The 115,343-nt window shown below is 59.2% G+C and carries 97 protein-coding genes and 2 pseudogenes (2 of these 99 only partly in view); 59 read left to right on the top strand and 40 right to left on the bottom strand.

The window, feature by feature from the left end; all coding sequences use genetic code 11:
* The 3 genes in view from NXC24_RS32825 to NXC24_RS35375 are tightly spaced (at most 15 nt apart) and all read right to left on the bottom strand, a layout consistent with a single transcriptional unit that may run on beyond the window.
* A protein-coding gene (locus NXC24_RS32825) for an amylo-alpha-1,6-glucosidase (RefSeq protein ID WP_104827435.1) crosses the window boundary here: on the bottom strand, positions 1-1,827 show its 5' portion. It extends 378 nt beyond the left edge of the window; only the first 1,827 of its 2,205 coding nucleotides appear in the window; its start codon is at positions 1,825-1,827; the stop codon falls past the left edge of the window.
* 15 nt (positions 1,828-1,842) lie between these two features.
* The gene (locus tag NXC24_RS32820) at positions 1,843-2,937 is read right to left on the bottom strand and encodes a glycosyltransferase family 4 protein (RefSeq protein ID WP_104827434.1); all 1,095 of its coding nucleotides are present in this window, start codon (positions 2,935-2,937) and stop codon (positions 1,843-1,845) included.
* 12 nt (positions 2,938-2,949) lie between these two features.
* A complete protein-coding gene (locus NXC24_RS35375; RefSeq protein WP_158704607.1) occupies positions 2,950-3,135 on the bottom strand; it encodes a hypothetical protein in 186 nt (61 codons plus the stop codon).
* Between the two features lie 551 nt (positions 3,136-3,686).
* Here NXC24_RS35375 and NXC24_RS32815 point away from each other — a divergent pair.
* The gene (locus NXC24_RS32815; protein WP_104827433.1) at positions 3,687-4,259 is read left to right on the top strand and encodes a hypothetical protein; all 573 of its coding nucleotides are present in this window, start codon (positions 3,687-3,689) and stop codon (positions 4,257-4,259) included.
* 107 nt (positions 4,260-4,366) lie between these two features.
* Here NXC24_RS32815 and NXC24_RS32810 read toward each other — a convergent pair whose 3' ends face one another.
* Positions 4,367-6,484 (bottom strand): carboxy terminal-processing peptidase, encoded by a 2,118-nt coding sequence (locus tag NXC24_RS32810; protein ID WP_104827432.1) that lies wholly within the window; start codon positions 6,482-6,484, stop codon positions 4,367-4,369.
* Positions 6,485-6,809: 325 nt separating this feature from the next.
* Here NXC24_RS32810 and NXC24_RS36070 point away from each other — a divergent pair, with 325 nt between their 5' ends.
* The 9 genes from NXC24_RS36070 to NXC24_RS32765 all read left to right on the top strand — a co-directional run bounded on the left by NXC24_RS36070 (position 6,810) and on the right by NXC24_RS32765 (position 17,266).
* Positions 6,810-8,681: an amidohydrolase family protein gene (locus NXC24_RS36070; protein ID WP_245464114.1), complete on the top strand. Its 1,872-nt coding sequence runs from the start codon at positions 6,810-6,812 to the stop codon at positions 8,679-8,681.
* 40 nt (positions 8,682-8,721) lie between these two features.
* The gene (locus NXC24_RS32795; RefSeq protein WP_245464113.1) at positions 8,722-9,732 is read left to right on the top strand and encodes a GlxA family transcriptional regulator; all 1,011 of its coding nucleotides are present in this window, start codon (positions 8,722-8,724) and stop codon (positions 9,730-9,732) included.
* A 128-nt stretch (positions 9,733-9,860) separates the two neighbouring features.
* Entirely contained in the window at positions 9,861-9,983 is a 123-nt protein-coding gene (locus tag NXC24_RS36220; RefSeq protein WP_260304382.1) for a hypothetical protein, read from the top strand.
* The gene (locus tag NXC24_RS32790; RefSeq protein ID WP_281060724.1) at positions 9,973-10,971 is read left to right on the top strand and encodes a glycosyltransferase family A protein; all 999 of its coding nucleotides are present in this window, start codon (positions 9,973-9,975) and stop codon (positions 10,969-10,971) included. The genes NXC24_RS36220 and NXC24_RS32790 overlap by 11 nt, the downstream gene beginning before the upstream one ends.
* Positions 10,968-12,776 (top strand): ABC transporter ATP-binding protein, encoded by a 1,809-nt coding sequence (locus tag NXC24_RS32785; protein ID WP_104827430.1) that lies wholly within the window; start codon positions 10,968-10,970, stop codon positions 12,774-12,776. The genes NXC24_RS32790 and NXC24_RS32785 overlap by 4 nt, the downstream gene beginning before the upstream one ends.
* Positions 12,773-13,996: a glycosyltransferase gene (locus NXC24_RS32780; protein WP_104827429.1), complete on the top strand. Its 1,224-nt coding sequence runs from the start codon at positions 12,773-12,775 to the stop codon at positions 13,994-13,996. Before NXC24_RS32785 ends, NXC24_RS32780 begins: the two co-directional genes overlap by 4 nt.
* A complete protein-coding gene (locus NXC24_RS32775) occupies positions 13,993-15,303 on the top strand; it encodes a glycosyltransferase (protein ID WP_104827428.1) in 1,311 nt (436 codons plus the stop codon). Before NXC24_RS32780 ends, NXC24_RS32775 begins: the two co-directional genes overlap by 4 nt.
* Complete coding sequence (locus NXC24_RS32770) at positions 15,300-16,040, top strand: class I SAM-dependent methyltransferase (RefSeq protein ID WP_104827427.1); 741 nt, start codon at positions 15,300-15,302, stop codon at positions 16,038-16,040. Before NXC24_RS32775 ends, NXC24_RS32770 begins: the two co-directional genes overlap by 4 nt.
* 20 nt (positions 16,041-16,060) lie before the next feature.
* On the top strand, positions 16,061-17,266 hold the full coding sequence (locus NXC24_RS32765) for a glycosyltransferase family 4 protein (protein ID WP_245464112.1): 1,206 nt from the start codon (positions 16,061-16,063) through the stop codon (positions 17,264-17,266).
* Positions 17,267-17,269: 3 nt separating this feature from the next.
* On the opposite strand, the gene galE is transcribed toward NXC24_RS32765, so the two are convergent.
* From galE to NXC24_RS32750, 3 genes are all read right to left on the bottom strand, one after another.
* The gene (galE, locus tag NXC24_RS32760) at positions 17,270-18,244 is read right to left on the bottom strand and encodes a UDP-glucose 4-epimerase GalE (protein WP_104827425.1); all 975 of its coding nucleotides are present in this window, start codon (positions 18,242-18,244) and stop codon (positions 17,270-17,272) included.
* A complete protein-coding gene (locus tag NXC24_RS32755; protein ID WP_104827424.1) occupies positions 18,241-19,212 on the bottom strand; it encodes a UDP-glucuronic acid decarboxylase family protein in 972 nt (323 codons plus the stop codon). The genes galE and NXC24_RS32755 overlap by 4 nt, the downstream gene beginning before the upstream one ends.
* Before the next feature lie 302 nt (positions 19,213-19,514).
* Entirely contained in the window at positions 19,515-19,664 is a 150-nt protein-coding gene (locus NXC24_RS32750; protein ID WP_245464111.1) for a hypothetical protein, read from the bottom strand.
* An 81-nt stretch (positions 19,665-19,745) separates the two neighbouring features.
* On the opposite strand from NXC24_RS32750, the pseudogene NXC24_RS32745 reads away from it, so the two are divergent.
* A pseudogene (locus NXC24_RS32745) lies at positions 19,746-20,315 on the top strand (transposase); the annotation flags it as partial.
* 579 nt (positions 20,316-20,894) lie between these two features.
* Here the strand turns inward: NXC24_RS32745 and NXC24_RS32740 are convergent.
* Genes NXC24_RS32740 through NXC24_RS32730 form a run of 3 tightly spaced genes read right to left on the bottom strand, consistent with a single transcriptional unit; the run spans position 20,895 to position 24,837 of the window.
* Positions 20,895-22,286 (bottom strand): LLM class flavin-dependent oxidoreductase, encoded by a 1,392-nt coding sequence (locus NXC24_RS32740; RefSeq protein WP_104827423.1) that lies wholly within the window; start codon positions 22,284-22,286, stop codon positions 20,895-20,897.
* 17 nt (positions 22,287-22,303) lie between these two features.
* Entirely contained in the window at positions 22,304-23,356 is a 1,053-nt protein-coding gene (locus NXC24_RS32735) for an ABC transporter permease (protein ID WP_104827422.1), read from the bottom strand.
* Positions 23,353-24,837, bottom strand: a complete 1,485-nt coding sequence (locus NXC24_RS32730; protein WP_104827421.1) for a sugar ABC transporter ATP-binding protein — start codon at positions 24,835-24,837, stop codon at positions 23,353-23,355. The genes NXC24_RS32735 and NXC24_RS32730 overlap by 4 nt, the downstream gene beginning before the upstream one ends.
* A gap of 232 nt (positions 24,838-25,069) precedes the next feature.
* Here NXC24_RS32730 and NXC24_RS32725 point away from each other — a divergent pair, with 232 nt between their 5' ends.
* Both NXC24_RS32725 and NXC24_RS32720 read left to right on the top strand, forming a co-directional pair.
* On the top strand, positions 25,070-26,116 hold the full coding sequence (locus tag NXC24_RS32725; RefSeq protein ID WP_104827420.1) for a substrate-binding domain-containing protein: 1,047 nt from the start codon (positions 25,070-25,072) through the stop codon (positions 26,114-26,116).
* A gap of 78 nt (positions 26,117-26,194) precedes the next feature.
* Positions 26,195-27,403 (top strand): acyl-CoA dehydrogenase family protein, encoded by a 1,209-nt coding sequence (locus tag NXC24_RS32720; protein ID WP_104827419.1) that lies wholly within the window; start codon positions 26,195-26,197, stop codon positions 27,401-27,403.
* A 73-nt stretch (positions 27,404-27,476) separates the two neighbouring features.
* Here NXC24_RS32720 and NXC24_RS32715 read toward each other — a convergent pair whose 3' ends face one another.
* Entirely contained in the window at positions 27,477-28,694 is a 1,218-nt protein-coding gene (locus NXC24_RS32715) for an SfnB family sulfur acquisition oxidoreductase (protein ID WP_104827418.1), read from the bottom strand.
* A gap of 526 nt (positions 28,695-29,220) precedes the next feature.
* On the opposite strand from NXC24_RS32715, the gene ssuD reads away from it, so the two are divergent.
* From ssuD to NXC24_RS32690, 4 genes are all read left to right on the top strand, one after another.
* Positions 29,221-30,384, top strand: a complete 1,164-nt coding sequence (gene ssuD, locus NXC24_RS32705; RefSeq protein WP_104827416.1) for an FMNH2-dependent alkanesulfonate monooxygenase — start codon at positions 29,221-29,223, stop codon at positions 30,382-30,384.
* A gap of 267 nt (positions 30,385-30,651) precedes the next feature.
* Positions 30,652-31,707, top strand: a complete 1,056-nt coding sequence (locus tag NXC24_RS32700) for a DUF5324 family protein (RefSeq protein ID WP_245464110.1) — start codon at positions 30,652-30,654, stop codon at positions 31,705-31,707.
* Positions 31,708-32,197: 490 nt separating this feature from the next.
* Complete coding sequence (locus tag NXC24_RS32695; protein WP_104827959.1) at positions 32,198-34,291, top strand: EAL domain-containing protein; 2,094 nt, start codon at positions 32,198-32,200, stop codon at positions 34,289-34,291.
* Positions 34,292-34,391: 100 nt separating this feature from the next.
* Positions 34,392-35,600, top strand: coding sequence for an ABC transporter substrate-binding protein (locus tag NXC24_RS32690; protein ID WP_348632782.1), 1,209 nt, complete (start codon positions 34,392-34,394; stop codon positions 35,598-35,600).
* A gap of 36 nt (positions 35,601-35,636) precedes the next feature.
* Here NXC24_RS32690 and NXC24_RS32685 read toward each other — a convergent pair whose 3' ends face one another.
* Positions 35,637-36,788, bottom strand: coding sequence for an ROK family transcriptional regulator (locus NXC24_RS32685; protein WP_104827414.1), 1,152 nt, complete (start codon positions 36,786-36,788; stop codon positions 35,637-35,639).
* Positions 36,789-37,017: 229 nt separating this feature from the next.
* On the opposite strand from NXC24_RS32685, the gene NXC24_RS32680 reads away from it, so the two are divergent.
* A complete protein-coding gene (locus NXC24_RS32680; RefSeq protein ID WP_104827413.1) occupies positions 37,018-38,079 on the top strand; it encodes an AraC family transcriptional regulator in 1,062 nt (353 codons plus the stop codon).
* A 215-nt stretch (positions 38,080-38,294) separates the two neighbouring features.
* On the top strand, positions 38,295-38,789 hold the full coding sequence (locus NXC24_RS32675; RefSeq protein ID WP_104827412.1) for a hypothetical protein: 495 nt from the start codon (positions 38,295-38,297) through the stop codon (positions 38,787-38,789).
* 58 nt (positions 38,790-38,847) lie between these two features.
* On the opposite strand, the gene NXC24_RS32670 is transcribed toward NXC24_RS32675, so the two are convergent.
* Together NXC24_RS32670 and NXC24_RS32665 are read right to left on the bottom strand one after the other, a co-directional pair.
* Positions 38,848-40,506 (bottom strand): choline dehydrogenase, encoded by a 1,659-nt coding sequence (locus tag NXC24_RS32670; protein WP_104827958.1) that lies wholly within the window; start codon positions 40,504-40,506, stop codon positions 38,848-38,850.
* 149 nt (positions 40,507-40,655) lie between these two features.
* Positions 40,656-42,206 (bottom strand): trimethylamine methyltransferase family protein, encoded by a 1,551-nt coding sequence (locus NXC24_RS32665; protein WP_104827411.1) that lies wholly within the window; start codon positions 42,204-42,206, stop codon positions 40,656-40,658.
* 88 nt (positions 42,207-42,294) lie between these two features.
* Here NXC24_RS32665 and NXC24_RS32660 point away from each other — a divergent pair, with 88 nt between their 5' ends.
* The gene (locus tag NXC24_RS32660) at positions 42,295-43,239 is read left to right on the top strand and encodes a LysR substrate-binding domain-containing protein (RefSeq protein WP_104827410.1); all 945 of its coding nucleotides are present in this window, start codon (positions 42,295-42,297) and stop codon (positions 43,237-43,239) included.
* Positions 43,240-43,349: 110 nt separating this feature from the next.
* Here NXC24_RS32660 and gfa read toward each other — a convergent pair whose 3' ends face one another.
* The gene (gene gfa, locus NXC24_RS32655) at positions 43,350-43,922 is read right to left on the bottom strand and encodes an S-(hydroxymethyl)glutathione synthase (protein ID WP_104827409.1); all 573 of its coding nucleotides are present in this window, start codon (positions 43,920-43,922) and stop codon (positions 43,350-43,352) included.
* Positions 43,923-44,179: 257 nt separating this feature from the next.
* Positions 44,180-45,286, bottom strand: a complete 1,107-nt coding sequence (locus NXC24_RS32650; protein ID WP_104827408.1) for an alcohol dehydrogenase catalytic domain-containing protein — start codon at positions 45,284-45,286, stop codon at positions 44,180-44,182.
* On the opposite strand from NXC24_RS32650, the gene NXC24_RS32645 reads away from it, so the two are divergent.
* From NXC24_RS32645 to NXC24_RS32615, 7 genes and pseudogenes are all read left to right on the top strand, one after another.
* Complete coding sequence (locus tag NXC24_RS32645; RefSeq protein WP_348632775.1) at positions 45,257-45,787, top strand: DoxX family protein; 531 nt, start codon at positions 45,257-45,259, stop codon at positions 45,785-45,787. The genes NXC24_RS32650 and NXC24_RS32645 overlap by 30 nt on opposite strands.
* Positions 45,788-45,843: 56 nt before the next feature.
* Positions 45,844-46,458, top strand: a complete 615-nt coding sequence (locus NXC24_RS32640; RefSeq protein ID WP_104827407.1) for a TetR/AcrR family transcriptional regulator — start codon at positions 45,844-45,846, stop codon at positions 46,456-46,458.
* A 353-nt stretch (positions 46,459-46,811) separates the two neighbouring features.
* Entirely contained in the window at positions 46,812-47,672 is an 861-nt protein-coding gene (locus NXC24_RS32635) for a hypothetical protein (protein WP_104827406.1), read from the top strand.
* 18 nt (positions 47,673-47,690) lie between these two features.
* Positions 47,691-48,275 carry a YceI family protein gene (locus NXC24_RS32630; RefSeq protein WP_104827956.1) on the top strand — a complete coding sequence of 195 codons (585 nt, stop codon included), beginning with the start codon at positions 47,691-47,693 and terminating at the stop codon, positions 48,273-48,275.
* A gap of 237 nt (positions 48,276-48,512) precedes the next feature.
* Positions 48,513-49,636: pseudogene (locus NXC24_RS32625) on the top strand (S-(hydroxymethyl)glutathione dehydrogenase/class III alcohol dehydrogenase).
* A gap of 181 nt (positions 49,637-49,817) precedes the next feature.
* Positions 49,818-51,392, top strand: coding sequence for a Re/Si-specific NAD(P)(+) transhydrogenase subunit alpha (locus tag NXC24_RS32620; RefSeq protein ID WP_104827955.1), 1,575 nt, complete (start codon positions 49,818-49,820; stop codon positions 51,390-51,392).
* An 18-nt stretch (positions 51,393-51,410) separates the two neighbouring features.
* Entirely contained in the window at positions 51,411-52,856 is a 1,446-nt protein-coding gene (locus tag NXC24_RS32615) for an NAD(P)(+) transhydrogenase (Re/Si-specific) subunit beta (RefSeq protein ID WP_104827405.1), read from the top strand.
* Positions 52,857-53,334: 478 nt separating this feature from the next.
* On the opposite strand, the gene NXC24_RS32610 is transcribed toward NXC24_RS32615, so the two are convergent.
* The 7 genes from NXC24_RS32610 to NXC24_RS32580 form a co-directional block, all read right to left on the bottom strand.
* Positions 53,335-53,655 (bottom strand): 2Fe-2S iron-sulfur cluster-binding protein, encoded by a 321-nt coding sequence (locus NXC24_RS32610; protein WP_104827404.1) that lies wholly within the window; start codon positions 53,653-53,655, stop codon positions 53,335-53,337.
* Positions 53,656-53,692: 37 nt separating this feature from the next.
* Positions 53,693-54,934, bottom strand: coding sequence for an FAD-dependent oxidoreductase (locus NXC24_RS32605; protein ID WP_104827403.1), 1,242 nt, complete (start codon positions 54,932-54,934; stop codon positions 53,693-53,695).
* A gap of 4 nt (positions 54,935-54,938) precedes the next feature.
* The gene (locus NXC24_RS32600; protein ID WP_104827402.1) at positions 54,939-55,490 is read right to left on the bottom strand and encodes a cupin domain-containing protein; all 552 of its coding nucleotides are present in this window, start codon (positions 55,488-55,490) and stop codon (positions 54,939-54,941) included.
* Positions 55,483-56,154, bottom strand: coding sequence for a 4-carboxy-4-hydroxy-2-oxoadipate aldolase/oxaloacetate decarboxylase (locus tag NXC24_RS32595; RefSeq protein ID WP_104827954.1), 672 nt, complete (start codon positions 56,152-56,154; stop codon positions 55,483-55,485). Before NXC24_RS32595 ends, NXC24_RS32600 begins: the two co-directional genes overlap by 8 nt.
* Before the next feature lie 125 nt (positions 56,155-56,279).
* Entirely contained in the window at positions 56,280-57,194 is a 915-nt protein-coding gene (locus tag NXC24_RS32590; protein WP_104827401.1) for an ABC transporter substrate-binding protein, read from the bottom strand.
* A 29-nt stretch (positions 57,195-57,223) separates the two neighbouring features.
* The gene (locus NXC24_RS32585; RefSeq protein ID WP_104827400.1) at positions 57,224-58,249 is read right to left on the bottom strand and encodes an amidohydrolase family protein; all 1,026 of its coding nucleotides are present in this window, start codon (positions 58,247-58,249) and stop codon (positions 57,224-57,226) included.
* The gene (locus tag NXC24_RS32580) at positions 58,249-59,439 is read right to left on the bottom strand and encodes a cytochrome P450 (protein WP_104827399.1); all 1,191 of its coding nucleotides are present in this window, start codon (positions 59,437-59,439) and stop codon (positions 58,249-58,251) included. Before NXC24_RS32580 ends, NXC24_RS32585 begins: the two co-directional genes overlap by 1 nt.
* A 239-nt stretch (positions 59,440-59,678) precedes the next feature.
* Here NXC24_RS32580 and NXC24_RS32575 point away from each other — a divergent pair, with 239 nt between their 5' ends.
* From NXC24_RS32575 to NXC24_RS32545, 7 genes are all read left to right on the top strand, one after another.
* On the top strand, positions 59,679-60,464 hold the full coding sequence (locus NXC24_RS32575; protein ID WP_104827398.1) for an ABC transporter ATP-binding protein: 786 nt from the start codon (positions 59,679-59,681) through the stop codon (positions 60,462-60,464).
* A complete protein-coding gene (locus NXC24_RS32570; protein WP_104827397.1) occupies positions 60,461-61,174 on the top strand; it encodes an ABC transporter ATP-binding protein in 714 nt (237 codons plus the stop codon). Before NXC24_RS32575 ends, NXC24_RS32570 begins: the two co-directional genes overlap by 4 nt.
* Positions 61,174-62,055, top strand: a complete 882-nt coding sequence (locus tag NXC24_RS32565) for a branched-chain amino acid ABC transporter permease (protein WP_104827396.1) — start codon at positions 61,174-61,176, stop codon at positions 62,053-62,055. The genes NXC24_RS32570 and NXC24_RS32565 overlap by 1 nt, the downstream gene beginning before the upstream one ends.
* Complete coding sequence (locus NXC24_RS32560; RefSeq protein WP_104827395.1) at positions 62,052-63,011, top strand: branched-chain amino acid ABC transporter permease; 960 nt, start codon at positions 62,052-62,054, stop codon at positions 63,009-63,011. Before NXC24_RS32565 ends, NXC24_RS32560 begins: the two co-directional genes overlap by 4 nt.
* A gap of 34 nt (positions 63,012-63,045) precedes the next feature.
* Positions 63,046-64,278: an ABC transporter substrate-binding protein gene (locus NXC24_RS32555; protein ID WP_104827394.1), complete on the top strand. Its 1,233-nt coding sequence runs from the start codon at positions 63,046-63,048 to the stop codon at positions 64,276-64,278.
* 299 nt (positions 64,279-64,577) lie between these two features.
* The gene (locus tag NXC24_RS32550) at positions 64,578-65,588 is read left to right on the top strand and encodes an ABC transporter substrate-binding protein (protein ID WP_104827393.1); all 1,011 of its coding nucleotides are present in this window, start codon (positions 64,578-64,580) and stop codon (positions 65,586-65,588) included.
* A gap of 89 nt (positions 65,589-65,677) precedes the next feature.
* Positions 65,678-66,562, top strand: a complete 885-nt coding sequence (locus tag NXC24_RS32545; RefSeq protein WP_104827392.1) for a GntR family transcriptional regulator — start codon at positions 65,678-65,680, stop codon at positions 66,560-66,562.
* Here NXC24_RS32545 and NXC24_RS32540 read toward each other — a convergent pair.
* Positions 66,553-67,626: a lactonase family protein gene (locus NXC24_RS32540; protein ID WP_104827391.1), complete on the bottom strand. Its 1,074-nt coding sequence runs from the start codon at positions 67,624-67,626 to the stop codon at positions 66,553-66,555. The genes NXC24_RS32545 and NXC24_RS32540 overlap by 10 nt on opposite strands.
* A gap of 152 nt (positions 67,627-67,778) precedes the next feature.
* On the opposite strand from NXC24_RS32540, the gene NXC24_RS32535 reads away from it, so the two are divergent.
* The 3 genes from NXC24_RS32535 to NXC24_RS32525 all read left to right on the top strand — a co-directional run bounded on the left by NXC24_RS32535 (position 67,779) and on the right by NXC24_RS32525 (position 74,231).
* Positions 67,779-69,131, top strand: a complete 1,353-nt coding sequence (locus tag NXC24_RS32535) for an MFS transporter (protein ID WP_104827390.1) — start codon at positions 67,779-67,781, stop codon at positions 69,129-69,131.
* 22 nt (positions 69,132-69,153) lie between these two features.
* Positions 69,154-71,772: an aconitate hydratase AcnA gene (gene acnA / locus NXC24_RS32530; RefSeq protein ID WP_104827953.1), complete on the top strand. Its 2,619-nt coding sequence runs from the start codon at positions 69,154-69,156 to the stop codon at positions 71,770-71,772.
* Positions 71,773-72,194: 422 nt separating this feature from the next.
* Positions 72,195-74,231, top strand: coding sequence for a methyl-accepting chemotaxis protein (locus tag NXC24_RS32525; protein WP_104827389.1), 2,037 nt, complete (start codon positions 72,195-72,197; stop codon positions 74,229-74,231).
* Positions 74,232-74,320: 89 nt separating this feature from the next.
* On the opposite strand, the gene NXC24_RS32520 is transcribed toward NXC24_RS32525, so the two are convergent.
* Genes NXC24_RS32520 through NXC24_RS32510 form a run of 3 tightly spaced genes read right to left on the bottom strand, consistent with a single transcriptional unit; the run spans position 74,321 to position 77,947 of the window.
* On the bottom strand, positions 74,321-75,478 hold the full coding sequence (locus NXC24_RS32520) for a M20 aminoacylase family protein (RefSeq protein ID WP_104827388.1): 1,158 nt from the start codon (positions 75,476-75,478) through the stop codon (positions 74,321-74,323).
* Position 75,479: 1 nt separating this feature from the next.
* Positions 75,480-76,721 (bottom strand): Zn-dependent hydrolase, encoded by a 1,242-nt coding sequence (locus NXC24_RS32515; RefSeq protein ID WP_104827387.1) that lies wholly within the window; start codon positions 76,719-76,721, stop codon positions 75,480-75,482.
* Positions 76,721-77,947 (bottom strand): diaminopropionate ammonia-lyase, encoded by a 1,227-nt coding sequence (locus NXC24_RS32510; protein WP_104827386.1) that lies wholly within the window; start codon positions 77,945-77,947, stop codon positions 76,721-76,723. Before NXC24_RS32510 ends, NXC24_RS32515 begins: the two co-directional genes overlap by 1 nt.
* 162 nt (positions 77,948-78,109) lie before the next feature.
* Between NXC24_RS32510 and NXC24_RS32505 the strand changes: the two genes are divergently transcribed.
* The 3 genes from NXC24_RS32505 to NXC24_RS32495 all read left to right on the top strand — a co-directional run bounded on the left by NXC24_RS32505 (position 78,110) and on the right by NXC24_RS32495 (position 79,949).
* Complete coding sequence (locus tag NXC24_RS32505) at positions 78,110-78,616, top strand: Lrp/AsnC family transcriptional regulator (RefSeq protein WP_104827385.1); 507 nt, start codon at positions 78,110-78,112, stop codon at positions 78,614-78,616.
* A gap of 184 nt (positions 78,617-78,800) precedes the next feature.
* Positions 78,801-79,271: a hypothetical protein gene (locus NXC24_RS32500; protein WP_104827384.1), complete on the top strand. Its 471-nt coding sequence runs from the start codon at positions 78,801-78,803 to the stop codon at positions 79,269-79,271.
* Between the two features lie 114 nt (positions 79,272-79,385).
* Positions 79,386-79,949, top strand: coding sequence for a CYTH domain-containing protein (locus tag NXC24_RS32495; RefSeq protein ID WP_104827383.1), 564 nt, complete (start codon positions 79,386-79,388; stop codon positions 79,947-79,949).
* Here the strand turns inward: NXC24_RS32495 and NXC24_RS32490 are convergent.
* Both NXC24_RS32490 and NXC24_RS32485 read right to left on the bottom strand, forming a co-directional pair.
* Complete coding sequence (locus NXC24_RS32490; protein ID WP_245464108.1) at positions 79,912-80,859, bottom strand: DUF2950 family protein; 948 nt, start codon at positions 80,857-80,859, stop codon at positions 79,912-79,914. The genes NXC24_RS32495 and NXC24_RS32490 overlap by 38 nt on opposite strands.
* Before the next feature lie 27 nt (positions 80,860-80,886).
* Entirely contained in the window at positions 80,887-82,275 is a 1,389-nt protein-coding gene (locus tag NXC24_RS32485) for a DUF3300 domain-containing protein (RefSeq protein ID WP_104827381.1), read from the bottom strand.
* Between the two features lie 817 nt (positions 82,276-83,092).
* Between NXC24_RS32485 and NXC24_RS32480 the strand changes: the two genes are divergently transcribed.
* From NXC24_RS32480 to NXC24_RS32465, 4 genes are all read left to right on the top strand, one after another.
* Positions 83,093-84,781, top strand: a complete 1,689-nt coding sequence (locus NXC24_RS32480) for a SulP family inorganic anion transporter (RefSeq protein WP_104827380.1) — start codon at positions 83,093-83,095, stop codon at positions 84,779-84,781.
* Positions 84,782-84,836: 55 nt separating this feature from the next.
* The gene (gene ppk2 / locus NXC24_RS32475; protein ID WP_104827379.1) at positions 84,837-85,670 is read left to right on the top strand and encodes a polyphosphate kinase 2; all 834 of its coding nucleotides are present in this window, start codon (positions 84,837-84,839) and stop codon (positions 85,668-85,670) included.
* 28 nt (positions 85,671-85,698) lie between these two features.
* Positions 85,699-86,853 carry an AI-2E family transporter gene (locus NXC24_RS32470; RefSeq protein WP_104827378.1) on the top strand — a complete coding sequence of 385 codons (1,155 nt, stop codon included), beginning with the start codon at positions 85,699-85,701 and terminating at the stop codon, positions 86,851-86,853.
* A gap of 188 nt (positions 86,854-87,041) precedes the next feature.
* Entirely contained in the window at positions 87,042-88,256 is a 1,215-nt protein-coding gene (locus NXC24_RS32465; RefSeq protein ID WP_104827952.1) for an alpha/beta hydrolase, read from the top strand.
* Positions 88,257-88,344: 88 nt separating this feature from the next.
* Here the strand turns inward: NXC24_RS32465 and NXC24_RS36330 are convergent, their stop codons facing one another.
* On the bottom strand, positions 88,345-88,533 hold the full coding sequence (locus NXC24_RS36330; RefSeq protein WP_348632774.1) for a hypothetical protein: 189 nt from the start codon (positions 88,531-88,533) through the stop codon (positions 88,345-88,347).
* Positions 88,534-88,782: 249 nt separating this feature from the next.
* Between NXC24_RS36330 and NXC24_RS32455 the strand changes: the two genes are divergently transcribed.
* The 3 genes from NXC24_RS32455 (at position 88,783) to NXC24_RS32445 (ending at position 92,217) form a co-directional block, all read left to right on the top strand.
* Positions 88,783-90,576 (top strand): hypothetical protein, encoded by a 1,794-nt coding sequence (locus NXC24_RS32455; protein ID WP_104827376.1) that lies wholly within the window; start codon positions 88,783-88,785, stop codon positions 90,574-90,576.
* Between the two features lie 142 nt (positions 90,577-90,718).
* Positions 90,719-91,060, top strand: a complete 342-nt coding sequence (locus tag NXC24_RS32450; protein ID WP_104827375.1) for a DUF3302 domain-containing protein — start codon at positions 90,719-90,721, stop codon at positions 91,058-91,060.
* Positions 91,060-92,217, top strand: a complete 1,158-nt coding sequence (locus NXC24_RS32445) for an HlyD family secretion protein (protein ID WP_104827374.1) — start codon at positions 91,060-91,062, stop codon at positions 92,215-92,217. Before NXC24_RS32450 ends, NXC24_RS32445 begins: the two co-directional genes overlap by 1 nt.
* 141 nt (positions 92,218-92,358) lie before the next feature.
* Here the strand turns inward: NXC24_RS32445 and NXC24_RS32440 are convergent, their stop codons facing one another.
* The gene (locus NXC24_RS32440) at positions 92,359-93,366 is read right to left on the bottom strand and encodes a LacI family DNA-binding transcriptional regulator (protein ID WP_104827373.1); all 1,008 of its coding nucleotides are present in this window, start codon (positions 93,364-93,366) and stop codon (positions 92,359-92,361) included.
* A gap of 203 nt (positions 93,367-93,569) precedes the next feature.
* Between NXC24_RS32440 and NXC24_RS32435 the strand changes: the two genes are divergently transcribed.
* The 6 genes from NXC24_RS32435 to ugpC all read left to right on the top strand — a co-directional run bounded on the left by NXC24_RS32435 (position 93,570) and on the right by ugpC (position 99,957).
* Complete coding sequence (locus NXC24_RS32435; RefSeq protein ID WP_104827372.1) at positions 93,570-94,889, top strand: alpha-L-fucosidase; 1,320 nt, start codon at positions 93,570-93,572, stop codon at positions 94,887-94,889.
* A gap of 34 nt (positions 94,890-94,923) precedes the next feature.
* On the top strand, positions 94,924-95,709 hold the full coding sequence (locus NXC24_RS32430) for a DUF4037 domain-containing protein (protein WP_104827371.1): 786 nt from the start codon (positions 94,924-94,926) through the stop codon (positions 95,707-95,709).
* Between the two features lie 86 nt (positions 95,710-95,795).
* Positions 95,796-97,010, top strand: coding sequence for a sugar ABC transporter substrate-binding protein (locus NXC24_RS32425; protein ID WP_104827370.1), 1,215 nt, complete (start codon positions 95,796-95,798; stop codon positions 97,008-97,010).
* Between the two features lie 78 nt (positions 97,011-97,088).
* A complete protein-coding gene (locus NXC24_RS32420; protein WP_104827951.1) occupies positions 97,089-98,015 on the top strand; it encodes a sugar ABC transporter permease in 927 nt (308 codons plus the stop codon).
* Positions 98,005-98,859 (top strand): carbohydrate ABC transporter permease, encoded by an 855-nt coding sequence (locus NXC24_RS32415; RefSeq protein WP_104827369.1) that lies wholly within the window; start codon positions 98,005-98,007, stop codon positions 98,857-98,859. The genes NXC24_RS32420 and NXC24_RS32415 overlap by 11 nt, the downstream gene beginning before the upstream one ends.
* Before the next feature lie 30 nt (positions 98,860-98,889).
* Entirely contained in the window at positions 98,890-99,957 is a 1,068-nt protein-coding gene (gene ugpC, locus NXC24_RS32410; RefSeq protein ID WP_104827368.1) for a sn-glycerol-3-phosphate ABC transporter ATP-binding protein UgpC, read from the top strand.
* 44 nt (positions 99,958-100,001) lie between these two features.
* On the opposite strand, the gene NXC24_RS32405 is transcribed toward ugpC, so the two are convergent.
* On the bottom strand, positions 100,002-100,886 hold the full coding sequence (locus tag NXC24_RS32405) for an AraC family transcriptional regulator (protein WP_104827367.1): 885 nt from the start codon (positions 100,884-100,886) through the stop codon (positions 100,002-100,004).
* Positions 100,887-101,016: 130 nt separating this feature from the next.
* Here NXC24_RS32405 and NXC24_RS32400 point away from each other — a divergent pair, with 130 nt between their 5' ends.
* Entirely contained in the window at positions 101,017-101,976 is a 960-nt protein-coding gene (locus NXC24_RS32400) for an aldo/keto reductase (RefSeq protein WP_104827366.1), read from the top strand.
* A 71-nt stretch (positions 101,977-102,047) separates the two neighbouring features.
* Here NXC24_RS32400 and cueR read toward each other — a convergent pair whose 3' ends face one another.
* Both cueR and NXC24_RS32390 read right to left on the bottom strand, forming a co-directional pair.
* Positions 102,048-102,515, bottom strand: coding sequence for a Cu(I)-responsive transcriptional regulator (gene cueR / locus NXC24_RS32395; protein WP_104827365.1), 468 nt, complete (start codon positions 102,513-102,515; stop codon positions 102,048-102,050).
* Between the two features lie 57 nt (positions 102,516-102,572).
* A complete protein-coding gene (locus NXC24_RS32390; protein WP_104827364.1) occupies positions 102,573-105,065 on the bottom strand; it encodes a heavy metal translocating P-type ATPase in 2,493 nt (830 codons plus the stop codon).
* 160 nt (positions 105,066-105,225) lie between these two features.
* Between NXC24_RS32390 and NXC24_RS32385 the strand changes: the two genes are divergently transcribed.
* The 4 genes from NXC24_RS32385 to NXC24_RS32370 all read left to right on the top strand — a co-directional run bounded on the left by NXC24_RS32385 (position 105,226) and on the right by NXC24_RS32370 (position 107,994).
* Positions 105,226-105,420: a heavy-metal-associated domain-containing protein gene (locus NXC24_RS32385; protein WP_104827363.1), complete on the top strand. Its 195-nt coding sequence runs from the start codon at positions 105,226-105,228 to the stop codon at positions 105,418-105,420.
* Positions 105,421-105,435: 15 nt separating this feature from the next.
* Positions 105,436-105,846: a DUF305 domain-containing protein gene (locus NXC24_RS32380; RefSeq protein WP_104827362.1), complete on the top strand. Its 411-nt coding sequence runs from the start codon at positions 105,436-105,438 to the stop codon at positions 105,844-105,846.
* Positions 105,847-105,959: 113 nt separating this feature from the next.
* Positions 105,960-107,438, top strand: a complete 1,479-nt coding sequence (locus NXC24_RS32375) for a multicopper oxidase family protein (protein WP_104827361.1) — start codon at positions 105,960-105,962, stop codon at positions 107,436-107,438.
* A gap of 217 nt (positions 107,439-107,655) precedes the next feature.
* Positions 107,656-107,994 carry a carboxymuconolactone decarboxylase family protein gene (locus tag NXC24_RS32370; RefSeq protein ID WP_104827360.1) on the top strand — a complete coding sequence of 113 codons (339 nt, stop codon included), beginning with the start codon at positions 107,656-107,658 and terminating at the stop codon, positions 107,992-107,994.
* A 112-nt stretch (positions 107,995-108,106) separates the two neighbouring features.
* Here the strand turns inward: NXC24_RS32370 and NXC24_RS32365 are convergent, their stop codons facing one another.
* The 5 genes from NXC24_RS32365 to NXC24_RS32345 form a co-directional block, all read right to left on the bottom strand.
* Positions 108,107-108,898, bottom strand: coding sequence for an amino acid ABC transporter ATP-binding protein (locus NXC24_RS32365; RefSeq protein ID WP_281060723.1), 792 nt, complete (start codon positions 108,896-108,898; stop codon positions 108,107-108,109).
* A gap of 11 nt (positions 108,899-108,909) precedes the next feature.
* The gene (locus NXC24_RS32360; RefSeq protein ID WP_104827359.1) at positions 108,910-110,199 is read right to left on the bottom strand and encodes an amino acid ABC transporter permease; all 1,290 of its coding nucleotides are present in this window, start codon (positions 110,197-110,199) and stop codon (positions 108,910-108,912) included.
* A 1-nt stretch (position 110,200) separates the two neighbouring features.
* Positions 110,201-111,454 carry an ABC transporter permease subunit gene (locus NXC24_RS32355; protein ID WP_104827358.1) on the bottom strand — a complete coding sequence of 418 codons (1,254 nt, stop codon included), beginning with the start codon at positions 111,452-111,454 and terminating at the stop codon, positions 110,201-110,203.
* Positions 111,455-111,570: 116 nt separating this feature from the next.
* Positions 111,571-112,587, bottom strand: coding sequence for an amino acid ABC transporter substrate-binding protein (locus tag NXC24_RS32350; protein WP_104827949.1), 1,017 nt, complete (start codon positions 112,585-112,587; stop codon positions 111,571-111,573).
* A 192-nt stretch (positions 112,588-112,779) separates the two neighbouring features.
* Complete coding sequence (locus NXC24_RS32345; protein WP_104827357.1) at positions 112,780-114,018, bottom strand: MalY/PatB family protein; 1,239 nt, start codon at positions 114,016-114,018, stop codon at positions 112,780-112,782.
* A 114-nt stretch (positions 114,019-114,132) separates the two neighbouring features.
* Between NXC24_RS32345 and NXC24_RS32340 the strand changes: the two genes are divergently transcribed.
* Positions 114,133-115,032, top strand: coding sequence for a LysR family transcriptional regulator (locus NXC24_RS32340; protein ID WP_104827356.1), 900 nt, complete (start codon positions 114,133-114,135; stop codon positions 115,030-115,032).
* Here NXC24_RS32340 and NXC24_RS32335 read toward each other — a convergent pair whose 3' ends face one another.
* Positions 115,033-115,343, bottom strand: the 3' portion of a protein-coding gene (locus NXC24_RS32335) for an alpha/beta hydrolase-fold protein (protein ID WP_158704605.1). The gene runs 160 nt beyond the window's last position; 311 of the gene's 471 nt are visible here — the last part of the coding sequence; its start codon lies off the right edge, out of view; the stop codon is at positions 115,033-115,035.

The raw sequence follows: 115,343 nt of genomic DNA, 5'->3' as shown, positions 1-115,343 counted from the left end.
TGCCGTGCGATAACCGTAGGCGGCAAGGCCCCTGGCGATCAGGGCATTGTCGTGCGGCCAGATCGAGCCGTTGTGGTAACTCATCGGGTTATAGCGCGCCTCGGTCGAGGCGATGGTACGAATGCCCCAGCCGCAGAAGGACGAAGCAGTCATCAACGTGCGGGCAACCTGTTTTGCTCGTTCCGGATAGGCAATGCCGGTAAACAGTGCATGGCCGGCATTCGACGAGCGAATCCTGCAAGGTCGCTTATCGCCGTCGAGTGCCAGCGCATAGGTGCCGAGCTCCTCGTCGAAGAAGCGCTCATCGAAGGCACGGCGTAGCTCATCGGCCCTCGCAACGAAGCGTGCGGCGCGCTCCGGCTGGCCGAGCCGCTGGAACATTTCTGCTGCCGCCTGCCAGGCGCCATAGACATAGGCTTGGACTTCGGCGATTGCGATCGGACCCTTGGCCAGCGTTCCGTCTGCATGGAAAACGGAGTCGTGGCTGTCTTTCCAAGCCTGATTGATCAAGCCTTCCTCTGTCAGCCGCCCATATTCGACGAAACCGTCGCCGTCACGATCGCCATATTCATCGATCCAGGATAATGCCGCCTCGATATGCGGCAGAAGACGCTGGATGGCCGCAAGGTCGCCGGTCCGTTTTACATAGTCGCCAGCCAGCATCACGAACAGCGGCGTGGAATCGATGCTGCCATAGTACCGACGGAACGGAACCTCGCCGAGTTCAGCCATTTCGCCGCAACGGATTTCGTGCAGAATCTTGCCGGGCTCCGCATCGGAGGCCGGGTTCATTTCCGTCGCCTGGTTTGCCGCCAGATGACCGAGAACGCCTCGGGCAATTTCCGGATCGAGCCAAAGCGTCTGCAGGGCGGTTATGATGGCGTCCCGGCCGAACACCGTGCTGAACCACGGGATGCCCGCATAGGGATAGGGGCCTTCCGGCGTTTCGGTCATCAGCATGTATAGATCTGCCGTGCAACGCCGCGCCGCTTCGTTGAATATCTCGTTGGACGTGACGATCGAGGCTGCTCTCGACGACAGGGCGCGCAGGGCACGGCGGGCATCGCGCAAGGCAAAAAAGAAAGACCATGGGCCCGATCTGTCGGCTTCGCCCGGATCGCACGCAATCTCGATGAAAAGTGAGCGGGTTTCATGTGGTGCAAGCTGCAGATCATACAATACGAGGTCGCTGCCGCATTCATCTGGAACAGGATCAAAGGAGAGCCTCGTTGAGCGTCGGCACTCGTCGAGCCCTTCATAGGCAAGAAGGATACCGTCACCCGTGACGACCGGCGTCAGATGACGCCCGCGTTTCGCCCTTGCCGTTCCGCGTACCTCGAAGAGATCCGCGAAGTCGGCTGTAAATGCGATCTCGATGCGGACATGCTGCGGTACTTCGTCGTAATTGCGCACCGTCAGCCGTTCGTGACAACGACCGTTCCACAGGAAGCGGGTCCGGCGCAGATGCATGTGATCGTGGCCGAGAATGAGTTTTCCGGCCCTGTCGAAAAGATCGGGATTGGTCAGGTCGCAGGTGAGCGTGGCATTATCGTCGCGCAATGTCGAAGACAGCAGCATCGGCCTTTGACCGTTGATCGCCAGGTGAAGGTGAGAGAGATAGCGCGTGTCGCGATGGAAAATTCCTTCCGGACTATCCGGTCCGGAAAGGACATCGCCATTGCGATCGAAGACGGCGAAAGTATCGCCATGCTTCAGGATCAGCGGCTGCCGCTCCTGCAGCGATGAGGTTGCCGGGATGAAGAACTGAGCGATCGGCGTACCGGACGCAGCCGGTGCGGTGAGACTGTCGGAGGAAACGGTCGGCATTTTCCTCTCCTCTGATCAATTAACGACCTCCAGACCCACGGCGTAGCCGTTGGAATGGCGCAGTCGCCCGGCCTTCGTGCGGGTACCAGGCAGTCGCCGGTATATATCCAGATAGTCCCTGGCCATCCGCTCCGCGGTGAAGCGCTTCTCGAAAGTCGCCCGCACCCTACGGCGATCGATCTTCAGCGCCCATTCAACATTCTCTGCGGCTTCGGCGACACTATCGACCAGAATGCCGGAGACACCATGGTCGATCACCTCCGGCACGGAGCCACAGCGGAAGGCGATAACGGGTGTGCCGCATGCCATCGCCTCGATCATGACCAGCCCGAACGGTTCCGGCCAATCGATCGGGAAGAGCAGCGCGGCGGCATTGCCGAGAAAATCTGCCTTCTGCTCATCGTTGATCTCGCCGATGAATTCGACATTCTGATGGCTTTTCACCATCGGTTCGATCGCCGTCTTCCAGTAGCCTTGGTCGGCATTGTCGATTTTTGCCGCGATCTTTAGGGGCATGCCCGATCGGCTTGCGATCTCGATCGCTCGGTCTGGGCGCTTTTCAAGCGAGATGCGGCCGAGAAAAGCGAGGTAATTGCCCTTCGGTTTCTCGGTGAAGGGCAGCAGATCGGCCGGCAAGCCGTGATAGACCGTTCCCGACCAGTTGACCGGCGGCATCGGCCGGCGCTGGTCGTTGGAGATCGACACCAGCGGAATGTCTGCAAAGCCCTGGTAGAAGGGGCGCAGGTCAGGCAGGTCGAGGCGCCCGTGCAGAGTGGTCACCGCTCGATCCGCGAAATCGTGGATCAGCGGGAAGTGCAGCACGTCGATATGGAAATGCAGGACGTCGAACTCATGCGCCCGGCGGCGAACCTGCTCCAGCATTAAGATTTGATGCGGCAGTTGATCCTTGACCGCAGGATTGAGCCTCAGAGCAACGTCCGAACATGGTATCAGCTTGGCGTCGGTGACAGAATCGCCGCTGGCAAAGAGGGTCACGTCATGGCCCTCGGCGACAAGTTCTTCACTGAGATAGGAAACGATACGTTCGGTTCCGCCATAAAGCTTCGGCGGCACACTTTCGGCAAGTGGTGCAATCTGAGCGACCTTCATCGGCAAACCTCCTCAACAGAGCAACGAACCATCGGCAAAAGTCATGCCCGGACCTCTAAAAGGCAGACGGGCGCGGTCAAACCGAACGGGGCGGCAAGCTTTGAAGAGATCGGCAGAAACAGTTAGATGTTGCGGCGCGAAGAATTGCTCGTCGTTACCGTGCGCCTTCAATGCTTCCAGAACTTCGTTACAGGACATGATGCATTTCATGATTGGATAACGGCGCAAAGCGGGCAAGGTTCGATTGTACTTATATCAGACGACGGGAAAGCTGGGATCACCGCCCGCCCACGTAAGCGTTGCTGATCCCAAAGAGCTTCCGACCTTGATTAGATACCCTGTGCTTGTGGCGTCGGGCCGTCGCTGCAGGCGCTCCCGCGCCGATCCCTCGCGTCACCATTAATGCTTACATACCAATTGGACTTTAAATACGAATTGGTATTCGTATGGTGCCGTGGAGATCAGAGGAGCAATCATCCGAGGAGCAGAGGACGCAAGCCAAGGGAGGAAATCATGGTCTATTGGCGCAGGTACTCCGAAAAGTCTCGAAACTCTGATAATTGAAGCAGGAGCCCCGTACCGCTGCTGTGTAGTTCCAATATCGGTCCCTACGTTTTTCCGGGCATTCCGCCGGAGTTCACCAACTGGCGTGATGAGATGCGCAAGATCGGCGCGCTCGCCTATTCCACCACCGCCCAGGAATCCGGCTGGATGCCGATGCCTCTGCCGCCATCTATCATAGCGCCGAGATGAAGCCTTATCGCGAATGGCTCAACAACTACTATCTGGAGGCGATCGGCTCGCTCGGAGGCAGCCTCGTCTCCGATCGGATCGAGGATTACTACGTCGATCCGATCGAGGTGGGTTACGGTGGCTTGGTCGACTGGAATCGCGATTTCCTGGGGCGGGACGCATTGAAGGAGAAAGCGGCCAACCAGAAGCGCAGAAAGGTTACACTCGTCTGGAATGACGACGACGTGGCAGCGACGATCAAGGCGTCACTGTTCGACCGTGAACAGGCCGGCCGTTTCATGGCGCTTCCGACACTGATGTATGCGACCTTTGAATCCGACGCCGTCATGAAGGGCGGCAATGTCGTTGGCGTCTCGCAATGGTCGGCCTATTCGGCCAATGCCGGTCATCTCATCTCGCTTGCGCTGGTCAATGTCGATTCTGCCGAGCCTGGCACCGAGCTGACCTTGCTTTGGGGCGAACCAGGCACGCGCAGGCGGACAGTGGACCGGCACGAGATGCGTGAAATCCGGGTGACGGTGGCGCCGGCGCCGTATTTCGACAAAGTCATCAAGACCGGCAAGCAGTAACGGCAGCTCAAGACAACGCTACGCCCTGCGGCGCGGCGTTGTCGCTCTCGGCCATGGATGAAGCGGATGATGCGCGCCCTTGCATCGGGCGCGCCATCCCCGGCAAATTATTTTTTACCGATATTTCCAGATCGTTCGGCAGCCTTCAGCCCGTCATTCTGCAAATCCGCCTCATCGGCAAGAATGGCGGTGGCTTCGTTGAGCAAAACGTCTTTGGCGTTCCTGCGGGCATTTTCAATGGCAAGATCAGCGCTCAGGCTGCGCTCGTTGGCTTCCAGGCCGTCGTCGTTACCAGTATCCACGCCATCGTTGATTTGCTCGCTCGCCTTGCGACGACTTGCCTGAGCAGCCAGTTCTTTGCGACGTTCGGCTTCATTGAGGGAGACAACCTGTTTTTCACGCTGCGCCCTCAGTTCTGTAACATCTGCTACAAAGCGTTGGAAATCCGGATCGTTCTGCACCCGAGCATCGTGGCGGCTTTGCAGTTGCGGCAGCAATGCCTTTATATCGCCGGCAGGCGCATATTTCGCTGGCTTGACCTGCGTCCAGGGCAGGGCATTGTCAAAACTCGCCTCACCAAAGGTCTTGGGGTCCGAAAGGCCCGGCAAGCTGATGTCGGGCACCACGCCGCGTAGCTGTGTCGTGCCGCCATTGACACGGAAAAACTGGGCAACCGTCAATTTCAACTCGCCGAATTTCGGCTTGCTGGTGTGAGCAACCTGGTCAAGATTGACCACAGTTTGCACCGTGCCCTTACCAAAGCTGGGTTCTCCGACAATCACGCCGCGACCATAGTCCTGTATCGCTGCGGCAAAAATTTCGGAGGCCGAGGCCGAGCCGCGGTTGATCAACACGCCAACCGGACCTGTCCATGCGGGTGCGGGAAAATCATCGCTTTCTACGTTCACGTCACCGCCGGCATCGCGTTGCTGAACGACCGGGCCTTTGCCGACAAACAGGCCCGTCAAATCGATGGCCTCGGACAGCGAACCACCACCGTTATTCCGCAAGTCAACGAGCACACCGTCGACGTTGTCTTGCTTCAGTTCAGCGAGAAGCTTGGCGACGTCGCGGCTTGCGCTTCTGTAATCCTTGTCGCCTTTTCGCCGCGCTTCGAAGTCTTCGTAGAAGGCGGGCAGGGTAATCACCCCGATCTTGCGAGTGGCATCGCCATCCTTTACCGAAAGGATCGTCTTCTTGGCGGCCTGTTTGTCGAGGCTGATCTTATCGCGCACCAGGCTGATGACATGGTGCTTGGCATCCGGGCCTGCCTCCGCCGGCAAGATGTCCAGGCGCACGGTGGAACCCTTTGCGCCGCGGATCATCTGCACGATTTCGTCGAGGCGTGTACCGACCACCTCTTTTATCGGGCCATCCTCGCCTTGACCGACACCGATGATGCGATCCCCGACAGCAAGCTTGCCGGACAATTGTGCTGGACCGCCAGCCACCAGCTCGCGGATCGTCGTGTAGTCGTCCCTTTCCTGCAAGACCGCCCCGATACCAACCAGCGAAAGCTTCATTGAAATATCGAATTCAGCCGAAGCGCTCGCACCGAAATAGTCGGTATGCGGGTCAATTGATGTCGTATAGGCGTCCATGAACGTCTGGAAAACATCGTCGCTCTTGTACTTGTAGGCGCGCTCGAGGGAGTTCTCATAGCGTTTGTCGAGCGTGTCGCGAATGCTGGCGTCGTCTTTGCCTGCCAGTTTCAAGCGTAGCCAGTCGCTCTTGACGCGTTTGCGCCACAAGTCATTGCTTTCCGCTTCGGATTGCGGCCAGGGCTCCTTGTCGCGGACCAGCGGATAGTCTTCCTGCACGGTAAAGTCGAGCTTCTGGTTGAGCAGGCTGCGCGCATAACTCATGCGATCGACCACTCGCTGCTCATAAGTGTTGAAGATCGAAAATGGGATCTTCAAGTCTTCATGGTTGATGGCATCGTCAATCTTGGCGCCGTCAGCCATGAACCTGTCGATATCCGATTGCAGGAAAAGGACACGATCGGGGTCCAGGGATTTGATAAACCGATTCATGATCGTGCCCGATAAGGCGTCATCCAGCGGAACGGGCCTATAGTGGAAGCGCGTGAGAAATTGCGCGCTCAGATGAGCGGCTTGCGCTTGTTGCTGTAGCGGCGTCAAAACTGGTGGTGAGCCTGTTTCCAGAGCATATGCCGAGGGAGCAATTGCCAGGAACGCACAGAAGAAACCGCATTGTAGACGCATCAAGCTTCGATCCAATTCACATCGTTTGAGTCTTTAATGTGCGATGTTCGTGGAACAATTATGGTCTTTTGGCAACTAAACGAACGCGTTCTATCTGAATGTGGGTTTTACAAGTCCCGACCACAGATTCCGGCAGGGCGGATTTAGATCGATTTTTGTGGGCACCGATCTGACAATTTGCGCCTCTTCATTGAAGCGCTCGCATTTGACATGTGTCGACGAGCAAACACCAATGGCGAAGTTTTGATATAAGCTGTCGGGTAGTCAGGGCATCACCTTGGTGTTGTCGCGATATCTTGCTCCCAATAGGGCGAGAAAGATCGTCGTGACAGAAAATCTATCCATCGACGGGCACGTTCATTTCTTCACAGCCTCTGATCTTGCGGCTGTGGAGGGGCAGCTCCCTTATTCGCTGCCGTCACCCCATTCGCTATCCGACTATCTTGCCGACCTGGCGTGCGCCGGTATTTTCCCGAAACTTCTGAACAACGTGCATCTCAGCATTTTGCCGGATTCGTCTAATGTCTTCGCGTCGTTCGATGAGCTGGCGGCGCTTAAGGCGAAGTGGCCGGAACGATACGGAGACGTCCGGCTAGTCGGAACGATTAAGGCCGACCCGGCCTACGCTACTATCGAACGGCTATCCCATCCTGATGTTTTCGGGATCAGGATCGTTCTTCACGATGCTCCGCCGGAAAGCATATCGGATCGCGCCTATCGCAGCGATGATTGGGTCGCGCTCATTGGCAGGCTCCGGGTGCAACAACACGTCCACATCTACGCCAAAGAGGCGGAGACGAACCTGCGAGTGCTGCGCCAAATGCCGGAGACAATCTGCGTCGTCATCGATCACCTCGGCTCATGTCATGCCGAGCGCGGTGCTGATGAGCCCAGCTATCGCGCCTTGCTTGAGGAGGCCAAGCGCAGAGGAAACGTGTGGTTCAAGGGGCCTGGATACCGAACTTCGACCGACATCGATGATGTCGTCCCTTTCGTGTCGGCAATCATCGCGACCGTCGGAGCGAACCGCGTTCTGCTCTCGGCCAGCGACGCTCCGCACGTTGGGGCGGGCAGCCAAGGCCACAGTTTTACAAGCCACTTCGATTCTGTGTCGGCGCTTAAATTCTCGGAGACGCTCGCTTCGGCGGTGAGTGCCGCCACTGACATACCTGTCCTTCGGCTGCTGAACGCTGCGGCGAACGACCTTTTCCCTTGTCCAGAAGAAAGTGAAACCATGACGGACATCATCGTCGAAGACATCACGTTCCCCGTTGCGTACGATGACGCGACGATCAATCTGGCGGGCACCGTGTTCCAGCCGGCCTCGCCGGACAGAAGCCTGCCGCCGGTGGTTTTCAACTCCGGTTTTACGGGCGGCGTTTCGATGTATGGCCAGCTTTTTGGCCGGGCCTTGGCCGAGCGCGGCTATCGGGTGATGACCTACGATGTCGCGGGGTTCTTCACCAACAGGGATGTGCGGAACACTGCGCAGAAAGACGGTATCACCGTAACGAATGTCAGCCTTGTCGATCAGACGGCCGAGGTCCTGGCTGCCGTGCGGTGGGCGAGGGAAAAGTTCGGTTCAATGCCCGTCGTCGCGTCCTGGGCGATGGGTTCGGTCGTCAGCCTTGCGGCAGTCGTTGAACTGGCCAAGCAGGGCAAGGAGCAGATCGCGTTTTGGGTGCCGATGAACTACACCAGCATTGCGGCCCTTCAGAATCTTCGGGCGGACAAGTCGGGTGCGGACGCTGCGATCAAGAGGCTGGCGGACGATGCGGCGATCCCGCCGTTCGACACCGGAACCGAGGCGACCAAACTCGGCTATTACCCGCTCGATACCGACACGCAGGAATATGTCGATCGCCAGCTCGGCGGATACACCGAGATTGGCGGCGTCTACCGTTGGCCGGGTTGCAGTCATGTGACGGCGAAGTCCTATAAAAAGTATGTAGGCTTCGACCCTGAGAAGAGCCTCAATGGCGCCAGCGGCTTTCCGCCGGCACTCATTGTGCATGGCGCTCAGAACACTCTACACATGCCTGAAGAGTCGATCCGCCTACATAAGCTCTATCCCGGCCGCGCAGGTGACGAGCCGCTTATCATCGAGGGCATGATGCACGGCCAGCAGAACCAGACCGACAATCCCATCTTCCACCAGCTCATCAAGGACATTGACCGGGCGATCCGTTCTGCCTGACACTGGATGAATTGACGGGGGGGGAAGGCGTCCGGCGGGAATGATGCAGCAGGGTATCGATGAAGGACGTCCGATACGCGTCGGATTGCTACTTCTTCCGCAGTTTTCCATGATGGCGCTCGCATCGGCGAGCGAACCACTCCGCGCAGCGAACAGGTTAGCCAGCCGCAAGCTATATGACTGGTGCCTCCTCTCGGAGGAAGGCGGTATAGTTACGTCGAGCAGCGGCTTTGAAACGCGCACTATCTCGATCAGCGAGACCCCGCAGCTCGATAGATTGTTCGTTGTTGCCAGCCTCGATATCGAAAGCAAGCGACCAAAACCGATCCTGCAATTCCTGCGGAAACTTGCGGTAAATGGGATGCCCATCGGCGCGTTGAGTACGGGCACATTCATACTTGCGCGGGCAGGGTTGCTGACCGGCAAGCGGTGTACCCTTCATTGGGAATCCCTTCCGCAGTTTGCCGAAGAGTTTCCAGACATCGAAGTCACCCGCGAGCTTTATGTCCGGGACGGGAACCGCTGGACCTGCGCGGGCGGTACCGCCGCAATCGATCTGATGCTAGCTCAGATATCGGGTGACCACGGAGCTCAGCTCGCCGCCGACACGGCCGAGCAGTTTCTGCACACCCGTATCAGAGGGCCGGAAGAGCAACAGAGGATGGCGATCCAATGGCGCTACGATATACACGACGCCCGCCTTGCAGCCGCGATCGACATCATGGAGCAGAACGTCGAATATATCGTTCCGATCAATGACATCGCGAAAAGAAGCAACCTTTCCGGTCGGCAGTTGGAGCGCTTGTGGCATCAGCACTTCGAAATGACGCCGCAGCGCTTCTATCTCAATATTCGGCTGAACGAGGCTCGCCGGCTGGTCAAAGAGAGTTCCGAGACCATTGCGGCAATTGCCCTTCGCTGTGGTTTCGTGTCGGCATCGCACCTCGGCAGCGCCTACCGTCGCCTGTTCGGACATAGCCCCAGCGAAGAGCGTCGGAAATCGATGGCAGATATTCGTTTTTCCTCAGACCAAGGTCTTGGTTCCTTATAGGACTTATGTCTGAAGTCGAAAATCTTTAGTCCGAATGCCATAGATTATGCCTGGTGCTGCGCCAGCTTTTTCCGGCGATGGAAGCGGCGGGGGTATCCCACCGCCTTCGTCAGGCATGGAGAAGCTGGATGAACATGAACGGCGTCCTCAAAAACGGCGTCCTCGCCCCGGTGCTTGCTACAGGTTCCGTCGGCGGCGTCACTGGGTTTGCCGACACCGTTGTCAGGGGCAGCATTGATTGTGGCAAGTGAGCGAAGTGCCACCGTTGCGGTGGTAGTGCCAATGTTCAATGCCGAACGAACGATCGGCGCGACCTTGGCCAGTATCTGTCGGCAGACCCATGAGGCGCTGGATATCATCATTGTCGATGACGGTTCGTCGGATAGGTCGGCGTCGATCGCGGCCGCTTATGCGAAGCAGGATCGGCGGATCCGGATCATCCATCAGTCCAACAGCGGCGTCGCGGCAGCACGCAACAATGGTGCGGCTGCGACCGACGCAGAGTTTCTGGCCTTTGTCGATGCGGACGATCTATGGGCGCCGTCGAAGATCGCGCTTCAGCGGGAGGCGCTTGAGAAGGGCGGCTCGTCGGCCGGATTGGCCTATTGCTGGTTTGCGCTTATCGACGAGGATAGCCGCGTGTTCTCGCTCTACAATCGGCCGACCGCCGAAGGAGATGTACTCCAGCGCATGTGCAGAAAGAATTTCGTCGGCAATGGCAGCTCGATGCTCATGCGTCGTTCCGCGTTCGAAAAGGCAGGCGGGTTCGACCCCTCGCTAAGGGCGCGCAAGGCTCAAGGCTGCGAGGACCTGCTGATGTGCCTCAGAGTTGCGGAGAATTACGAATTTCGCGTGGTGCCGCAACATCTTGTGGGCTACCGGATGACTAACACGAATATGTCGAGCGATGTCATGCAGATGCTTCGTTCGTGCGAAATCGTTTTGGATGAATTTCGCGAGAAATATCCTGGGTATGGCACCGACCTAGACGCTCATCTGGCCGACATGATCCATTGGCTCGCAGTGAGGGGGTTCGTCGGCGGGCGATTTTTCGATGGCTGTGATCTGTTGAAGAGATTCTTGGTGTTAGAACCACGCCTGGCGATTTCGAGCATGCCGAACATGCTGAATGTGTATTGTCGAGCTAGGCTGGTTCCCCACTGGATCAAGGCTCGGCTGAAGCGCTTGCGAAGCCAGAACGGGAAGTTTCGCCCTCTCTATATGGAAACGATCCGATGATGGTCGTCGCGCCATTCTTCACGAGCTTGCGACGGCTTTTCCGTCTGGCAGCGGCACCTGCCTGGGCTGGGCCGACCATCGTGGGGCTCGGGCTGGCCGCGGCGGTCCTCGAGGGTGCCGGTCTTTTCCTTTTCATTCCTCTCATTCAGAGCCTCGGCGCTTTGGCGCCGCAGCCGGGCAGATGGCAGGCGATTTTCGGCCAACTGCTGGCGTCCATTCCCGAACACCATTTGACGGCGTTCCTGGTCGCAGTTCTGTGCGTCACCATTCTCCTCAAAAATGTGGTCCATTTCATCAACACCTGGGTGACCCGGTATGTGGACGGTCTGGTCGCACATCAATTGCGGGCGAAGGTCTTCGATCAGACAATAAGCTCGTGCATCGACTACAGGGTCGAGAACAAGCGTTCGGACATCATCACGACGATTGCCAACAACACCTGGAAGGTCAGCCAGGGGCTGAGCCTTGCCTATCGATTGATGATCTGTTTCTGCACGTTCGTCGTTTTTGTTCTGCTGATGCTCCTGATTTCCGTCCGGCTGACGTTTTTCTCGATGATGTTTCTGCTTTTCGGCGCGATGGCCATTCGCCTGGCGACGCGCCGCGCCGACGAGACCGGCAAGGCCGTTGTCGAAGAGAACAAGCAGTTCGGCCTCAGGATGTGGGAAAGCATCAACGCGCTGCAATTGATCCGCGCTTTCGCCCAGGAAGACTATGAACGCAATCGCTTCCTGCAGACGTCAGACACGGTGCGGCGACGTCTCCTGAAACTCGACATGCTATGGGCTACTCCTGCACCGGTCTCGGAAATATCGATCACGATGCTGATCGGCGCGCTCGTTCTTATAGCTCAGTCGACAGACGTCGGCATTGCCGCCTTGGCCGCCTTTCTCTCGCTGCTCTACCGTCTTCAAGGTCCGACCCGGGAATTGTTGCAGTCGAAGATCGCATTGGATGGTCTTGCCGGCAGCATCGACGACGTCGACGATTTTCTGCGCAGGACGGAGAAACCCTTTCTCGCCCACGGGCTTCTACCGGCAGCAGCGCTCAACAAGGCCGTCGAGTTCCGGAACGTCTCCTTCCGCTACGATCCCGACCAGCCGCTGGCCCTGCAGGGCATCTCCTTCAGCGTTCCCGCAGGCAAAACCACGGCGATCGTCGGAGAGTCGGGTGCAGGCAAATCGACGGTCATGGCTCTGCTTTTTCGTTTCATGGATCCCACGTCCGGTGAGGTCGTCGCAGATGGGGTGCGCCTTCCAGAATTCGAACTCCGCAGTTGGCGAAGGCGCCTGTCGCTCATGTCGCAGGAAGTCCATCTCTTCAACGACACGATCGCGGCCAATATTGCCTATGGCGACCTTGAGGCCGGCAGGGCGGAGATACGCAAGGCGGCCGAGATCGCCAAGGCGGACGATTTCATCCGATTGCTTCCGGACGGTTACGAGACGCGCATCGGCGACCAGGGGATGCGTCTGTCGGGTGGACAAAGGCAGCGCATCGCGCTCGCCCGGACAATGCTTCGCAATCCCGATATTCTGCTGCTGGACGAGGCCACGAACGCGCTCGATGTCGAGACCGAACAGGCGTTTCAGCTCGCCCTCGATGAATACTCGCATAACCGCACCGTTGTCGTGATCGCTCACCGGCTTTCGACCATTCAGGCCGCCGACCAGATCATCGTGATGTCGAAGGGTCGCGTAATCGAGACTGGCTCGCCGGCAGAGCTCTTCAAACGAGGCGGCCATTTTTCCCGGCTCCACGAGTTTCAACATGGCCGTGCCGCCACAATGGAAATTAATCGATGAGCTACAAGCTTACTGACATCGAACTGTCGGAACCCTTGGCGCCGATCGAGCTCTCGACCGAGCAGAACGGGGTCGGCCTCATCGCCCGATGGCAGGGACGATTGATTGGGTTCGAAATGATCGAACTATCGGCCGGATCGGTGATGACGGTCGAAAGGCTGAAAGCGCTTGCCGACGAGCGCTTTGCCGGGCGCATCGTCGTTGCAAAGCTGGAAGAGGAGCTGAGAGAACGGCAGCCGGTGGAGGAAGCGGCGCTGCCGAGCCTCAGCATTGCGATCTGTACCAAGGATCGCGCGCAGCGTCTTTCCCGGCTGCTAGGCTCGCTCGATCGGGTTCGAGGCGACCATTCCTTCCAATTCGTCGAAATCGTCGTGGTCGACAATGCTTCGGTGGATGCGGCTACACGCGAGGCCGTCGCGGGTTTCAGGGATATCCGTTATGTTTTCGAACCGAAGGCGGGACTGGATTTTGCCCGTAACGCGGCCCTTCATGCGGCCAGCGGCGATATCATCGCCTATCTGGATGACGACGTCGTGGTGGACCGCAACTGGCTCGCAGGTCTTGCCAAGGCCTGTCGTGAGAATCCTGGCGTCGGTGGTTTCACAGGCCTGGTGCTCCCATATCGCCTCGACACCGAGGCGCAGATCTTTTTCGAACGACGAGGAGGGTTTGGCCGCGGTTTTGCTCGAAGGGAGTTTCACAGAACCCGTTTCGACAATCCACTCCATCCCGTCGGGTCCGGCACTCTCGGTGCCGGCTGCAATATGGCCTTCAATCGCGCGCTGCTGATCCAGCTTGGCAGCTTCGATGAAGCGCTTGATACGGGAGCGCCGCTGCCTGGCGGCGGCGATCTCGACATTTTTTACCGCGTGCTGCGTTCGGGCCGCCCCATGATCTATGAGCCGCAATACGCAGTCTATCACGAGCATCGCGAAACCATTCCGCAGCTCAGGCGACAATACTGGACGTGGGGCCTCGGCATGATGGCATTTCTCGTCAAAAGCTATCGCACCGACGATGAAATGCGCGCGCAGCATCGCGCCCTAGTCTGTTGGTGGTTCTACGATCAGTTGAAGGCGCTTGCTCGCGCCGCAAGACGATTTCGCGGCCACGAGCTGCGTTTCGGCATGGCAGAGCTGTGGGGCGGAATCTACGGCCTTGCGGGCGAATACGACCGCTCGCGCGCGCGCATCCAGGCGATCCGGGAGCGCAACCCATGATGAAAGAGCGCTTTGAGGTTCGGCATATCGATCTTGCTGTCGCCAATGCGCCCGTAGAGAATGGGCCAGCATTGTCCATCTTCTGGTGGAAGGACCTGCCACTTGGAACACGGGCATCCCTGCAAGACGAACTGCCTTACGGAATCCCCCAGTTGCGCCAACTCACTGCCGAATATGCAGCCGCGCAACTGGAAGCGCGCAGCATCAACCTTGGTGCGCCACTACGCGCCACCTACGAAGGATGGCCCAAACGCGCACTCTCGCTTGAGGCCGCGCTGAAAGCGGAAGATCTGATCGAAAGCCTCGATGAGTTCGCAACCGCGTCTTCCGCTTCGGCGCATGACATCTCCGTGGTGATCTGCACGCGCGATCGCGATCCGGCGCTGGCTGACTGCCTTCGCAGCGTGGCAGCACAGCGCAGTGCCCCAGGGGAAATTATCGTCGTCGACAATTCCAGCAACGGAAATGCCAAGGGCGTGTGCGGAGAGTTCCCTGGCGTTCGTTATGTCCATGAGCCGCAGGCCGGCTTGAGCCGTGCCAGAAACGCGGGAATTCGTGCAAGCCGGCTGAATATCGTCGCCTTCACCGACGACGATGTCGAAGTCCATCCCGGCTGGACCGCAGAGATCGCGCGCGCCTTTGCGGACCGGGATGTGGATGCGCTCACTGGTCTGGTGCTGCCGGCGCGCCTCGACACACCAGCGCAACGCTGCTTTCAGTTCACCATGGGCGGCTTCGGGACCACTTTCGTGCCGCTCACCTTCGACAGTCGCTTCTTTGAAGAGACGCGGCCGAGCGGGGCGCATGTGTGGAAGATGGGCGCAGGCGCCAACATGGCCTTTCAGCGATCCGTGTTCGAACGTGTCGGCCTGTTCGACGAACGCCTCGGCGCGGGAGCCGCGGGGTGCTCCGAAGACTCAGAACTCTGGTACCGGCTTCTGGCGACCGGTGGGGCGTGCCTCTACGAACCGCGGGCCGTCGTCTTCCATCACCATCGAAGCGACTGGCCGGGCCTCAAGCGGCAGATGAGCGCCTACATGAAAGGCCATGTGGCGGCGCTTGTCGTGCAATACGACAATTTCGGCGATCGTGGAAACATCGTGCGCATCTGCAAGCAACTGCCGGTCTACTTCCTGAAGACGCTCGTCAAAACGCTTTTCGAGGGTCAGCCCGGCAGGCTCGGAATTTTGGTCTCGGAAGTGCAGGGCTGGCTGGCCGGACTGCCGTTTCTTCTGCGCTTCGGTTGGAGAAAGCGGCGGATACCGATGCGTGTAACCGCCATCGATGCGAAGGGAATAGCGAAATGATCAAGAAGGCGCCGCTTGGCCGGTTCCTGTCCGGGAACCCTTATCCGAATGGTCTGACCGATGGCCTCTTCTATCGTGAGAAGATGCGTGCCATCCATCGTGTTGCCCCGTCCGAAACCGGTGGCTTCGGCCGCGTGTTGGAAATCGGGGGCGGTCGCAGCGGCCTTGCCAGCATCCTCTATCCGGAAGCAGAGATCGTTACGCTCGACATTGACCCGGAGCTGGGCGAGCACCAACCCTCGTGGGCGAGATCGACCTTCATTTGCGGCAATGCCTGTTCGCTGCCCTTCGCCGACGACAGTTTTGACATCGTCACCCTGTTCGACGTGCTGGAGCATATCGAGGACGATCGCCGCGCTGCACAGGAGGCATTGCGGGTGGTGCGGCCGGGTGGATATGTCCTCATTTCCACCCCCGAAGCTAAATGGCACTATCCCTATTTCCGCGTCATGAAACGCCATTGCCCGCACGAGAGCGAGTTGATGCGCGAGTGGGGGCATGTCAGGCGCGGGTACAAGGACCCGGAGCTTGCAGCCCTTTTCGACAGGCCGCCGGAACGGCGCGCCACATTCATCAACCCTGCCACGGCGTTCTTCCATGACGTCTCGTTTTCGCGCCTCGGACGCCGCCGCCGCAAAGTTCTTTATGCGCTCGCGGCTCCGTTAACGGTCGTCGGCTACCTGATGCACCGGCCCTCCACGCGGGGTACCGAGACAGCATTCGCCTGGCGCAAATGACCGGCCATCGGACGCCGCGCGTGATCGCCCTCTTTCCATGGGGCGACGTGATTGAGGAATTTCTCGAGCCGATTGGGCTCGAGCTTCAGGATTTCATCGAGCGGATGACGGGAGGTTGGCTGTTCGGCTATGCCGCCGCGCTGAGCTCGGTGGGCCACAAGCCGATCATTGTCTGCGCATCCGAGCGGGTGAGCAGAATTGAATGCTACAAGCATTCGGGCACAGGCGCGCCGATCTGGATAGCCCCGGCAAGGCGGTCCCGGCAGGGCCATTCTCCCGCCGCCTACAGCCTGCGGCGCTGGGCCGCGACGCCACTCGCGGCCTTTCGCGAGATACTTATCCGCTCCCGATGCGATGTGCTGCTTGCCCAGGAATATGAATATATTCGCTTCGATGCGCTTGCATGGCTGGCGCGCCGCATGAACGTCCCGCTCTATGCCAGCTTCCAGGGCGGGGATCGCACGCTGTCCTGGATCGAGGCCGTTGCGCGGCAGCTTTCGTTGCGCGCGTGCTCCGGCGTCATCGTCGCTTCCTCGGCGGAACGCGACCGCCTCGCCAAGGCCTATCCGCGCATTGGGCTCGACATCGCGAATATCCCGAATCCGCTGGATACCGGGGAATGGCGGGCGATGGACCGCGTGGAGGCGCGAGCAAGCCTTGGCTTGCCGCAGGATGGTTTCATCGTCTTCAATCACGGGCGCATTGATATCCGCCGCAAGGGGCTCGATGTTCTCCTGAAGGCTTGGGCGCGCTTTGCCGACAATTCAACCGGCAAGCTGGTGATCATCGGTTCGGGCCAGGACAGCGAGGCGTTTGCAAAGCTCCTTGGCGAAAGCGGCCTGTCAAATGTGCAATGGCTTTCCAGCTATACGACCGACCGGCCCTTGATCCGACGCTGGCTTTCCGCCGCGGATGCCTATGTCACGGCCTCGCGCATCGAAGGCATGCCGGTGGCGCCATTGGAGGCGATGGCCTGCGGCCTTCCTATCATCGCCACCGATGCGCAGGGTTTGCCGGACATTCTGGCTGATGGAGAGGCTTCCGGCGGCCTGATGGTGGGGCAGGAGCGGCCGGAGGAAATTGCGCGGGCCCTGGCGAGATTGAAAGACGATAGAGCGCTTCGAGCACAACTCGGCACAGCGGCCAGGAAACGGGTTACAGAAAAATTCTCGATCGAGGCGGTCGGTGCCGCTCTCGATGATTTTCTGACAAAGCCCCGAAGGTAAGGGTCACGCCCGGCTGCGATACCAGGTGAGCGCCGTCTCTATGATGGTGTCGATATCGGAATGCATGGGTACCCATCCAAGCTCCCGCTCTGCCTTGCCGGCCGCAGCGACGAGCGCCGGCGGGTCACCGGGTCTGCGGGGACCATAGGCAACGGGAAGTTGATGTCCGGAAACGCGGCCGACGGCGTCGACCAATTCTTTGACAGTCGTTCCGGTGCCCGTACCGAGGTTGTAGACATGCACGCCTCGGTCCCGCAATAGCTTTTCACCCCCAAGGACATGGGCATGCGCCAGATCGCTGACGTGGATGTAGTCGCGGATGGCGCTGCCGTCCCGTGTGTCGAAATCGGTGCCGTTGATGGTAAAGGTCCGGCCTGGTTTGATCGCCGCCTCTATGGCGAGCGGAACGACATGTGTCTCAGGTTCGTGCCGTTCGCCGATCTGGCCATCAGGGTCGCAGCCGGCTGCATTGAAATAACGCAGCATCACCGCATTGAGGCCGCGCGCACGCGAGAAATCCTCTACCATCCGCTCGATCATGAATTTCGACCATCCATATGGATTGATCGGCCACTGCGGATGCTCTTCGTCGATCGGGGTGCGCACCGGAATGCCGTAGGAAGCGCAGGTACTTGAAAAGATCAGCCTGTCGATCCCGGCCTTGAGCATCTCCTCGATGAGCACCAACGTCCCGAATGTGTTGTTCCGGTAGTAGAGTTCAGGCAATTCGACGGATTCGCCGACGTAAGCATAGGCAGCGAAATGCGCCACCACATCCGGTCGGTACTGGCGCAGCGCTGCCGCCATTGTCTCGGCGTCTGCTATATCGCCCTCAACGAGCGGTCCCCATTTGACCGCTTCACGCCAGCCGCGGGAGAGATTGTCGTAGGTTACCACCGACCAGCCCGCCTCGGCGAAAGCCTTGCAGCAATGCGATCCGATATAACCGGCTCCGCCTGTGACGAGGACAGTGCTCATTCCGCGGCGACCTGCTGCGAGCGGTCCGACGAAAGCAGGTCGTCAAAATAGGCGATCGTTTTGGCAAGCCCGCCCCGCAACCGGACCTTCGGCTTCCAGCCAAGCTCGCGCATGGCGAAGCCAATGTCCGGCTGCCGCTGCCTGGGATCGTCGGCAGGCAAGGGCAAGTATTTTATCGTCGATCGGCTTCCAGTCAGTTCTATGACGAGATTGGCAAGCTCCAGCATCGTAAATTCCGCCGGATTGCCAAGATTGATCGGGCCTGTGATCTCGTCCTTCGTCCCCATCAAACGAACCAGGCCGTCAATGAGGTCGTCGACGTAGCAGAACGAGCGTGTCTGCTGGCCATTGCCATAAACGGTTATCGGCTTGTTCTGCAGCGCCTGCACGACGAAGTTGGAAACGACGCGACCGTCATCGGGGTGCATCCTTGGGCCATATGTGTTGAAGATGCGCGCCACCTTGATCCGGAGCCGGTGCTGTCGCCAGTAATCGAAAAACAGGGTCTCGGCGCAGCGTTTGCCCTCGTCGTAGCAAGAGCGCGGTCCTATCGGGTTCACCCGGCCCCAATAATCCTCCTGTTGCGGATGGATCTCGGGATCGCCGTAGACTTCGGAGGTGGAGGCCTGGAGGATCTTTGCGCCGACCCGCTTGGCGAGGCCCAGCATGTTGATCGCGCCATGGACGCTGGTCTTCGTCGTCTGCACCGGATCGAACTGGTAGTGAACCGGACTTGCCGGGCAGGCGAGGTTGTAAATCTCATCGACCTCTATGTAGAGGGGAAAGGTAACGTCGTGGCGGATGATCTCGAAAGACCTGTCGTCAAGCAGGTGCGCGACGGTACTTTTGCGTCCCGTAAAGAAATTATCGACGCAAATAACTTCATGTTTTTCCTGCAAAAGCCGTTCACACAGGAACGATCCGAGGAAACCTGCACCACCAGTAACTAGGATTCGCTTCGTTTGCATGGCCGATTATCTCGCAGCTCGTTCGGTGACGTTGCCGCCGGCGGAAACCATGGCAAGCACCAGGGCGACGATGCTGTTCTTGAGGACGTCGTTCATGTTCTCGACCCTTCTCCAACGCTTTACGAAGGCGGTCGGATTGCCCGCCGCTTCCATCGCCGGGGAGACGTGGCGCAGCGGTAGGTATAATCTATGGCGTTAGGACCAAAGATTGTTGTCTTTGGACGAAGGTCCTATAATGAACCGGACGTTAGTCTGAGGCAGAGCGAAGTTTCTCAAGCCGTGGCGTTGCCGTTTTGGTCGGCTCAATATCCCTGTACCGGCAGCGGCGCGTCCGGATTGCGCTGGAACCACTCGATATCGCGGGCCACCTGGTCAAGCTGATCCTGGACATCGCGCTGATTGCGGCGGATATCGTGAAGCTGGTCTTCCAGGTCCTCGATCTGTCGACGCAAATCCGATCTGTCCTGATCCTTTGCCTCCCTGAGTTTCCTTGAAAGGGCGTCTATGTTGGATTCCTTGAATCTTTGGTCGTCCCGGCGCACTTTATCGTTCTCAAGGAATACTGCCAAGCGATCGAGGATGCCGAGGTGCGCTTGAAGCGTCTGACCGATCTGATCTCGGAGACTGTCAACTCCTGGACGATGGCTCCTGTTGTCGAAGCCTATCAGGCGTTGCGAGGCGTGTCGCTGATTGCCGCCGTCGTCTTTGTTGCCGAAATTGGCGACATCCGCCGCTTCGAAAATCCCCGCCAGCTGATGGCCTTTCTTGGCCTCGTTCCGTCAGAGAGCTCGACAGGTGAACATGTCAAACGTGGCGGGATCACAAAGGCCGGGAACTCTCGGGCTCGCCGCATGCTGGTCGAAGGCGCATGGGCTTATCGCTTCCCTGCACGGGTCAGTCGAACCAAGCAAGCGCAGTTGGAAGGTCTACCGAGAACCGTTCGTGAAATAGCCTGGAAAGGTCAGCTCCGCCTCTGCTCTCGCTATCGAAAAATGATCCTCGCGGGGAAGCACAAGGCCATCGCGATCACCGCGATCGCTAGAGAAATGGGGGCCTTCCTGTGGGCTATCGGTCAGGAGGTGCAACCAGCTGACTACGCTTAGCCAAGCACCGCATATCGCGCGCATTAGAAAGAGGAGGCAAGATCGATCATCTGCTGATGCTCAATGTTGGAGGCAGGGCCCCGGTCGGGGAACCTTCGATGGAATTGAGTGGCCGACTATGTCGATGCCCGCGCTTAGACAGAAGCAGCCCCAGGCGTACAGACGGAAATGCGGTATCGAACCCGCGTATAAGAGTTTGCAAACCGTCGTCTTGAGGCCCTGTCTCCTACATTGCGCATTAGCTACACCATGCAGGACCAGCCGTTATTGGCTGGACGAACAGTCGTGGCCACGCCGCTTGCAAATGAACATAAGAGTTCCAATGACACAAAAATTGCGCCAAGATCAGTGCGGACAGCGGTCGGATGAATGGATGCAGGTTCCATAAACTGCTCCTCCTGAGCGAGTGTTTTGATGCAATCTCACTCTGCCAGAGCGGCGGCCGCTGTTCACTCCTCATGGGATCTAAAGCGGCCATCTCCTGCAGACAGTCAGGTCGAATAGGAGGAGGTCGCCGCCTTTCTGAAATCAGCCTGCGCAGCGCTATCTGAATGGTGATCTTGCCGTGTTGCGGGGATACTATTCGGCCGATTGAGCAAAGGTCGGCCGAAGATTGCGGTAGCTCGCTCCCGGATGCGGTGCAACGAGCCGTGGCCCGCTACCGCCGAGTTTTTCGCGCAACGTTCCCTGCCGATAATCGGTCTTGTAGACGCCGCGCCTTTGCAGCTCCGGGACCAGCAGATCCACGGCGTTCTCGAAGCTTTCCGGCGTTACGGCATAGGCGAGGTTGAAGCCGTCGACGTCGGTATCCTCGATCCATTCCTGCATGAGATCCGCGACCGTCGAAGGCGAGCCGACGAACACCGGCCCAAAGCCGCCGACACCGACCCAATCGGCCATTTCACGGACCGTCCATTCCTTGCTCGGATCGATCGTCGTGAAGGTCTCGACGGCCGATTGGACAGCATTGGTATGGCGGTGACGCAGCACTTCGTCCGGGCCGAACTGGCCGAAATCGATGCCGGTCCAACCCGAGATCAGCGTCAGCGCGCCTTCGAAAGACGCATAGCTTCGGTATTCGTTGAACTTGCGCTGGGCTTCCGCATCCGTCTCGCCGAGGACGACGGTCTGCAGGTTGAAGGCAAGTATGTCCCGCGGATTTCGGCCAAGTCGTTCCGCCGCCTGGCGGACATTTGCGACATAGCGCTTCAGCACGGTCTTGGAGGGGGCGGCGACGAAAATACATTCGGCATGCGCCCCGGCAAAATCCTTGCCGCGGCTGGAGGCGCCAGCCTGATAGAGCACCGGTGTTCTCTGCGGCGACGGCTCGCTCAGGTGAATGCCGGGAACATTGAAATACTTTCCGGCATGGCGGATCGGATGCACTTTTTCCGGATGGGTGAAGATGCCCTTTTCGCGGTCGCGCACGACTGCATCGTCTTCCCAGCTACCTTCCCAGAGCTTGTAGCAGACCTCGAGGTATTCTTCGGCGAGATCATAGCGATCGTCGTGGTTCGTCTGTGCCGGCTGCCCGATGTTGAGCGCGCCGCTGTTCAAATAGGAGGTCACGATATTCCAGCCGACGCGTCCCTTGGTCAGGTGGTCGAGTGTCGAGAGCCGGCGCGCGAACGTGTAGGGATGCTCGAAGGAGAGCGAGGCCGTCAGCCCGAAGCCGAGATGTTCGGTCTCATAAGCCATGGTCGGAATGAGCTGCAGCGGATCGTTGACCGGCACCTGCGCCGAATGGCGAAGCGCGGCATCGACGTTTCCATTCAGCACGTCATAGACGCCGAGCACATCGGCTATGAACAGGCCATCGAATTTGCCGCGTTCCAGCGTCTTTGCCAGATGTACCCAGTAGTCGAGATCCTTGTATGTCCAGGACCTGTCCCGCGGGTGTCGCCAGAGCCCCGGCGACTGATGTCCGACGCAATTCATGTCGAAGGCGTTCAGCCTGATTTCTCGGGTCATATCTATTCTCCTCGGAATTAAGGATTGCTGCGGCCGAGGCCGTAAGTCAGCGCCAAGGCTCCTACGAGCACGGCACCTTTGATGAAATCCTGCGTGTAATAGGGTGCATTCAGCATGGTAAGGCCGTTCAGAAGCACGCCGACGAAGACGGCACCGACGATCGTTCCGAGTACGTTGGGGCGGCGCAGATTGAGGACGGCAAAGCCGATCAAGGCTGCCGCAACCGAATCCATCAGCAACGATCCGCCGGAGGAAACGTCACCGCGGCCGACGCGGGCGGCAATGATGATGCCGCCGAGGGATGCCAGCGTGCTGGAGATGACATAGGCAAGGGTCTTCAGCCTCACGGTCGAGGCGCCTGCCAGCCGGGTCGCGATCTCGTTGCCGCCGGTCGCAAACAGTAGCCGGCCGATGCGGGTGCGCTCGGTGAGGACGAAGAGGCCGATCGCGACGGCCAGCGTCAGTACGACGGACACGGGCACTGTGCCCGCAATGCTGTAACGGCCGATCGTCAGGAAGGCGGGATCATAGGCGCCCGTCGCTTTGGAGCCATCTGGAAGAATGAGCCCGGCGGAGATCGATCGGCCGGCCGTCGGTACGAGTTGCAGACCCGACAACAGAAACATCATCGCAAGCGTTGCCAGCAGATCCGGAACGCGAAGGCGAACGATGAGAATGGCGTTGAGGAGGCCGATGATGGCGCCGAAGGCAAGCACCAGCGGCACTGTTGCGAAGGCATTGAGATGCCAGACGATCATTGCGTAGCTCGCCGCCATCACGCTCGACGCGGCCACAGCGCCGATCGACAGATCGAAACCGCCGACGGCAAGCGTCACGGTCACCCCGGCGCCGAGGATTGCAACCACGGAGACCGCCTGCAGGATGCTCATCAGATTGCCGATATTGATAAAGGCAGGCTCGGCGGCGGCAAAGCCGATGAGCATCGCCGCAAGAAGGATGAAGACAGCACCGGCCCGCAGGAACGCGCCGATTGCGCTGAGGTTAAAGCTGTCGTTTCCCGGCTGGCGCGTCGCGACCTTGGCTGGTGTGTCATTGTCGATCGTCGTCATGCTGAAATTCCTTGAATGACGGTATTGGCGGCCGCGCTGCCGGAAGCTGGCCGCAACGTGTGGCGTTCCATAACGAGGATCCTGTCGGCCACTTCGTAAGCCTCCTCGGGATCGGATGTTGCGATCAGCGTTGCACGATCCGTGCGGGATCGTATTGCGGCGATGATGTCGCGGCGGGCGCCGACATCGACGCCTTGGAAAGGCTCATCGAGCAGAAGCAATCGGCTGGGCTCGGCTTCCCATCGTGCGATCACCGTCTTTTGCTGATTTCCGCCGGAAAGCGTCCAGACGGAGGCGAGGGGGCCAGACGCCTTGATGCCGAGGCGACGGATTGCCTGCTCGGCCTCATATTCCTCGCGGCCACCGAGAAGGAGATCGTGCGGATACCATCTGGCGAGATGCGGCAGGCTGATGGTCGCGGCCAGCGAGTTGCCGGGCCAAGCCGGAGGCATGAGCGAAGAACGGTGACGATCTTCTGCAGCCATGGCTATGCCGGCAGCGATTGCATCCGCCGGCGACCTTGGAAGGTGCGGCTTGCCGTCGAGAAACATTTCACCGCCCACCAGTCGTCCAACGCCGAAAATTGCTGAGAGCAACCGGCTCTTTCCGGCGCCAAGTACGCCGGTAATGGCGATGACTTCGCCTTGGCGAAGCGTCAGATCGAAGGGTTCGCTCGTCGGAAGGAGCTGCGCGTCACATAGCCCGAAGACGATTGGGCCCGTCATCTCCCTGGCATCCGCCTGAGCGACATCCAGCTTCCGGCCGATCATGATTTCGATTGCGGCAGAAAAATCGATGGGTCGAGCGAAGGCACCGACCACGCGACCGCCCCGCATGACCACTGCGCGATCGGCTATGGCTTCGATATCCGCGGTGCGGTGCGAAATGTAGAGGATGGCGAGCCCTTCGCTGCGGAGCCGCAAGAGGATATCGAAGAGCCGCCGGCTTTCCTGGAGAGACAGGCTCGCCGTCGGTTCATCCAGGATCAGCAGTTCGGCGCGGTGGGCGAGTGCGCGCGCGATCGCCACGAGCTGGCGGTCTGCAGCCGAGAGATCGCCGAAGTCGCGATCGAGGGGAAGAGAGATGTTGGCGGCGTCGAGCATCGCCTGGGCATCGCGACGAACGCTGCGCCGCGAGACGAAGAAGCGGGTGCCGCGATCGGCAAATTGGTTGAGCATGAGCGCGTCGGCGACGGTCAATCCCGGCGCTCCGATCAGATCTGTGGATTGATGAACCGTGACGATGCCGGCGCGCGCTGCATCCGACGGGCTGCGCGGCTTGAAAGCCTGACCGCTGAAATTGATCGTCCCGCCATCGGCTGCGATCACGCCGGAGAGAATTTTCACCAGTGTTGATTTGCCCGCGCCATTTGCGCCCATCAGCGCGACGATCTCGCCGCGTTCGATCGCCAATCCGGCGCCGGCAAGAGCACGCGTTGCGCCGAAGCTATGCGTTAGATTTTCGATTGTCAGCAGGGGCATCAAACGGCATTCCGGTGAGTTTGGAAGCCTTGATACTGCTCAGCCGAGCCTCGAATCTCCAGGCAAGGCTTTGCTGCCGCGGTCAGCCGAAGGAAACAAAGAATCTAGCAATTTCGCCAAAATCAGATGATTTAATCTACTAAATTTATAGGCTTTATATCTAATAAATTTGCGTCGCTGGAGCTGCCGACCCGTGAGACGACGCATTTGATTGATCAAGAGGATCGCGACAATGAAACCCCTCGCACAGCTCGCTCTGTCTGCCGCTGCCATTCCATTCCTGTTTACGCAAGCTGCTGTTGCCGGAGGCATTGCCGGCGCGCCTGTTCCCTTCGACAAGGGCGGCGTCAAGGTTGCGCTGATCAGCTACATATCGGCAGGCGACTTTTTCCAGGCCTATCAGGCCGGTGCCGAAGCGCAGGCAAAGTCTCTCGACATCGACCTGCGTGTCTTCCCGGGACGGCAGGATGCTGCCGAACAGCGTGAGCAGATTTTGCAGGCCATCAATCTCGGTGTGTCCGGCATCGTCATTGACCATGGCTTGCCGGAATCGCTCGGCGACGTCGTGCAGCAGGCGCTCGACAAGGGCATCAAGGTTGTCGCATTCGACGTCAATCTCAACAATCCGAAAATCCCGCAGGTCGAGCAGAGCGACCACGAGATTGCCGACCTCGCCCTGAAACAGGCCGTCAAGGATAACGGCACCAAGTTCAATGCCGGTTATGTCTATGTCGCGGGCTTTGCGCCGCTCGATCGCCGCAACGAGATCTGGGACAAGTTCAAGGCCGAGAATGCGGGCGTCGTTGAAAAGGCCCGTTTCGGCAATGTCAGCGATACGACCGCAACGTCCACAGCCGACCAGGCAAAGGCCGCGCTGACGGCCAATCCGGATATCAGCGTCGTCTTTGCGCCCTACGATGAATTTGCCCGCGGGGTAAAGCTTGCCGCTTCCGACCTCGGCATTGTCGGCAAATTGAAGATTTATTCGGCTGATGTATCGACCGCCGATATCCAGGAGATCACCGCGGATGGCAGCCCCTGGGTGGCGACGGTCGCGACCAATCCGGCCGTGGTCGGGGCGGTCTCGGTCCGTGCCGCGGCGCTGCAGATCGCCGGGCAGGATGTTCCCCACCAGATCTCGGTCAAGCCAGCGCTCCTGACCCAGGAGTCGCTGCGGGCAGCCGGCGTCAAGACGATCGAGGAGCTCGCGCAGAAAATCCCGGCCTTCAGCACCAGCGACGCCGCAACCGCAAGCTGGATCCCGGCCAAGCTTTTCTAGGCTCGGCCAGATCGATCTTCCGGTGACGATCGCACGACCGTCATCGGTCTTGTTTCATAGAACGGGAGTTCTCTATCCATGAGCCAGTCCAACGTCCTTTTCGCGACCAATCCGGGCACGACACGCAAGGACCTTTTCGACAGTGCCATTGAGATATCTGCGGATCTTTCCAAGCGTGCCGCTGCACTCGATCGCGAGGGCCGACCTCCTCTTGCCGAGATTATCAAACTCAAGAAGGCCGGATTGCTGAACGCGCTGCATTCGCGGGAGATCGGCGGCGGCGGGCTGGACTGGGTCGATGGCCTGCGCTTGGTGCGCATACTTGCCAGGGGCGAAAGCTCCATCGGGCAGCTCCTGGGCTATCACTTCGTCAACAGCCAGTACATTTACTGGGCGCTTGATCCCGTGCGCGCCAATGCGCTCGGCGAAGAGACGGTCGCGGAAAACCTTTATTGGGGAGCCGCCGTCAATCCGCGCGATCCGGGGCTGGTTCTAACACGGCGCGGCAATGGCTACGTCCTGAACGGGCGGAAAACCTTTTCGACGGCCGCCCATGTCTCCGATTACATCAATGCAAACGCCGCATTGGACGACAAGATCGTCGGCTTCACCATCCGCACCAACCGGCCGGGCTATATCGCCAATGACGACTGGGACAATTTCGGCCAGCGCCTGTCGGACAGCGGCAGCGTCGATTTCCGCGACTTCCCTGTCTATACCGAGGATTTTGTCGGCCAGCCAGTCGCGCCGGATGCGGCACCCCCGGTGCTTTCGACCTTCAATACGCCTCTGATCCAGTTGGTCTTCGTCAATTTCTATCTCGGTACAGCCGAAGGGGCATTGCAGGCAGCGCTCGACTATGTGCGCGCGACGACGCGGCCCTGGGTCACGTCAGGCGTCGAGCGCGCCGCCGACGATCCCTATATTCTCGAACGTGTCGGAGAATTCACAGCTTCGCTAAAGGCTGCAACGGCCTTGGCGGACAGTGCTGCCGCAGCCGTTCAAACAGAGCTTGCAAAGGGGCATTCCGTCACCGCCCGCGAACGCGGCGCGGCGGCGGCCGAAGCCTATGCAGCCAAGGTCCACGCGACCAATATCTCGCTCGACATCACGTCTCGCGTCTTTGAGCTGACGGGCGCGCGCTCCACTGCCGACAAATACCGGTTCGACCGCTTTTGGCGCAATGTGCGCACCCATACGCTTCATGACCCGGTCTTCTACAAAGCCAAGGAAGTCGGCGAATTCGTCTTGAACGACAAGATTCCGGACGTCAGCCTCTATAGCTGATCGGTGGCTTAGCCCTCAACGAAAGCCCCATGCCTGAAGGCATGCATGGGGCTTTCGTTTGCCCGGGGAGGAGTTAGAGAGCACCGTTCTTTGGCGGCAGGACGCCGTTCAGATAATAGTTGCCGACCACATGGTATTTCCAGCGCACGGGGTCGTGGAGCGTATGCGTACGGGCGTTGCGCCAGTGGCGATCGAGATTGAGGCCCGATTGCACGGATGAGGTGCCGGCGAGTTCGAAGAGGGTATTGGAAGCCTCGATGGCGATCTCCGTCGTCAACACCTTTGCTGCGGCAACGGCGATCGTCGCCTCGACGACCCTCTCTTCAGTCGTTTCGATTTGGGCAGCATCGACCTTGGTGCCGGCGCGTTCGACCTGTGCGGCTGCAGCCTCGAGCTTGATCGCGATCTGGCCGACCTTAGCGATCGTGAGTGGATCGTCCGACGCTTTGTCCACGCCGCTATCCATCCAGGGGCGGGACTTGGTGCGCACGAAGCTGATCGTCTCGGCGAAGGCGGCCCGCGCAAGACCGAGATCGACGCCGGCATGGATGATCTGGCCGACCGAGCCGATCGTCGTCGGTCGTTCGAACCCCTTGTGATGGCGCACGACCGCGTCGGCGCTGACGTAAACATTATTGAGAACAGTCGTGCCGCTGCCCGTCGTGCGTTGACCGAAGCCGTCCCAGTCATCGACGATTTCTACGCCCTCCGTCCCCTTCGGCACGAAAGCCATGACTAACCTGTCATCCGCATCAAGCGCGAAAACTGTGATCCAATCGGCAAAAAGCACGCCGGTCGAATAATATTTTCTCCCGTTCAAGCGGTAGCCGGAGCCGTCACCCACTATCCGGGTATTGTAGTGACCAACCGTTTTCGTTCCGCGCTCCGACAGCGCATTGCCGAAGCGGTCGCCGGCGAGCGCGCGGCCAAAGAAAAAGCGCTTCTGCTCTTCGGTTCCGTCCGTTCGCAGCGCCTCCAGAATGTAGAAATGGTTTTGAGGGATCTGGCCGATGGAGCCGTCAGCCTCGGCGATGATCGCCGTCACCTCGGCGAGCACCGAATTCGACACGTCCAGCCCGCCATATTCGGCTGGCACGGCAATTGCGAGAAGCCCCGACTGTGACAGTTGATCGAGCTCGTCGAAAGGCAGAATGCGATCAGCATCCCGCCGGGCGGCGCTCGCGGCGAACCGACCGGCGAGTGTGCGGGCCGCCGCAATCGCCTCTTCGTCGCTCTCCAATCGAGTGGGCACAAGCCGGGTAGGCGCTATGCGTCCCGTTATTACGGTCATTGGGGGCCTCCTTGAAATAACGGGTAATAGGTGCGCGAAGTCAGCGCATTTCTTAAGGCGGTAATTTCTATAGTTTTAATACAATTTGGAAAGTCTTGCTCCGGCGACCCGTGTTCGACGCGTTGAGCGGCGTACGGGCCATCGAGATTGCGCGAAGCTTCTGGCAATCCTTCGGGAAGCCAACCTGCCTTAGCAGGACATTGGAGACGCGTCGAAATTCCGCGCGCCTCCTTCAAAAACGAATTTGGTCTGTGAAAGCGGCACCAGCCTTGGCGAACCGCGATCTAGCATTCGCAGAATGCCAGTGCGCCTCGCTCCGCTCGCGGCACGCCATTGCTCGATTGCAATCACCTGAACCATCTTCTTCTGCAATTTGCGGATAAAATAGAACACTAATTCTATGTATTAAGCGTGAAGCTTCATACCCTCGGCAAATCTTGCATAGAGGGTCTGACATGAGCACTACGAAAAGGTTTGGGGTCGCAAGGCTGCTGGGCGCGCACTCGCTTATTCTGGAGACATTCCGATGAGCTCCGCTCCCGAAAAGGTCAATGTTCTGTGGTTTTTGCCGACCCATGGCGATAGCCGCTATCTCGGCACCTCGTTCGGCGGGCGGAATGTGGATCTCGCCTATTTGAAGCAAGTGGCCCAAGCAGCGGATTCGCTTGGATATTACGGTGTGCTGATCCCGACCGGCAAAAGCTGCGAGGATAGTTGGGTGGTTGCCTCTGCGCTGGCGCCGCTGACGGAGAAGCTGCGCTATCTGATTGCCGTGAGGCCAGGTCTGCTTTCGCCGACGCTCGCCGCGCGTATGACGGCGACGCTCGACCGCATCTCGGAGGGCCGGCTTCTGATCAATGTCGTCACAGGTGGCGATCCCGTCGAGAACAAAGGCGATGGCATCCACTATGCGCATAGCGAGCGTTACGAGATCACGGAGGAATTTCTCCACATATACAAGGCGCTGCTGCGTGGCGAGACGGTGAACCATAAGGGAAAGCATTTCGACATTGAAAATGGCTCGGTGCTCTATCCTTCGTATCAGACGCCACATCCGCCGCTTTATTTCGGTGGCTCTTCCGGCATCGGGCAGGAAATCGCCGCCCGCACTATCGACAAGTACCTGACATGGGGAGAGCCGCCGGAAGAGGTGGCGAAGAAAATCGCCGAGGTGCGGGCGCTGGCGGACAGGGAGGGCCGTGAGGTTACTTTCGGTATCCGGCTGCACGTTATCGTGCGTGAGACGGCCGCCGCGGCATGGCAGGCTGCCGAAGACCTCATTCAATTTCTGGACGACGAGACGATCGCCAAGGCACAGAAAGTGTTCGAGCGAATGGATTCCGTCGGCCAAAGCCGCATGAGCCGCTTGCATGGCGGTCAGCGAGACAAGCTCGAGGTCAGTCCAAATCTATGGGCAGGTGTCGGCCTGGTCAGAGGCGGCGCAGGCACCGCGCTCGTCGGCGACCCGGATCAGATAAAGCAGCGGATGGAAGAATACCGCGAGATCGGCATCGATACCTTCATCATGTCGGGCTATCCGCATCTGGAGGAGGCCTATCGCTTCGGCGAACTGGTTCTGCCTCATCTGCCACTTGCCCATCCCGTCAAGGCCGCAAGTTCATTGGTCAATACCGGTCCATTTGGCGAGACCATCGCCGGTGATCACAAGCCGGCATTCAAAAGGCAGTAAGGCGGGACGGGAAGAGGTCGTAGAACCGCGGTTGGACGAACCGCCGGCCGAGTCCGAAACTGCATCGGACCTCGCTCGCCGGCGGCCGCCAAAATGCTTGTGGTCGCCCATGAAGTCAGTGGATGTCACACAACCGAATATTGAGCTTCCTGGAAAAATGTCTATTTTTCCGTGCTGAAAAATGTGGGCGCAAAGTCGAACCCCACTCGGAGTTTCAGGCTGACAATGATCACATCCCCGACGATATAGCTCCCGCAAAGAGCTCTCGTGCTTGCTCAGGGTGTGATTTCAACGCCGAAAATCAGCTACTTCTCGTTGCTGATAGTGATCGGCCTGACCGTTTTCATGGCGGTTTATGAAGTGCCGGGCATCCTGAGGGATTGGGTGATCAATCAAAATCCCGTCATGCTTGATAGCGGGGATATTCGAGACGGAAAATGCTCGACCCAAAAGGGCTTGTTTACCACCTGCTCGGCTCATCTCAACTATACGTACAATGCTCAGACCTATGACACGGATGTCGAGATCATGTTTGTCGACCTCCATGTCGGTGATTATGAAACGAATCTTGTCATTTCCGGGGACCACCCGGATTTGGCGACCCTTAGCATCGGCATTGATATGCTCTGGAACCGAATCATAACGCTTGTCGTTTTCGTTGCTGTTCTCGGCGGCGCCTCCATCACCATAATTTTTCAAATCTTGCGTGCCATGCGTATCCGCGGGCAACTGCGCCGTCCCGCTCAACTCGTGCCGGTCCCGGTGGAAATCACGGCATTCGATCGGCGGCGCGAGCGATTGGCGGTGACTTATGCGGATAAGATAGCCGGCCGAAAGACCGGACGAACGGCGCAGACACAATTCGAGCCCGGGCAGGAACCTCTGCTCATCGGCGAAAAGGGCGGCAAGGCCGTGGCACTCGCCGTGTGGCATGGAGGCACGGCTCTACCGGTACTTCTCGATGAGCGTCTGGAGCGAATTGAGATGGCGGCGGAAGAGCGAGCAACAGCCCTTGCTCCGCTGGTTGCCGAACTCGGCGGGCGCCCACCGCAGCTCCTCGCGCAGAGAAAGAAAGGGCCGACCATCTGGGCGCGGTTCGCCAGATTCTTCCTCGTCGTGCTGCTGATCGCCGGTGGCGTTTTTGGCTATTGGCTCTGGTATGTGACCAGCGCGGATTCGCAGTTCACTTCGCCCGCCATGGATATCAACAATATGATGCCGGTTCCCCTTAACCGATGGGGCTGCGATCAGCTCAAGAAGCGTTTCGGCGATCAACGGGCGCCTTTCGGATGCACCGCTTCAGACTACACGAGCTGGAAGTGATGGATTGAATTCTGCCTGACGCGGGCTCCCTAAGAGCTCGCGTTTATCTCGGCATGATGTCCATTCGCCGCCAGTGGAGCACGACAAACGAATATCCAAAGGGCAGCTCTAGCCGTCTACTTGGCAAATGAGGTTTGTGGGTCGACGCCTAGTCAGAATTATCCATTTTTTTCGTGCCATATCCATATTGCGCAACAAGGGCGGTGCGGGATGGCATGCACAGCATTCTATTAAACTTTTCAAGGGTTAATGCACCTGCAGCACCGACCCTCGGATATCCGGACGCTGAGCGCTGCAGTCTCCGCTCGAATGAGTCGCGCGGCTCTCCCAATGAGAACTGACCGGATGGATGGCAGTTCTCGTTGCAGCCACGAGGATCTCCATGAAGCTGCCCTTACTTTTGCGCAATGCGTCTCATGTCGAGTGGCAGCCGGAGGGCGCCCTCACGGCAGCCAAGTCGGTGGTTTCTACGAGCGCCAATCCGATCGACATGCCGAAAATCGCCGAGACCGCCCCGCCTGACAAACGCCACTCCTCGTTGGAGGGATATATTCGATCCATCGGTCGGCACTATGTCGCCGCTGTGATTGTCATGACGATGCTGATCGGTGCGACGTATCAGACCGTCGAGATCGCACTGGATCGCCATTCGCTGCAGCAGGACATCAGCTATCTTACGGGGCGCCAGTTCATCCGCTTTCAGCAGCTTGCCAATCAGACGCGCGCCGTTATGAGCGCCTCGATCAACCCGGATATGCCTGAATACATCATCGAGCCGATGGTTGACGACGTTCGAAAGGCAATCGGCGACATCCGCGCCATGAGCGGACAGCTAAATGAGTTGCATGACAGGTTGGAGCGGAATCTGCTGGAGAAGCTCAATCCGCGCGATGTCGCATCGGAAAAGATGCGGGTCGAACTTGCAGGGCGACTGGAGGATTTTCTCGAACGGGCCGACAGGGTCGTGTCGACAAAATTGGAGGACAGGCGTCAGCGCTATTCCTTCTGGGGGCCGATCGATTTTGCGGCGTCTTCAGATAGCTTCCTCATGCGTCGGTTCAGCGAGTTGATCGACAGTTCGCATGATCGCAGCGATGGAAGCATAGATCATGCGCGCCTGATCAGCGCGGTGCTCCTTGCCCTGACAGCCACGGCGCTCATTCTGGCGACTGCTGTCCTCTTTATGCCGCTTCTGAAGAAGCTTCGCAACGAGCACCGGCGAACCATGGATTTCGAGACCAGGTTAACCCATCAAGCCCACACCGATGCGCTTACCAGTCTCAACAACCGCTCCTCCTTCAACGAAGCGCTGAACCAGTCTTTTGTGTCGCTCGCCCAAACCGGTACGGGCTTTTCGATGCTGCTGGTCGATCTCGATCATTTCAAGGGCGTCAACGACAGTTTGGGACACCCGGCGGGTGACGCAGTCCTACGCCATGTCGCTCACACGCTTAAAGGAACCTTTCGTTCCACCGATATCGTGGCGCGGCTTGGCGGCGACGAGTTTGCCATTCTGCTCCCCGGGCTTTCCGATCTTACGCCGCTGGAAGCGCTCGCCAAGCGCGCGGTCGCAGCGATTGCAACGGAATTTCGTTTCGACGGCCGGGTTCTACCGGTCTCAGCTAGCATAGGCGGAGCGGTTGTACCGACGCATGCCGCAGAGGAAGCAACGCTGATGCGCGTTGCCGATCTGGCGCTTTATGCCGCCAAAGCCAAGCGCAATACCGCAGTGATCTTCGACGAAGCATCCCTTGCGCAACGTCTTGAGGAGAACCAACTAGCAGCCGCCCTGGCCTTCGCCGCTGACCGGAACGAATTCGTGGTCCATTATCAGCAGAAAGTGAATCTTGAATCAGGAGAACACCTGGGATTCGAGGCGTTGGTGCGCTGGCATCATCCTCGGCTCGGCATCCTCCCGCCGGGGCGCTTTCTGCCGCTCATGGAAGGATCCCACTTCATTAGCAGCATGACGCGTTGCGTCGTCAATATAGTCGCACGGGACCTCAAGGCGTGGAAGATTGCCGGGCTGCGTCCGGGATCGGTGGCCATCAACCTTCCGGAGGTCCTGCTGGTCGGTGGCGACGGCTACGATCTCATTGCTGCGGCGATCAAAGCCAATGAGCTTGAATGGCCCGATTTTGCCGTCGAAGTGACGGAGGATGTGTTCCTCAATCGTGGCTCCAGCCAGATATTGGAGACGATCACCTGTTTTCGGAAACGGGGCATGTCGGTATCCCTGGATGATTTCGGTACCGGCTTCGCGTCACTCGTGCATTTGCGTGACTTTCCATTCGATGAACTGAAAATCGACCGCAGTTTCGTTGCCCATCTCGGCAGCGATGTCCGATCGGAGCAGATCGTGCGGGCGATGATCGATCTTGCCCGCAGTCTCGGCAAGCGCTGTGTCGCGGAAGGCATCGAAACCGAAACGCAGCGCGATTTCCTTCTGCGCGCCGGCTGCGAGATCGGTCAGGGCTATCTGTTTGCCAAGCCCGAACCCGCCTCGGCGGCGGTTGACCGCCTGACTGCCGCTGACCGGGGCACGCCCATCGCACCGCTGCGCAAGCGGCGGATCGTAGCGTAACTTTCAAAAGGACTTCCGCATTTGGCGGATCGAACGACACTTATCGATGACGGAACAGCAGATGAATAGAACGATGCGGGCATGGCTTGCGGTTGCTTTGATGGTCACAGGCACTTCGATGCCAGCGCTTGCCGGCGAGGGAATGTCGGTGGACGTCGTGCATTTCTGGATATCGAAAAGTGAATCTGCAGCGCTCGATGTGTTTCGAAAAGCCTGGACGGCGTCTGGCAATCAGTGGGCTGACATGCCTGCTCAGAACAAGGTCGCCGTCCAGCGCATGGTCAGCGACCGTATCGCCAATGGCTATCCGCCGGCGGTGATGCAATGGAACGCGAATATCGGATCGCGCGAACTGCCAGAGATGGGAATCGTGCAGGATATTGACGACGTTGCGCAGGCAGATCACTGGCGGGACATCATTCCCGCGACGGTCCTTGAGCGGATATCGTACCAAGGAAAAGTGTACTTCGCGCCGACCAATATTCATGCGGAAAACTGGCTATGGACAAGCAGAAAGGTATTCAATGATGCCGGCTTGAGCGTGCCGACATCATGGGATGATATTTTCACCGTCGCCGAAAAGATCAAAGCCGCCGGACATGTTGCGATTGCACTCGGCGGTACACGGTGGGAAGTGTCCCTCATTTTCAACGACATCATCTATCATAAATTCGGGCCCGAGGGATATGCGCGCCTTATGAGTGGTGACGCGGCCTTGGTCCAGGATCCGCGTATGATCGAGGCATTGGAAATGCTTTCGCGGTTGTCGCAATATGTGGAGCCGTTCGCCACGCGAAAAGACAAGACCTGGGCAGATGCCACGGCAGCGGTTGGTGCTGGTCAAGCTGGCATGCAGTTCATGGGCGATTGGGCGAAAGGCGAACTTATCGCACGGGGCTATGCGGTCGATAATGACTTCGACTGCTCGCTCGTTCCCGGCACCTCAATTGCGTATTTCATGGTCATCGATGCCTTCGCCTTTCCGCTGACCAACCGCGATGGCACGGCAGATGCGCAAAAGGCGTTTGCGCGCATGATCCTTGATCGAGACGATCAAGTTGCTTTCAGCCGGATCAAGGGATCTCTTCCGGTTCGCACCGATGTCGATCCGACAGGTCTCGATCGCTGCGGTCAGCTTGGATTGCAAATGATCCGGGCGAAGAAGGGCGAGGTCAGCGCCCAGTCGCAAGCTATGCCCAGCCAGATGTCGGAAGGTTGGATTGGCGTGGTCGGCGACTTCTTTAACAACAAGAACATGTCTCCCAACGAGGCGCAGAAGCGGCTGTACGATATCTTGATGCAGCGATAAGCCGGGAGGATACGAAAGCGCCTGGCTTCTATAATCTTACAAAACGGTCTCGAATAGCGGGATCAAGGCCGCACCGATTGCGCCGGGGGCATCGATGACCTGCGCCACGGCAAGCCTGGGGACGTCGCGCAATACGCCATGCCGAGGCAGATTGTTGAATTCCGTCCGTTCGATAAGCATTCTTGCCAGCGAATGAGGAAGCTCACCGCCAAGGACGATCAAGGCTGGGTCGAAGACCGCGCAGATCGCGTTGATGGCGCGATTGTGAGCCGGGGCGACGCGGTCGACCCACTCAGCAACGCCGTCCCAATCCATCAAGCGCTCGTTTTTTAGGTCCTTCAGCGTCAAATCCACCCGCCCTTTAGCACGCAGATGTTCAAGCAACAGGCTGAGTGCAGGGCGCTCTTCGTAGTCCGGACGGTTGAAGAGAACGGAAAATTCGCCGGCGTTACCGAAACTGCCGCGAAACGGCATGCCGCCGGAAACGAGGCCACCGCCGTAGCCATGCAGGTGGGCAATATAAGCGAAATCGGCGGTGTTGCGGCCGACGCCGAAAATTGCTTCGGCTAAAGCGGCGGTTCTGGCGACATTGTCGGCCCAGACTGGCAAGCCGAGTTGCTCTCCAAGCACAGGCGCCAGGTCGATCAATGACCAGTGAGCAAGCGGCAAAGGACAATTGAAGGCCGTGTCCAGCATACGATGGCCTGCGACCGCCAGACCGACACCGAGGACGTTCCGCCGCTTGGCGCCCCGGCGGGCAAGAAGCTCTTCGACCGCCGCTTCGATCCGACCCATCTCCGCGGACAGCGACGATCCGGCCTGCGCAATCTCCATGTGTTCCAAGGGCTCTCCGAAACCCATGAGGCAAAGGCCGATCGAGCCGACGTTCACCGAGATGCCGAGGGTCAAGCACCAGTCCCTGCAAAGAGTGAGCTCGGGGCTCGGCGGTCCGGGACGTCGAGTCTCCGATGGAGAAAAAACAATCATCCCTCGATCGTGAAGCCGCGAAACAATCCTATGCAACGATTGCTGGGTCAGATCGAGCGGCTCGGTCAGATCGGAGCGCTCTATCCCGGGAGACTTCCAGATCAGTCGCAACAGATCTCGTTCGTTGCGTGACGCAACACGCGCTGGTTGAGCATCCCGCAAAAAATGTGCAGCCACATGGTTTAGAGGAACGTACTTCATTTTCGCATCATTTTGATTTACACTGCAAGTGTGAAACTTGCCGAGGGAAATGCTCTGCTTCTGTCAAACCGAGGATTGACCCCGTATTTGTAGGTCCTGCTTACCTCATCAAGGTCGGCCAAACCAGCCGAGATGCGGGCATTTCGCGGGACGAGGGGGACTATTTCCGGGTGTAGCAGGAGAGGGTGCTTGGCCGGCGGGTTGTGGAAAGGAGAAAGAATCGAGCTGCATGGTATGGTTGAGATCTGAAAATCCAGCGCGCCCCCGCGAGCGTGATTATGGCTTTACGCCGACGCATGAAGGCAGTGACTTCGAATCGATGGTGCAAGCCTTTACGACAGGTTATGGAGTCTTTGACGCGAAGCCGCTGGGCAATGATCGGGCCTTTTCCTGGGCGGCGGATCTAAGAAGAAGTGGAACGCTGACAGCGCTTCATTCGATCTACCGGGCTCCCTGGGAAGTTCGAACGCTCGATGAAACTCCCCAACATCTTGCCTTCAACATTCCGCACACCGGATCCTTTCGAGTGAACGTCGGAAAGAGGACGGTCGAAGGTGGACCCGGTCGTATTCTCATGATCAACAACCATGAGGCTGGTGAGCGTGTCGTCCAAGGCGATCCGCACTGCTCGGACGTTCTTTTCCTGGATTGGAAAGTGGTGAGCCGAACGCTTGCATCGCTTGTCGAAGCGCCGATGCTCGAGTCGCTCGACCTCGACCCCGTTCTGGACCTCACAACGCCCGCGGGCAGGCTTATTGGCAACACGGCGCAAACAATCGTGCAGGGCATGCGCAATGGCGGCCCGCTTCTATCCTCGCCCCTTGCCGTGTCGACGATAAGCGAAACGCTCGCGCTTCTTGTGATCCGATTTGCCCAGCATCGTCTTTCCGGGCATTTGGAAAACAAGAAAGTGCATGGGATCGCACCTTGGCATGTCCGACGCGCTATTGATTATATGCACGCCAACATCGCCGAGCCCTTCACCATGTCGACGGTGGCGGATGAGGTCGGCGTTTCACTTCGCACGCTGCAAATGGGCTTCAAGGCCTTCCGGGGAACCTCGCCGGGCAACTATCTGCGCACAATCAGGCTGCAAGCCGCTCGCAACCAGCTACAAGATCCCCTGAATGAGCAGTCGGTTCACGAGGTTTGTACGACATGGGGCTTCTTCCATCCGGGCAGGTTTTCCGCAGTTTACCGCAGCGTTTTTGGGGAAAGCCCGAGAGATACACGCTTACGAGCCGCGGTTAACTTCTCTGAGGCCGCACAGGTTTTAGGTGCGCAGACGTGAGGGCTACGGCATGCCGCTCTACGATTTCGGTACAGGCCGTTCGAGCCTTGTGAGGCGTCATCGAGGGTGTTGGGACAACGGAAGAATTGGCCGCGCTTAAGGATCCGGGTGGTTACATAGTACAGGGTTATTTCTATTCGCCACCGGTGGGAGAATCCGATATTCGAGAGTTTCTGACGAGTGGATGGCGAAAGAAACAACCTGAGTTTGCCTGAATGAATGCAACATTCCTGACTACTTGCATTGCAGTGGCAGCACTGCTGTTCGTCGATGACCGCGCCATTGCCGGATCGGAAAATTGGCATTGGTCGCAGGATCCCGCCAGTCACTGCAAATTCGTGATCCCAACGTCCTTGACGATCGGGCCTACCTTTTGGACGGGCGCCTGCGTTGACGGCAAGGCCTCCGGGGCCGGCATGTTGCGGCGTCGGGACGGTGATCGCATTGGACCGGCATTCTTCGGGCAGATGCGAGACGGAGTTCCCGAGCTCGGTGTTGTCGACCTCGGTGACGGATATCGGGCCGGAAAGTTCAGCGGTGATGACATCGGCGACCAAACCGATCTTGAGCCCCAGGTGAGGATCGACGCATTTCGGATCGCGGCTGACGCCGCGCGGCGGGTCAGCTCCAAATACGCCGCGGAGAAGAATTCCGCTTCCGCGAAACACTACGAAGCCATTGCAAACACGCTCGACCTTCAGATCGAATGACGTGGTTCTTCTGAAGTCGCGGGAGGCGGTCGCGCCGCTCGCTCGCAACTGGCTGCCCTTATGCTAGCGCCTTGAAATAGTCGACCTTGGTCGGCGAGAGACGGGGCCGGCGTCTGATTATGTCGGCCGCCTTCTCGGCGATCATGAAGGTCGTCGCGTTGATGTTTGCGCTCGGGATCGAGGGAATGATTGACGCATCGACGATCCGAACGTTGTCGGTTCCGATGAGACGCAGATCGAGATCGACCACCGATCGTGGGTCGTCCGCCCGTCCCATGCGCGCGGTTCCGCAGGGGTGATAGGAACTTGACGCGTCGGCCCGGATGAACGCTTGCAATTCCTCATCGCTTCGGCAGGCCTCGCCAGGCGCGTCTTCGCGAATGCGGAAGGGAGCGAATGCGGGCTGCGCCAGTATTTCGCGACTGAGCTTAAGGCCCTGCAGCATCTCGAGGCGATCGCGATCGGTTGCGAGATAGTTCGGATCGATGAGCGGCGAATCTGCCGGATTGGACGAACGCAGACGCAGCGATCCCCGACTTTCCGGACGCATGGGACCGACGCCGAGCCGATATCCGCCTTTGCGGGAATCGGGAATCCAGTTCGGCCCGAAGAAGACAGGGAAAAAGTGAATCTGGAGGTTCGGATGCGAGATCGTCGGCTCGCTGCGAAGGAACGCTCCGACATGGCACTGATTGACCGAGGCGACGCCCTTCTTCAATGCGAACCACTGCATACCTACTGTCACCATCTTGTCGAGCCGGAGGTACTGGTTAAGGCTGTATTTGAGGTCGCATTCGACCTGAATGTGGGTTTCGATATGATCATGCAGATTTTGCCCGAGGCTCGGAGAGTCCAGGCGAACGTCGATGCCGAGTCGCCTCAAATCGTCGGCGGGACCCACCCCTGACAGTATCAGGATTTGCGGGCTTCCAAATGTCCCTGCGCTGACGATCACCTCCTGTGAAACATGCACATCCGAGATCTGACCGTTGCATCTGATCCGGACGCCGGTTGCCCGCGATCCTTGGAAAAGGATTTGCAGAACCTGGCAATCCGTCCGGACGTGTAGGTTCTTTCTGGAGGGCTGCGAATGAAGGTAGGATTCTGACGAGCTGGACCGGACGCCCTGGCTGACGCTGATGTCGAACCGGCCCACACCTTCCTGTCGGAATCCGTTGAAGTCCGAGACCTCCTCGTAGCCCGCCTGACGACCAGCATCCAGAAACGCTCTGTTGAGCGCTCCGAGTTCCCTCTGCTGCTTGATCTTGACGTTGCCTTGCGCGGACCGGAACGGTTCCGTTCCCGCGTCCAGGCGCTCCACGCGCTTGAAGTAGGGAAGGCAATCGGCAAATGACCAGCCATCACAGCCGTCGTGTTCAGCCCAGTTGTCGAAGTCCTTGGGATTGCCGCGCAGAAAAACCATGCCGTTGATCGAGGACGAACCGCCCAGCACGCGGCCTCGCGGCTGATCGATTTCGCGGTCGTTCAGGTGTGGCTGCGGAACGGTCTTGAACCAGGAGTTATATTTGCTCGTCGGCTTGAACGCCGAACGCAGACCCGCGGGCATCCGGATGATCCAGTTGCGGTCTGTCGGCCCGGCTTCCAGGAGAAGAACCGATGCGGTTCCGTCTTCGCTGAGGCGGTTGGCAAGCACGCATCCGGCAGTTCCCGCGCCGATAATGATATAGTCGTATCTCTTGGACGACGATGCTATCACGGTCAATCTTCCTTCCCTCTATCAGCTATGCCGTCTTCCGGCGTGTTTGCCCGTGCTCTGTGCCGCCTCATCAGGGTCAGCATCGTAGATGCCTCAGCCGAAGCGGCTGCAGCAGGTCTTTCGAAACCGTCATTCTTCGGGAATTCCCGTCAGTACCAGCCGTCCGCCATCGAGGCTTTGCGTCTCGCCATGAAGTCGCAAAGGGCCTCGTCAACGGCGACATCGAGCGGCGGCGCTTCGTAGGCTTCGAGCGTTCGTTTCCATTGGCGATTGGCGCGGGTAGCGATGTCAGTCGATCCGCCTTCCTCGCTCCATTTCTCGAAGGGTTCGTTGTCCGAAAGCGTCGAATCCCAAAAGGCGGTCTGGTAATTCCGCATCGTATGGGCCGAACCCAGGAAATGGCTGCCGGGGCCGACCTCTTCGAAGGCATCGAAGGCGAGCGTATTGTCGTCGACCGTGACGCCTGCGAGATAGGAATGCAGCGCGCCGCACAGGTCAGCGTCCATCACGAACTTCTCGTAGGACATGGCGAGAAGCCCATCCAGGAAACCGGCCGAATGCAGGATGAAGTTCGCCCCGCAATGGATGGCGGACAGCATGGACATCAGGCCTTCCTGCATGGCCTGGCCATCAGGCAATTTGGAATTGGTGAAATTGCCTGCGCAGCGCATGGGCAGTTTCAATCGTCTTGCAAGCTGACCGACGACCATGGAGCCGATCGCCGGTTCCGGCGTGCCGAAGGTGGGAGACCCGGAGCGCAGCGACATGGAGGAAAGGAAGTTGCCGAAAATGACCGGAGCGCCCTTGCGTTCAAGCTGTGTGAGCGCGCAGCCCGCCAGTGTCTCGGCGTAGGATTGGGCAATCGCTCCCGCATTGGTGACGGGGCCCATCGCCCCGCCAAGGATGAAGGGCACGATGACGGCCGCCTGATTGGCGCGGGCATAGGCCCGCAGCGATTTCGTCATCGTGCCGTCCCAGACCAGTGGAGAGTTGACGTTGACATTGCCGAGGATGACGCAGTTCTGGTCGACAAAGTCGGCACCGAAGAGAATGCGCGTCATTTCGATCGAATCTTCGGCTCGCTCTTCTGCCGTGACCGAGCCCATGAAGGCGCGGTCGGAATATTTGATGTGGCTATAGACCATGTCGAGATGGCGCTTGTTGACAGGCACGTCGACCGGCTCGCAGATCGTTCCGCCGGAATGGTGTAGCCAAGGGCTCGCCTGAGCGAGCTTGATGAAGTTGCGGAAGTCCTCGATCGTGCCGTAGCGGCGGCCCTTGTCGAGGTCCATGACGAAGGGCGAGCCGTAGGCGGGCGAGAAGACGACCTTGTCGCTTCCGATCTGGACGCTGTTGGCGGGGTTGCGGGCGTGCTGCGTGAATTCATGCGGAGCCGAAGCGACGATCTCGCGCAGCATGCCGGGTTCGAATTTGACGCGGACGCCATCGACATCAGCTCCAGCCCGCTTCCAGTGATCGATTGCTGCCGGATCGTCACGGAATTCGATGCCGATCTCCGCGAGGATGCGATCCGCCGTCCGTTCGATCTTCTGGAGATTTTCCTCCGAAAGGATGTCGTAGGTCGGAATATTGCGGACGATATAGGGAACGCCGTGCGGCTTCGAGCCCCCATCCCGCCGCGCGGATCGACCGCCGCGTCCCCGTCTGCCAGCCTTTTCGTCGACTGCTGCCTCGGTCATATCCGCCTCCATAATCCGAATAGAGGCTAGGTCGACTTCGATGTTCTGTAACGCTGGAAAAAACTTGGCCTTTGTATAAACTGAGCTTATGGAAACCTTTAGAAGGCTTTTGCCATCAGCCTCGGCGCTGATCATCTTCGAAGCTGCCGGGCGGCACCAGAATTTCAGCCGGGCCGCCGCGGAACTCGGCATGACCCAGGCGGCCGTGTCGTTTGCCGTTAGGAAACTTGAGGATCAGCTTGGCGTGCCTCTCTTCCATCGCGGGCATCGCAATGTAGAACTGACCGACATAGGCGAGCGCTTCCACGCGGATGTGACCGTCGGACTATCGCGCATACAGAAATCGGCGGAAGACATTCGAACGAAAGGACGTGAATCGAACGTCACGCTGGCGGCGTCGACCGCCTTCGGTTCCATGTGGATGCTGCCGCGCTTAGCGCGTCTGCGGGCCGACCTTCCGGATATCGATCTCCGTATCCAGACCAGCATGCGTGATCTCGATCTGGATGAGGAGCCGATCCCGCTCGGCGTGCGCGGTGGTGACCCGGCAAACTGGCCGCGTTATCACTCCGCCATGCTCGCCGCGGAGATCGTCTTTCCCGTTGCCAGTCCCGGCTTCGTCGAAAAACGCGGACGTCCGGAGCGTCCGGAAGACCTCTTGTCGCTGCCATTGATTCATCTCGAAGAGCCGGTCAGAGCCGCCTGCGACTGGTCCGAATGGTTCGCGAGCGCGGGCGTGCGATACTCTGCCCAGCCTCGGCGACTGGCAATCAACGACTACGTGCTCGTCATGCAGGCTGTTCTGGCTGGCGAAGGCGTGGCGCTTGGATGGCAGCACCTGATCGAAGAGCAGCTTGCCTCAGGAGCATTGGTCGCCGTTGGCGGACATGTCCTGAACACCAATCTGGCGTTCCATGTCGTCTGGCCAAAATCGCGGGAACTGAACACGCAGGCACGGCGCGTACGTGACTGGCTGGTGGAGGAAGGAAGACGCAGTCGCGAGGAAAGCAAGGCGCGTCCCGGTCCGCAATAGCGGCCGCCATTGGCGCAAAAGCTGACCTTCGCTAAGAAGTGTGGCGCTCGCCTCGGTCGAGTGATCGAGGCAAGCCAAAGGCGTCAGCGATCTTGGAGGCTTACCTCATCTTACGCTGCCAGGACTCCATTCTTCTTGGCAGTCCAGGTTGCGATATAGTCCATCAATGCGGGTGACAGGCAATCGTAGGGTTCGAGCCCAAGATCTTTGAGGCTCGCGCGAACCTCATCCATTTTGTTGGGATCGAAACCGCTTTCGATGATCGAGGACACGAAGGCGGCGAAGCCGGGCTCCGACCAGCCGCTCTCCTCGAAGCGCTCCGGATGGATGAATGAAAGGCCTTTGAAGGGATGGTCGCGTTCCACGGGACCATACATATGGACGCCGCACTCCTGGCATGCATGTCGCTGGATAAGGGCGTTCGGGTCGACGACAGCGAGTTTGTCGCCATTTTCCTGAACCTCAACGGTCTCGGTAGGGGCCACCGCAACGATCGAAAAATTCGCGCCAGTTGGTTTCCAGCATTTCGTGCACCCACAGGCATGATTGTGGGCGATATCACCCTTTATCCTGATGCGGACGGGATTTGTGGTGCACTCGCAGACCAATGTGCCTCCCGGGAACGATGAACCGCTTTTGCGAAGACCGCCATCCACATAGGGATGTATTCCGATGCTTACCATCAGTGCTTCCTCCTAAATTGCCGGACCCCATGCCCGGCTTCCTGAACATCGAGGCGGCGGATCAAGGAGCGAGCCGATCCGCAGCCACTTCAAAGGTCTTTCGTGAATCTCGAGATGAAGCCGCAGGACTGGCCATAACCCTCCTGCGTGCAGAGGGTCGGGCCGACAACCCGCGTTGACGCACGATCGCCTCAGTCGCGGCTCGGGATTTGCCCAGCCGCTCGACCGTTACCGATGGGAATGTGCTGATCTCCCGACTACAATTCGACGGCGTAGTAGGTGAAGCCGCCCTCGTCCTTGCCGACGCCGGAAATCGCCTCGTTGATTTTCTCGATCGGCCAAACCATCGGCGACATGACCGACAGATCGATGATCCCCGCTTCGACCATTGCGGCGATCTCCATCCCTTCGGCCGCCGTGAACCAGACCGAGCCGATCAATTCCATTTGCTCGTCCATCCACCATTTGACGTCCACGGGGAGCTCGCCGGAGGTGCCGCCGATGTTCACGATGCGCCCCCCGCGCTTGACGCCACCCATCGCATCCAACATGGATTCGAGCGGAGCCTTCGCCCCAAGCGTATCGAGCATCAGATCGGCGCCGCTGCCGTTCGTCTGTTTCTTGACGAAGGCTCCGGAGGATCCATTGGCATTGGAAAACGTCACGATCCTGTCGGGTGCGATCGCCTTCAGCCTATCGAGCAGCTTCTCGCCTCTGGCGACGGCGTAGATTTTGGCAACTCCCATCGCCAGAGCGAACAGTGTTGCCCCGAGGCCCAAGGTTCCGGTTGCGCCGTTGATGATCAGCGTTTTGCCCATCAAAGGGGCGCACTTTTTCAACGCTGCGTAGGACGTTCCGAGGTAGCCCATACGGGACCCCTGCACGAAACTCATATTGTCGGGAATTTTGACGATCTGCGCCTGGGGAGCGAGCATATATTCGCCGAAGCCGCCATACGGATAGCGTGCGAACATTTCCAAGCTCTTGGGATTATAGCCAAAATAGCCGCCGAGCGTCCAATATTCGCAAGCTTGCGGCTTTCCCGACGAACAATGATGGCAAGCCCCGCAGAAGCGCCCCGGATTAACATATACGCGATCGCCGGGCTTAATGCTGACAACCTGCGGACCGACCTCATGGACGATCCCGCTGGGATCGAGGCCGTGAATTGCGGGGCGCGGCGGCAGCGGCATTTGCGGATACCACGTCTCCCAATTCGCCAGGACGTTCCCAAGGTTTGGAACCATTCCGCAAGCCTTTACCTGGACAACAACATCGCTGCCGGTCGCGACGGGGCGCTCGACCTCGTCGATGCTCATCGGTTGGCCTACCGCATGCAGCCGCGCAGCACGCATCGTATTCATAACCATCCTCCCATTCTCAAAAAACGCATCGTATTGACATTCTATATGGATTGTGAATACCGTTTGGTATCCGAAAAGGCAAGCGAAGAAGGCACAATTTTTCTCGCAGCCAAGGAAAACGAAGACGCCAGGGCGTCCAAGGAGGAGCAAATGCATATCGATCTAGTTGAGTGGCTCCGCCTCCTTTGCGGCATCTGGTTCGTGCCCCACCTGATCGGAAAGGGACTGCACTACGAGAAGGCGGCCGGGACTTTCGAGAATGCCGGCTTCCGTCCCGCCAAACTGTTCGTCGGCATCACGATGGTGATGGAAGCCGTCGCCGCGATCGGTCTCGTTTTTTCGATCTACCCGCGCATGGCTGCGGCGGTGGGCGCAGTCGTTATGCTGGGCGCTGCCTATGCAGTTGTGAAAATCAATGGCCCGAATTGGCGCTGGCAGAAGATGGGGCCGGAATATCCGATCTTCTGGGCGATCATTTGTTTGCTATTGGCTATTGTATGATCATTGCATTTTGAGGTACGCGTCAGTTTCTAGATACTGCAGGAACGGGAATCGCGATGGCACGGCTGACACGTGAACAAAGTCAGGCTAGGACGAAGGAAAAGCTCCTCGAGTCTGCTTACGAAGTTATGGCCCGGTATGGCTACGCGGGAGCGTCGATTGAGCGCATCGCGGAAGAGGCAGGCTATTCGAAGGGCGCTTTCTATTCGAACTTCACCAACAAGGAAGACATCTTCCTCCAGCTCCTCGCCGGAAATGCGGGCGGGGACGTGGTCGAACTCACCGATCTTCTGGGGAAATACGACGATCCGATGCAATTGATCGACGTGCTGGCAAATTGGGCCAACAACCGCGGAGATGATCGCAAGTGGGGTATGCTCGCAATCGAGCTTTTGAGAATGGCCCAGCACGACAAGACGCTTGGCGATCGTCACATCAAGCTTTTCCGCGATCAGTGGGAAGGCGTGGGTGAAATCCTGATACGCAAACTCGATCTCACGATGCGGTCGCCGGCAACCCCCTTCTACGTCGGCGGTATCGTCCTTGAGCTGACCTATGGCGGTATTTCGAGCTTCCTGAAGGACGGCGCGCCGGGTGACATGGTGCGGATCGTCCTCGGGGCGATGTACCGCTCTTCGCAAGAAGCGAAATCGATCTCAGGCGTAAACTAAGCCACGCGGCCTCTTCTCAGTTTTAGGCGGTTCCATCGCGCGTCCCGTCCGAGCGCCCTCAAGGCATTCGGGCAGGACGCGGTGTGCTCTTACACTTTCCCTGGCCGGCCAACCAATTCTCCGACTTGACAGCAAAAATTTCGAAGACTATCTTGAATTCGAAAACTATATAGTATGTGAAATCCATACGGTATCTTAGTTAGAATGACCACGCCGTTGAGGAGCGGCGGTCAAGGGAGGGAAAAATGAATCAACCTGCATCCACCATGGCCTAAGGGCGTTCGCGGACGTCGCAACGCGCGCTAGATCGCGTGCGATCTTCGTTTTACTCGGTAATAATCGGAAAAGCTCAAATGCTAGGGTTCGGCAACTCCCCGCAGGAGATCATGGCCGCGTCTGTGCTTGCCTTCATTGCAGGCGCAGTAGCGGTTTCTGCATTCATGCGATGGCGGAAAGCCATACTGGCCACCGACCTTTTGATGCCGGTTTCGTTTCTGGCTGCCTATTGGTTCGTCTACAACAAGATACCCGCATTCCCTCCGGTCGGTGCGGTCAACAAGATTTTCTTTATCGCTCTATTGGGCACCGTCGTCGGAATTGTCCTGGAATTCAGCGGGCTGCAGCGTCTCGGAAAGATGCTCGCATTGCTCCAACCTATCGTGGCAGCCCTCTATATCGGCCAGCCGATACTTGGCGCAACGCCATTGGAGGTTTTGTTCGCGGCGACTGCGGGCGTAGCCGTCATGGCGTTCGTTCTCTTCGGGAATGGAGAAGCTAGCGACGACGATGTCAGACGGGGCGGCGGCGTTGCGGTGCTCGCATTGGGCTTTGCCCCCATCGCCTTGCTTGGCGCGTCGTCTTCCACTTTTCAGCTTTGCCTCCTTTATGCAGCCGCCTCCTTCGGAGTTCTGGTTCTGCATGTGACCAAGCCCGCCTTTCGCTTCGGGCCTGTATCCTATCTGGGAGGTCTTGGAGGGCTGCTATCGGTCGCAGACACCGTCGTCCTGGTTACCCGCAAGACCGATTTGGTTGCTCTTGCTGTGCTTGCCTTGTCTGTCGTGCTCCCGCCGCTCGTTTCGGAACGCGTATGCCGTCGGATCGGCATTTCAAAGCCCTTTGCCCGTCTCGTTGTCTACATCACGTTCGCCGTCGCGCCGGCCGTATTGGCGGCACTGGTGGCGTTCCTGAACTACGGCACGGATTTCCCTGTTTAACTGAGGAGGAAGATGGAAATGAAAAAACGGCTTGCAGCACTCTTGCTTTCAGCGCCGCTGCTGACGCTGGCGGGAAACCCCGCATGGGCAACGAAGTTCGACATTGATCCCGTACATTCCGGGATAGCATTCTATATCGACCATCTGGGCTTTTCCCGCGTTATCGGCGTGGCAAAGGAGTTTTCCGGAGCCTTCGATTTCGATTCCGCGAAACCGGATGCCAGCAGTCTCGCCGTCAAGGTAAGCGTTGCGGGAATATCAACCAACAACAAGCAGCGCGACGGCGACATCCAGGGGGCCGATTGGTTCAATGCTACGGAGTTTCCGGAAATCACATTCGTCGGCAAAGAATTCAAGAAAACGACCGATACGACAGGCCAAATTGTCGGAGATCTCACCATCGCGGGTGTGACGAAGCCCGCAACCCTGGATGTGACGTTCAACAAGGAAGGCCAGAATCCTTGGGACAAGAGCCATGTCGTAGGCTTCAGCGCAACGACGAAAGTGAAGCGAAGCGATTTTGGGATGAAGGCTGCACTTGGCATGATCGGCGATGAGGTCGATCTGGTGATCCAAGTTGAAGGCCGTGAGCATCAGGGCTAAGTAAGCTCCGAGATCTCAGATTATTCAGACATGCAGGGCACCGTCGGCTGAAATCGACGGTGCTTTTTCATGACAGGGAGAAAGCCGTGATCTGCCCGCAAAATGAGTCGATCAATCGTCGAATTTCAGATACTTTTTAGTATGCAAATTCTTTTTGGTATGTTAAATGCGATTTGTCTGGAACCGTAGCAGCGCGCCGTATAGCTGCCTTCAGACCAAACGAGGAGGATTTTAACCATGGACGTACGCGCCGCCGTAGCCGTTGCCGCCGGCAAACCGCTGGAAGTCATGACCGTTCAGCTCGATGGCCCGAAGGCCGGCGAGGTGCTGATCGAGGTCAAGGCGACCGGCATCTGCCACACCGACGATTTCACCCTGTCGGGCGCCGATCCGGAGGGCCTGTTCCCGGCGATCCTCGGCCATGAGGGCGCCGGCATCGTCGTCGATGTCGGCCCGGGCGTCACCTCGGTCAGGAAGGGCGATCACGTCATTCCGCTTTATACGCCCGAATGCCGCGAATGTTATTCCTGCCTCAGCCGCAAGACCAACCTCTGCACCGCGATCCGCGCCACGCAAGGGCAAGGCCTGATGCCGGACGGCACCTCGCGCTTTTCGATCGGCAAGGACAAGATCCATCACTATATGGGCTGCTCGACCTTCGCCAATTTCACCGTGCTGCCGGAGATTGCCGTTGCCAAGGTCAATCCCGACGCTCCCTTCGACAAGATCTGCTATATCGGCTGCGGCGTCACCACCGGCATCGGTGCGGTCATCAACACAAGGTGGAGATCGGTTCGACGGCGATCGTCTTCGGTCTTGGCGGCATCGGCCTCAACGTCCTGCAGGGCCTGAAGCTTGCCGGCGCCGACATGATCATCGGTGTCGACATCAACAACGACCGCAAGGCCTGGGGCGAGAAATTCGGCATGACGCATTTCGTCAATCCGAAGGAGGTCGGCGACGACATCGTGCCTTACCTCGTCAATCTGACGAAGCGCAATGGCGACCTCATCGGCGGGGCCGACTATACGTTCGACTGCACCGGCAACACCAAGGTGATGCGCCAGGCACTGGAATCGTCGCATCGCGGCTGGGGCAAGTCGGTCATCATCGGCGTTGCCGGCGCCGGCCAGGAAATCTCGACCCGTCCCTTCCAGCTCGTCACCGGCCGCAACTGGATGGGCACGGCCTTCGGCGGCGCCCGTGGCCGTACCGACGTGCCAAAGATCGTCGACTGGTACATGCAGGGCAAGATCCAGATCGACCCGATGATCACCCACACCATGCCGCTCGAGGACATCAACAAGGGCTTCGACATGATGCACAAGGGCGAAAGCATCCGCGGCGTCGTGGTCTATTAAGCAGGGACGCAAAGTAAAAATCGATTTAGGAAGTCCTGAGTGCGACGAAAACCAGCAAATTTGCGCCTTCATGCACTAGACAAAATAGGTTCGATTTGCTCGTTTTCGCCACCCATTTGGTCTTTTCACCATCGACGGGGATTGGGATAGAGGAGCCGGCTACGCCGGAAGTTCAGCAATGATGAAATTTGGATCTCCCAGGGAAACCGCCCCTGGAGAGTTGAGGGTAGCTCTGACGCCAGAGGCTGCTCTTCAGTTGCAGAAACTGGGCTATGAGTGCGTGATCGAAACCGGTGCTGGGAGGCAGGCCGGATTTTCGGACGAGGCGTATCGTGCCGTGGGTGTCACGGTGGTCGACAGCGCGGCTTTGCTCTACGAGACATCCGACGTCATTGCCAAGGTCCGGCCGCCCGAAGCCGCAGAGGTGGCGCGGCTGGCACCGGGCAAGACGCTGATCTCCTTCTTCTACCCGGCGCAGAACAAGGAGCTTCTCGAGCAGGCCAGGTCCAGGGGCGCGAATGTCATCGCCATGGACATGGTGCCGCGCATCAGCCGAGCCCAGAAGATGGATGCCTTGTCGTCGATGGCCAATATTGCCGGCTATCGGGCGGTGATCGAGGCCGGCAATAATTTTGGCCGCTTCTTCACCGGTCAGGTGACGGCGGCCGGCAAGGTGCCGCCGGCCAAGGTGCTGGTGATCGGCGCCGGTGTCGCAGGGCTTGCGGCGATCGGCACGGCAACGTCGCTCGGCGCCGTCACCTATGCCTTCGACGTGCGCCCTGAGGTGGCCGAGCAGATCGAGAGCATGGGGGCGGAATTCGTCTTCCTCGACTTCGGCGAAGAACAGCAGGATGGTGCTGCGACCGGCGGCTATGCCGCGCCGTCCTCGCCGGAGTTCCGCGAGAAGCAGCTTGCCAAGTTCCGGGAACTGGCGCCTCAGATCGACATCGTCATCACCACCGCCCTGATCCCCGGCCGGGATGCGCCGAAGCTGTGGCTTGCCGATATGGTGGCGGCGATGAAACCGGGCTCGGTCGTGATCGACTTGGCCGCCGAACGTGGCGGCAATTGCGACCTGACGGTCCCCGACGAGCGCATCGTCTCCGACAATGGCGTGATCGTCATCGGCTACACCGATTTCCCGAGCCGCATGGCGGCGCAGGCCTCGACGCTTTATGCCACCAATATCCGCCACATGCTGACGGATCTGACGCCGGGCAAAGACGGGGTGATCGTCCACAACATGGACGATGACGTCATCCGCGGTGCGACCGTCACCAAGGATGGCGCGATCACCTATCCACCGCCACCGCCGAAGGTGCAGGCGATCGCCGCCGCCAAGCCGAAGGAAAAGGTGAAGGAGCCGACGCCGGAGGAAAAGCGGGCCCGGGAACTGGCCGCCTTCAAGGCGCAGACCAAGAACCAGGGCATCCTGCTCGTCATCGGCACCGCACTTCTGCTGCTGGTCGGCGCCTATGCGCCGTCGAGCTTCATGAGCCATTTTGTCGTCTTCGTGCTCGCCTGTTTCGTCGGCTTCCAGGTGATCTGGAACGTCAGCCATTCGCTGCACACGCCGCTGATGGCGGTGACCAACGCCGTCTCCGGCATCGTCATCCTCGGCGCGCTGTTGCAGATCGGCTCGGGCAACGGGCTGGTGGTGACGCTGGCGGCGCTGTCGGTGCTGATCGCCACCATCAACATCGTCGGCGGCTTCCTCGTCACCCGGCGCATGCTCGCCATGTTCCAGAAGTCTTAAGCGGCAGGGATCTTCACAATGACCATCGGTATCGTATCGGCCGCCTATGTTGCGGCAGCGGTTCTCTTCATCCTCTCGCTCGGCGGCCTGTCCGGCCAGGAAAGCGCCAAGCGCGCCGTCTGGTACGGCATTGTCGGCATGGCCCTTGCCGTAGTTGCCACGATCTTCGGCCCCATGATCGACAAGACCGTCGGCAATTGGTTCATCATCGCGCTGATGATCGCCGGCGGCGCGGTGCTCGGCCATTATGTGGCGAGCCGGGTGCAGATGACGGAAATGCCGCAGCTCGTTGCGGCGCTGCATTCCTTCGTCGGCCTTGCCGCGGTGTTCATCGGCTTCAATGCCCATCTCGAAGCGGCCCATGTCGCTTCTCTCGACGAGGCTTCCCGCGCAGCCCTCACCGGATTTGCCGGCATATTGGCGCATAAGGACGTGTTGGAACTGTCGATCATGAAGGTCGAGGTCTTCCTCGGCGTCTTCATCGGTGCGGTCACCTTCACCGGCTCGGTCGTCGCCTTCGGCAAGCTTGCCGGCAAATTGGACGGCAAGGCCAGGAAGCTGCCGGGCGGGCACGTTCTCAACGCGAGCGCCGCGATCGCCTCGCTGATCCTGTTGTTGATGTACTTCAACGGCGCCGGGGTCTGGACGCTTCTCCTGATGACGGCATTCGCCTTCTTCATCGGCTATCACCTGATCATGGGCATCGGCGGCGCCGACATGCCGGTCGTCGTCTCGATGCTGAACAGCTATTCCGGCTGGGCGGCCGCTGCGATCGGCTTTACGCTCGGCAACGATCTCCTGATCGTCACCGGCGCCCTGGTCGGCTCCTCGGGTGCGATCCTCTCCTACATCATGTGCAAGGCGATGAACCGCTCCTTCGTCTCGGTCATCCTTGGCGGCTTCGGCGCGAGCACCGGCGCACAGATGGAGATCATCGGCGAGCAGATCGCCATTAGTGCCGAGGGCGTCGCGGCCGCCTTGGACGAGGCCGACAGCATCGTGATCGTGCCGGGCTACGGCATGGCGGTGGCCCAGGCGCAGCAGTCGGTCTCGGAACTGACCCGCAAGCTGCGTGCTGCCGGCAAGACCGTCCGCTTCGCCATCCATCCGGTGGCCGGCCGTCTGCCCGGCCACATGAACGTGCTGCTTGCCGAAGCGAAGGTTCCCTATGACATCGTCTTGGAAATGGACGAGATCAACGACGACTTCCCCAACACCGACGTCGTCATCGTCATCGGCTCGAACGACATCGTCAACCCGGCGGCGCAGGAAGATCCGAACTCGCCGATATCCGGCATGCCGGTGCTGGAAGTCTGGAAGGCCAAGCAGGTCTTCGTCTCCAAGCGCGGTCAGGGCACCGGTTATTCCGGCATCGAGAACCCGCTGTTCTTCAAGGAGAACACCCGCATGTTCTACGGTGACGCGAAGAAGTCGGTCAGCGAGCTCTTGCCGATGATCGGCTAGGCAGGATACGCGCGCAGCCCTGCGATGTTGTTACGGTCATCCCACGGCGAAAGCGGCTCTGTCTGCACCAGCCTTACGGCAACAAGATGCGTCGGGATTTACACGGCCACTATTTGCGGTCGTGTTCTCCCGGCGAACCTATGAAGAACCGTCACCCAAGAGCCCTGTGCAGAGGGCGGCTGCAGCGCAACAATTGCTGTAATGGAAAGACCGCAATCCTAAGCCTGCAACGCGGGTCCGTGGTACTCTCTGGGTGGAAGACTATGCGGCAATAATGTCGACGCGGTCAGCCGAAATCGAGAGTTAGTTTCAGTGCTCAGCCATGGCAGAGATAATAGCAATGCGGCTTGACGAGATCGCAACAACGATCGCGTCAAGCCGCCAACATCCCGCTGGCCGAGTTCGGATCTGTCGGCCTTTGAGATAAGCCTGTAGGAAGGGAGCTTGGTCGCGCCGACGGGGCGCATCCTTGCGGCGACTATTCCTCCGGAGCAATCCTCACGACGATGCCATCCAAAGCCTGGTCAAAAGGAATTTGACAGGAGAGGCGGGAATTGTGCTCGCGATAATCCGACCCCTCCAGCAATTCGCTCTCATCGATCGAGGCATCGGGTAAATGTCCGCCGACCGAGAGGCCCTCCACATAGACATGACAGGTGGCGCAGGACAGGCAGCCACCGCACATCGCGAGAAGTTCGTCAAAACCGGCATTCCGAATGTTTTCCATGAGAGACATGCCGATGCGCCCCTCGAAGTGATGAAGTTCGCCATCGCGTGTGCGCAGTGAGATCGTAGCCATTGATTTTCCCGTGTTCCGATTGAGAAACCTCGGACCGTCAGTTGGTATCGAGGGTCAATTCCTTGAGTTGTTTAGAGATATCAGCCAATCGGTCGCTGCTGAGCTTGGCCGCGTGTTCGACGAGTTTCCGCCCCTGGACGTAATCTCGCGGCGAATTCACGCAATCCAATGCGATCACCGCTCCGTTCTTTAGATAAACCAGGCTGAAGCTGCGGCTTGCCGGCTCGCCTCGTAGGACGACGGCGTCGTAGCCGACATTGAGGCCGACCGTCTGGAGCTTCAGGTCATATTGGTTCGACCAGAACCAAGGCAGCGCATCATAGGCTTTATAGTCGCCGCAAATGGCTTTCGCGGCTGTCGTCGCCTGGTCGGTGGCGTTCTGTACGGACTCGATCCTAATGCCCGCACCATTGATGAGTTTTGCGCAATCACCGACGCAATATATGTGGGGTAGCGACGTGCGGCAGTGTTCGTCGACATCTACTCCATTGCTGCCTTCGGCTCCGGCAGTGAGAAGCGGGGCGGCAGACGGCACGATCCCGATGCCCACCACGACGATGTCGGCTTCAATTGCTTGGCCGGATTCCAGAAGCAGGCCACTCACATGGCTGTCATGCCCGACGATGGCTTTGACGCCGCTATTCAGGCGGATATCTACCCCGTGGTCCCGGTGTTCGCGCTCATAGAAGCGGGATATGGGTTCTCCGGCCACTCGGGCGAGGACCCGGTCAAGGGCTTCGACAAGAACGACGTCCTTGCCGAGCTCCCGAAACACGGCCGCCGCTTCGAGGCCCACATAGCCGCCTCCGATGATTGCGACCTTTCTGACATCTGAAAGAACGCCCAGGAGCGCATCGCAATCAGCCTTCGAGCGGATATAGAAGATGCCGGGCAACTCGCTGCCTGGGCAGGAAAGTTTTCGCGGCTCTCCGCCAGCGGCCCAGACGAGGCTACCATATGAATAGCGTGCGCCATTTTCCAGGATAACCGTCTTTGCGATTGGATCGACCGCGACGACGCGCGCGCTCAGCAGGAGTTCCACATTGCGCGAACTCCAGAAATCCTGCGGTCTCAGATGCATCCTCTCGAATGTCTTCTTCCCGGCGAGATACTCCTTCGACAATGACGGTCGGTCGTACGGCACCTCCGGTTCGGCACCGATGAGGGCTATGCTTCCTTCGAACCCGGCTTGACGAAGCGCCGCCGCGGTTTGGCAACCGCCGTGTCCCGCGCCGACAATGATGCAATCGAAGGTGCCGGTGAGGGCGTCCTGTGTCATGGCGTCACTCTCTTTCCGCGCCGATCAGAACGAAGCACATGGTAGCGGGCTTGCCGCTTTTGTTGCGCCATGCGTGCCGCGTGCCGCACTGGACGACAATGTCGCCTTGTTTCAGGAGGGTCTCCGCACCGTCATCGAGTTCGAGCCAGACTTCGCCATCGAGAACGATGTCATAGTCGATAGTGTTCGTAGTGTGCATGCCAGGCGCGTCCGCCTCGAACGCCTGGATCAGTCCGGGGACGTGTACCGCCTGCTCCTCGAACGCGGCCACGGGATCGACGGTAGCGAAGACCGAATCCGGTGGGAAAACCACGATCATGAGCTTCGTCCCGCCCGGTTCGGGCGTGATCAGAATTTTCGGAGGCGCCTGTTCGGCATGATCCTGCGGCAGGCTTGGCCTTGCCGGCGTGGCGTAGACGACAGATGTCAGGTGACCGGGTACGGAGTCGTATCTATGGGCATTGGGTGTCGGACCGTCGCTGATGAAAACCGACTTGCCGTCTTTAAGGCCCGTGACCACCCGGCGCGGGATGCGGATGTCTGCTCCCTTATTCATAGGTCAGGCCTTTCGCTTTCAACTGGGGACGCATGTTGTTGATGTCGAGGCTCAATTGGCCTGACTCGTAAAGCGCCCGCTTTTCGTCCTCCATCTGCTGCCGTTTAAGGGCTTTCTGAAGGACCGCTTCCGCCTCAGTGCGTTTGACCACGCACACGCCATCGTCGTCCGCGATGATCACGTCGCCCGGCTCGATCGCTGCGCCAGCACACACGATCGGAACCTGTACGTTCGCCAGGGTCTCCTTCACCGTGCCTTGGGCTGAGATCGCCTTGGCCCAGACTGGAAACTTCATCGCCCGGAGATCGGCAACGTCGCGCACGCCGGCATCGATGATCAGGCCGAGGATTCCGCGCGCCTTGCATGAGGTGGCGAGCAAATCGCCGAAGTATCCGTCGGTGCAGGGGGAGGTCGGCGCGACCACTAGGATGTCGCCGGGCTGGGCCATTTCGAGGGCGACGTGGATCATCCAGTTGTCACCGGGCGGAACTTCACATGTCAGGGCCGTCCCGCCGATGCGTGCGCCCTCGATTACGGGCCGCAGATGCGAAGCCAGGAGGCCCTTCCGGCCTTGCGCTTCATGGACCGTTGCGACGCCAAGTTTGCCCAAGGCCTCGCAAACCGCGCGGTCGGTCCGCGGCGTCTTTGTAACTACTCTCACCAGAATCCTCCCGGGCGTGTCCCTCGCTGGCGCGGACACGCCTCTTTAGATACCAAATAGTATGCAAATTCTAAATAGAATGTCAATCCGAACCCGCGAGTTCTGCGCGGGTTTGGGCCCGCTTTTGGCTAGGAAGCCGATGCTTCCAGGAAGCTGGAATCGAAGGCGGTCGCCGAAGTCGATCGGGCGGTTTCGTCAAGCAGGTTGGCGCGGATCATGAGGTCGACGGTGGTGTCCCACGCCTCCCGTGGTATCGAAAGATCGCCGGGCCACATTCCCATGTCGCGCATGTAGCGGAAGCCCTGCAGCGCAAGGCCCGCGTCGTCCTTGGTCGTGATCCGCTGGAAAATCGGAAGCGTGATGTCCTCGCGGCCGGGATCGTTGGTGATCGCATGGGCTTCGCGCAGTGCACGGAGGAAGCGGACCACGAGGTCGCGGTTTGTCTCCAGCCAGGCAGTGCGTCCGATGACCGCCGCGAAGACGATTTGTGGGATGATTTCATTGATCTCGCCGATGAGATTGAAGCCTTCTCTTTCGGCGAGGAAATTCCAGGGTGCTGGTTGCGGGGCACAGTCGATTTCACCGGATTGAAGCGCCTCCCAGCGTTTCGTGTGAATGCCCGCGAGTGCGAACTCGTAGTCGCCGGGATAGCGCAGTCCTCCCCTGGACAGGAGCATCTGCGTGTAGATCGCGGTGCCTTCGGTCAGCGAAGACGTCCCGACCTTCTTGCCCCGGAGGTCCTGGATAGAGTTGATGGAGGGCTGGGCCACGAGGGACATCGGCAATCTGTTCGAGTTCGAGGCGATCACCCGGAGTGCGCCGGCTTGCACGAAGTTTGAAACGGCCCCTTCTGGAGGCGTGATTGCGAGGTTGGCCTCGCCCTCCAACACGGCACTGGTGGCTTTGTCGACGGTCCCCATCTTCATGTACTCGATCGACAGCCCGTGCTTGACGAAAATACCGTGTTCTTCTGCCACAAAAACCGGTAGCCAGTTGAAGCCTTGCGCTCCGCCAGCCAGGCTGAGTTTCTGGGTTGAGGTCATTTGAAATCTCCCTATGGATTTCGGGCTGTTCACAGGCCGCGGTCTTGGAGTCGTTTATCCAGCAGCGGGTACACACGCCGCGCATTTGCTTCGAAGACCGCTCGTCTCTCGTCTTCCTGAAGGTCGAGCTGGTCGATGTATCGCTTGGTGTCATCGAAGGGATGACCGGTCTCGGGATCGATTGCCTTGACCGCGCCGAGCAGCTCCGAGCCGAAAAGGATGTTTTTCGTGTCGACGACGCGGAAAAGCGTATCGATGCCCGCCTGGTGGTAGACGCAGGTGTCGAAAAACAGGTTGTTCATGAGGTGCGTGTCCAAGCCCGGCTTTTCGAGCATGATGGACAGACCGCGATACCGCCCCCAATGGTAGGGCGCCGCCCCGCCGCCATGCGGTATGATCAGCTTGAGGTCGGGGTGACGCTCGAAGAGGTCTCCCTGGATAAGCTGCATGAAAACTGCGGTGTCGGCGTTGATATAATGCGCCCCGGTCGTATGCAGGCAGCGTTCGCAGGACCCGGAGACGTGGATCATGGCGGGTACCTGAAGGTCCACCATCGCGTCCCAAAGCGGATCCCACCAGGCATCGTAGATTGGCGGCGCGCTCCAGCGCCCCCCTGAGGGATCGGGATTGAGGTTGCAGCCGACGAAGCCATTGTCGACGCAGCGCGCAAGTTCCTCGATGACCGCTGAAAGATCGCCGTCTACGGTTTGTGGAAGCTGGCAGACCGCGGCGAAGTTGTCGGGAAACATGTCGACGATCCGACCGATATTGTCGTTCGAAACGCGCGCCCATTCTTTCGCCACCGGCAGGTTCGGCAGATGGTGCCCCATGCCGGAGGCGCGCGGGCTAAGTAGCGTGACATGCGAGCCGCGCTCACGCTGGATCTTGAGCTGATTGGTCTCGATGATGTCGTGAAGCTGTTTGTCGGGGATGCCCGGATAGACCGGGCGATCCGATGATGTGCCTTCCGCGAAAGCGACCTGGGCCTTGCGGAAGGCGTGGTGCTCTGGCGGCTCTGTGGTGAAGTGGCCGTGGCAGTCTATGATGAGTGTCATCACGCGTTCCATTTCGCGGGGAGGTCGGAAATACCGCGGAATCGCCAGCCTTTGCCTTTGATTTCGCGCGATCCGTCGAGCCGAAGTTCGGGCAACTGACGGAACACTTCCGCAAGTGCGATCTCGCCCATGGCCCTTGACAGAAAATGTCCCGAACAGAAGTGCGGACGGAAGCCGAACGAGAGGTGCTGCTTCTTCTTACGGAACATGTCGAACTTGTCGGCATCCTCGAAGCGAGACTCGTCACGGTTGGCGGAGCCCATAACGATCGCGACCGACGCTCCCTGAGGAATGACCGTCCCTGCGATCTCGAAATCCTCTCGGGCGATCCGCGGTGTCACGCCGATCGGCGCGATCCAACGCAGCCCCTCATCGAAGGCGCGCATGGCGTTTTCCTGCGGCTGCTCCGCCATGACTTTCGCCTGTTCGGGATTCGAAAGAAGACCGGCGCAGGCATTCGCTGCCGCATGACCGGGTTCCTGAAGGCCGCCAAGAATAATGACGCGTATGGTCGGTGAAATCTCGTCCCAACTGCGCGCTTCGCCTTTCGGCATGCCGCCATGCATCACATGGCTGAGGAGGGAGTTGTTGGGCTTGGACAGGCAGGCTTGGTAAAGGTCGCCCATTTGCTTGTCGATATCGGCGAGAGCGTCGTCCAGTCGCTTCCACACCCCCGCGTCGTTGCTGACATTCTGCAGGCCAAGAGCCATCGCGTGGAACCACTCGACGAGGGTTTCATTCGGCGTTTCCGTGAGGCCGATAACGTCGCCGATGCACCGCACGGAGATCGGCTCGAACAATTCGGCCGTAAGGTTCGCCTCTCCCTTGGCTTTGATCGCGTCGACGTAACGCTGCACCACGGGGCGCGTCAGACCTTCGACAAACGACCGGACACGCTCCTGCGTGAGGTTTTCGTCGATGCCCTGACGAAGGCATTGGTGCTCCTCGCCGGACATGGTCAATACATTCGGCATGCCCATGACGCGCGCCTCCGGGCGGTCCGCCGATCCGGAGGGGCCGAAAATCTTGTCATGACCGCCGATCCTGCGGCAGTCGTCAAATCGGGTGATGAAGTATTCCTTCGTTCCTTCGAAGAAGGCCACTGGCTCTTCAGCGCGCAGCCTCGCGTAAACCGGATACGGATCTCGATACAGATTCTCGCCCGTCAGTTCGGTGTTGTTTCCTGTCATGGATGTCCTCCCCATCGCCCCGTCAGCGAGGCATTCGATCACCTTGCCGCCACCCAACTCCAACCCGATGGCAGGCTACTCTGAGGCCGTTCCGTCGCAAGCCAATCCAGATGCGATTGATGCTTGACATACCGAAACGTCTTCGGATACTTATTGGTATCCAAAGCGGGGATGGCTGTCAATCATAGAAATGGACAGGCCGTCCGGGAGACCGCTCAGGGAGGGAGGAAATAGTGGAAATGAGCAGCATTGCGGACGCTCGTCTCGTGCTTGAGGCGCGAGGCGTTTCAGTGCACTTCGGCGGCATCAAGGCGCTCACCGACGTTTCGGTCTCGGTGCGTTCGGGCGAGATCTGCGGCCTGATCGGACCGAATGGCGCGGGCAAAAGCACCTTTCTCAACGCGATCACTCGTCTCGTGGCCTATGACAGCGGCACCATTGTTTTGAATGGGACGCCAATCGAAGGCGCGAGGGTTCGGGACATGATTGGCCTCGGTGTCGCCCGAACGTTCCAGAACCTCGGCATCTATGCCTCCATGACGGTTCTGGAAAATGTCATGCTCGGTGCCCACCATGAACTCGGGGGCAAGTTCGCACGGGCGATCCTGACGCCCTTGCGATCGCGAGCCGAGGAGCGGGCGGTGCGCGAGAGGTCGATGGCCATCCTCGAAGAGATGGGAATGGCCGATATGGCTGCTCGGAAAGCTGGCGCGCTTTCCTATCCGTTGCAAAAGCGGATGGAGATTGCCCGCGCCCTCGCGTCAGACCCCAAGATATTGCTTCTCGACGAACCGGCGGGAGGGTTGACGCATGGCGAAGTCAACGAGTTCGGCACTCTGCTGGACGAAGTAAGAAAGAACCGCAATCTCTCGATCCTCCTCATTGAGCACCACATGGGCCTGGTGATGGGGCTGTGCGATAGGATCGTTGTTTTCCATCTCGGTCGTAATCTCGCCGAAGGCACTCCGAGTGAAATCAAGTCGAACGACGCGGTTGTCTCCGCTTATTTGGGGAGGGCGGCATGACGCTTCTCGACGTTAAGGACCTCTCGGCTTTCTACGGAAAAACGCAAGCGCTCTTCGACTGTTCGTTCGCGGTCGAAGAGGGCGAGTTCGTGGCACTTCTCGGGTCGAACGGAGCTGGAAAGACCACTCTGTTGCGCGCCGTTTCCGGCCTCCTGTCGTTCAAGGGTTCCATATTCTATGCGGGAAAGTCGCTGGAGTGGATCTCAGCTCAAAAGCGGCTCGGACTCGGTATCGCCCAGATCCCGCAGGGCCGAGGCACCTTCTCGGAATTCACGGTGGACGAAAACCTTCAGCTCGGCGCCACCATCATCTCCAGCCGGTCTCAGATCAGGCAAGACAAGGAGCGTTGGTATGAAACCTTTCCGCGGCTGCGCGAAAGGCGCGACCAGCTAGCCGGAAACTTAAGCGGCGGCGAGCAGCAGATGCTCGCGGTCGCCCGTGCGCTCATGTCCCGTCCGAAACTCCTGATGTGCGATGAACCATCGCTCGGCCTGGCGCCGTCGATTACGCAGGAGATCCTGGCGATATTCAAGACGCTGCACCGCGACCACGGAATGACGCTGCTGGTGGTCGAGCAGAACGTCGATATCACGCTGCAGTACGCGGACAAGGCCTTCGTCATCGAGGCGGGGCAGATCGTCGCCGGCGGCGCCGCGAGCGACCTCATAAACAATGAGGACATCAAGAAATCATATCTGGGGGTCGCCTGATGAGTCTCTTCTTCCAGCTCGTCGTGAGCGGGTTAACAACGGGTGCCATCTACGCGGCACTGGCGCTCGCGCTCGTACTCATTTTCCGGGCGACAAATGTCGTGAATTTCGGCCAGGGCGAAATGGCGACATTCTCCGCTTACGTTGCGTGGCAGTTGATGCAGTGGGGCGTTGAGCTCTGGCTGGCCGTGCTGGCGAGCCTGGCGGTCGCATTCTGCATCGGCATCGCGACATTCCGCCTCGTGATCAGGCCGTTGATGAGCGCGCCCGTGGAAGCGGTGGTCGTGGTCACGCTTGGAATATTCGTGCTCTTCCAGGCCATGTGCATGTGGATCTGGGGAGCCGAACAACTCTCGTTCCCAAGCCTGTTTCCCGATGGCGGCTTCAGTCTCGGGGAGGTTCGCGTGCTCGCGTCCGCAGTCGGCACGCTGGCGATCCTGATCTGCATCGCGGCAGCCTTCGGTTTCATCTTTCGCTTCACGAGACTTGGATTGTCCATGCGTGCGGCGGCTTTCGACCGGGCGCGCAGCGTACTCGTCGGCGTCGACGTCGAGCGCATGCTGATGCTGGGATGGGGTTTTGCCGCGGTCATCGGGGCTTTTGCGGCGATCCTGATTGCGCCGCGTCTCTTTCTTAGCCCGACAATGATGGCGCCGATTTTGTTTTACGGCCTCGCCGCCGCGACTCTCGGCGGATGGGATAGTCCCCTCGGCGCAATTGTCGGCGGTCTGGCGGTCGGCGTCGCCGAAAGCCTCGGCGCGAGCTACCTCCCTTTCATCGGCGCTGACATGCGTATCGCAGTGCCCATCGTCCTCACGTTGGCCATCCTGCTTGTGAAGCCCGTCGGCCTGTTCGGTTCCTACAAGGTGACAAAACTATGAGTGACGGATTCCGCCCGGCTGCGGTCAAGTTCGGTCTCTTCGCATTTCTCGCAATACTGATCCCGTTGGTCGCTCCGGACTACGCGCACCAGCAGATATGCGTTGCGATCGCTTATGCAATCGCAATTCTTGGACTGAATCTCCTGATGGGATTTGCGGGGCAAATCTGCCTCGCGCAGGGCGCGCTCTTCGGCGTCGGCGCCTATGTGACGGCAATCCTGAATGCGACCTACGGCGTACCTCCGCTTGCCACTCTTCCTGTTTCGGCCGCAGTTACGGTTTTGGTCGGGCTAGCGATCGGCCTCCCGGCGCTGAGACTTCAGGGCCTGCAGTTGGCAATTGTCACCTTCGGCATTGCCGCTGCTTTCCCTCAGCTTGTGTTGAAAATGGGGAGCCTCACCGGCGGGGTTTCGGGCCTTCCGATCGACGCTCCGGAAGCGCCGGAATGGCTTCCCCTCAGCCCGGAGCTATGGCTCTACGTTATTTGCCTCGGATGCGCGGGGATCGGCGCCCTTCTGGTTGCGTTGATGCTTTTCGGCGATGTCGGACGGGCGCTGCGGGCCCAGCGTGACAATGCGCAGATCGCGGAAGCCCTTGGTGTGAACCTGACACGCACGCGATTGTGGGCATTCGCGGGAAGCTCGGCACTCGCGGGCATGGGCGGCGGCGTGTTCGCCATAGTCACCGGTTTTGTCAGCCCGGAGTCGTTCCTGGCGATCCTGTCCATCAACATCGTGATCGGTAGCATCGTCGGCGGGGTGACGAGCATCGTCGGGGCATTTCTCGGCGGACTGTTCATGGTCTTCGTTCCGACCTGGGCGTCCGACATCAACCTCAGCCTCGGCAACCTGATTTATGGCCTCGCGCTAATCCTGATCATGATGGTCGCGCGCAACGGCGTTACTGGCTTCATCGAAAAATGGCTTTCGATGATTTTTCGGAAAACAGCGGGCTGAGGAGGCCTGCCACCGAACAATGGGAGGAACTGATATGAGATTTGTCTCCAAGCTGAAGGGCTGCACTATGCAGTTGGCCGTGGCCGCGCTGCTCGTTGCGACCCACGCCAGCGCAGCCGAGACCACGCCGGGGGTAACCGACGATTCGGTGAAGATCGGCGTTACCGGCCCATTGACCGGGCCGGTTGCCGTTGTCGGCGGCGTCGCGGAAGGCATACGCGCCCGCATCGAACAGGCCAACGCCGAAGGCGGCGTTAAGATGGGCGACGGAAAAACGCGCAAAATCGATCTGGTCATCGAAGATGACTCGCTCGATCCCCAGCGCACGCTGGCCAACGTCCGTAAAATGGTCGAACAGGAAAAGGTATTCGCCTTGGCGGGCACCGCCGCAACGCCAAATAACCTTGCGATCGGCCGCTACATCACCCAGAAGAAAATCCCGAATATTTTCATGTATTCAGGGGTGATTGCCTTGAATGCTCCGAAGTGGGAGGTCGGCTTCGTCCCATCCTTCTCCACGGAGGCGGACTCGTTCGCCGAATATCTGAAGGCGCATAAGCCCGAAGCGAAGGTCGCCATTCTCTATCTAAACACCGAGACCGGCCAGACCTTCATGAAGGCGTTCGACCGTTCGATCGAGGGCTCCCACGTCAAGGTATTGGACCGACAGCCTGTCACCTCCCAAGATCCAACCGTTGAAACTCAGCTCTCGACGCTGAAAGCGTCCGGTGCTGACACCCTCGTCATCATCGCAGCACCCCGCCAGGGCGGCGAGGCGATCCGCTTTCAATCCGAAAGCGGCTGGAAGCCTCTGACCCTGGTGACGAACCTTTCGTCGGCTTATCCGGTTCTCCAGTCGGTTGGACTGGACAACGCCAAGGGCATCATCACGTCGGACTACCTCAAGCCCATCATCAGCGACAAGCCGTCGGGCGACGCGGGCGTTGATCGTTATCTTTCCGCCATCTCCGCGGCCAAGGTAAACTTTAATTTCGCAAACACGATTGGTCAGACCGGCTACGCCATCGGCGATTCCTTGATTCAGGCGCTTGAGAAGCTCAAGAACCCGACGCGCGAGGAACTGATGAAGGTCGTGCAGAATATGGACGGCTGGAAAAATCCCCTTCTTCTGAACGGCATTACCATGACCACCAAGGAAGGCAGCGACATTTTCCCGACCGAAGCGCTGCAGCTCTATCAGTTCGACGGCCAGAAGTACGTGCCGCTCGGCGACGTCATGCATTTTGAGGGCAAGACGAAGGAGTGATGCAGTAATGAGGACGCCGGACCGCTGTCGCTGGCGTTCTCAATCCCGATCCAGCCTGCGGGAAGCAGTTTCCAAAAAAGAATAATATAATTATAAAATGCAATTGTGCATTCCTTCAAACGTGGCTAGTCTCTCATCGGAGGATGAAGGGCTGACCGTCGGCGCCGAGACCATTTGGGAGAGGTGGAGGCCTGCCGGCACCCTAAGGCCGAGGCTCGTTTGGTGTCCATTTCTGTGTCGCGTCATGGGGCTCGGAGACGGTCACTCAAGCGATTTATTGCACTAAGGAGGAGGAATTCATGCGTTCAGCAGGTCTCTATTTTTCGACCGCAGCTATCTGCGTGGCAATTGTGACGGGAGCCATGGGCACAACAGCCAAAGCTGCCGAGAAGATTTCAATCATGGTGGGTGGGTATGAAAAGCAGATCTACCTGCCCGCCAAGCTCACCGAAGCCCTCGGCTATTTCAAGGACGAAGGGCTCGATGTCGAACTGCTGAATGAGTCGGCTGGAGTTGATGCGGAAAATCAGCTACTTGCGGGCGCCGTTCAGGGTGTTATCGGCTCTTACGACCATTGCGTGGATTTGCAATCCAAGGGCAAGTTCGTCGAGTCGGTCGTCCAATTGCAGCAGGTTCCCGGCGAAGTAGAGCTAGTTTCGACGAAACATCCGGAAATCAAATCGCCTGCCGACTTCAAAGGAAAGGCACTCGGGGTAACCGGCCTCGGCTCATCCACCAATTTTCTGACGCTTTACATGGCATCGAAGGCTGGATTGAAGACAGACGATGTGACGACTGTTCCGGTCGGTGCAGGCTCGACCTTCATCGCAGCCATGCAGCAGGACCAGATCCAGGCTGGAATGACCACCGAGCCGACCGTATCACGGCTGCTGAAGACAAACGAAGCCAAGGTGCTGGTGGACCTTCGCACCGTCGAATCGACACGAGCGGCGCTCGGCGGAGTTTATCCATTTGCTTCGCTGTACATGGAAAGTTCCTGGGTCGACTCGCACAAGGAGGAAGTCCAGAAATTGGTCAACGCCTTTGTAAAAACAATGCGATACATCGACACGCACTCTGCCGCGGAGATCGCTGACAAGATGCCGAAGGATTTCTATGTCGGCGACAAGGACGGCTATGTCAAAGCGCTTGAGGTAAGCAAGGGCATGTTCACACCTGACGGAGTGATGCCCAAGGGAGGCCCGGAAACCGTCCTGACGGTTCTCTCGGAATTCTCCAAGAACGTCAAAGGCAAGCAGATCGATCTTTCGAAGACCTACACGACGGAATTCGTCAAAAACGCCAGATAAGCGGACTGGGTTCGGATATATCGACAGGGCTGTCTTGATGTTTCATGCGGTGATAGAAAAACCGCAATGGAAGCAATGAATCGGAAGCCATGGCGAGAAGTAGCCTCACACCGCAGATCAGCGGCAATATCATCGAGTTCGTGAAAGCGAACGAAATGCGCGAAGGCCAGCATCTGCCTCTTCAGATGCTGGCCGATGCATTCCGCGTCTCGCGCGCGCCGATCATGAGCGCGCTCAGGAGCCTGGAGAGCCGTGGCATCGTCCGTGCCGAGCCGAACCGAGGCTACTTTCTGGCGGTTGATGGCGAGAGCCTGAATGCTTCCAGGCCGGAGAGCCCCAAAGACAGCGATGGTGACGAAGCCATTTATTTCCGGATCGCCGAGGACCGCTTTTCCGGCAAGCTCGAGGAGCGTGTCAGCGAAAGCGAGATGATGCGCCATTACGATCTGCCGCGAAGCCGTTTGCTTAAGATCCTGCATCGGATTGCGGATGAGGGATGGGTCGAGCGCCTGCCCGGCAACGGTTGGTCCTTCCGGCAAACCTTGACGTCGAGGCAAAGCTATCAGGATGGCTACACGTTCCGTGCCGTCATCGAGCAGCAGGCCATGCTGCTGCCAAGCTTCAAGCCAGATCCTGAAGGGTTCAGACGCGCGCGTCAGATCCAGACGGAACTTGGCCAGGGTGGGTATGAAACCTGGTCGCGCGCTGAGATTTTCAAGGCGAACAACGAGTTTCACGAGATGCTCGTCGCTTGCTCGCACAACGAATTCTTTCTCGATGCGATCAGGCGCATAAACCGCCTGCGCCGGCTGATCGAATATCATATCACGATCGACAGAAGCCGGCTTCCGAGACAGACGGCCGAGCATCTGCATATCCTCGACCTGATCGAAGACGGTCGCCGCAACGAGGCGGCGGCATTCCTTTATACCCACATCATGGGTGCGAGCCGCATCAAGACGCCTCAGGTGTGATCCAGATCCTTGAGAAGGATGCAGACCGGGCTGCCGACGGTAAGGACGCTCGACAGCGTCGACAGTGCGCCGGATCTTTTATCGACTCCGAGGGCGACCACCGTATCGGTATCCTCATTGGCAGCAAGCAGGACATCGCCTTCGCAAAGAAGCATAAAGAAGCGCGGCGTCTTTCCGGCCGTCGTCCATGAGCCGACGGATGTCATGCGCCCATCCTCTCCAATCGCAAAACCCGCAATCGTGTCGCTGCCGCGATTGGATGCGTAGACGAAACGGCCATCGGCAGAAACCGCAATCTCGGCGCCGCGACTGTTGCCGGTGAAGCTATCGGCGAGCGACGAGAGAATCTGGAATGGCTCGATATCCCCGGTCGCAGGGTCGAAGCGATACGCGGCGACGCTGCAGTCCAGCTCGTTGATGACGTAGGCGAGGCGGCCTTGGGGATGAAAGGCAATATGGCGCGGGCCGGCGCCTTCACGGGTCTGACAGGATGCCGCCCTGATCAGTGCGCCGGAGGCGCGGTCCAGACGATAGACGAATATCGCATCCAGGCTCTTATCCGGCACCACGATCCAGTTGCCCGAAGGGTCGAACTGGACCTGATGGGGCTTGGCGAAGGGCTGCTCGACGCGGTGAGGACCAAGCTTTCCTTCGATCACGGTCAGGCTCTCGACCGGGCCAAGCCGTCCGTCATCCAGACGCCGGAGCACGGCGAGCGAGGAGGTCACATGGTTTGCAACGATCAGAAACTGGTTCGAGGGGTCGAACGAGAGATGGACGGGGTTGCGGCCCTCGGTCGATTGCTCGTTCAGGAAGGACAGGTGACCAGAAGATGGATCGATGGAGAAAGCGCTCACGCGGTCGGAATCGCCGTGAACGGTGTAGAGGAAACGCCCCGTCTGATCGAAGGCGAAGAAGGAGGGGTTTTCCATCTTCACCAGTTGCCGATGCTCCCAGCTCAGATCCTGCCCGAGCCGGTAGACGTTCAGACCGTTGCCACGCGCGTTGCGCGCCTTCGTCGTGCGTGCACCGACATAGGCGATCCTCACCTTTTCCCCGTCCATACCAGAAATCCCCGCGCGAATTGATGTGCTTGCCATCAATATCGCTATTTACACTCCACAGCAATTGCATTTTATAATCATATTGTGTAAATAGGCTCGCATGTGCTCGGACATACCCGGGCTATCACCATCACTGCTTCTGGGAGGTAGCAATGACCGATGCTGCGACAAGCGGACTAGAAAAGACCACGATGCGGAAGGTCTTCTGGAGGATCGTCCCCTATACGTTTCTGCTCTACATCATCTCGTATCTGGATCGCGCGAACCTCGGTTACGCGGCGTTGCAGATGAACAAGGATCTGGCGCTGTCTGCCGAAGCCTTCGGCTTTGCCGGCGGTATCTTCTTCATCGGCTATTTCCTTTTCGAAGTGCCGAGCAACATCGCCTTGCAGAGATACGGATCGCGTATCTGGATTTCACGCATCCTGCTGACCTGGGGTGCCGTCGCCGTGCTGACCGGCTTTGCTCAAAGCGCCATGCAGCTTTATATCCTGCGCTTTCTTCTGGGCGTTGCCGAAGCCGGCTTCTTCCCAGGCATTATCATCTATCTGACCTACTGGTTCCGCTCGAAAGAGCAGGCGACGACTGTGGCATTCTTCACCGCCGCCATTCCCGTTTCCTATCTTATGGGCGCGCCGCTCAGCACTTGGATCATGGACAATGTCAGCGGCTTCGGTCTTTCTGGTTGGCGATGGATGCTGATCCTTGAAGGCGTCCCTGCAGTTGCTGCCGGCATCTTCAATTATTTCTACATGACGGACCGCCCCGAAAAGGCGAAATGGCTGACCGAGGAGGAGCGGGACTGGCTGACGAAAGCGCTTGCCGCCGATCATGCCAATCGCAAGAACGTCAAACATCTTGGTCTCTGGCAGGCGATCTCGAACCCGAAAGTGCTGTTCCTGTCCGCCATCTATTTCATCTATCAGGTCGGCAATCTCGGTATTGGCCTGTGGATGCCACAGATCATCCAGAGCTTCGGCGGCGATCTCAGCCATTTCCAGATCGGCCTCGTCGCCATGGTCCCCTATGCCGTCGCCACCATCGCCATGGTGTTGTGGTCGCGCAGCTCGGACCGCACCGGCGAGCGCCAGAAGCATACGGCGGCCCCGCTGCTGATTGCAGGCATCGCATTGGCGGCGACTGGCCTGACCCATGATCCCTATATTGCTATCGCGCTGATCTCCGTGGCGCTCGCCGGGATCTATGCCTTCAAGTCGCCGTTCTGGTCGCTGCCCGGCCTGTTCCTGACCCGATCGACCGCTGCGGTCTCGATTGCCGCCATCAATTCCATCGGCAATCTCGGCGGCTTCGTCGGCCCATACGCAATGGGTGCAGCCAAGACATGGACGGGAAGTGCCCTCGGCGGGCTCATGTTCCTCGCGGCACTTCTGTTGCTGTCCTTCCTGATGACCTGGTTCATGCGTGTCTCCAATGCGGAGACCGCAGAGGGCGTGGGACCGTCTGGGCAATTCAATATCGCGCGGGCCAGATCGCCCAAATCGTGAAGCAGGGTTTCAGAGCATGAGCATGACGACGATCGGCAAATTCGCCGTAGATGGCGTCCAGTACGATATCATTGACCTACCGAAGGAGGCCGGCCCGAAGCTCGAGCGGATGCCCTATATCCATCGCATCCTACTGGAGAACGTGCTCCGGACAGGGGGAGATGACGCCGTGCGGGCCAAATCGGCGATCATTGCCTGGCTCGATGAGGGCAGGAGCGAGGTGGAAATCCCGTTCTTGCCGAACCGTGTCCTCATGCATGACACGACCTGCGGACCGGCACTGGTGGATATTGCGGGCATGCGGTCCGCATTGGCGGAGGCCGGCGGTAATCCGGCCCTGCTCAATCCCGTGGTGCCAGTCGATGTGTCGACCGATCATTCAGTTGCCGTCGATGCGTTCGGAAGCTCTGCTTCGCTTGAGCGCAACATGCAGCGCGAATATGAGCGCAATGCCGAGCGCTATAGCTTCATGAAATGGGCGACCAACACGCTGACCGGCTTCCGGGTCCATCCGCCCGGCACCGGTATCATGCACACCCTCAATCTGGAGCGGCTCGCAACGGTCGTGACCCACCAGCAGAAAGACGGCAGGCGCTGGGCCGTTCCCGATACCTTGATCGGAACGGACAGTCATACCCCGATGATCAACGGGATCGGCGTGCTTGCCTGGGGTGTCGGCGGCCTGGAGGCGGAAAGCGTCTTCTTCGGCATGCCGGTGACGCTCCGTGTGCCGGATGTCGTCGGCGTGCGCCTGATCGGCGGCCTGCGGGAGGGTGTTCTTGCCACCGATCTCGCGCTGGTCGTCACCCATCTGCTGCGTCAGATCGACCTTCAGGACAAGTTCGTCGAGTTCTATGGGCCGGGCGTGTCGACGTTGACGGCGGGCGACCGCGCAGTCGTTGCAAACATGACGCCGGAATTCGGCGGCAATAGCGGCTATTTTCCGATCGACGGCCATACGATCCAATATCTGAGGGCGACCGGGCGCAGTGAGGATCACGCCGATTTCGTCGAGCACTATGCCAAGCGCGTGGGGCTCTGGTTCGATCCATCCTCGGAGCCTCGATATACATCCACCCTTGAAATCGATCTCTCCAGCGTCGAACCGAGCCTTGCGGGTCCCCGGCGTCCGCAGGATCGCATTCCCGTCAGCGAAACGGCGCCGGCCATTGCCGGCATGAAGAAGCCGTCGGTCGATGTCGAAGGGCAGCCGAACGGCGGCGCCGTCGCGATTGCCGCGATCACGAGCTGCACCAACACATCCGATCCGCGCCTGCTCGCCGCCGCCGGGCTTCTTGCGCGCAAGGCGCGCGCCTACGGACTGCGTCCGCCTCATTGGGTGAAGACATCGCTGGCGCCGGGATCCCCGACCGCTGAGCGCTATCTTCAGCGAGCCGGCCTGCTTGAAGATCTCGAAGCCGTGGGTTTCGGGCTCGTCGGCTATGGCTGCACGACATGCATCGGTAATTCCGGTCCCCTGACGGATCCCGTCGCAAAGGCGATGGCAGAGCGCGATATTCTGCCCGTGGCGGTGCTTTCCGGAAACAGGAATTTCCCCGGCCGCGTGCATCCTCAGCTCGAAGCGGGCTTCCTCGCTTCCCCACCCATGGTCGTAGCCTTTGCGCTGGCCGGCACCGTCGCGCTCAATATACTGACGGATCCGATCGGCTATTCCCGTGAAGGGACACCGGTCACGCTTTCGATGGTGTGGCCAACGGCGTCCGAGATCGATGCGGCCTTGGCGCAGGCCTCTGACATCGGCGACTTCGCCCCCGCCTACGAGAAGGCCGAGACCAGCAAGGCATGGCGAGACCTCGATGCGCCGACCACGATTATTTTTCCTTGGGACGAAAAATCGACCTACATCCGCCGGCCGCCTTTTGCGAGCTTCGGCAAGGGCACGCTGCTGGGTGATTATCAGGCTCACCCCATTCTGGTCGTCGGCGACGACATAACGACCGACCATATTTCCCCGGCCGGCGCCGTCGAGGCGAAGAGCGATGCGGGGCGCTATCTCATCGAGAGGGGAGAGAACCCGGCGGACCTCAACGTGTTCTCGTCGCGGCGCGGCAATTGGCAAGCTATGATCCGCGGCCTGTTCACGAACAAGACGGTCAGCAACCTGATCGGAGCGGATATTCCACCCGGATCGACCATTCATGCCCCTTCGGGCGAGATCATGTCTCTCTGGGCCGCCGCGCAGCGCTACGCAGCGGAAGATCGATCGGTCGTGGTCGTTGCTGGCGAGCGGTACGGTATGGGATCGTCGCGCGATTGGGCTGCGAAGGGTGTTTCACTGCTGGGGGTAAGGGCGGTTCTCGCCTTGAGCTTCGAGCGTATCCATAGATGGAACCTGATTGGAATGGGCATCCTGCCGCTTCGATTGCCGGAGGCTTGTGGCCCTGCCGAGCTGGCGTTTGCGGCGGAAGATCTGGTGGAGATCTCTGCCGATCCAACGCGCATGGAGCCACGTTGCAAGGTTAGCGTTGTTGTGAAGCGATCGACTGGACAGAAAATAGGCCTCACGGCAACCGCCGCGATCGAAACCAACGCTGAGGTCGACATTCTCCGGGCGGGAGGCATTCTCCCTCTTATTCTGCGCAATGCGATGCAGACCGGAGCAATGTCGCGATTGCTCTAGAAGCGTTCATTCGGGAAACACGCCGAAACCGGGCTGAGAGAGAAGCTATCTCAGTTTGCGGTTAATGCGGCGCTTTGAGCTTGGCTACCATGCAGTTCGCGTGAATGAGAGCCAACGTCACTGGGACAGTGAAAAGCAGGTGACTGGGAGCTTTCCAAGCCTCCGTAGTCTTTTAGCATTATCCATTTCCTGTCCCTCTTATCCCATTTGCGCAGCTAACCTCTAAGTTGCATCAAATGCAAAACTTTTTATTAATCGTTACAGAATGTTAGTTGGACAGGGCCGACGAAATTTCACCTTCGAAGGAAAGGTAGTCTCGAAAGCCGGACGCCTATTCGTGATCGAATGAAGTCGGTCACGCTTTTTAAAATTCAGCAGGGGATATGACGTTTTCCTGTTTCTACTATGGAGGAACTGGAGCAATGACGACGAGTATCTTTTCGCGGATTAGCACCAAACTGACTATGCTTTCCGGCATAGGCATTTTCTTGGTCGCGGTCATGCTAATCATGGCTTGGCAAAGTGGCCAACTCGTCAAAGAACGCGCCGCCTATCAAAGGGATCAGTTGATCATTTCGCGGGATCTGGTTGACGCAAAGGCATCGTTGCGTGGAATGCAAGTCGATGTGCGCGATTTGCGCCTTGCGACCTCGACGGATGAAGCTGCCAGCGCCGTCGAACATATCGGCACCCACAAGGCGTCCCTCGTGAAATATTTGGATGACGCGCTTAGCGGGTTGCGGCTGCAGGTCAACAGAGATCGGATTGCGGCAATCAAGGCAGCGGTCGATACCTTGTTTTCAACGACCAATGAAATGGCAAAGGTCATCGCGGCCGAACTACAGGTCAAAACGACCGACCCTGCGCTTGAGGCTAAGGAAAGGGAAGTTCAGGCTAAGCTGCTGTCAATAGCGACCGAGGGGTCTAACCTTCTCGACGAAGGGGTGGACTCGGCGAAGACGATGGCGACACGGGCCGAGGAGGATGCAACCGAAACGGCAGCCTTAGCTCTACGCCTCAATCTCGGCATCGGGGCGCTGGCTGTTGTTGTGCTGATCGGCGCTGCCATGTTCGGTGCTCGGGTGATCGCAAGACCGATTGGCCAGATTACCGAAAGCATGAGCGTCCTTGCCGAGGGCAATCTTGATACGAATGTCCCCTTCGCCGCCCGGCACGACGAAATTGGCGAGATGGCCCGTGCCGTCGAGGTGTTCAAGCAGAATGGCATCAAGGTGCGGGAGATGAACGCCCAGGAGGCGGCGCTCCAGGCGAAAAGCGCCGACCTGCAATCGAGCATCGGCGAGGTCGTATCGGCGGCGGTGGCCGGTGACTTCACGCAGCGTATCACCAAAGACTACGACAACGCCGACCTCAACCGCTTCGCGGCGCAGGTCAACGAGCTGGTCGCCTCCGTTGATCGTGGCGTCGCCGAGACCCGCCGCGTCATCGCAGCGCTCGCCGACGGGGACATCAGGGAGAACATGCGCGGTGAGTTCCAGGGCGCTTTTGGAGAGCTTCAGTCCAACGTCAACGCGACCATGGACAACCTCCGCTCTGTGCTCGGCGAGGTTCGTGCCGCCATCGATACGATCAATGGCGGTGCCGGCGAGATGCGCCTGGCCTCGGGGGATCTTTCCAAGCGCACCGAGCAGCAGGCCGCCGCGCTGGAGGAAACCTCCTCGGCTCTGGAAGAAATCACCGTCGCCGTGAAAAGCTCTACCGAACGCGCAGTCGAGGCCAGCCATATGGTGGACGAGGCGCGCAGGAGCACCGAGCAGTCAAGCGCCGTCGTCAAGCAAGCCGTCTCTGCGATGGGACGGATTGAGCAGGCCTCGGGCGAGATCAGCCAGATCATCAACGTCATCGACGAGATCGCTTTCCAGACGAATCTCCTGGCACTCAACGCCGGTGTTGAAGCCGCGCGTGCCGGCGAGGCCGGCAAGGGTTTTGCCGTCGTCGCCCAGGAAGTGCGGGAACTGGCACAACGCTCGGCCAATGCGGCAAAGGACATTAAAGGGCTGATCAACCGCTCCGGCGATGAGGTCACGTCGGGTGTCAAATTGGTGACAGCTACGGGGGATGCCCTTGGCCTGATCCAGGGGCATGTGGCCAAGATCAACGAGCATGTGCATTCGATCGCCACGGCTGCGAAGGAACAGTCAACTGGCCTTCATGAGGTCAGCACCGCCGTCAACGCGATGGATCAGGTGACACAGCAGAACGCGGCCATGGTGGAGGAATCGACCGCCGCCACCGGCCGCCTCGCCGAGGAGGCCGCCAGCCTTGCCCGGCTGATCGCTCGCTTCAAGCTCGACATGGGTCAAGCGGCGCCACGCGCCGTCACCGCCGAGAGCCGACCGGTGCCTTCGCCGGCGCGTGCACTCAAGCAGAAGCTGACAGGTGCCTTTCGTGGACAAGCCACGGCGGCGGCAGCCGTTGCCGGGTGGGAGGAGTTTTGATGGAAGCGCCAGCGGCTGCCCGCAAGTAGCGGTCAGCCCTCCGAACTGGCTGGGATGAATGAGTGGGCCGCGAGGCCCACTTTTCTATATCAAGACAGGGAAAGCCTGCGACGGACGATCGCGGTGTGGAAGTTCGTCCCATGGATCAGGCCGTCGTCGCAGAAGTCGTAGCGAGGATTGTGCAGCGGTGCAGAATCCCCGTTGCCGAGGAACACGAACACACCGGGCGCATGCTTCAAAAAGTGCGCGAAGTCCTCGCTTCCCGTCATCGGCTCCCGTGCCACGCGAACGTTTTTCTCCGGGAGAAAACTGTGAGCGGCAGCGAAAGTCTCCTCGACCAGATCGGGATCGTTGAGGAGCGGAACGAATTCCCGAGTATAGGTCACCTCGGTTGAGACGTTATAGGCGAGAGCGGTTCCCTGCGCGATTATACGCATCTGCTTCTCGATCTCGGCGCTGACCTCCGAACGGAAGCTTCGTGCGTCACCCAGGATCCTGGCATCTCCCGGCAGCGCGTTTCGGGCGCCGTCGGTGATGAGTTCGGTGACGGAAACCACGGAGGTATCCGTAGGGCTGAGGCGGCGCGAGACGATCGTCTGCAGGTTCGTGACGATGGCGCAGGCCGCGACGAGAACCTCGTTACCCCAGTGGGGACGCGCGGCATGGCCGCCGATCCCGGTCAGCTTGATCTCGAAATTGTCCTCGGCCGACATGATTGCGCCAGGCCGGGTTTCGAACGTGCCGACGGGGAGGCCCGGCATATTATGAATTCCGTAGATTTCTTCGAAGGGGAAGCGGTCCATCAATCCGTCTCCGAGCATGGCGAGTGCGCCGCGGCCCCATTCCTCGGCGGGCTGAAAGATGAAGCGGACGGTTCCGTCGAAGCCACCGTCCTCGGCGAGCAGCTTGGCGGCTCCGAGAAGCATGGTGGTGTGGCCGTCATGGCCGCAGGCGTGCATGATACCCGGGTTCGACGACCTGTAGGGAAGATCGCCCTGTTCGGGAATACGCAGCGCGTCCATATCGGCGCGCAGCGCGATCGAACGGTTGCCGGATCCGCGCTTCAGCGTGCCGACGACACCCGTTCCTCCGACGCCTTCCGCCACATCATCGAGGCCGAACTCGCGCAGCTTGGCTGCAACGAAGGCAGAAGTGCGCTTCTCCTCGAATCCGAACTCGGGGTGGGCGTGCAGGTCGCGCCGCCACGCCGTCATTTCTTTCTTTAAAGCATCGGTGTCGATAGCCATTTCAGAGCCCTCCGCCCGCAATCTGCTTTACAACGTCGAGAAGCATGTTGGCTCCAGCGACAAGATCCTCGTCCGGTGTCTTTTCCTTGGGATTATGGCTGATGCCGCCAAGGCTCGGCACGAAGATCATCGCCGAGGGGGCGATCCGGGCGATCATTTGCGCGTCATGGCCTGCGCCCGAGGTCATGCGGCGGACCGTGTGTCCGCGCTCGGTTGCTGCTTTCTCGATCAGCTCGACGATCTTGCCGTCGAACGTCACCGGCTGAAAGCGGGCGAGGCGCTCGACCTCGAAGGACACGCCTTCCTCCTTCGCCACCAGCGCAAGATAGGCTGCGAGGGCTGCTTCCTCTTCCCTGAGCCGATCCTCGTCCGGATCGCGAAGATCCACCGTGAATGTCGCGCGGGACGGGATGACGTTGATCGCATTCGGCTCGAAGCTCATGCAGCCGACCGTCGCTACCATCGGAGTGTTCGAATTCTTGGCGCGCTCGCGCAGGAAGGTGATGACCAGCGCGGCGGCATGTCCGGCGTCGCGGCGCATGGAGATGGGTGTCGTTCCCGCGTGGTTCGCGTCGCCGCTGATGGTCACCCGCTGCCAGGAAATGCCCTGTAGGTTCTCGACGGCTCCGATCTGGATGCCTTCGCGCTCGAGAACCGGACCTTGTTCGATATGCAGCTCGATATAGGCATGTGGCCGGATGAAGCCTGGCTCGTGCTCTCCGTCGTAGCCGATGCGCCGCAGCTCCTCGCCAAGCTTCGTGCCATCCGTTCCGACCGTTGCAAGAGCCGTGTCGACATCGAGGCCGCCCGCATAGACGAGCGACCCCATCATGTCGGGCGCGTAGCGAACGCCTTCCTCGTTGGTGAAGGCGGCGACCACGATCGGGCGCGACGGCTGAAAGCCCGCTGCGATAAGCGTCTCGATCACCTCAAGACCCGACAGAACGCCATAACATCCGTCATAGATGCCGGCGTTGATGACGGTATCGATGTGCGATCCGAGCATGAGCGGTGGCTCGTCGGAAACGGCAGTGGGTTTCCAGATACTGAATATGTTGCCGATGCGGTCGACGGCGACGTCCAATCCAGCCTGCTCGATCCACGAGACGAACTTGTCGCGTCCGAGCTTTTCTGTATCCGAAGCTGCGAGACGGACCAGCCGGCCGTCACTGCCACGACCGATGTCGCCGAGTTCCATGATTCGGCCGAGCAGCCGTTCGGAGTTGACGGAAATCTCGCTCATCAGGCCACCTTGTCCTTTCTTGCGCTTTGGTCGGCGTTCTTCGCTGCAATGTCTGCCGGCGTTGCGCCGACAAACTTCTCGTAGAGAACGGGATCGGTCGCGCCCTCGGTGTTGATGAGGAAGACGCGCGACTGCGCATCAAGGCCGATCTTCGCCCGCAGTTCCTTGTCGGCAGCAAGCTTCAAAAGGCCGGCAAGGCCAACGCCGCCGCTCTCGCCGGCAACGACCGCCGGGTCTGATCCCCTGGGGTTTGCAAAAAGCTTCATCGCATCGATCGCGTCGGGGTCGTCAACCGTCATAAATGCATCCGCAGCATGCGACAGGATCCGCCATGCGACCAGCGACGGCTCGTAGCACTCCAGCATCGCCATCACGGTGGCTTCGCCATGATCGACCTTGACCAGATGTCCGGCGCGGGCTGTCTCGAAGATGCAGGCTGCGCGGGAGGGATCGACGACCACGAAGAAGGGGCGGTTGTCGCCGAAAAGGACGGAGAAGTGGCCAGCAACCGTCGCGGCGATGCCGCCCACGCCTGCCTGCACAAAAACATGGGTCGGCGGCTCTGGCATATGGCGGAGCGCCTCGGTCAGCAGCGCGGTGTAGCCCTGCATGACGAAGCCTGGAATGCGCTCGTAGCCGGGCCATGACGTGTCGGAGACTGTGATCCAGTTGTTTTCCTCCGCCACGCGGGCGGCTTCCCGGACGGAGTCATCATAGTTGCCGTCGACGGGGACCATGTTTGCACCATAGCGGGCGATTGCGTCGATGCGCTCCTTGCTGACGCCCGAATGAACGAAGATCGAGCATTTGGCGCCAACGAGCTGCGCGCCCATGGCGACGGAACGCCCATGGTTGCCGTCCGTCGCGCAGGCGACCGCCATTTGCGATGCGATGGACATAACATCGTCGCTCTGAAGCTCCGCCACGCCGACTTCGCGGCCGAGACGCTTCGAAGCTTCCTCCAGTACGAGCTTAATCACGGCATAGGAACCGCCGAGTGCCTTGAAGCTGCCGAGGCCGAGGCGATGGCCTTCATCCTTTACCATGATCGAACCGATCCCGATCTCACGTGCGAGATCCGGTAGCGACACCATAGGAGTTGCCTCGTAGTCTTCGCGATGGTGCAGGAAGTCCTCGACCGTCTTGGCGGCTTCGACCCCCAAAATCTCGGCGTCGACGGTTTCGAGCGGCTTGCGATAGTCGGCGTGTTTGTTCAGGAGCAGCATCGGGACATCCTTTCGATTAATCCTGTCCTGATAATTACTTCATTGCTTGCGAGAAATGTGCTGTATTTTGATGCCTATAATGAAAGATTCGCTCGATTGGCCAGCCGATTTGGCCTAATTTCTAGCCGATTGGAAAATGCACTCCTCGCAAAGGAAATACGGATGACTGACAAGCATTCTGCAGAAGCCGTGGAGCTCGACCGTTTCGACCTCGCCATCCTGCAGATTCTTCAGAAGGACAACAAAACGCCGCAGCGGTCGATCGCAGAGGTAATCGGCCTGTCGGCTCCGGCCGTGCAGCGCCGCATCAAGCGTATGGAGGAGATGGGCACGATCGTTGCCAATGTCGCTGTCGTCGAGCCGTCGCATGTGCGCCACGAGATTACAGTGTTCGTCGAGGTGGAGATGCACAACGAGTTCGCCGCCACGCATGACGCAACGAGGAAATCCTTCGCGGAAGCCCCGGAAGTTCAGCAGTGCTACTATGTGACAGGCGAGGTGGATTTCATTCTTCTCGTAGTCGTCAGGACGATGGCCGATTACGACGCCCTGACGAGGCGGTTGTTCTTCGCCAACAAGAACGTGAAGCGGTTTCGCAGCTTTGTCACCATGGACAGGGTGAAGGTCGGATTGAGCATTGCTCTGGATCCCAAACGCGACCGGAGCTAACGGATGCGCCTCTCGGCATTTCGCAGGCTAGGGGAAGCCGCGTTGATCTTCAGTTGGTGTGCAGCAACGGGCGCTATGAAACGCATCGAGGTAGCCTACCGTAATTTACCAACAATCCTGCGTATCTTACTACGAGGCTTGGTTCGCCTGTCCTATGATCCTTCGAACAGCGGAGGGTCACGTCATGACTGGTGAGGAAAAATCTGAATCCCATCCTTCGATGATCAGTGCGGAAGAATTACGCAAGCGCGCGCTTGAGCTGCAGCTCGTGGAGATGCAGCGCGACGAGAAGATCAGAGCGCGTGAGGCCGAAAAACATGCCGAGTTCGTCGAGAGCTTCTTTCAGAAACATGTCAGCGAGAAGGAGCGGGAGGTCATTCGCCGCGTGGTGATGAAGGCCGTCGCCGACGGGAAGGTCGAAGCATTGATCTACAGCTTCCCTTCCGACTTCTGCACCGATAGCGGTCGCGCCATCAACAGCAACCGCTCCGATTGGCCTTCGACTCTCCAGGGAAAAGCCAAGGAACTCTACGACCTCTTCAATGAAGTTGCTCGTCCTCAGGGCTACGGCCTCACCGCCGCAGTCATCAATTTTCCGGGCGGCGTGCCTGGTGACATCGGCTTTTTCCTGAATTGGGAGGCGCCGGTCGTCTAGAATTGGCGACCGACATGTCCGCCTCCGGCAGTGGTTGGAGCGCAGCAGCGACGGCTGAATTTACCGACGAAGTTCCAGGCGCAACGCCGAGAATATCGGCAATGGGGGCGGCGCATGAGGACAAGAGAGATCGAGCGAAGGTTTCTTGTCCGAAACGATGATTGGCGACGCAAAGCTGTGGCTGCAAGTGAATTGCGCCAGGGCTATCTTCTGTGCGATGCTCACAAGTCGCTCCGTATACGCTTGGTGGACGGCCAGGCGGCTTTCCTGACCGTGAAGTTCAAACGGCAGGGGATCGTCCGCGATGAGTTCGAATATGCCATTCCGCTCCTGGAAGCGGAAGAATTGCTTGAACGCGCAATCGGCGCCGTGATTGAGAAATCTCGCTATAGGGTTCCCGCCGGCAGATTCACCTGGGAAATCGACGTCTTTCACGGCGCGCATTCCGGCTTGACGATTGCCGAGATCGAGTTGTTCAGCGAGACGGATCGGCCGGTGCTGCCGCGCTGGCTGGGACCCGAGATCACAGGGGACGCCCGATATTCCAACCGGACCCTGGCGACAACGATTTTGGATCGGTCGGCACAGCTTCGCCTCTTCGGCGCCAAGAGTGCCATGATCACAGACGAGGTTTCAGACTCTATTCGCCGGCTATCGTCCAATTATGGTCCGGATTGAACTCTTTGATGGACGCGGCAATCTCTGCCGTATTCTCGCCGAGGTCGCGTTCGTAGATCACGCTCTGGTCGCTGATCATGAATGTCTGCACGCCCGTTTCACGATACTTTACTGGCCAGGCGATGAGCGCAAAGCCGTCGGTCATGTTGCCGTTGACGAGGTAGCTATGCCGGCCACCGAAGACGTTCGGGCCTTGGCCGGTCAGGATACGATAGCGATAGCCGAAATAGCCTTCGCCCTTCAGCGCCTTTCCGAATGCCGCATTTTCGATCAAAGCGCTGGCTGGGCTTGCGTCTTCGTCCGTCTCGGCTACCCAGTAAAGGCCGTTCTTCCGTCCCTTGTCGCTGATCAGCACCTGCGCGTATTCGTAGACGCCGTCACCATCCCTGTCTTGGCTGGCGTAAATGCGCTGGGCCATGACATAATCATGCATCGTCTGGATGGTCTGCAACTCGTTTTCGCCGATGCGCCGATTGAGGATTTCCTCCAGACCCGCTTTCGTGTCGAATGCCCATTTGCCGTCCTCGCGTTTCACCAGGGGAAACGGCAGCGGCCAGAGCTTGTCTCCGATCGCGATGATCTTGCGGTCCCAGATGTCCTGCACGGCCACTTGCCTGGCCGCGCCTTCCTTGATCAGGCCGAGGGCGGCCATGGCTTCTTCGCTCGCCTTCAGCCTGGCCGCATCGAGACCCAGCAACTTTGCCAGACCGTCGACATCGTTGGATGTCAGCACCGTCTTGAGGCGATCGACAGCCTCCGACGACTGATCGAATTCGGCCGACTTCTCATGTGACGCAAAGCCCGCGAGCTTTTGCCGGTCCTGCGCCTCGCCAACTTGCCAGCTTGATAAGGAAACGACCGAGGCCACAAACATCAATATGGGCAACTGCATTCTGCGCGTCGTTCTCATCGCCTGCCTCCCCAAAAAATATCGTGTCTATCTCCGGCCTCTGCCGCCGCCGCCTCTGCCGCCACCGCCTCTGCCGCCGCCATGCGGCATCGGACGTCCACCGCCACGATGCATTGATCTGGGAGGCGGTCGGTGTGCCGCTCCCATGCTTTGACGGCCACGTTGGGACGCCATCATCTCCCGACGGCCGGACGAGACGTTGCCAAGGGCCGAAGGCTGGCGTCCCCTGTTGTCGGGTCTTGAAGCCAGCTTCTGCTGGCCCGAGCGAGCTGCGGCTGCCTTCGTACCTCGATTTGCGCCCGTCGCCGCCTTTGGAGACCGGGGCTCGGCCCGCGCGACATTCGCGGGCCGGTTGGCACCTTGGGCAGTCCGGGCGGTCGGCTTCTGTTTCAATCCTTGCGCCGTATCTCTGCGGACATCGGCCGCACGATTGACGCGATCAGCCGCAGAACCGCTGCGTTCCCGATTGAGGCTCTCCGCCCGGCTGCGCAAATCGTTGCCACCTTCGGACCGGAGATTGTTTCCAATGGCGGACCGATCCATCTTCGCGAGCTGGTCCTTGCCGATGCTTAGTTTGCTGCGATCGACATTCTTCCAATCGACATCATTCCATTTGACCTTGCCGTTGAAATTGCGGTTGTTGAAGCAATTGTTGCAGTCGATATCGACGTCACCGCGCCAATTGCCGCCCCATACGCCCCAATCGTTCCAGTTGACGGCCGCAGCCCACGCTACGCCCGTAATCGCGGCTGCGAAAAAGGTTGCTCCCGGGTAGTAGTAGTTGGGATAGGAGTCCGAATAATAGCCAATCGGTTCGGAAGCGTAGCCGGGCTCATAGAGCATTTCCGGCGCATACTGGGGAACGTAGATCTTCTCCGGATTGGTCGGCTGGATAATGACATTGTCGTTTTCGGTAACGACGGTAATCTTGTCATCGCTCTTGATGATTTTTTTTGCCACTGCCTCGTCGCGCAATTGCTGGATGGCGACCAGAACATCCTTTTGCTGGTTCGTCAGGGCATCTCCGAACGCCTGCGTCCATTCCAGATCATCACTCATCATCTTGACGACTTCCGGATAGTTCAGCAGCGAAATGACGCTGCCGTCCCAGTCGCTCTTGGGCTTCAGATCCGCATTCTTTTTCTTCGCCTCCAGGAAACGTCCGGCTTCGACGATCTGGAGTGGGAAAAGCGATGCTGCCGAGATGGCCGCGACAAGCTCGTCCGGATAGAGAGCGATGCGTGCGACGAGCACTTCCAGCTCGTCATCGGAAAGTAGCGCGGGCGCATTTTCTGCCGCTTGCGCCGGTGGGGCGCTGCTCGCGGATGTTTGTGAGTAGGCGGGAAATTGTGCCTGGATCGCTAGAAGCGACACCGCCGACAATCCAAAGACGAGCTCTCGAAGTTTCATCCCCATAGCGATCTCTCCCCATAGCGATCGGCGGGACATGCCGCTTTTCTGATACTGCTTTTCACCCTGAAGCTCCGTCCCGATCGGAGTTCCAGCTCGTATCGAAAGGAGCGGTTTGCCCAAATTTAAGGCCTCTTGCAGAGCGCAACTGTCTGCAAGTGCTTGCATTGCGCTCGGCGCCGCTTCCATCGGTCCGACGTTCGACCGCAACCATAATATTGCAGGCCATTTCATTAGGTATGTATAATACAAGAAGTTACGCGCACGGATGGGACGGGCATCGAAGGTTGCACATTGCTGAGTGCGTCCAGTGCCGCGCCTGACAAGATTGCCCTGCATACGGCCGGTCATTAAGAGAGCGACACTCCAGCAGAGATCAATGGGACGCCACCGGATCGTTTGCAGGGTCTCATCGCGCCTACAATGGTAGGCATGAACTTACATTCACTACGGCAGTGGCTGCTCTGAATGCCTGCGCCCGTGTGCGAGCATAACGCCGCAGGCTATATCTCATCGAGTAGGGTCCGGTCCGTCATTTCTGGCCGGCGCTTCGGCGGTGCGAGGTCGTTCCTCAAGTGACGGCATTAACTCCTCGATCACCTCGGACCGACGGCCTTCGTCCCGGCTCCGATGCGGCACGGAGATGTTACGCGATGCTACACGCGCTGTGGCGGCGGTCGCGCTAAAATCCTGCCTGTCTATCACGAAGAGGACGAGCCGTTGGCCGAGCTATGCCTTCGTAAAACATTGGTCAGGCATTGGGACGCTGATCGGACGGGTCCAGCTTTCTCCACCGACGTCCCTGGCGTAGGGGAATTTTAAGATGGCCGTCAGTTTTCATCTGCCCATATTGCGAGGCTTGGGCGGCTTTCGATCCGATTGGCTGCGCAGCGACATTCCCGCCGGCCTGTCGATCGCTGCGGTCGGCTTGCCCAGCGCCATTGCCTATCCCGCCATTGCCGGGCTCCCGCCTGAAACTGGCATTTATGCCAGCATTGTAGCCCCCATTGCCTACGCGCTCTTCGGGCCGTCGCGATTATTGGTGGTCGGGCCTGATGCTGCCACGATGACGGTGCTTGCCGCTGCCATGGGCGTGGTGGTCTCTTCCATGCCCGCAGGCGCTCCGGTTGATAGAGTAGCGATTGCCGCAGCCCTCGCTTTGGGCGTTGGATGCTTCTGCTTCGCTGCGCGGTTATTGCGCCTTGGTGTTTTGGCGAGCTTTCTCTCTCGGCCGATCCTCGTTGGTTTCTTCGCCGGCGTGTCGCTGTCCATCCTTGTCGGCCAGATCAATCGATTCACGGGCGTGCGCATCGAATCGGACGGTCTGCTGGCGCCGATTGCCGAGATACTTCGCAAAAGCGCATCCATCCATTGGCCCTCGCTGTTGTTCGGGCTCGCGATGTTCTGCCTGCTGTGGATAGTCAAAGCGACGCAATCCCGTATTCCAGGGCCTGTGCTCGTCGTTGTGATATCCTGTCTCCTATCCGCCATCTTCGATTTTCAGGGGAGAGGAATCGCCGTGATCGGCGACATTCCTCGCGGGCTTCCGTCGATCAGCTTTCCGTCAATTCTGCAAATGCCGCTTGATAAGATCGCCTTGGGATCGGCTGCGGTTTTCCTCGTCAGTTTCGGCGCAGGCATCGTGGCTGCACGGAGTTTCGGAGCGCGCACGGGCGAAGAGGTCGATGCCAATCAGGAGTTGATCGGCCTGGGCGCTGCAAACATCGCTCCTGGCTTGTTTGGATCTTTCCCGATCAGCGTTTCGGACTCGAGAACGGCAATCAATCTTTCAGTAGGCGGCCGCTCGCAGGCCGCCGGTCTGGTGTCCGCGGCGACGCTGATTGCGGCTCTTGTTTTCCTGCACAGCGCATTGCGCATCTTGCCCATCCCTGCTCTTGCGGCCATCCTCGCGACCGCTGCCATCGGTCTCATCGACGTTCATGAGCTGAAGAGGATCTGGCAGATCAGCAGAATGGAGTTCGTCTTCGCGCTGATCGCCATGTGGGGCGCCATCAGTTTCGGAGTCTTGAATGGCGTCGTCGTCGCCATCGTTGCAACGCTGATCTATCTCCTGCGCAAGACGATGTTTCCCCATGACGCGCTTCTCGGGCGCATCCCCGGCCGGGATGGCTTTTACGATATGCAGCGGTTTCCCGATGCCACGGGGATCCAGGGCACGGCGATATGCCGGATCCAGGGCAGCGTCTTGTTCTACAATGCGGATTACGTTCGCACGCGATTGCGCGACATCGCCAGGAACCTTACCCCGGACACGCGGCATTTCGTGCTCGATGCCGGCGCAATAGTTCATCTCGACAGCACGGGCGCTGCAGCGCTCGATGCGGTTCAAGCGGCCTTGCAGGAGCAGGGCGTCGTCTTCTGCGTGGCGGAGTTGAACGCCCAGGCCAAGGCGCTGCTGCAACGCGCGGGTGTTGTCGACCGCATCGGTGTGACGAGTTTCTTTGATGACAAAGAGGATGCCATCCGGTCGTTCCGCCTTCAGGAAGTATAACGCAGGCAAGAGCGGGACGGAGCATCACAGATATCGCAACTCAGGGAGGGAAGTCATGAACAAGATGTATGATCCCAATCGCGAAGGGGAAGCAGATAGCGGTGGAAAGAAGAAAAAGCGCACCAAGGATTATGAGAAGGAAATCGCGAAACTGCAGGTCGAACTGGCGCATCTGCAGGCTTGGGTCAAAAATTCTGGCGCTCGCATCGTGATCATCTTCGAGGGTCGCGATGCGGCCGGCAAGGGCGGCACGATCAAGCGCCTCACGGAGCGCGTCAGTCCGCGGGTGTTTCGCGTGGTTGCCCTGCCGGCACCCAATGACCGTGAAAAATCGCAGATCTATATGCAGCGCTACATTGCTCATCTTCCGGCCGCGGGCGAGATCGTCATCTTCGACCGCAGTTGGTACAATCGCCCAGGCGTCGATCGGGTCATGGGCTTCAGCACCGAAAAGAAGGCCCGTCGTTTCCTTGAACTTGCCCCACGTTTCGAGGCTGCCATCGTCGAAAGCGGCGTAATTCTGCTGAAGTATTTCCTGACCGTCAGCGAGCAGGAGCAGGAGCGTCGCTTCAAAAGGCGGATCGACGACCCGGTGCGGCAATGGAAGCTAAGTCCGATGGACTTGGAATCCTACCGCCGCTGGTGGGACTACACACGGGCCTATGACGAAATGATCAGAATGACGGATACGCAGCATGCGCCCTGGTGGATCGTGCCTTCGGACGACAAGAAGAAGGCACGCATCAATTGCATCTCGCATATTCTGAAATCGATCCCCTATGAACGGGTGAAGTTCGAGAAACCTGAACTGGGCAAACGACAGAAGCGGCCCTCGGACTATGTCGAGGACGACGGCGTCCGTCATATCGTGCCGGACCTTGTCTGGTAAGCTGTAGAATCCGCCGGGGCTTTGTGCCATGCAATCGATCTCAGCACCGCCCGTACAGGAAGTTGCGGCAGACACCGGCAGCGTCCGGTCCAGCTCGAACTCCGCTGACGTGCGCATAAGCGAGTTTATCCGGTTCGGTGTCGTCGGTCTTTTCGCCTATTGGTCTTTCACGATCGTCGCTCCCTTCATCTTGATTTTCGCCTGGGCGGCGATCCTGGCGGTGGCCCTTTTTCCTCTCTTTGAACTGTTAAGGAGATTGCTTGGCCGCGGCGGCGTTGCCGCGGCAGTCCTGATCGTCGTCGCGTGCCTCGCGATCGTGATCGCGCCGCTTGCAGCCATCTTGTTCAGCTTCGCCGATGGTACGCGCGCGCTTCTGACCGGCCTGAAAGAAGGGACTGTTGTCTTGCCTTCGGCGCCTCAGAGCATAAGGGCCTGGCCGTATATCGGAGAGCGCGCCTTTGAGATCTGGAACTACGCCATCGCCAATTTTACGGTGATGCTAAAGCAGTTCCAGGAGCCGATAAAGGCGGCTGCAGGCGTCATTCTGGAAAGAACGGCGGCTCTTGGGGGCGGTGTGCTCAGTTTCATTGCATCCGTATTGCTGTGCGGCTGCTTCCTGGTTGCAAGACAGCAACTGGTGACGTCGGTGAACCTTGTCGTTGCTCGGATCGCCGGCAACAGAGGAACCGATTTCGTTCGCCTGGCAAGTATGACGGTCCGCAATGTTTCCCGCGGCATCATCGGCATCGCATTGCTGCAGACGCTGCTGTGCGGGCTTATCCTTTTTCTTTTCGACGTTCCGGCAAAAGGCGCGCTGACCTTCGTAGTCTTCGTATTTTGCATCATCCAGATCGGACCGGGTATCGTGCTGCTGCCCCTTGTCATTTGGGCCTGGTTCACCTGGCAATTCTCGGATGCATTGCTGTTCACGCTTCTCGCCGTGCCGGTCGGCGTTCTTGATAATATTCTAAAGCCGATTTTGATCTCGCGCGGCCTATCCACGCCGATGCCCCTGATCTTGCTTGGCGTTATCGGAGGAGCTTTGGCGCACGGTTTGGTAGGCTTGTTTCTCGGCCCGGTAGTTCTTGGCGTTTTCTATGATCTTTTCGTGGCCTGGACGAGCCCCACCGTTCCTGCCGGTGACAATTCTCCCGAAACCTCGCAAGAGGTAGCTGTTTTCTGACCGTAAGCTGAGCCTTCCTGCCGCCGAGTTGCCCGCCCGTATCATACGGCCGGAGAAAAGCACCAACGCGTAAGTTACTACCAATGACAAAGCTGCTGCCTATCATCCAATGGCCGCTTTGGGCCGATGCCGATCCGAGCGAAGGCTCCCGGCATGTGATGAGGTGCACCGTTCGATTGGAAAAATGCATGCTTAGAAGGTCTCTGGTTGTCCTGCTTTCAGTCCTTTCAGGATGCGGTCATCCGAGCGGCGTGATGGCGCCGGTAACGCTTTCGGCATCGGCACCGCGCACTGCGAAGGTGGACATGCTCGTCGCAACCACCCGCCAGCCCTCCGGCGATCCGGCCACGCTGTTCAATGGCGAGCGTAGTCCGAAGCCCTATTTGACGGAGGTAGCGGTCTCGATCCCGCCCAAACGCCAGCCTGGCACCGTGCAGTGGCCGCATCGGCTGCCGCCCAATCCGGCAACCGACTTCGCCGTCATCCGCGTGAAGCAATTGGAGACGGTCGCGGAGGGTCGAGCATGGTTCCGTCAGCACGTCGTCGGCGGACACGCGCTCGTTTTCATTCATGGCTTCAACAACAAATACGAGGATTCCGTCTTCCGGCTGGCCCAGATCGTCCATGACAGCGGCATGCAAGCGACGCCGGTCCTCTTCACATGGCCCTCCAGGGCGCAGCTCATCGCCTATCAATATGATAAGGAAAGCACCAATTATTCGCGAACCGCGCTTGAGCAGGCGCTTCACACGCTCGCTGCGGATCCGGATGTAAAGGACATCACCATTCTCGCCCACTCGATGGGAACGTGGCTCGCCATGGAGTCCCTCCGGCAGATGGGCATCCGCGATGGCCATGTGAACCCCAAGATCCACAATGTCATTCTCGCATCGCCGGACATCGACATCCAGGTCTTCGCCAAACAGTATGTGGAGATGGGGGCGCCGAGGCCGAAGTTCACTATCTTCGTGTCTCAGGACGATAAAGCGCTCGCGGTGTCGAGCTTTATCACGGGAAGGGTCTCCCGCTTGGGTGCGATCAACCCGACGGAAGAGCCTTATCGAACGAAACTCGAACAGGCGGGAATTACGGCAATCGACCTGACCAAGGTCAAATCCGATGATGCGCTGAACCACGGCAAGTTTGCGGAAAGCCCGGAAATTGTCCAGCTCATCGGCCGAAGGCTCATGACCGGCCAGCCACTTACGGATTCAAACGTAACGCTCGGGCAGGGCATTACGGCTGTCGTCGGCGGCACGGTGACGAATATAGGCACGGTTGCCGCCGCGGCTGCTGCCGCTCCGGCTACCATGATCGAGCAGCCGTTACAGCCAAGGAAGAAGCAGCCGAATGCCGAAGGCACGCTGCAAGGAGACCTCCAGCCGCAGTCGCTGGTAAAATAACCCAGCGCTCAATGCCGGAGGCTGAATTGCCTGCGGCCGAGCTATGCTCATGCTTTCCCAAACAATTCATCGTCTGCATCGCGATGCGCTACGCCTTTGGGCGCCCGGGCTGCGGTCGTAAGATCACAAGTTTCGAATTGCGAATTGCATCGCGAATTTCACCGGAAAGAGCATCGACGAGCCCGGCGTATTCCTGGCGCCGCGCTTCCCGGACATTGTCGGGGAGATCGTCCACCCGCGTCAGCGTTTCGACGGCGGCTGCAAGGTCCTCGCACATGCTGCGAAAAGTTTCGTCTACGCTAAAGAGCTGTTGTACCCGCGCGACCTCGTGAGGAAAGCGCACCTCGACGATTTGAAGCGCGGACAAATGCGTTGAACTATTTTTTCCCGATATCATCCCCGCCCCGCTCGTCATGATCACGTCAAGCAGATTGAGACATTATATTGCCACTACCTAAATTAGAGGCGTAATATACATGAACATACAAGGGCGATAAGACGGCCGCTACGGTCGCAGGGGGACACCATGCAGAGCGCTTGGGCAAGCGGTGGAGACGACACGTCGTCTCCTGAGATGTGGGAGATCCGGGAGCAGCTTCAGCGAATCCTCTCAAGTGAAGAGTTTCTGGCACCGGAACGGGGCCGCAGGTTTTTGGAATATGTTGTTGAAGAGACGCTGGGCGGACGGGCTGACTATCTCAAGGCTTACACGATTGCACAGGAGGTTTTTGCCCGGGATGCATCGTTTGATGCTCAGAACGATCCGGTTGTCAGAATAGAAGCCGGCCGGATTCGTCGCGGCCTCGAACGCTACTATCTGGTTGCCGGGTGGGCCGACCGGATCATCATCACCATACCGAAAGGTGCCTATATACCTTGTTTCCGGTATGCGACTGCTGCTGACAGGCTGGCCGATCGGCCCGATCTCGACAATGTCCTGGAGTCCCCGGCCGAAGTGCAGAAGCCGGTGATTGTGGCCGATCGCACGGATAGGGCAGCTCCGCCCGTGTGGTTGTGGTATGCGATTTCCGCGGCGATAGTCTTGACGACGTTCGTCGCCATTTTCCCGCCGTTGAGCACGTTCTTCTTTTCGTCGCACAGGGCTCAAAATGCCGCTCCGGCTCCGGCATCTGAAAGCGTTCCCAAAGTTCTGGTCGAACCGTTCGAAGAAATTTCAAAGGAGGGCGGATCCGCCGACATCGCCCGGGGGCTTACGGACGAAGTCATTGGCGAGCTTGCGAAGTTCAAGGAAATTGCCGTCATTGCAAAAGAGCCGTCTTCCAGCCCGGACATACGGGTGGAAGAACCGCGCTTCGCGCTGCAGGGAGGTATACGCGTCGAGGGAAACAAGCTTCGGCTTACCGCGAGACTTGTTCGCCGTTCCGATGGATCGGTGACTTGGGCGAACAATTACGACAGGGACCTTCGAGTGCAGGATATACTTGAGGTGGAAGCCGATATCGCACGGCGCGTCGCGACGGCTGTCGCCCAGCCTTACGGCCTGATCTACCAGGCCGACGCCGCACGTTTAGCCCAATCTCCGCCCGACGACTGGGATGCTTATGCATGCACCTTGTCCTATTATAATTATCGGATCGATCTGAATCCGCAAAACCATGCCGCCGTGCAGGACTGTCTCCAGCGCACGACCGAGCGTCTTCCGGCCTACGCAACCTCGTGGGCATTGCTCTCCCTGACATATCTGGACGAGATTCGCTTCCAATACCGGCTGGACATGCCGCAATCACCACATCCGTTGACGCTTGCTCTTGAAACCGCCAAACGTGCGGTGGAAATCGACCCTCAGAATGCCCGGGCGTTGCAGGCATTGATGCTCGCGAACTTCTTCAACGGCGATGTCGACGCCGCATTGAGGGAGGGGGCCGCCGCCTATGCGATCAATCCGAACGACACTGAAGTTGCCGGAGAATATGGATTCAGGCTCGCCTTCTCAGGAAAATGGGAAACGGGTTGCGAACTGATGTCGAGTGCCATCAGCAGAAACCCTGGCCCGATTGGATATTACGAAGTGGGCATGGCGCTTTGCGCCTATATGCGGCGTGACTACCAGGCCGCCGAGCTTTGGGCGCGTATGGCAGATCTCAAATACAATCCGATGCACCATCTCGTTCTGCTCGCGATTTTTGGTGCTGAGGGCAAGCTCGACGACGCCCGCCGAGAGCAGGACTGGCTGAAATCCAATGCGCCCGCACTCTTGACCAACATTCGCAGGGAAGTCGCTATCCGCCTGCAACGCCCATCGGACCAGGAGCATTTCCTTTCAGGGCTAACAGCGGCGGGTATCACGGTTACTCCCTGAAATCTCAGGCGTTTGTCGAACCGTTACGGCCCCCGCCAATAGACGATACGTGATGCTACAGGCGTTTGAGGTCTGGCGGCGTTACTATCTCCTCCTCGAATGCGGCTGGTCGGCTCGGTCACGCAGCCGAAAAGGAGGAACCGTGTTTCTCGACTATTTTGCACTTGGGGTGCTGGTTTTCATGGTGGTCACTCTCTTCTATGCGGTGATCGCGATCCACGACATCCCGCATCTGATCGCCAAGGCTCGCAACCACCCTCACCAGGATGCCATCCATGTTGCCGGTTGGGTGAGCCTGTTCACCCTGCACGCGATTTGGCCGTTTCTCTTCATTTGGGCGACCCTCTACCGGGAGGACCGCGGTTGGGGAATCCGACCCGACGGTAAGCTTTCACGCGAAGCTGAAGCAAATGCCGAAATCGCGCGTCTTCATGCCCGGATCGCTGAGCTCGAAGCGCAACCCTCGGAGAGGGAGAAAGTCTGATGGATCTGCTCCTGATACTCACCTATGCCGCGATCTGCTTTACGATCTTTAAGGTGTTCCGGATCCCGGTAAACCAATGGACACTCTCAACAGCCGTCCTGGGTGGCATCTTTTTGATCGGCGCCCTGTTGCTCATCATGAGCTACAATCACCCCTATTCCGGGGACGGGCGCATCTATTTCACTTCGGCGCCGGTCATTCCCGTCGTCGGCGGACAGGTCGTGGAAGTCCCGGTCGAGCCGAACAAGCCGCTGAAGAAGGGCGATGTGCTCTTCCGCATTGATCCGCGACCCTACCAGTTTGTCGTCGATCAGAAGAAAGCAGCGCTTGCCGAGGCGAAGCAGACGGTCCTCCAGTTGAAGGCTGCCCTTGATGCGGCCAACGCTGGGGTTACCGGCGCTGAGGCATCGCGCGACCGCTCCCTGCAGGCGTTCACAAAATTCCAGCAGGCAAACGAGAATGCAAAGTCCAGCGGCAAGGGCGCGATCTATTCCGAACTGGAGGTCGAAAACCGGCGTGGTATCTATCTGACCGCCGAAGCCGCCGCAGATACGGCACGTGCCCAGGCTGTCCAGGCAAAACTCGCCTATGAATCCGAGATCAACGGTACGAACCCAACCGTCGCCCGGTTGACGGCGGAACTGGGCAATGCGGAATACGAGCTTGACCAGACGACGGTGCGTGCGCCGAGCGATGGCTATGTGACCCAGGTCTTCCTTCGCCCCGGCATGATGGCCAACCCGTTGCCATTGCGTCCGGTGATGGTGTTCATCAACAGTGAGGACCGAATGCTCGCCGCAGCGTTCATCCAGAATTCGCTACAGCGCGTGAGTGTCGGCGACGACGCCGAAGTCGCTTTCAAGGCGGTTCCTGGCAAAATTTTCAAGGCACGCGTCGAAGAAGTCATCGACGTCATGGCCCAGGGACAGCTTCAGCCTAGCGGAGCGCTAATCGATCCGCAGTCGCCGGAGCGTACCGCACCGGGACAGACGCTGGCGCGTATCGAACTGCTCGAAAATACGGACAAATACCAATTGCCGGGAGGCGTCGTTGCGGAGGTCGCGGTCTATACCGAGCACTGGCATCACGTCGCCGTCCTCCGAAAGGTCCTTCTGCGCATGAGCAGTTGGATGAACTACGTCTTCCTGGAGCACTGAACGGCGAGGCAATCGCGCAGGACGTAGGAAGAGGCAGAACCGGCGATGGAGATGGAGGGCTGCGCGCATGAGCAGCCCTGCCGCATGAGCGGTTTTGCTGCGCCCTTGATATGAGATCGCCGCGCTTCGATGTGCGATGCCCTAAATTCTTCGGCAGGAATTGCCCGGAACGAATTTCGGCGTCAGCACAAAATCCCGGGCCGGCTCGACGGCGCCTTCCGGGTTGGTGATGCGGTGCATGAGGCGGCGGGCGATGATGCCGCCGAGCGCCAGTGTGTCCTGAACCACCATGGTAATGCGCGGCGTGATGACCGAGCTCCATTGCACATTGTCGATCATCGCGAGCGAAATGTCTTCCGGACAGCGGAACCCCAGCTCCTGCATGGCCTGTAATGCCGAAAGCGCCACGGTGTTGTTGGCGCCGAGGATTGCGGTGGGCCGCTCGGGCTGGATCAGCAGGCGCATGGCCGCTTCGTAGCCGGCGGTGCGCGTGAACTGCCCGTCGACGACGAAATTCGGGTTCACCTCAACGCCGGCATTGGCCATGGTCTCGGCAAAGCCGCGATAACGCTCCGTCGCCGTGTGCATATGGCTTGGGCCGGTGATGAAGGCGATGCGCTTGTGGCCGAGTTGAAGAAGATGCTCGGTCAGCATTGCGCCGGCGAGGTAATTGTCGGACCCGACGAAATCGCGCTCGATCCCGGCAACCTTCTGGTCGAAGCAGACGATCGGCACGTTCAGGCCTGCGATGAAATCGATATAGTTCTGGTCATAACCGGACGGCGCAAGCGCCAGGCCGGCAGTCTTAAGGCCGATCAGGTGCTCGACCATCGCCCTCTCGCGATCCGTCTTGCCGGAGGAATCGGTGACGACGACGAAATGCTCGTGGTCGAGCGCATAGTTTTCCAGCTCGCGCCGGATATCCCCGAAAAACGGGTTGCCGACATTGCCGACGACGAAACCGATCATGCGGCTGCGTCCGCGCGCAAGGCTTTGGGCAAGCGGGTCGGCAACGAAGCCGACCGCGGCAATCGCCTGGCGAATTTTTTCCAGCGTTTTCTGGCTGACCCGCGCCGGATTGCTGAGCGCCAGCGACACCGTCGAGACGGATACGTCAGCGAGTTTGGCGACATCACGAATTGTGGCCATGAATTTTTCGAACCGTTTCTATCGCCTTTTGCTTTCCGATCGAAGGTACTTCCCTCAATGAATCGCTGTCACAAATCTAACATTTATAGGCCGTGAAGCAATATGCAGAAAGAGATTTCAACAGCGCGCTTGACATGCAGGGCAGGAGGGTCAATGATTAAATCGAACCGGTTCGATTAAGCCGTAACACTTGGGAGGATAGTGTGACCGACGCAGCGATCAGTAGCGGCCGTGATGTGGCCGATGGCAAAGCATGGTTTGGACGCGACCGCTTCGGCATGTTCATTCACTTCGGGCTGTACGCCCTCGGCGCACGGCATGAATGGCTGAAGAACCGCGAGGAGTTCACCACCGAGGCCTATCAGAAGTATTTCGACAACTTCGATCCCGACCTCTACGACGCCCGCGAATGGGCGCGTCGCGCGCGCCAAGCCGGCATGAAATATGTCGTCCTGACCGCCAAGCATCACGAGGGTTTTTGCCTGTGGGATAGCAAGGTCACCGACTACAAGGTCACCAACACGCCCTATGGCAAGGACCTGATCGGCCCTTATGTCGAAGCGCTTCGCGCCGAGGGGCTGAAGGTCGGCTTCTATTATTCGCTGCTCGACTGGCATCATCCGGATTTCCCCATCGACGGGCATCACCCGCAGCGCAACCATCCCGACGCCGCCAAGCTCAATGAGGGCCGCGACGTCAAGCGTTATGCCAAGTACATGCGCGATCAGGTGACCGAACTTTTGACGAACTTCGGCAAGATCGACGTGATCTGGTTCGATTTCAGCTATCCCCGCCGCGTGTACAAGGGGCTGCCCGGCAAGGGCCGCGCCGATTGGGAGAGCGAAGACCTCATGAAGCTGGTGCGCCAACTACAGCCCGATATCATCGTCGGCGACCGCCTAGATCTTCCGCGCGACGCAGATCACATGCCCGACCTGGTGACGCCGGAACAATATACGCCGCGTGTCGCTCCGACGGTTGCCGGATTGCCGGTGCGCTGGGAGGCCTGCCACACCTTCAGCGGTTCCTGGGGCTACTATCGCGACGAGACGAGCTGGAAGGATGCCGGTCAGCTCATCAACATCCTGGTCGACACGGTTTCGCTCGGCGGCAACCTGCTAATGAATGTCGGCCCGACCGGCCGCGGCACTTTCGACGCTCGCGCCATCAAGGCACTCGACACCTATGGCGAATGGATGCGGCTGAACGGTCGTGCGATCTACGGCGCCGGCCCCTCCACCTACAAGGCTCCGAGCGGCTGCCGCTTCACCCAGAAGGGCAATCGGCTCTATCTGCATATCCAGACCTGGCCGTTCCGCCACATTCATATCGAAGGACTGGGGCGTAAGGTCAAATATGCGCAGTTCCTGCATGACGCCAGCGAACTCCATTGGCTCGATCCGGATGCCGATGTCGATTCCAATATCGGCGTCGCCGTTGGCGAGGGCATGCTGAGCCTGGAGCTGCCGGTGCTCAAGCCGGATGTCGTCACGCCGGTCATCGAACTGATCCTCAAGGACTGAAGGAGATAGCGAAACCCAGCCGCCCGGTGCCGTCATGAGCCGCGAAGCCGAACTCATTGCCGCGATGACCCCCTTGATCGCTGATCTGGCCGAAGACGGCAATGGCGCCGTCGCGCTCGCCGGGTCGCGCGGCAAGGGGTGGTCGGATGCGCAATCGGATTTCGACTTCCGGGTCTATGCCGATGCCTATCGCGGACCGGAGGTTCGGCAAACCGAGGCATGGAGGCGTTTTGAGGCCGCTCTGCAAAGCTGGCAGGCCGAAGGTATCCGCATGGATGGGGTCTGGATGCGCCGTTACGCAGGCGTGCAGCGCGATCTGGAATCCTGGCTTGCCGGCATGCCCGTGCCCAAAACCTTCGAATGGACGATCTGGGGCTATCACCTGCCGACAGATCTCGCCAGCCAGCAGATCATCGCCGATCCGCGCGGTCTGTTGACCGGCTGGAAGCGGCAATTGGCGGAGTATCCGGAAGCACTCAGGGCCTCCGTCCTCAGCCAGTACATGGATATTCTGCGCTACTGGGCCAGGGATTATCACTATGAAAGCAAGGTCGCTCGCCGCGATCTCGTTTTTCTCGTGGGGCTGACGGGCAAGCTTGCCAACGCCATTCTGCAGACGGTCTTTGCCCTCAACCGGGTCTATTTCCCGGGTGACGGCTGGAATCTGCCCATGGCAGCCGAACTCGAGCGGCTGCCGCCTGACTTCCTGCAGCGGATGACCGCCATTCTGGAGCCGGGACAAGGTTCGGACCCCTGGCGGCGCCAGCGAACGGAACTGATCGGCCTGATCGCCGACCTGGAGGTTATGATCGCGGCGTGAACGAGCCGCAAGACCAAGCCGGAGGGGAGCGTCCGGAGTGTGATCAGCGTCACTGCAACCAAAGTCATTATGGAGGAGGAGCCATCATGAAGCGTTCATTGATTTTTGCCGCCGCCCTTGCGGCGAGTTCACTACCTGGCATCGGCGCTAAGGCGCAGGATGCTCCCGTGACCCTTACCTGGCAGATGTGGGGCGAGCCAAACGATGCGCAGCTCTGGCAGCAACTGGCCGATCTCGTCACCCAGCAATATCCCAATATCAAGGTCCAGCTACAGCTTTCGGGATGGACGGATTATTGGACGCGCCTGCCGGTTCTGACGGCATCGGGCCAGGTCGCCGATATCGTCTCGATGCAGTCGATGCGTATGCCCAATTTCTATTCGATCCTCACGCCGCTCGACGACTACGTGAAGAACAGCGATGTCAAGGTGGCGGATTTCGAGACGTCGATCATGTCCGGGCTTTCCCATGACGGCAAGCTCTACGCGCTGCCCTATGACGTCGGGCCGTGGATGGTCTTCTACAATCGCGACAAGTTTGCCGCCGCCGGCTTGAAGGAGCCTGCCAAGGACTGGACCTTCGATGACTTCAAGGCGGATGCCAAGACGCTGACGAAGGACGGAACCTACGGTTACGGCACCCAAGGCTTCGATTTTATTGCCGGCCCCGTTGCCCTCGGTGCGGAATACTTCAATTCCGATAATGAATTCGACCTCACCAATGCCGGCTTCGTCGATGCCTTCAGCAAATATGCCGATCTCACCGCCAAGGACAAACTCTCGCCCGTCTTTGCCTCGGCAGCCGATGCCTCCGCAGCAAGCGGCCGCTTCGCCTCGGGCAATGTCGCCATGTATATCGACGGTCCCTGGACGCTGATTACCGCGCAGGCCAACGTCAAGTTCAAGATCGGCATCGCGCCGCTGCCACGCGGAAGCGGCCCGTCGCGCTTCATCACGGCCGGCTCGGGCTGGGGCATTTCCGCCACCAGCCAGCACAAGGATGCGGCTTTCAAAGCGCTGCAGGTGCTGAGCGGTCCGAAGGCGGCCGAAATCCTCGGCTCGGCCGGGCGCGCGCTGCCGGCCCGCCTGGCGCAACAGACCGCTTGGTATGACGGCGCGGCCAAAAATGTCAGCGGCACCCGCGACACGCTGCAATATATGTTCGCCCACACCACGCCGTTCCGTATCAATGAGAAATGGAACCAGTTCGAGAATCTGGTGATGCAATATGTGCCGCTGACGCTGACGGGAGACTCGAAACCCGAGGGCGTGCTGAGCGACATTCAGAGCCAGCTTCCCTAGCCCCCAAGGGATCTGGCCTGCCTGCGGCCGGGCCACCGGCTCGACCGCAGCGCCCTTGCCGGAAAGGAGAGGCCCATGATGCTGGGCAAACACACCGACATGATCGCAAGACCAAGGCCACGCTCGCGCAAATGGTTCAGAGGCGAGGGATGGACGGCCTTGTTCTTTCTGCTGCCGGGCCTGATCGGCATTGTCCTGTTCCTCGTCCTGCCGATCCTAGCTTCGATCGCGCTCAGCTTCACCAATTGGCAATTGCTTGGTACGCCGCGTTTCGTCGGAATTTCCAATTACACGCGCCTGTTTACGACCGATCCGCAATTCTGGACGGTCATGCGCAACACCATCTTCTTCACGGTCGAATATCTGGTTCTGAATATCGTCATTTCGCTCGGGCTTGCGACGTGGATTTCGAGCTTGAAGATCGGACAGCGCTGGTTCCGGGTGATCTTCTTCCTTCCGACCTTCACCCCGCTCATCGCGGTCGCCATGGTCTGGATGCTGATCTTCACCAGCGGCGGCCTTTTCGACAGCCTGATGGCGGCGTTGTCATTGCCATTCTCAGGCGTCCTCAACGATCGCACGCTCGCCATGCAGGCTGTGGTGCTCACATCGATCTGGGCTGGCGTCGGCTACAATACGGTTCTCTTCAACGCCGCTCTCGACATGGTGCCGGCGACCTATCTGGAAGCGGCGCGGATCGACGGCGCCACGGCCTGGGACCGTTTCTGGAAAATCCGGCTGCCACTAATCTCTCCGACCTTGTTCTTCGGCACGGTGATGACGGCGATTACGTCGCTGCAGGTCTTCGACCAGATTTTCGTCATGACGAAGGGCGGGCCGGGATCGTCGACCGCAACGCTCGGCTACGCCATCTACCAGCGCGGCTTTCAGAATTTCCAGATGGGCTATGCCTCGGCAATCGCCTGGGTGATGTTCGCCCTGATCATGGCACTGACCGCCCTGCAATTCTGGTTCCAGCGCAAATGGGTGCATTATGACGCTTAAGTCCAAGACCAGAGCGCGCCGGAAGCTGGCGCTCGACATCATCAATCACGCTGCTCTTACGCTCGTGGCGATCGCCTTTCTGTTTCCCTTTTTCTGGATGGTCTCGAACGCGGTGCGCTCGAATGCCGAAGTGACGGCAATACCGGTGCGCATCCTGCCAGAGGTCTTCGAATGGGGTAATTTCGCTGCAGCCTGGACTAGGCTGCCCTTCGGCCGCTTCTTCCTCAACAGCGCCGTCATCGCCGTCTGCGTGACCTTGATCACCGTCGTCGTCTCCTGCCTTTCAGGCTACGCTTTTGCACGGCTGAAGTTCAGAGGGCGTGAAACCTTGCTGCTGGGCTATATCGGCACGCTGATGGTGCCGCCGCTGATGCTCATCATTCCCCTGTTTCTGATCGTCAACAAGCTTGGCCTGGTCAACACTTTCCCCGGCGTGATCCTGCCGATCTCCTTCGGCACCTTCGGCGCATTCCTGATGCGGCAGTTCTTCCTGTCCATTCCCATGGAGCTTGAGGAGGCGGCAAGGATCGACGGCGCATCGCGCCTGCGCATCCTCGTCAGCATCATCGTGCCCCTGTCCATGCCGGCGATCGGGCTGCTGTCACTGTTCACCTTCATCGGGCAGTGGAACAATTTCCTCTGGCCGCTGATCGTCATGACCGGTGCCGACAATGCCACGCTGCCCGTCGGTCTCACCCTGTTCCAGACGCAGCAGGGCACGCAATGGAACTATCTGATGGCGGGCGCCGCCCTTTCCATGCTTCCCGGGATCTTCCTTGCGATCATCCTGCAGAAGCTCATCTACAACAGCATCGCACTCAATGCGGGCATGGGCGGGCGTTGACGCACCGGCCGACATTATCGGGAGAGATCCATGGCGAAACTGACCATTCGCAACGCCATCAAACGCTACGGCGCGCTCGAAGTGCTGCATGGCGTCTCCGTCGCTGCACAGGACGGGGAATTCGTCGTTCTGGTCGGCCCCTCGGGCTGCGGCAAATCCACTTTGCTGCGCATGATCGCCGGGCTTGAAAGCATCAGCGACGGTGAGATCGAAATCGGCGACCGCATTGTCAACGATCTCGAACCCAATGAGCGTGATATCGCCATGGTGTTCCAATCCTACGCGCTCTATCCGCATATGACCGTACGCGACAACATGGCCTTTTCGCTGAAGCTCGCGCGCCGCAGCAGGCAGGAGATCGAGCAGAAGGTGAGTGATGCCGCCGCGATCCTCGACCTTGCCGCACTCCTCGATCGTTATCCCCGGCAATTGTCTGGCGGGCAGCGCCAGCGCGTGGCAATGGGCCGAGCCATCGTCCGCAACCCGGCGGTCTTCCTCTTCGATGAGCCGCTTTCCAATCTCGATGCGAAACTGCGCGTGCAGATGCGCACCGAGATCAAGACGTTGCACCAGCGGCTCGGCACCACCATGGTCTACGTGACGCATGACCAGATGGAGGCCATGACCATGGCCGACCGCATCGTCGTCATGCGTGGCGGGCATATCGAGCAGATCGGCTCGCCGCTCGAAATCTACGATACACCGGCCAACAGCTTCGTCGCCGGCTTTATCGGATCGCCATCGATGAACTTCATAGACGGCCTCGTTGTCGAACGGGGCGGAGCCATGGAATTGCAGGCCGCGGAAAATCTGCATTGGCCGCTGCCGGAAAGCGCCCGTCGCCATCTCGGTCGATCCGTCCAGCTTGGCATCCGGCCGGAACATATCGCCGTCGACGCAGACGGCGTGCAGGCAACGGTGATCATCATCGAACCCACGGGCTCGGATACGCATCTGCAATTGCAAGCCGGGACCCATTCCATCGCCGCCGCCGTGAGGGATCGCCCTCCCGTAGCCACAGGCCAGGCGATCCAGCTCAAAATCGACACCGCAAAGGCGCACCTGTTCGACCCATCGAGTGGCGAACGGCTCGGTTAAAGAATGGCCATGGCTTTCGGATGCAGGCCAAAGTTCCTAAAGTCTTACACGGGGTTCAACGCCATGGCGGACTGTATCACCGTCGCGCTTCGGCGAGGTGGCTCCCCAAATAAGCGCTTATATTCCCGGCTGAACTGAGAGGCACTTTCGTAGCCCACGGCGAAGGCCACAGAGGCGGCTTTGGCGTTGGCGGCAAGAATTCGCCGGCGAGCTTCGTGCAGCCGGACATGTTTCTGGTACTGAAGCGGGCTCAATCCGGTGACCGCCTTAAAGCGCCGATGGAACACAGACACGCTCATGCCCGCTATGTCTGCCATGGCTTCAATGGTCAGACGCTTTGCGTAGTGCTCCCGTATCCATTCCATTGCCCGGCGAATATGGGAGAGACGGGAATCCACGCCAGCTATCTGCCTGAGAATCCGACCCTGCGGTCCCATTAGTAGCCTGAAGAGTAATTCATGCTCAAAGTGTGAGGCCATGACCGGTATTTCGAGCGGCCGATCCAAAAGCTCCACCATGCGCCGCCATGCTTCAAGCAGCGGCGGGGACGCCTTCGTCACGTTGAAGCCTGAGGGAACAGATGGCTCTGGTATCCTGGCCATGTCCACCAGAAGAGAGGAGATAAGCACCGGGTCCAGATAGAGGTTCGCGGCAAGGTAGGGTTTGCCCGGGCTTGCCTCGGTGATCTGCCCCATTGCAACCACTTCAGCAGCCACGATCATGCAGTCGCCAGGGCCATATTCCAGAGTCTCGTCGCCAATAAGTGTCCTTTTTGCTCCCTGAAGGACGAGGCAGACAACTGGCTCGTAGATCATGGCCATCAATTCCGTCGGAGCATCCGACGAATAGATCTTCAGGCGGGGCACTTTCTGCTCATCGCGTCCCGCATGGCGCAGCGCGATCGCGTGGATTTCTTCCAAACTCGTCATAATAACACCTCAGACTTTTTGCCTGAAAAGGTCAAGAGATTGGCAGGATCAGGCAAGCTTTTGGTAGCATCAGGCATCGCTGGAATGGCCTGCCGCCACATATGCTTTGGACCAACAGATGGAGGTTCAAATGCATAAGCGTAGATTGGGTGTGAACGGCCCGGACGTGTCAGCAATCGGATATGGTGCCATGGGCATTACCTTGTGGTACGGATCAAGTGACGAGCAGCAGGGTTTCGAGACGATCAGGCGTGCCTATGATCTAGGCGTCACCTTTTTCGACACTGCCGAGGTTTATGGCTGGGGCGAAAACGAGAAGCTCGTTGGTCGCGCACTGAAGGGTATCCGCGAAAACGTCGTTGTTGCGACCAAGTTCGGCTTGACCCGTGAATATGCCACGGATAGCCGCCCGGAGCATATCCGTGAAGTGACCGAGAACAGCCTGCGCTATCTCGGAGTGGACCACATCGATATCCTATATCAGCATCGTGTAGATCCGAACGTTCCGATCGAAGATGTCGCGGGAACGGTCAAGGACCTGATCCAGCAGGGCAAGGTAAAATACTTCGGTCTTAGCGAAGCTGGGCCGCAGACCATTCGCAGGGCTCACGCCGTACAACCTGTGACGGCACTCCAAACCGAGTATTCGGTGTTCGAGCGAGACGTTGAAGCCATCCTGCCCGTCACGCGTGAACTTGGTATCGGCTTCGTCGCCTATTCTCCCCTCGGGCGAGGCTTCCTGACAGCCGCCGTCAAACCAGCCGCAGGGTATGAAGAGACGGACATGCGGCGGTTCGATCCGCGTTGGCAACCCGGTAACTTCGAGAAGAACCGAGAAGCTGTGCGCGAGTTGACGGTGCTGGCGGAGCAAAAAGGTGCGACGGTCTCGCAACTCGCGCTTGCCTGGTTGCTCGCTCAGGGTGATGACATTGTGCCGATTCCTGGTACACGCCGCCAAGACCGCCTCATCGAGAATGTCGGTGCCGTCGACCTGAACCTGACGCAGGAAGACCTTGATAGGATCAAGCAGATTCTGCCACATGGCGCATTCGGCGAAAGATACAGCAGCGGCGCTCCCGAATGGATTTAGGATTGCCCGCATGAGTGTTCCCACTCCGCCGCGCCGTACTCGAGGAATGGGGTGCAAGCCCTCCCCAAGTCTCAAAACTTGCGCTTCATCCTGTCACGCGGCGAAATTCTCGAAGTATATTTGGGGTTGGCGATGCGGGCATCATCCGTATCGCGGGTCTCCAAATCGTCCAGAATAGGGCAGCCCGGACGGTCGTCCCCCGTGCACTTCGTCGCCAGTTCCTCAAGGGTTGCGGCCATCTGCTCCAATTCCTGGATTTTGAGCCGAAGTTCGGCGATATGGGCAAGTGCTATCCGTTTGACATCGGCACTTTGCCGCTCGCGGTTGACCCAGAGATCCAGAAGCGTCTGAATTTCCGCAACCGGAAAGCCGACATCCCGCGCGCGGCGGATAAAGCGCAACACGTGGACATCGTCCTCCGAATAATCGCGATAACCTGAAGCCGTACGATCGGCCGCCTGAATGAGGCCGGTTTGTTCGTAATAGCGGATCATCTTGGCCGATACGCCCGATGCCTTCGCCGCCTGTCCGATATTCATGGGTTTTCTCCTGCGTAGGGTAGCCGGTCCCGTGCGGGACCGGCGGTATCTGGTTTATCAATTGGCGACCTTGAATCGGCGGAGCCTCAACGCATTACCGAGCACGAAGACGCTCGAAAGGGCCATGGCACCCGCCGCGAAGACCGGCGAGAGCAGGATGCCGAAGGCCGGGTAGAGAGCACCCGCGGCGACCGGGATCAGGGCCGTATTGTAGGCAAAGGCCCAGAACAAATTCTGGCGGATGTTGCCGATCGTCGCCTTGGAGAGCGCAATGGCGTTTGGTACGCCCTGCAGGCTGCCCGACATCAGGACCACATCCGCCGCCTCGATGGCGATATCCGTGCCCGTGCCGATGGCGAGACCCACATCCGCTTCGGCAAGCGCCGGGGCGTCGTTGATGCCGTCACCGACGAAGGCGACCTTGCCGTACTGGCTCTTGAGGCCGCTGATCGCGTCGACCTTACCATCCGGCAGGACTTCGGCGACGATCGCGTCGATGCCCAGCCGCGCCGCAACGGCATTCGCTGTGCGGGCATTGTCGCCGGTAATCATCGCGACCTTGAGGCCGAGATCGTGCAGGGCCTTGATCGCCGCGGGCGTCGTGTCCTTGATCCGGTCCGCCACGGCGACGATCGCCGCGAGCTTGCCGTCGATCGCGGCATAGAGGGGTGACTTGCCCTCGTTGCCGAGGCGTTCGGCGACCGAGGCCAAGCCGGCGACGTCATGGCCAAGTTCGGCCATGTACCGGTCGGCGCCGATTTGAACCAGCTTGCCGTCGACTTTCGCCTGCACGCCGAAGCCGGTAACCGATTCAAAATCCGACACGGACGATAGCGAGAGACCTTCCCCGGTGGCGGCGTCGACGATCGCGCGGGCGATCGGGTGCTCGGATTTGGCCTCGACGGCGGCAATGAGGCTGAGGATGGTCGGCCTGTCGAACCCGGTGGCCAGTTCCAGGTTCGTCAGCGTTGGCTTGCCCTCGGTCAGTGTACCGGTCTTGTCGACGGCGACGACCTTGGCGTCCTTGAGCAATTGCAACGCCTCGCCCTTGCGGAACAATACGCCGAGCTCTGCGCCCCGTCCCGTGCCCACCATGATCGAAGTGGGCGTTGCCAGACCCATGGCGCAGGGGCACGCGATAATCAGAACCGCGACGGCGTTGACGAGCGCAAAGGTAAGGGCGGGCGAGGGGCCGAAGTAGAGCCATGCCGCGAAGGTAATTGCGGCCACAGCCATGACGGCCGGCACGAACCACATGGTTACCTTATCGACCTGAGCCTGGATGGGCAGCTTGGAGGCTTGCGCTTCTTCGACCATGCGAATGATCTGCGACAGCACGGTGTCGCCACCCACGGCCGTCGCACGGAAGGCAAATGCACCTTTCTGGTTCACCGTGCCGCCGACAACCGCGCTGCCTGCGGTTTTCGATGCCGGGATCGGTTCGCCCGTAATCATCGACTCGTCGACATAGCTGGTTCCTTCAATCACTTCTCCATCGACGGGAACACGTTCGCCGGGCCTGACTTCGACGATATCACCGGCAACAACCGAGCCGATCGGCAGATCGACGGCCTTGCCGTCCCGCCGAACGCGAGCGCTTCTGACCTGAAGGTCGACCAGGCGCTTGATCGCCTCAGACGTGCGTCCCTTGGCGCGGGCCTCCAGCAGGCGGCCGAGCAGGATAAGCGTCACGATGACGCCGGCGGCTTCGAAATAGACGTTGATCGTACCAGGGGGCAGGAAACCGGGCGCGAAGGTTGCGACAAGCGAATAGCCATAGGCCGCGAACGAGCCGATGGCGACCAATGAGTTCATATCTGGGGCAAGTCGCCCAAGTGCCGGAAGTCCCTTATGATAGAAGCGGATGCCGGGGAGAAAGAGGACGAGCGTCGTCAACGCGAACTGGAGGTACCAACTCCACTGCATGCCGATCGTCGATTCGATGAGGCTGTGAACGCGCGGGATGAAGTGCGATCCCATCTCCATGAGAAAGACCGGCGCGGTGAGCACGGCGGCGATGGTAAAGTCGCGGCTGAGTTCGCGCCGTTCGGCGTCCTTCTTCCCGGCGCGCTCGGTGTTTTCGTCCTCTCGGTCGGCGCCGATAAGCTTCGCCTCGTAGCCGGCGTTTTCGACTGCCGCAATCAGGGTTGCCGCATCCGCCGATCCTTTGACCGTCGCGCGCCCGGTCGCAAGGTTGACGGCGGCCTCGCTGACGCCCGGAACGGCCTTCAAGGCGCGTTCGACGCTGCCCACGCAGGATGCGCAGGTCATGCCTTCGATCGAAAGCTCGACGGAACTGGCCGCAGGCGCGAAATTCCCCAGCACGGAATAGCCGACGTTTTCGACAGCCTGGACGAGTTTTGCTCGGTCGATGGCTGCGTGCGCCGTTATGCTCGCCTTTTCGGTGGCGAGATTGACCGATACGGAATCGACGCCAGGCACCTCCTTCAGGGCGCGTTCAACGCTGCCCACACAGGATGCGCACGTCATGCCGTCGATCGGCAGAGATATGACCGTCGATAAATCCGTTGGCCGGACTGAACTATTCATAGGAGGTCCTTTCACGCTCCGGAATTTGAATGTGAAGGGAAGGTGGGGCTTCCAACCATGGGAAGGTCAATAGCATTTTTTTCGTCGGACGACACTTGACCTTACCATGGTTGGAAACTCCACTTTGAGTGCCGTGAGATCAAAACCAAGGAGAATTCTCATGGAACTCAGAATCGAAAACATGACCTGCGGCGGCTGCGCAAGGTCCGTTACCAAGGCAATCCAGTCCGTCGATCCCGACGCCAAGATCGAGACCAATCCCGATGCACGCACGGTCAAGATCGAGACGACCGCTTCTCAGTCGGCACTTCAGCAGATTCTCGAAAAGGCCGGCTATCCGGCAACTGCGAGCTGATCAGGGAGCAAGATCATGAATAAGCTCACCCCGATCTTCATCGCCGGTGCGATCGCCATCAGCGCGGGCCTCGCGATCGCGCAGAGCCAGTTGAAGACGAACGATGCAACACCTGCGGATCATTCCATGCCAGGAATGGACATGTCTGGCACCGAGACGCCGGCGTCCGGCGCCCCTTCCACGCAGGCATATGCGGCCGCAAACGACCGCATGCACAAGGACATGATGATCGAGTACAGCGGCGATGCCGACACCGACTTCATGCGCGGCATGATCCCGCATCATCAGGGCGCGATCGATATGGCCAAGGTTGCGCTGCAATACGGCAGAGATCCCGAAGTCCGCAAACTCGCCGAAGATGTGATCAAAGCCCAGGAAGACGAGATTGCCACGATGAAGAAATGGCTCGCCGAACACGGCAAGTGATGACTGGAGAGCGGCTTATCGAAGCTGCCTTCGGCTCAGAAACAAGAAACGCGATATTGCGGTGAGCGGCCTTATGGGCGGATCGCTCCCAAACGACCAAAAGGAAGCAATCGATGTACCGACGTACTTTTCTGACGGGCCTGGCAGGCCTTGCGATCTCCGGGCCTGCCGCGGCCCAGATGATGCACGACATGGGCAACATGACCGGACACGGCGCTCACAACATGATGTCCATGGCCGGCAACAAGCCTGTTTTGCCGGAAGGGCAGCCTTTGCGCGAGTTGCCGCGCTTGATGAACGAGTCTAGCGAGGCCGGCTTGTTCAAGGCGAGGCTTGCCGCAGAGCCGGGCCTCGTTCGTTTTGCCGAGGGGCTCGACACGCCCATGCTTCTCTATAACGGCGGAAATCCCGTAATCGAGGCGCACGAGGGCGACCGGATCGAGATTAGCTTCAAGAACGGCATTCCCGGCGAACCGACGACGGTTCATTGGCATGGGATGCCTGTGCCGGCCGATCAGGATGGCAGTCCCATGGAGCCCGTCGCTTCGAGCAGCGAGCGCATCTATACTTTCGATCTCCCAGAAGGAAGCGCCGCATCCTATTGGTTTCATCCCCATCCGCACGGCCTCACCGCCGCGCAGGTTTATCGCGGCCTTGCGGGCATCTTCCTCGTGAAACCGAAGAGCGATCCGATCCCTGCCGAATATGGCGATACGGTCCTGATGTTCACCGATCTTCGGATCGCCGAAGATGGAAGCATGCCGGCGAGCAACATGATGGACCTGATGAACGGGCGCGTCGGCGACCATGTGCTGGTCAATGGCCAGAAAAACCCAGCCCTGGCCGTGGCGAAAGGCGAGAAGCGTCGCCTGCGCCTGTTTAACGCGACAAACGCGCGGTTCCTCCGGCTGAAGTTCGAGAATGCCGCCATAGTGCTCGTCGGAACGGATGGAGGCCTTATCGAGGCTCCCGTCGCCGTCGACGAGCTGCTGCTTGCGCCCGCCGAGCGTGTCGAGCTGATCGTCTCCTTCGACAAGCCGGGAACGGCAAGGCTCACCACGCTCGACTATGAGCGCGGGTGGATGGGGCCGGGCAAGCCCGACGAGGCCGGCATGACCCTGCTGACGGCGAATATTTCGGAGAAGCCGGCGCCTGCCATGCCCCCGCTTCCGGTGAAGCTGCGGACCATTAAATCCCTCGCAAAGCCGACGGTCACGCGTCGCTTGGTGCTGACGGAATCCATGAAGGGCATGGAGATGAAGTTCCTGATCAACGGCGCTACCTTCGACATGACCCGCGTCGACGAAGTCTCGAAGGTCGGGCAAGTCGAACTCTGGGAAATCGTCAACCAAGCAGACATGGATCATCCGTTCCACGTGCACGGGACGCAGTTCCAGATTGTAGAGCACGAAAAGGACGGCCAGGTCACCAAGCCATCGTACCGGGCCTGGAAGGATACCGTGAACGTCGTAGCCGGCGAGACGGTACGCATCCTGTTGCGACAGAATTTGCCGGGGCCGCGCATGTATCACTGCCACATCCTCGAGCATGAAGATCTCGGCATGATGGGCACGGTCGATGTTCACGCCTGAGCACCCGATCGTCAATCGAAGCGCGGAGGGAAAAGAGACGTTATCTTTCCTTCGCCTTCGATGAGCAATGCTCATGGCAACGTGAAAACATACCACTTCTGCTCATGAATCTTATCCGCTACTCCTGAGGCCGATGTGGGCGCTACCTCTCTGTTTTAACTGGGAGATCGGGCTTGCCGTCACATCGGATCAACCCAAATTCACGGAGAATCTTCAAATGCTCGAGTGGGGAAAATACCGGCAGGAACTGTCGTCGCGCGTTGCCGAACTTGGCCAGCTATCGCCTGCGACGCTCGAGGGTGTCCGCACCCTCGGCGGCGCTTGCCAGAAGACCGGCCGGCTGGATGCCAAGACCCGCGAGCTGATCGCGCTTGCCGTGGCGGTGACGACGCGCTGCGATGGCTGCATTGCCAGCCATACCGCCGAAGCCGCAAAAGTTGGCGCAACGCGCGAGGAAATCGCTGAGGCACTCGGCGTGGCGATTGCTCTGAACGCAGGCGCGGCTTTGGTTTACTCGTCGCGTGTTCTGGATGCTTTCGACACCGTCGGCGGCTGATCACGAAGGAAAAGGGGAGGAGGGCAAGATACTGTCCTTCTCCACAAGTCAGCCATCGAGGAGGTCAATGCGCACTCAGAGCCGCGGCAGCGCTCGTGAGCTCCGACGATGCCTAATGACCCAGGATCTGACTGAGGAACGCGCGCGTGCGTTCCGATTGCGGCGCACTGAAGAATGCTTTCGGTTCGTTCTGCTCCACGATCTGACCCTGATCCATGAAGATCACCCTGTTAGCCACGGCCTGCGCAAACCCCATTTCATGGGTGACGCAGAGCATGGTCATGCCCTCTTCGGCGAGCGCGATCATCGTATCGAGCACTTCCTTGATCATTTCGGGATCGAGGGCCGAGGTCGGTTCATCGAACAGCATGACGCGCGGCTTCATGCAGAGCGATCGTGCGATCGCAACACGCTGCTGCTGACCGCCTGAGAGCTGGCCGGGATATTTATGCGCCTGATCCGGAATCCTGACCTTCTCAAGGAAGTGCATGGCGAGCTCCCTGGCCTCCTTTTGCGGCATCTTGCGGACCCAGATCGGAGCGAGGGTGCAGTTCTGAAGAATGGTCAGATGCGGAAAGAGATTGAAGTGCTGGAATACCATCCCGACTTCGCGGCGCACTTCCTCGATCTTCTTCAGGTCGTTGGTCAACTCGATGCCGTCGACGACGATCTTGCCTGCCTGATGCTCCTCAAGCCTGTTGATGCAGCGGATCATGGTTGATTTGCCGGAGCCGGAGGGTCCGCAAATGACGATCCGCTCGCCGCGCCGCACGGTGAGATTGATGTCGCGCAGAACGTGAAACTCGCCATACCACTTGTTCATGGCCGCGATCTCAATGGCGACGTCTGCAAGACCGATGCGATCGTCCTGCGGGAAAGCTCGTTGCGTCATAGTGCCTGTCATGCGCATTTCTCCTAACGATGGTCCGTCTTTAGCCGGCGCTCGAGATACATCGAGTAGCGCGACATGCTGAAGCAGAAGACGAAAAACACGGCGCCGATGAAGATGAAGAGTTCCCAGTAAATCCCTTGCCAGTTCGTGTTGGCGCGAATGGCCGCGGCAAGGGCGATCGGATCGAGAAGACCGATGAACATGACGAGCGTCGTGTCCTTGAAGAGACCGATGAAGGAATTCACGATGCCGGGAATGGAGATCTTGAGTGCTTGCGGCAGGATGATGAGCCGCTGAGACTTCCAGTAATCGAGCCCGAGTGCCTCTGCGGCCTCATACTGCCCACGCGGCAGAGCTGCCAAGCCACCGCGGATGACCTCGGCCATGTAGGCGCTCGCAAAGAGCGTCACCATGATGACGACGCGCAGAATGAGGTCGAAGTTGGTGCCGGGCGGCAGGAAGTAGTTCAGGAGCAGCGAAGCCGTGAACAGCAGTGTGATAAGCGGCACGCCGCGGATGAATTCGATGAACATGACGCTTAGCATATGGATGAGCGGCAGCTTGGAACGACGGCCAAGCGCGAGCAGAATGCCGAGCGGCAACGACAATGCAATTCCCGTCACGCCGATGATGATCGAGAGCAGGAACCCACCCACGTCACGCGATGCGACAGCATCGAGAACGACCGGAACGAGACCGTTTACGTCTGATGTGACAGGTTGGACGGCGTAGATCCACCAAAGGCTCGCGGCGAGGATGGCGATGCTGACACCAAGCCCTCGACCGATACGTGCCGTCAACATGAACAGCCCAGCGGCGACGGTAAAGCCGAGGTAGACGGAGATCGGAAACCACAGGCTTCCGCCCCAGATCAGCCAATAGGCGATGCCTGGATAGACGGCGCTGAACCAGAGCGCACGCGCCGGCACAGCGCGGAACAGGACCGGCGCCAATGCCACGAATAGCAGCCCGAAAGCCAAAACCGGCCGCCAATAGAGATTGGACGGGTAGAAGCCGAACAGAAGCTGCGGCCAGCGGTCACGGATGACGCCCCAGCATGCACCGGGCGCTCCACCCAGGAGTTGCCGACATTCGGCAAGCGAGTTGGCTTTCCAGATGGAATTGCCAAGCCAAGGTGCAATGGCCACGGTGATCCACACAACCGTCATCATCGACGCGACGGTCAGAAATGTACTGAGCCAGCCGTTGAAGAGGTTCTTTCTCGCCCATCGCATCGGGTCATTTTGTCCGACCGGTCTGGCCGAGGGGGAAATCAAGTCCTGGCGCACCCAGGAGACGTTGTGCATGTTCATCTTAACGCTCCTTCAGCCTGACACGGTCGTTGTAGATGTTCATGACGCCGGAGATGATCAGGCTGATGCCGACGTAGATCAGCATCATCAGCAGCATGCCCTCGAGCTCGCGGCCGGTCTGGTTGATCGTGATGCCGCCGAGCGTCGAACGAAGATCCATGTAGCCGACGGCAAGGCCCAGCGACGTGTTCTTGGTGATGTTGAGATATTGCGAGATCAACGGCGGCACGATGACCCGCAAGGCCTGCGGCAGGATCACCAGACGCATCGTGCGACCTGACGAGAGCCCGAGCGCATGAGCGGCCTCCGTCTGCCCTCGGGAAATCGCAAGGATGCCGGAGCGAACGATCTCCGCAATGAAGGCGCCGGTATAGACGCTGAGCCCGATCCAGAGCGCGATGAAGGAATTGCGCAGTTGCAGACCGCCCGAGAAGTTCAGCCCCTTCAAGGCGGGATAGTCGAAATGAAATCCGAGCGTATAGAACAGGGCGATCATCGGCACTGTGCAAACAAGCAAGCTCTTCCACCAGGTCGCCGGTCGCCGGCCGGTCGCGCTTTGGAGCCGTTGAGCATGTTTGACCAGTCCCCGGCGGACGAGAAGCGAAAATGCGAGAACGCCGAAGATCGCCACAGAATTGAGGTCGAGCACGCTAAGGCCAATATTGATCTGGCCCAGGCTAAGGGAGAATTCGGGCACCGGCAGGTAGATGCCGCGGTTCGTGATGGCGATGCTGTCCCAGAGGATCATGGAGGTTGTCGGGTTTTCGCCGCGGAAAGCGTTCGGCGCCGGCATGGCCTCCGACATGACCGCCGCCGCCACGATGATCCAAAGCAGGGCGGGCACGTTGCGGAAGCTCTCGACATAGGCGGTCATCAGGCGGGCGACGATCCAGTTATCGGAGAGCCTCAGAACACCCGCCAACACGCCAAGGATCGTTGCGGTCACGCAGGCGAGCGCGGCAACAATCACCGTGTTGAGCAGTCCGACCAGGGCGGCGCGAGCATGGGTGCTGGTGCTCGAATAGTCGATGGCGTGAGGTGAGATGTCGTAACCGGCCGTGGCCCACAGGAAGCCGAAGGAGAAGTCCTTTCCGAGGGCGGCAAGGTTGCGGACCGTATTGTCGACCAGCCAGGCAGCCGCAAGGACAAGCATGATGAATGCGAGAACCTGGATCGTGCGGGCTCGGTAGCGGGTGTCGTTAAAGAGCATGCTCAGGTGAAACGGCTCGCGGCTAGCGTCGCTTTTCATTGCCATGAGTGATCTCCCTGAAGGTTCGCTGCGCGACCTTCGGCGCACAATGAGTGCGGTGTGGGCAAATGAGGACGGAAAAAGACGAATGGCGCGAGCCGAGCCCGCGCCGGAAGACGTTTTCAGCGGAACGGCAGCGGGTACATCAGGCCGCCCTGGTTCCACAGAGCGTTCTGGCCGCGGGCCAAACCGATCGGCGTCTTTTCGCCAATGTTCTTGGCAAAAATTTCCCCGTAATTGCCTTCGGCGGCGATCGCACGCTTCGCCCAGGCGGCATCCAGGCCCAATTGTTGGCCGAGATCGCCTTCCTTGCCCAGCAGGCGATTGATCTCCGGATTGTCCGTGCCGGTGGAGAGCTTCTCGACATTCTCGGCCGTGACGCCGAGTTCTTCAGCTTCGATCAGTGCATTCAGTGTCCACCGGGCGACATCGGCCCATTGATCATCGCCCTGGCGCACCAGCGGGGCCAAAGGCTCTTTCGAGATGACGTCGGGAAGAATGATATGGTCCTGCGGGTTCTTGAAGCTGGAACGCGTGGACGCAAGGTCTGAACCATCGCTGGTGTAGACGTCACAGGCACCCGCCAAATACTTCTGCGCAATATCGGCGTTGTTCTCGACCGGCACCGGCTCGTACGTCATGCCATTTTTGCGAAAATACTCGGCGAGGTTAAGCTCGGTCGTGGTGCCGGTCTGAATGCAGATCGTTGCGCCGTTCAGATCCTTGGCGCTCTTGGCACCGAGCGTCTTCGGTACCATGAAGCCCTGACCGTCATAGAAGTTTATGCCGGCGAAGGTGAACTTTAGGTCCACGTCCCGAGAAAACGTCCAGGTCGTCGTGCGGGACAAAATATCGATTTCGCCCGAGGCGAGCGCCGTAAAGCGCGTTTGGCCTGTCGTCGGAACGAAGTTTACCGCTTTGGGGTCTTTTAGGACCGCGGCTGCAATGGCACGGCAATAGGCGACGTCCATGCCTTGCCAAACGCCGGATGCATCCGGCGCGGAGAAACCGGCCTGACCGCCGGTCACGCCGCAGTTCAGCTTGCCGCGCGCCTGAACGTCGGCCATCGTGCCGGCCGAAGCGACACCAGTGGTCAGCGTTGCCGCGGCAATCGCGGCAAGTGCAATCATCATTTTCATTTTGCATTCTCCCAGTTTGTGATCCGGCGGCGGTGGCTTTTTGCCGATTTCTCCGCTGCTAAGATCGGTTGAGTTCCCGAATTCTTCGTCAGACCTTGTTTGTTCTTGAGTGATCTCGATGATGGCTTCGACCTGAACAGGCGCGTCCATCGGCAGCGCGGCGCCGCCGACGGCGGAACATCGGGCCACTCCTCAAAGCTCGGCGACGGCGGCGGTGATGCGCCGGATCGATTCATCGACGATTGCGCGTGGGCAGCCGAGATTGACGCGCATGAATCCATGTCCCTCGATGCCGAACTTCTGGCCCTTGTCGAGCCAGACGCGCGCCTTGGTCAGCATGAATTTATTGAGGGCATCGGCATCCATTCCGAGGCCGCGGCAATCCATCCAGGCCAGGTAAAGAGAGTCCGTCGGAAGGACCTTCAGGCGCGGATCCGCTTTGTGGATCGCGGTAGCAAAATGTGCGTGATTTGCCCTGAGATAGGCCAGCATATCCTCAAGCCATGGCTCGCCATGCGCATAGGCCGCCTCGGCGGCAACCATTCCCAGCACGTTGACCAGTTCGAAGACATTGCGCTCGTACTGGCGGCGCAGTTCGTCGCGGAGCCTCTTGTTCGGGACGAAGACATTGGCGCTCTGGAGACCCGGCAGGTTGAATGTCTTGCTCGGCGCGGTGCAGGTGATGCTGTTTTGCGCGAACGCTTCGCCGAGTGACGCGAACGGGATGTGCTTCTTGGCCGGGTTGAGGATCAGATCCTCGTGGATTTCGTCGGAGATGACCAGGACGCCGTGGCGGGCGCAGATTTCGCCCATCGTCCGCAGATCGTCCTCCGACCAGACGTTGCCGGTCGGGTTATGCGGGTGGCTGAGGATGAAAATCTTCGTATTGCCGCGGATCGCCGCTTCGAAAGTCTTCTCGTTGAACCGATAGCCATCGCCGGTGAATTCGAGCGGTGCATAGGCGAGGTGCCGGCCATTCAAAAGGACGTCGTTGTGAAAATGCGCGTAGACCGGCGGTTGGATCAGGATGCTGTCGCCCGGCGCCGAAAAAGCCTGAACGGCCGTCTTCAGCGTGGTGATGATGCCGGACGTCTGGAGAACCCATTCCTTCGCGACCTCCCAACCGAAACGCCGCTGCTGCCAACCGATCACAGCGTCGAGATAGGATGCGGTTCCCCCGCCGGGATAGCCGAAGACGCCATGATCGACCGCCGCGTGGAGCGCGTCGATGACGGCTTGCGGAGCCTTGAAATCGGTATCTGCCACCCACATCGGCAGGGGATCGGCCGCAGCTTCGTCGGGCGCCAGCAGTTTGCTGACATAAGCCCATTTCATGGAGTTGCTGTTCTTGCGATCAATGACCTCATCAAAAATCGATGATGTCTGCGCATAATCTGCAGGGTGATGTTGCGCAGTTGCCAGCTTCGTCACAGCGGTTTCCTTTCGTCTCGGCTGCCTCGTTGAGGCCTGATTGACGAAAAGTTAGCTGCATTGCATTATGAACGGAAATGGTATGATTTCATCTACTCATGAGTTGGTATCATAATGATCGATCGGCAGCACCTTGCGATTCTGAGAGAAGTCAGCCGCCGCGGTAGCGTTACTGCGGCCGCCGAAAAGCTCAATGTCACTCAGTCGGCTCTGAGCCATACGATCGCCAAGTTCGAAGAACGGCACGGCATCAAGATCTGGATGAAGACTGGCCGGGGCCTGCGATTGACGCAGACGGGCGAATATCTGCTGAGCATTGCCGAACGTATCCTGCCGCAGATGGAGCATGCGGAACGGGTGCTGACTGACTTCGCGGTGGGAAGAAGGGGAGCGCTTCGTGTCGGCATGGAATGCCACCCCTGCCAGCGCTGGCTCACGAGAATAGCGACGCCCTATCTGACAAAGTGGCCCGATGTGGATTTCGACGTGCGCACAGCCTTTCGTTTCGACGGCGTTGAGGCGCTCCTCGGTTACGAGATCGACCTGCTGATAACGCCGGACCCCGTGGAAGCGCCGGAGCTGCGTTTTACGCCTGTGTTTGATTACGAACTGGTCCTGATGGTGCACGAGACGCACCCTCTTGCCAGCCGCACTTGTGTACAGCCGCAAGACCTGCTGGATGAAGAGCTGATCACGGTTCCCGTCACCCTTGAGCGCCTGGACATCTACACCCAATTTCTTGTTCCGGCGCACTGCCGGCCCCGCCAGCATCGCACCGCCGAAACCATCGACCTGATGCTGCAACTCGTCTGTGCGGGCAGGGGCGTGACGGTTCTTCCGGATTGGCTGCTGCATGAGGATGGGTCCGGACTGCCAATCCGCGCGCTCAGCCTGGGAGACGCCGGCATTCGGAAAAGCATCAATCTGGGCGTACGGCGCGGCGAGGAAAGCATCTCCTACATCGACGGTTTCCTGAAGCTCGCTCTGGAGGTGGGGCGCTCAGCTTTGCCGTGATCAGTTGCCAAGGGCGTTCTTTATGGCCCATGCAAAGCCCGGCCTGGCGGAGCCGATATGGTCCTTGCCGGGGATCACGGTCGAGGATATTCGCAGACCGCTGTAACCGCGCGAGCGAAGACGCTCTTCAAACTTGTGTTGGAGATATGGCAGGACGACATCGCCAAGATACCGCTGATAGGCGGCTGCGCCGCCATAGAGCTTTCCGCTGCTCGGAAGGGCGACCGGCGTATAATCACGGCGCCGGCTATCCTCAAGGTTCTCGCCAAGGGCGTAGGAGAGGCCGACGATAACGGCTTGATCAATGGCAT

The organism is Rhizobium sp. NXC24, assembly GCF_002944315.1.
In the GTDB taxonomy this organism is placed as follows: Bacteria; Pseudomonadota; Alphaproteobacteria; order Rhizobiales; family Rhizobiaceae; genus Rhizobium.
Note: the sequence above shows the minus strand (reverse complement) of the source record. Positions and strands in the feature narration are given on the sequence as shown.

What these genes read in the sequence shown, in the direction of transcription:
- NXC24_RS32725 (WP_104827420.1), top strand. Translation starts at nt 25,070, where the DNA reads ATGAAACCCCTCGCACAGCTCGCTCTGTCTGCCGCTGCCATTCCATTC.
- NXC24_RS32575 (WP_104827398.1), top strand. Translation starts at nt 59,679, where the DNA reads ATGAGCAGCATTGCGGACGCTCGTCTCGTGCTTGAGGCGCGAGGCGTT.
- NXC24_RS32615 (WP_104827405.1), top strand. Translation starts at nt 51,411, where the DNA reads ATGACCATCGGTATCGTATCGGCCGCCTATGTTGCGGCAGCGGTTCTC.
- NXC24_RS32560 (WP_104827395.1), top strand. Translation starts at nt 62,052, where the DNA reads ATGAGTGACGGATTCCGCCCGGCTGCGGTCAAGTTCGGTCTCTTCGCA.
- NXC24_RS32715 (WP_104827418.1), bottom strand. Translation starts at nt 28,694, where the DNA reads ATGACCGTAATAACGGGACGCATAGCGCCTACCCGGCTTGTGCCCACT.
- NXC24_RS32680 (WP_104827413.1), top strand. Translation starts at nt 37,018, where the DNA reads ATGGTATGGTTGAGATCTGAAAATCCAGCGCGCCCCCGCGAGCGTGAT.
- NXC24_RS32660 (WP_104827410.1), top strand. Translation starts at nt 42,295, where the DNA reads ATGGAAACCTTTAGAAGGCTTTTGCCATCAGCCTCGGCGCTGATCATC.
- NXC24_RS32570 (WP_104827397.1), top strand. Translation starts at nt 60,461, where the DNA reads ATGACGCTTCTCGACGTTAAGGACCTCTCGGCTTTCTACGGAAAAACG.
- NXC24_RS32480 (WP_104827380.1), top strand. Translation starts at nt 83,093, where the DNA reads ATGGCCGTCAGTTTTCATCTGCCCATATTGCGAGGCTTGGGCGGCTTT.
- NXC24_RS32340 (WP_104827356.1), top strand. Translation starts at nt 114,133, where the DNA reads ATGATCGATCGGCAGCACCTTGCGATTCTGAGAGAAGTCAGCCGCCGC.
- NXC24_RS32455 (WP_104827376.1), top strand. Translation starts at nt 88,783, where the DNA reads ATGCAGAGCGCTTGGGCAAGCGGTGGAGACGACACGTCGTCTCCTGAG.
- ppk2 (WP_104827379.1), top strand. Translation starts at nt 84,837, where the DNA reads ATGAACAAGATGTATGATCCCAATCGCGAAGGGGAAGCAGATAGCGGT.
- NXC24_RS32540 (WP_104827391.1), bottom strand. Translation starts at nt 67,626, where the DNA reads ATGGACGGGGAAAAGGTGAGGATCGCCTATGTCGGTGCACGCACGACG.
- ssuD (WP_104827416.1), top strand. Translation starts at nt 29,221, where the DNA reads ATGAGCTCCGCTCCCGAAAAGGTCAATGTTCTGTGGTTTTTGCCGACC.
- NXC24_RS32500 (WP_104827384.1), top strand. Translation starts at nt 78,801, where the DNA reads ATGACTGGTGAGGAAAAATCTGAATCCCATCCTTCGATGATCAGTGCG.
- cueR (WP_104827365.1), bottom strand. Translation starts at nt 102,515, where the DNA reads ATGAATATCGGACAGGCGGCGAAGGCATCGGGCGTATCGGCCAAGATG.
- NXC24_RS32390 (WP_104827364.1), bottom strand. Translation starts at nt 105,065, where the DNA reads ATGAATAGTTCAGTCCGGCCAACGGATTTATCGACGGTCATATCTCTG.
- NXC24_RS32505 (WP_104827385.1), top strand. Translation starts at nt 78,110, where the DNA reads ATGACTGACAAGCATTCTGCAGAAGCCGTGGAGCTCGACCGTTTCGAC.
- NXC24_RS32520 (WP_104827388.1), bottom strand. Translation starts at nt 75,478, where the DNA reads ATGGCTATCGACACCGATGCTTTAAAGAAAGAAATGACGGCGTGGCGG.
- NXC24_RS36220 (WP_260304382.1), top strand. Translation starts at nt 9,861, where the DNA reads ATGAACATGAACGGCGTCCTCAAAAACGGCGTCCTCGCCCCGGTGCTT.
- NXC24_RS32550 (WP_104827393.1), top strand. Translation starts at nt 64,578, where the DNA reads ATGCGTTCAGCAGGTCTCTATTTTTCGACCGCAGCTATCTGCGTGGCA.
- NXC24_RS32690 (WP_348632782.1), top strand. Translation starts at nt 34,392, where the DNA reads ATGGTCACAGGCACTTCGATGCCAGCGCTTGCCGGCGAGGGAATGTCG.
- NXC24_RS32535 (WP_104827390.1), top strand. Translation starts at nt 67,779, where the DNA reads ATGACCGATGCTGCGACAAGCGGACTAGAAAAGACCACGATGCGGAAG.
- galE (WP_104827425.1), bottom strand. Translation starts at nt 18,244, where the DNA reads ATGAGCACTGTCCTCGTCACAGGCGGAGCCGGTTATATCGGATCGCAT.
- NXC24_RS32470 (WP_104827378.1), top strand. Translation starts at nt 85,699, where the DNA reads ATGCAATCGATCTCAGCACCGCCCGTACAGGAAGTTGCGGCAGACACC.
- NXC24_RS32815 (WP_104827433.1), top strand. Translation starts at nt 3,687, where the DNA reads ATGAAGCCTTATCGCGAATGGCTCAACAACTACTATCTGGAGGCGATC.
- NXC24_RS32685 (WP_104827414.1), bottom strand. Translation starts at nt 36,788, where the DNA reads ATGAAGTACGTTCCTCTAAACCATGTGGCTGCACATTTTTTGCGGGAT.
- NXC24_RS32780 (WP_104827429.1), top strand. Translation starts at nt 12,773, where the DNA reads ATGAGCTACAAGCTTACTGACATCGAACTGTCGGAACCCTTGGCGCCG.
- NXC24_RS32695 (WP_104827959.1), top strand. Translation starts at nt 32,198, where the DNA reads ATGCCGAAAATCGCCGAGACCGCCCCGCCTGACAAACGCCACTCCTCG.
- ugpC (WP_104827368.1), top strand. Translation starts at nt 98,890, where the DNA reads ATGGCGAAACTGACCATTCGCAACGCCATCAAACGCTACGGCGCGCTC.
- NXC24_RS32650 (WP_104827408.1), bottom strand. Translation starts at nt 45,286, where the DNA reads ATGAATACGATGCGTGCTGCGCGGCTGCATGCGGTAGGCCAACCGATG.
- NXC24_RS32665 (WP_104827411.1), bottom strand. Translation starts at nt 42,206, where the DNA reads ATGACCGAGGCAGCAGTCGACGAAAAGGCTGGCAGACGGGGACGCGGC.
- NXC24_RS32610 (WP_104827404.1), bottom strand. Translation starts at nt 53,655, where the DNA reads ATGGCTACGATCTCACTGCGCACACGCGATGGCGAACTTCATCACTTC.
- NXC24_RS32635 (WP_104827406.1), top strand. Translation starts at nt 46,812, where the DNA reads ATGCTAGGGTTCGGCAACTCCCCGCAGGAGATCATGGCCGCGTCTGTG.
- NXC24_RS32495 (WP_104827383.1), top strand. Translation starts at nt 79,386, where the DNA reads ATGAGGACAAGAGAGATCGAGCGAAGGTTTCTTGTCCGAAACGATGAT.
- NXC24_RS32405 (WP_104827367.1), bottom strand. Translation starts at nt 100,886, where the DNA reads ATGACGAGTTTGGAAGAAATCCACGCGATCGCGCTGCGCCATGCGGGA.
- NXC24_RS32605 (WP_104827403.1), bottom strand. Translation starts at nt 54,934, where the DNA reads ATGACACAGGACGCCCTCACCGGCACCTTCGATTGCATCATTGTCGGC.
- NXC24_RS32365 (WP_281060723.1), bottom strand. Translation starts at nt 108,898, where the DNA reads ATGACAGGCACTATGACGCAACGAGCTTTCCCGCAGGACGATCGCATC.
- NXC24_RS32415 (WP_104827369.1), top strand. Translation starts at nt 98,005, where the DNA reads ATGACGCTTAAGTCCAAGACCAGAGCGCGCCGGAAGCTGGCGCTCGAC.
- NXC24_RS32720 (WP_104827419.1), top strand. Translation starts at nt 26,195, where the DNA reads ATGAGCCAGTCCAACGTCCTTTTCGCGACCAATCCGGGCACGACACGC.
- NXC24_RS32370 (WP_104827360.1), top strand. Translation starts at nt 107,656, where the DNA reads ATGCTCGAGTGGGGAAAATACCGGCAGGAACTGTCGTCGCGCGTTGCC.
- NXC24_RS32810 (WP_104827432.1), bottom strand. Translation starts at nt 6,484, where the DNA reads ATGCGTCTACAATGCGGTTTCTTCTGTGCGTTCCTGGCAATTGCTCCC.
- NXC24_RS32555 (WP_104827394.1), top strand. Translation starts at nt 63,046, where the DNA reads ATGAGATTTGTCTCCAAGCTGAAGGGCTGCACTATGCAGTTGGCCGTG.
- NXC24_RS32640 (WP_104827407.1), top strand. Translation starts at nt 45,844, where the DNA reads ATGGCACGGCTGACACGTGAACAAAGTCAGGCTAGGACGAAGGAAAAG.
- NXC24_RS32820 (WP_104827434.1), bottom strand. Translation starts at nt 2,937, where the DNA reads ATGAAGGTCGCTCAGATTGCACCACTTGCCGAAAGTGTGCCGCCGAAG.
- NXC24_RS32490 (WP_245464108.1), bottom strand. Translation starts at nt 80,859, where the DNA reads ATGAGAACGACGCGCAGAATGCAGTTGCCCATATTGATGTTTGTGGCC.
- NXC24_RS32380 (WP_104827362.1), top strand. Translation starts at nt 105,436, where the DNA reads ATGAATAAGCTCACCCCGATCTTCATCGCCGGTGCGATCGCCATCAGC.
- NXC24_RS32400 (WP_104827366.1), top strand. Translation starts at nt 101,017, where the DNA reads ATGCATAAGCGTAGATTGGGTGTGAACGGCCCGGACGTGTCAGCAATC.
- NXC24_RS32585 (WP_104827400.1), bottom strand. Translation starts at nt 58,249, where the DNA reads ATGACACTCATCATAGACTGCCACGGCCACTTCACCACAGAGCCGCCA.
- NXC24_RS32740 (WP_104827423.1), bottom strand. Translation starts at nt 22,286, where the DNA reads ATGACCCGAGAAATCAGGCTGAACGCCTTCGACATGAATTGCGTCGGA.
- NXC24_RS32545 (WP_104827392.1), top strand. Translation starts at nt 65,678, where the DNA reads ATGGCGAGAAGTAGCCTCACACCGCAGATCAGCGGCAATATCATCGAG.
- NXC24_RS32515 (WP_104827387.1), bottom strand. Translation starts at nt 76,721, where the DNA reads ATGAGCGAGATTTCCGTCAACTCCGAACGGCTGCTCGGCCGAATCATG.
- NXC24_RS32775 (WP_104827428.1), top strand. Translation starts at nt 13,993, where the DNA reads ATGATGAAAGAGCGCTTTGAGGTTCGGCATATCGATCTTGCTGTCGCC.
- NXC24_RS32630 (WP_104827956.1), top strand. Translation starts at nt 47,691, where the DNA reads ATGAAAAAACGGCTTGCAGCACTCTTGCTTTCAGCGCCGCTGCTGACG.
- NXC24_RS32645 (WP_348632775.1), top strand. Translation starts at nt 45,257, where the DNA reads ATGCAGCCGCGCAGCACGCATCGTATTCATAACCATCCTCCCATTCTC.
- NXC24_RS32735 (WP_104827422.1), bottom strand. Translation starts at nt 23,356, where the DNA reads ATGACGACGATCGACAATGACACACCAGCCAAGGTCGCGACGCGCCAG.
- NXC24_RS36330 (WP_348632774.1), bottom strand. Translation starts at nt 88,533, where the DNA reads ATGTGCGAGGACCTTGCAGCCGCCGTCGAAACGCTGACGCGGGTGGAC.
- NXC24_RS32565 (WP_104827396.1), top strand. Translation starts at nt 61,174, where the DNA reads ATGAGTCTCTTCTTCCAGCTCGTCGTGAGCGGGTTAACAACGGGTGCC.
- NXC24_RS32770 (WP_104827427.1), top strand. Translation starts at nt 15,300, where the DNA reads ATGATCAAGAAGGCGCCGCTTGGCCGGTTCCTGTCCGGGAACCCTTAT.
- NXC24_RS32465 (WP_104827952.1), top strand. Translation starts at nt 87,042, where the DNA reads ATGCTTAGAAGGTCTCTGGTTGTCCTGCTTTCAGTCCTTTCAGGATGC.
- NXC24_RS32440 (WP_104827373.1), bottom strand. Translation starts at nt 93,366, where the DNA reads ATGGCCACAATTCGTGATGTCGCCAAACTCGCTGACGTATCCGTCTCG.
- NXC24_RS32620 (WP_104827955.1), top strand. Translation starts at nt 49,818, where the DNA reads ATGAAATTTGGATCTCCCAGGGAAACCGCCCCTGGAGAGTTGAGGGTA.
- NXC24_RS32420 (WP_104827951.1), top strand. Translation starts at nt 97,089, where the DNA reads ATGCTGGGCAAACACACCGACATGATCGCAAGACCAAGGCCACGCTCG.
- NXC24_RS32375 (WP_104827361.1), top strand. Translation starts at nt 105,960, where the DNA reads ATGTACCGACGTACTTTTCTGACGGGCCTGGCAGGCCTTGCGATCTCC.
- NXC24_RS35375 (WP_158704607.1), bottom strand. Translation starts at nt 3,135, where the DNA reads ATGTCCTGTAACGAAGTTCTGGAAGCATTGAAGGCGCACGGTAACGAC.
- NXC24_RS32600 (WP_104827402.1), bottom strand. Translation starts at nt 55,490, where the DNA reads ATGAATAAGGGAGCAGACATCCGCATCCCGCGCCGGGTGGTCACGGGC.
- NXC24_RS32590 (WP_104827401.1), bottom strand. Translation starts at nt 57,194, where the DNA reads ATGACCTCAACCCAGAAACTCAGCCTGGCTGGCGGAGCGCAAGGCTTC.
- gfa (WP_104827409.1), bottom strand. Translation starts at nt 43,922, where the DNA reads ATGGTAAGCATCGGAATACATCCCTATGTGGATGGCGGTCTTCGCAAA.
- NXC24_RS32425 (WP_104827370.1), top strand. Translation starts at nt 95,796, where the DNA reads ATGAAGCGTTCATTGATTTTTGCCGCCGCCCTTGCGGCGAGTTCACTA.
- NXC24_RS32355 (WP_104827358.1), bottom strand. Translation starts at nt 111,454, where the DNA reads ATGGCAATGAAAAGCGACGCTAGCCGCGAGCCGTTTCACCTGAGCATG.
- NXC24_RS32755 (WP_104827424.1), bottom strand. Translation starts at nt 19,212, where the DNA reads ATGCAAACGAAGCGAATCCTAGTTACTGGTGGTGCAGGTTTCCTCGGA.
- NXC24_RS32350 (WP_104827949.1), bottom strand. Translation starts at nt 112,587, where the DNA reads ATGAAAATGATGATTGCACTTGCCGCGATTGCCGCGGCAACGCTGACC.
- NXC24_RS32430 (WP_104827371.1), top strand. Translation starts at nt 94,924, where the DNA reads ATGAGCCGCGAAGCCGAACTCATTGCCGCGATGACCCCCTTGATCGCT.
- NXC24_RS32525 (WP_104827389.1), top strand. Translation starts at nt 72,195, where the DNA reads ATGACGACGAGTATCTTTTCGCGGATTAGCACCAAACTGACTATGCTT.
- NXC24_RS32485 (WP_104827381.1), bottom strand. Translation starts at nt 82,275, where the DNA reads ATGGGGATGAAACTTCGAGAGCTCGTCTTTGGATTGTCGGCGGTGTCG.
- NXC24_RS32385 (WP_104827363.1), top strand. Translation starts at nt 105,226, where the DNA reads ATGGAACTCAGAATCGAAAACATGACCTGCGGCGGCTGCGCAAGGTCC.
- NXC24_RS32675 (WP_104827412.1), top strand. Translation starts at nt 38,295, where the DNA reads ATGAATGCAACATTCCTGACTACTTGCATTGCAGTGGCAGCACTGCTG.
- NXC24_RS32580 (WP_104827399.1), bottom strand. Translation starts at nt 59,439, where the DNA reads ATGACAGGAAACAACACCGAACTGACGGGCGAGAATCTGTATCGAGAT.
- acnA (WP_104827953.1), top strand. Translation starts at nt 69,154, where the DNA reads ATGACGACGATCGGCAAATTCGCCGTAGATGGCGTCCAGTACGATATC.
- NXC24_RS32510 (WP_104827386.1), bottom strand. Translation starts at nt 77,947, where the DNA reads ATGCTGCTCCTGAACAAACACGCCGACTATCGCAAGCCGCTCGAAACC.
- NXC24_RS32785 (WP_104827430.1), top strand. Translation starts at nt 10,968, where the DNA reads ATGATGGTCGTCGCGCCATTCTTCACGAGCTTGCGACGGCTTTTCCGT.
- NXC24_RS32445 (WP_104827374.1), top strand. Translation starts at nt 91,060, where the DNA reads ATGGATCTGCTCCTGATACTCACCTATGCCGCGATCTGCTTTACGATC.
- NXC24_RS32795 (WP_245464113.1), top strand. Translation starts at nt 8,722, where the DNA reads ATGATGCAGCAGGGTATCGATGAAGGACGTCCGATACGCGTCGGATTG.
- NXC24_RS32730 (WP_104827421.1), bottom strand. Translation starts at nt 24,837, where the DNA reads ATGCCCCTGCTGACAATCGAAAATCTAACGCATAGCTTCGGCGCAACG.
- NXC24_RS32360 (WP_104827359.1), bottom strand. Translation starts at nt 110,199, where the DNA reads ATGAACATGCACAACGTCTCCTGGGTGCGCCAGGACTTGATTTCCCCC.